The 115343-nt window shown below is 67.6% G+C and carries 97 protein-coding genes, 1 tRNA gene and 1 pseudogene (1 of these 99 only partly in view); 45 read left to right on the forward strand and 54 right to left on the reverse strand.

Annotated features, from left to right (window positions below):
- Both AB0J95_RS23505 and lipB read left to right on the forward strand, forming a co-directional pair.
- A protein-coding gene (locus AB0J95_RS23505; RefSeq protein ID WP_364761427.1) for an SDR family oxidoreductase crosses the window boundary here: on the forward strand, positions 1–569 show its 3' portion. 139 nt of this gene lie to the left of the window's left edge; only the last 569 of its 708 coding nucleotides appear in the window; its start codon lies beyond the left edge, outside the window; its stop codon occupies positions 567–569.
- Position 570: 1 nt separating this feature from the next.
- Positions 571–1197 carry a lipoyl(octanoyl) transferase LipB gene (gene lipB / locus AB0J95_RS23510; RefSeq protein ID WP_364761430.1) on the forward strand — a complete coding sequence of 209 codons (627 nt, stop codon included), beginning with the start codon at positions 571–573 and terminating at the stop codon, positions 1195–1197.
- Position 1198: 1 nt separating this feature from the next.
- On the opposite strand, the gene AB0J95_RS23515 is transcribed toward lipB, so the two are convergent.
- The 3 genes from AB0J95_RS23515 to AB0J95_RS23525 form a co-directional block, all read right to left on the reverse strand.
- Positions 1199–2818, reverse strand: a complete 1620-nt coding sequence (locus AB0J95_RS23515) for a discoidin domain-containing protein (protein WP_364761433.1) — start codon at positions 2816–2818, stop codon at positions 1199–1201.
- 1372 nt (positions 2819–4190) lie between these two features.
- Positions 4191–4409, reverse strand: a complete 219-nt coding sequence (locus AB0J95_RS23520) for a hypothetical protein (protein WP_364761435.1) — start codon at positions 4407–4409, stop codon at positions 4191–4193.
- Positions 4410–4575: 166 nt separating this feature from the next.
- Complete coding sequence (locus AB0J95_RS23525; RefSeq protein ID WP_364761438.1) at positions 4576–4875, reverse strand: hypothetical protein; 300 nt, start codon at positions 4873–4875, stop codon at positions 4576–4578.
- Between the two features lie 112 nt (positions 4876–4987).
- On the opposite strand from AB0J95_RS23525, the gene AB0J95_RS23530 reads away from it, so the two are divergent.
- Complete coding sequence (locus AB0J95_RS23530) at positions 4988–5173, forward strand: hypothetical protein (protein WP_364761441.1); 186 nt, start codon at positions 4988–4990, stop codon at positions 5171–5173.
- 63 nt (positions 5174–5236) lie between these two features.
- On the opposite strand, the gene AB0J95_RS23535 is transcribed toward AB0J95_RS23530, so the two are convergent.
- The 4 genes from AB0J95_RS23535 to AB0J95_RS23550 all read right to left on the reverse strand — a co-directional run bounded on the left by AB0J95_RS23535 (position 5237) and on the right by AB0J95_RS23550 (position 11777).
- The gene (locus tag AB0J95_RS23535; RefSeq protein ID WP_364761444.1) at positions 5237–5779 is read right to left on the reverse strand and encodes a hypothetical protein; all 543 of its coding nucleotides are present in this window, start codon (positions 5777–5779) and stop codon (positions 5237–5239) included.
- 105 nt (positions 5780–5884) lie between these two features.
- On the reverse strand, positions 5885–7351 hold the full coding sequence (locus tag AB0J95_RS23540) for an MFS transporter (RefSeq protein WP_364761447.1): 1467 nt from the start codon (positions 7349–7351) through the stop codon (positions 5885–5887).
- A gap of 91 nt (positions 7352–7442) precedes the next feature.
- Positions 7443–8846 (reverse strand): glycoside hydrolase family 28 protein, encoded by a 1404-nt coding sequence (locus AB0J95_RS23545; protein ID WP_364761450.1) that lies wholly within the window; start codon positions 8844–8846, stop codon positions 7443–7445.
- 939 nt (positions 8847–9785) lie between these two features.
- Entirely contained in the window at positions 9786–11777 is a 1992-nt protein-coding gene (locus AB0J95_RS23550) for a beta-propeller domain-containing protein (RefSeq protein WP_364761453.1), read from the reverse strand.
- A gap of 121 nt (positions 11778–11898) precedes the next feature.
- Here AB0J95_RS23550 and AB0J95_RS23555 point away from each other — a divergent pair, with 121 nt between their 5' ends.
- Positions 11899–13170, forward strand: a complete 1272-nt coding sequence (locus AB0J95_RS23555) for a nitric oxide synthase oxygenase (RefSeq protein ID WP_364761456.1) — start codon at positions 11899–11901, stop codon at positions 13168–13170.
- 779 nt (positions 13171–13949) lie between these two features.
- Here AB0J95_RS23555 and AB0J95_RS23560 read toward each other — a convergent pair.
- Entirely contained in the window at positions 13950–15425 is a 1476-nt protein-coding gene (locus tag AB0J95_RS23560; protein WP_364761459.1) for an FGGY-family carbohydrate kinase, read from the reverse strand.
- Positions 15426–15626: 201 nt separating this feature from the next.
- Here AB0J95_RS23560 and AB0J95_RS23565 point away from each other — a divergent pair, with 201 nt between their 5' ends.
- Complete coding sequence (locus AB0J95_RS23565) at positions 15627–16616, forward strand: LacI family DNA-binding transcriptional regulator (RefSeq protein ID WP_364762142.1); 990 nt, start codon at positions 15627–15629, stop codon at positions 16614–16616.
- 433 nt (positions 16617–17049) lie between these two features.
- Here the strand turns inward: AB0J95_RS23565 and AB0J95_RS23570 are convergent, their stop codons facing one another.
- From AB0J95_RS23570 to AB0J95_RS23590, 5 genes are all read right to left on the reverse strand, one after another.
- Positions 17050–19527: a glycoside hydrolase family 172 protein gene (locus AB0J95_RS23570; protein WP_364761462.1), complete on the reverse strand. Its 2478-nt coding sequence runs from the start codon at positions 19525–19527 to the stop codon at positions 17050–17052.
- A gap of 185 nt (positions 19528–19712) precedes the next feature.
- Complete coding sequence (locus tag AB0J95_RS23575; protein WP_364761464.1) at positions 19713–20705, reverse strand: substrate-binding domain-containing protein; 993 nt, start codon at positions 20703–20705, stop codon at positions 19713–19715.
- A 12-nt stretch (positions 20706–20717) separates the two neighbouring features.
- Complete coding sequence (locus AB0J95_RS23580) at positions 20718–21719, reverse strand: ABC transporter permease (RefSeq protein ID WP_364761467.1); 1002 nt, start codon at positions 21717–21719, stop codon at positions 20718–20720.
- Positions 21716–23239 carry a sugar ABC transporter ATP-binding protein gene (locus AB0J95_RS23585; protein ID WP_364761470.1) on the reverse strand — a complete coding sequence of 508 codons (1524 nt, stop codon included), beginning with the start codon at positions 23237–23239 and terminating at the stop codon, positions 21716–21718. The genes AB0J95_RS23580 and AB0J95_RS23585 overlap by 4 nt, the downstream gene beginning before the upstream one ends.
- A 96-nt stretch (positions 23240–23335) precedes the next feature.
- Positions 23336–23899 carry a hypothetical protein gene (locus AB0J95_RS23590; RefSeq protein ID WP_364761473.1) on the reverse strand — a complete coding sequence of 188 codons (564 nt, stop codon included), beginning with the start codon at positions 23897–23899 and terminating at the stop codon, positions 23336–23338.
- Positions 23900–24034: 135 nt separating this feature from the next.
- Here AB0J95_RS23590 and AB0J95_RS23595 point away from each other — a divergent pair, with 135 nt between their 5' ends.
- Positions 24035–24619 (forward strand): DNA-binding protein, encoded by a 585-nt coding sequence (locus tag AB0J95_RS23595; RefSeq protein WP_364761476.1) that lies wholly within the window; start codon positions 24035–24037, stop codon positions 24617–24619.
- 33 nt (positions 24620–24652) lie between these two features.
- Complete coding sequence (locus tag AB0J95_RS23600) at positions 24653–25309, forward strand: RES family NAD+ phosphorylase (protein WP_364761479.1); 657 nt, start codon at positions 24653–24655, stop codon at positions 25307–25309.
- Here the strand turns inward: AB0J95_RS23600 and AB0J95_RS23605 are convergent.
- The 3 genes from AB0J95_RS23605 to AB0J95_RS23615 all read right to left on the reverse strand — a co-directional run bounded on the left by AB0J95_RS23605 (position 25301) and on the right by AB0J95_RS23615 (position 28713).
- A complete protein-coding gene (locus AB0J95_RS23605) occupies positions 25301–25690 on the reverse strand; it encodes a hypothetical protein (protein WP_364761482.1) in 390 nt (129 codons plus the stop codon). The genes AB0J95_RS23600 and AB0J95_RS23605 overlap by 9 nt on opposite strands.
- A 63-nt stretch (positions 25691–25753) precedes the next feature.
- The gene (locus AB0J95_RS23610; RefSeq protein WP_364761485.1) at positions 25754–27655 is read right to left on the reverse strand and encodes a S9 family peptidase; all 1902 of its coding nucleotides are present in this window, start codon (positions 27653–27655) and stop codon (positions 25754–25756) included.
- Positions 27656–27708: 53 nt separating this feature from the next.
- Complete coding sequence (locus AB0J95_RS23615; RefSeq protein ID WP_364761487.1) at positions 27709–28713, reverse strand: TerC family protein; 1005 nt, start codon at positions 28711–28713, stop codon at positions 27709–27711.
- Positions 28714–29004: 291 nt separating this feature from the next.
- Between AB0J95_RS23615 and AB0J95_RS23620 the strand changes: the two genes are divergently transcribed.
- From AB0J95_RS23620 to AB0J95_RS23650, 7 genes are read left to right on the forward strand one after another with little or no spacing between them, the layout of a single operon-like run.
- Positions 29005–31842 (forward strand): alpha/beta fold hydrolase, encoded by a 2838-nt coding sequence (locus AB0J95_RS23620; protein ID WP_364761489.1) that lies wholly within the window; start codon positions 29005–29007, stop codon positions 31840–31842.
- The gene (locus tag AB0J95_RS23625) at positions 31839–32765 is read left to right on the forward strand and encodes an ABC transporter permease (protein WP_364761491.1); all 927 of its coding nucleotides are present in this window, start codon (positions 31839–31841) and stop codon (positions 32763–32765) included. The genes AB0J95_RS23620 and AB0J95_RS23625 overlap by 4 nt, the downstream gene beginning before the upstream one ends.
- A 22-nt stretch (positions 32766–32787) precedes the next feature.
- On the forward strand, positions 32788–34362 hold the full coding sequence (locus AB0J95_RS23630) for a MoxR family ATPase (protein ID WP_364761493.1): 1575 nt from the start codon (positions 32788–32790) through the stop codon (positions 34360–34362).
- Positions 34341–35276, forward strand: a complete 936-nt coding sequence (locus AB0J95_RS23635; protein WP_364761495.1) for a hypothetical protein — start codon at positions 34341–34343, stop codon at positions 35274–35276. The genes AB0J95_RS23630 and AB0J95_RS23635 overlap by 22 nt, the downstream gene beginning before the upstream one ends.
- Complete coding sequence (locus AB0J95_RS23640; RefSeq protein WP_364761498.1) at positions 35264–36991, forward strand: hypothetical protein; 1728 nt, start codon at positions 35264–35266, stop codon at positions 36989–36991. The genes AB0J95_RS23635 and AB0J95_RS23640 overlap by 13 nt, the downstream gene beginning before the upstream one ends.
- The gene (locus tag AB0J95_RS23645; RefSeq protein ID WP_364761500.1) at positions 36988–37527 is read left to right on the forward strand and encodes a hypothetical protein; all 540 of its coding nucleotides are present in this window, start codon (positions 36988–36990) and stop codon (positions 37525–37527) included. Before AB0J95_RS23640 ends, AB0J95_RS23645 begins: the two co-directional genes overlap by 4 nt.
- A gap of 2 nt (positions 37528–37529) precedes the next feature.
- Positions 37530–38900 (forward strand): AMP-binding protein, encoded by a 1371-nt coding sequence (locus AB0J95_RS23650; protein ID WP_364761503.1) that lies wholly within the window; start codon positions 37530–37532, stop codon positions 38898–38900.
- Here AB0J95_RS23650 and AB0J95_RS23655 read toward each other — a convergent pair.
- Positions 38893–39828, reverse strand: coding sequence for a helix-turn-helix domain-containing protein (locus AB0J95_RS23655; RefSeq protein WP_364761506.1), 936 nt, complete (start codon positions 39826–39828; stop codon positions 38893–38895). The two genes, AB0J95_RS23650 and AB0J95_RS23655, sit on opposite strands and share 8 nt — an antisense overlap.
- A 70-nt stretch (positions 39829–39898) precedes the next feature.
- On the opposite strand from AB0J95_RS23655, the gene AB0J95_RS23660 reads away from it, so the two are divergent.
- On the forward strand, positions 39899–40234 hold the full coding sequence (locus AB0J95_RS23660) for a cupin domain-containing protein (protein WP_364762145.1): 336 nt from the start codon (positions 39899–39901) through the stop codon (positions 40232–40234).
- Here the strand turns inward: AB0J95_RS23660 and AB0J95_RS23665 are convergent.
- Positions 40231–42789 (reverse strand): glycoside hydrolase family 97 catalytic domain-containing protein, encoded by a 2559-nt coding sequence (locus AB0J95_RS23665; RefSeq protein WP_364761509.1) that lies wholly within the window; start codon positions 42787–42789, stop codon positions 40231–40233. The genes AB0J95_RS23660 and AB0J95_RS23665 overlap by 4 nt on opposite strands.
- An 84-nt stretch (positions 42790–42873) precedes the next feature.
- Positions 42874–43221 carry an MmcQ/YjbR family DNA-binding protein gene (locus AB0J95_RS23670; protein ID WP_364761512.1) on the reverse strand — a complete coding sequence of 116 codons (348 nt, stop codon included), beginning with the start codon at positions 43219–43221 and terminating at the stop codon, positions 42874–42876.
- Between the two features lie 54 nt (positions 43222–43275).
- On the opposite strand from AB0J95_RS23670, the gene AB0J95_RS23675 reads away from it, so the two are divergent.
- Entirely contained in the window at positions 43276–44478 is a 1203-nt protein-coding gene (locus AB0J95_RS23675) for an MFS transporter (RefSeq protein ID WP_364761514.1), read from the forward strand.
- Here the strand turns inward: AB0J95_RS23675 and AB0J95_RS23680 are convergent.
- The gene (locus AB0J95_RS23680; RefSeq protein WP_364761517.1) at positions 44465–44680 is read right to left on the reverse strand and encodes a hypothetical protein; all 216 of its coding nucleotides are present in this window, start codon (positions 44678–44680) and stop codon (positions 44465–44467) included. The genes AB0J95_RS23675 and AB0J95_RS23680 overlap by 14 nt on opposite strands.
- A gap of 402 nt (positions 44681–45082) precedes the next feature.
- On the opposite strand from AB0J95_RS23680, the gene uvrB reads away from it, so the two are divergent.
- Both uvrB and AB0J95_RS23690 read left to right on the forward strand, forming a co-directional pair.
- Positions 45083–47239 carry an excinuclease ABC subunit UvrB gene (uvrB, locus tag AB0J95_RS23685; RefSeq protein WP_364761520.1) on the forward strand — a complete coding sequence of 719 codons (2157 nt, stop codon included), beginning with the start codon at positions 45083–45085 and terminating at the stop codon, positions 47237–47239.
- Positions 47240–48606: 1367 nt separating this feature from the next.
- Positions 48607–49089: a DinB family protein gene (locus tag AB0J95_RS23690; RefSeq protein ID WP_364761523.1), complete on the forward strand. Its 483-nt coding sequence runs from the start codon at positions 48607–48609 to the stop codon at positions 49087–49089.
- A 40-nt stretch (positions 49090–49129) separates the two neighbouring features.
- Here AB0J95_RS23690 and AB0J95_RS23695 read toward each other — a convergent pair whose 3' ends face one another.
- Both AB0J95_RS23695 and AB0J95_RS23700 read right to left on the reverse strand, forming a co-directional pair.
- Positions 49130–50485, reverse strand: a complete 1356-nt coding sequence (locus AB0J95_RS23695; RefSeq protein WP_364761526.1) for a S8 family peptidase — start codon at positions 50483–50485, stop codon at positions 49130–49132.
- A 178-nt stretch (positions 50486–50663) separates the two neighbouring features.
- Positions 50664–51248, reverse strand: a complete 585-nt coding sequence (locus tag AB0J95_RS23700; protein WP_364762165.1) for a hypothetical protein — start codon at positions 51246–51248, stop codon at positions 50664–50666.
- Positions 51249–51445: 197 nt separating this feature from the next.
- Here AB0J95_RS23700 and AB0J95_RS23705 point away from each other — a divergent pair, with 197 nt between their 5' ends.
- The gene (locus AB0J95_RS23705; protein WP_364762168.1) at positions 51446–51754 is read left to right on the forward strand and encodes a hypothetical protein; all 309 of its coding nucleotides are present in this window, start codon (positions 51446–51448) and stop codon (positions 51752–51754) included.
- Positions 51755–52136: 382 nt separating this feature from the next.
- Here AB0J95_RS23705 and AB0J95_RS23710 read toward each other — a convergent pair.
- The 3 genes and pseudogenes from AB0J95_RS23710 to AB0J95_RS23720 all read right to left on the reverse strand — a co-directional run.
- Positions 52137–52763: pseudogene (locus AB0J95_RS23710) on the reverse strand (caspase family protein); the annotation flags it as partial.
- A gap of 5 nt (positions 52764–52768) precedes the next feature.
- Positions 52769–53134, reverse strand: coding sequence for a hypothetical protein (locus tag AB0J95_RS23715; protein ID WP_364761528.1), 366 nt, complete (start codon positions 53132–53134; stop codon positions 52769–52771).
- Between the two features lie 66 nt (positions 53135–53200).
- The gene (locus AB0J95_RS23720; RefSeq protein ID WP_364761531.1) at positions 53201–54349 is read right to left on the reverse strand and encodes a DUF5685 family protein; all 1149 of its coding nucleotides are present in this window, start codon (positions 54347–54349) and stop codon (positions 53201–53203) included.
- A 116-nt stretch (positions 54350–54465) separates the two neighbouring features.
- Here AB0J95_RS23720 and AB0J95_RS23725 point away from each other — a divergent pair, with 116 nt between their 5' ends.
- The 6 genes from AB0J95_RS23725 to AB0J95_RS23750 all read left to right on the forward strand — a co-directional run bounded on the left by AB0J95_RS23725 (position 54466) and on the right by AB0J95_RS23750 (position 60541).
- Positions 54466–55056: a DUF402 domain-containing protein gene (locus AB0J95_RS23725; protein ID WP_364761534.1), complete on the forward strand. Its 591-nt coding sequence runs from the start codon at positions 54466–54468 to the stop codon at positions 55054–55056.
- A gap of 144 nt (positions 55057–55200) precedes the next feature.
- Positions 55201–55719: a hypothetical protein gene (locus AB0J95_RS23730; protein WP_364761537.1), complete on the forward strand. Its 519-nt coding sequence runs from the start codon at positions 55201–55203 to the stop codon at positions 55717–55719.
- A 231-nt stretch (positions 55720–55950) separates the two neighbouring features.
- Positions 55951–57249 carry a sugar ABC transporter substrate-binding protein gene (locus tag AB0J95_RS23735; RefSeq protein WP_364761540.1) on the forward strand — a complete coding sequence of 433 codons (1299 nt, stop codon included), beginning with the start codon at positions 55951–55953 and terminating at the stop codon, positions 57247–57249.
- Positions 57246–58238, forward strand: a complete 993-nt coding sequence (locus tag AB0J95_RS23740) for a sugar ABC transporter permease (protein ID WP_364761543.1) — start codon at positions 57246–57248, stop codon at positions 58236–58238. Before AB0J95_RS23735 ends, AB0J95_RS23740 begins: the two co-directional genes overlap by 4 nt.
- Positions 58235–59065, forward strand: coding sequence for a carbohydrate ABC transporter permease (locus AB0J95_RS23745; protein ID WP_364761546.1), 831 nt, complete (start codon positions 58235–58237; stop codon positions 59063–59065). The genes AB0J95_RS23740 and AB0J95_RS23745 overlap by 4 nt, the downstream gene beginning before the upstream one ends.
- A gap of 6 nt (positions 59066–59071) precedes the next feature.
- Complete coding sequence (locus AB0J95_RS23750; RefSeq protein WP_364761549.1) at positions 59072–60541, forward strand: glycoside hydrolase family 3 protein; 1470 nt, start codon at positions 59072–59074, stop codon at positions 60539–60541.
- Here AB0J95_RS23750 and coaE read toward each other — a convergent pair.
- Complete coding sequence (gene coaE, locus AB0J95_RS23755; protein WP_364761552.1) at positions 60538–61701, reverse strand: dephospho-CoA kinase; 1164 nt, start codon at positions 61699–61701, stop codon at positions 60538–60540. The two genes, AB0J95_RS23750 and coaE, sit on opposite strands and share 4 nt — an antisense overlap.
- Positions 61702–61790: 89 nt before the next feature.
- Between coaE and AB0J95_RS23760 the strand changes: the two genes are divergently transcribed.
- Positions 61791–63290, forward strand: a complete 1500-nt coding sequence (locus AB0J95_RS23760; RefSeq protein ID WP_364761555.1) for a sensor domain-containing protein — start codon at positions 61791–61793, stop codon at positions 63288–63290.
- On the opposite strand, the gene AB0J95_RS23765 is transcribed toward AB0J95_RS23760, so the two are convergent.
- Both AB0J95_RS23765 and rpsA read right to left on the reverse strand, forming a co-directional pair.
- Entirely contained in the window at positions 63277–63762 is a 486-nt protein-coding gene (locus tag AB0J95_RS23765; RefSeq protein WP_364761558.1) for a hypothetical protein, read from the reverse strand. The two genes, AB0J95_RS23760 and AB0J95_RS23765, sit on opposite strands and share 14 nt — an antisense overlap.
- A gap of 622 nt (positions 63763–64384) precedes the next feature.
- Entirely contained in the window at positions 64385–65878 is a 1494-nt protein-coding gene (gene rpsA / locus AB0J95_RS23770) for a 30S ribosomal protein S1 (protein ID WP_364761561.1), read from the reverse strand.
- Between the two features lie 233 nt (positions 65879–66111).
- On the opposite strand from rpsA, the gene AB0J95_RS23775 reads away from it, so the two are divergent.
- The gene (locus AB0J95_RS23775; protein WP_364761564.1) at positions 66112–66954 is read left to right on the forward strand and encodes a class I SAM-dependent methyltransferase; all 843 of its coding nucleotides are present in this window, start codon (positions 66112–66114) and stop codon (positions 66952–66954) included.
- Positions 66951–67865 (forward strand): GNAT family N-acetyltransferase, encoded by a 915-nt coding sequence (locus AB0J95_RS23780; RefSeq protein ID WP_364761567.1) that lies wholly within the window; start codon positions 66951–66953, stop codon positions 67863–67865. The genes AB0J95_RS23775 and AB0J95_RS23780 overlap by 4 nt, the downstream gene beginning before the upstream one ends.
- Here AB0J95_RS23780 and AB0J95_RS23785 read toward each other — a convergent pair.
- On the reverse strand, positions 67857–68780 hold the full coding sequence (locus tag AB0J95_RS23785; protein ID WP_364761570.1) for an alpha/beta hydrolase: 924 nt from the start codon (positions 68778–68780) through the stop codon (positions 67857–67859). The two genes, AB0J95_RS23780 and AB0J95_RS23785, sit on opposite strands and share 9 nt — an antisense overlap.
- Entirely contained in the window at positions 68777–69706 is a 930-nt protein-coding gene (locus AB0J95_RS23790; RefSeq protein ID WP_364761573.1) for an alpha/beta hydrolase, read from the reverse strand. Before AB0J95_RS23790 ends, AB0J95_RS23785 begins: the two co-directional genes overlap by 4 nt.
- On the opposite strand from AB0J95_RS23790, the gene AB0J95_RS23795 reads away from it, so the two are divergent.
- Positions 69705–70766 (forward strand): helix-turn-helix domain-containing protein, encoded by a 1062-nt coding sequence (locus AB0J95_RS23795; protein ID WP_364761576.1) that lies wholly within the window; start codon positions 69705–69707, stop codon positions 70764–70766. The genes AB0J95_RS23790 and AB0J95_RS23795 overlap by 2 nt on opposite strands.
- Here AB0J95_RS23795 and AB0J95_RS23800 read toward each other — a convergent pair.
- Positions 70745–71620 (reverse strand): GNAT family N-acetyltransferase, encoded by an 876-nt coding sequence (locus AB0J95_RS23800; protein ID WP_364761578.1) that lies wholly within the window; start codon positions 71618–71620, stop codon positions 70745–70747. The genes AB0J95_RS23795 and AB0J95_RS23800 overlap by 22 nt on opposite strands.
- Before the next feature lie 136 nt (positions 71621–71756).
- Between AB0J95_RS23800 and AB0J95_RS23805 the strand changes: the two genes are divergently transcribed.
- The 5 genes from AB0J95_RS23805 (at position 71757) to AB0J95_RS23825 (ending at position 76642) form a co-directional block, all read left to right on the forward strand.
- Complete coding sequence (locus AB0J95_RS23805; RefSeq protein WP_364761581.1) at positions 71757–72413, forward strand: ATP-binding cassette domain-containing protein; 657 nt, start codon at positions 71757–71759, stop codon at positions 72411–72413.
- Entirely contained in the window at positions 72410–74335 is a 1926-nt protein-coding gene (locus AB0J95_RS23810; RefSeq protein ID WP_364761584.1) for a YhgE/Pip domain-containing protein, read from the forward strand. The genes AB0J95_RS23805 and AB0J95_RS23810 overlap by 4 nt, the downstream gene beginning before the upstream one ends.
- Complete coding sequence (locus AB0J95_RS23815; RefSeq protein ID WP_364761587.1) at positions 74332–74895, forward strand: TetR/AcrR family transcriptional regulator; 564 nt, start codon at positions 74332–74334, stop codon at positions 74893–74895. Before AB0J95_RS23810 ends, AB0J95_RS23815 begins: the two co-directional genes overlap by 4 nt.
- Before the next feature lie 72 nt (positions 74896–74967).
- Entirely contained in the window at positions 74968–75471 is a 504-nt protein-coding gene (locus AB0J95_RS23820) for a SigE family RNA polymerase sigma factor (RefSeq protein ID WP_364761590.1), read from the forward strand.
- A complete protein-coding gene (locus AB0J95_RS23825) occupies positions 75458–76642 on the forward strand; it encodes a sialidase family protein (RefSeq protein WP_364761593.1) in 1185 nt (394 codons plus the stop codon). The genes AB0J95_RS23820 and AB0J95_RS23825 overlap by 14 nt, the downstream gene beginning before the upstream one ends.
- 46 nt (positions 76643–76688) lie before the next feature.
- Here the strand turns inward: AB0J95_RS23825 and AB0J95_RS23830 are convergent, their stop codons facing one another.
- The 4 genes from AB0J95_RS23830 to AB0J95_RS23845 all read right to left on the reverse strand — a co-directional run bounded on the left by AB0J95_RS23830 (position 76689) and on the right by AB0J95_RS23845 (position 80387).
- The gene (locus AB0J95_RS23830; RefSeq protein ID WP_364761595.1) at positions 76689–77222 is read right to left on the reverse strand and encodes a hypothetical protein; all 534 of its coding nucleotides are present in this window, start codon (positions 77220–77222) and stop codon (positions 76689–76691) included.
- 73 nt (positions 77223–77295) lie between these two features.
- Positions 77296–78558, reverse strand: a complete 1263-nt coding sequence (locus AB0J95_RS23835) for a Gfo/Idh/MocA family oxidoreductase (protein ID WP_364761597.1) — start codon at positions 78556–78558, stop codon at positions 77296–77298.
- 63 nt (positions 78559–78621) lie between these two features.
- Positions 78622–79443: an ABC transporter permease gene (locus AB0J95_RS23840; protein ID WP_364761599.1), complete on the reverse strand. Its 822-nt coding sequence runs from the start codon at positions 79441–79443 to the stop codon at positions 78622–78624.
- Positions 79440–80387 (reverse strand): ATP-binding cassette domain-containing protein, encoded by a 948-nt coding sequence (locus AB0J95_RS23845; protein WP_364761601.1) that lies wholly within the window; start codon positions 80385–80387, stop codon positions 79440–79442. The genes AB0J95_RS23840 and AB0J95_RS23845 overlap by 4 nt, the downstream gene beginning before the upstream one ends.
- A gap of 69 nt (positions 80388–80456) precedes the next feature.
- Between AB0J95_RS23845 and AB0J95_RS23850 the strand changes: the two genes are divergently transcribed.
- Positions 80457–81200: a TetR/AcrR family transcriptional regulator gene (locus tag AB0J95_RS23850; RefSeq protein WP_364761603.1), complete on the forward strand. Its 744-nt coding sequence runs from the start codon at positions 80457–80459 to the stop codon at positions 81198–81200.
- A 2-nt stretch (positions 81201–81202) separates the two neighbouring features.
- On the forward strand, positions 81203–81817 hold the full coding sequence (gene bluB, locus AB0J95_RS23855) for a 5,6-dimethylbenzimidazole synthase (protein ID WP_364761606.1): 615 nt from the start codon (positions 81203–81205) through the stop codon (positions 81815–81817).
- A 122-nt stretch (positions 81818–81939) separates the two neighbouring features.
- On the opposite strand, the gene AB0J95_RS23860 is transcribed toward bluB, so the two are convergent.
- Genes AB0J95_RS23860 through polA form a run of 3 tightly spaced genes read right to left on the reverse strand, consistent with a single transcriptional unit; the run spans position 81940 to position 85610 of the window.
- A complete protein-coding gene (locus tag AB0J95_RS23860) occupies positions 81940–82374 on the reverse strand; it encodes a VOC family protein (RefSeq protein WP_364761609.1) in 435 nt (144 codons plus the stop codon).
- A gap of 10 nt (positions 82375–82384) precedes the next feature.
- Positions 82385–82888 (reverse strand): AraC family transcriptional regulator, encoded by a 504-nt coding sequence (locus AB0J95_RS23865; RefSeq protein WP_364761612.1) that lies wholly within the window; start codon positions 82886–82888, stop codon positions 82385–82387.
- Positions 82889–82898: 10 nt separating this feature from the next.
- Positions 82899–85610 carry a DNA polymerase I gene (polA, locus tag AB0J95_RS23870; protein WP_364761615.1) on the reverse strand — a complete coding sequence of 904 codons (2712 nt, stop codon included), beginning with the start codon at positions 85608–85610 and terminating at the stop codon, positions 82899–82901.
- Positions 85611–85643: 33 nt separating this feature from the next.
- Here polA and AB0J95_RS23875 point away from each other — a divergent pair, with 33 nt between their 5' ends.
- Together AB0J95_RS23875 and AB0J95_RS23880 are read left to right on the forward strand one after the other, a co-directional pair.
- The gene (locus tag AB0J95_RS23875; RefSeq protein ID WP_364761618.1) at positions 85644–86042 is read left to right on the forward strand and encodes a PaaI family thioesterase; all 399 of its coding nucleotides are present in this window, start codon (positions 85644–85646) and stop codon (positions 86040–86042) included.
- Positions 86043–86052: 10 nt separating this feature from the next.
- Entirely contained in the window at positions 86053–86958 is a 906-nt protein-coding gene (locus tag AB0J95_RS23880; protein ID WP_364761621.1) for a LysR family transcriptional regulator, read from the forward strand.
- On the opposite strand, the gene AB0J95_RS23885 is transcribed toward AB0J95_RS23880, so the two are convergent.
- The 8 genes from AB0J95_RS23885 to AB0J95_RS23920 all read right to left on the reverse strand — a co-directional run bounded on the left by AB0J95_RS23885 (position 86955) and on the right by AB0J95_RS23920 (position 94829).
- Positions 86955–87443: an SgcJ/EcaC family oxidoreductase gene (locus tag AB0J95_RS23885; protein WP_364761624.1), complete on the reverse strand. Its 489-nt coding sequence runs from the start codon at positions 87441–87443 to the stop codon at positions 86955–86957. The genes AB0J95_RS23880 and AB0J95_RS23885 overlap by 4 nt on opposite strands.
- Before the next feature lie 81 nt (positions 87444–87524).
- On the reverse strand, positions 87525–88307 hold the full coding sequence (locus tag AB0J95_RS23890) for an alpha/beta hydrolase (RefSeq protein WP_364761627.1): 783 nt from the start codon (positions 88305–88307) through the stop codon (positions 87525–87527).
- A gap of 95 nt (positions 88308–88402) precedes the next feature.
- Positions 88403–89173: a prolyl oligopeptidase family serine peptidase gene (locus AB0J95_RS23895; protein ID WP_364761630.1), complete on the reverse strand. Its 771-nt coding sequence runs from the start codon at positions 89171–89173 to the stop codon at positions 88403–88405.
- Between the two features lie 112 nt (positions 89174–89285).
- A complete protein-coding gene (locus tag AB0J95_RS23900; protein WP_364761633.1) occupies positions 89286–89999 on the reverse strand; it encodes an ABC transporter ATP-binding protein in 714 nt (237 codons plus the stop codon).
- Positions 89996–90811 (reverse strand): ABC transporter ATP-binding protein, encoded by an 816-nt coding sequence (locus AB0J95_RS23905; RefSeq protein WP_364761635.1) that lies wholly within the window; start codon positions 90809–90811, stop codon positions 89996–89998. Before AB0J95_RS23905 ends, AB0J95_RS23900 begins: the two co-directional genes overlap by 4 nt.
- Complete coding sequence (locus AB0J95_RS23910) at positions 90808–92571, reverse strand: hypothetical protein (protein WP_364761638.1); 1764 nt, start codon at positions 92569–92571, stop codon at positions 90808–90810. Before AB0J95_RS23910 ends, AB0J95_RS23905 begins: the two co-directional genes overlap by 4 nt.
- Positions 92568–93485: a branched-chain amino acid ABC transporter permease gene (locus AB0J95_RS23915; protein WP_364761640.1), complete on the reverse strand. Its 918-nt coding sequence runs from the start codon at positions 93483–93485 to the stop codon at positions 92568–92570. Before AB0J95_RS23915 ends, AB0J95_RS23910 begins: the two co-directional genes overlap by 4 nt.
- Positions 93486–93587: 102 nt before the next feature.
- Entirely contained in the window at positions 93588–94829 is a 1242-nt protein-coding gene (locus tag AB0J95_RS23920) for a branched-chain amino acid ABC transporter substrate-binding protein (RefSeq protein ID WP_364761643.1), read from the reverse strand.
- Between the two features lie 218 nt (positions 94830–95047).
- Between AB0J95_RS23920 and AB0J95_RS23925 the strand changes: the two genes are divergently transcribed.
- The gene (locus AB0J95_RS23925; RefSeq protein ID WP_364761646.1) at positions 95048–96847 is read left to right on the forward strand and encodes a hypothetical protein; all 1800 of its coding nucleotides are present in this window, start codon (positions 95048–95050) and stop codon (positions 96845–96847) included.
- Here the strand turns inward: AB0J95_RS23925 and AB0J95_RS23930 are convergent.
- Positions 96840–97436: a response regulator gene (locus AB0J95_RS23930; RefSeq protein WP_364761649.1), complete on the reverse strand. Its 597-nt coding sequence runs from the start codon at positions 97434–97436 to the stop codon at positions 96840–96842. The genes AB0J95_RS23925 and AB0J95_RS23930 overlap by 8 nt on opposite strands.
- A gap of 157 nt (positions 97437–97593) precedes the next feature.
- Here AB0J95_RS23930 and AB0J95_RS23935 point away from each other — a divergent pair.
- The 4 genes from AB0J95_RS23935 (at position 97594) to AB0J95_RS23950 (ending at position 101201) form a co-directional block, all read left to right on the forward strand.
- A tRNA-Leu gene (locus AB0J95_RS23935) sits at positions 97594–97667 on the forward strand.
- Positions 97668–97753: 86 nt separating this feature from the next.
- Positions 97754–99007 (forward strand): tyrosine-type recombinase/integrase, encoded by a 1254-nt coding sequence (locus AB0J95_RS23940; protein WP_364761652.1) that lies wholly within the window; start codon positions 97754–97756, stop codon positions 99005–99007.
- A 196-nt stretch (positions 99008–99203) separates the two neighbouring features.
- Positions 99204–100577: an AAA family ATPase gene (locus AB0J95_RS23945; RefSeq protein WP_364762148.1), complete on the forward strand. Its 1374-nt coding sequence runs from the start codon at positions 99204–99206 to the stop codon at positions 100575–100577.
- A gap of 57 nt (positions 100578–100634) precedes the next feature.
- Positions 100635–101201, forward strand: coding sequence for an NUDIX hydrolase (locus AB0J95_RS23950; RefSeq protein WP_364761654.1), 567 nt, complete (start codon positions 100635–100637; stop codon positions 101199–101201).
- Here AB0J95_RS23950 and AB0J95_RS23955 read toward each other — a convergent pair.
- The 5 genes from AB0J95_RS23955 to AB0J95_RS23975 all read right to left on the reverse strand — a co-directional run bounded on the left by AB0J95_RS23955 (position 101169) and on the right by AB0J95_RS23975 (position 109811).
- A complete protein-coding gene (locus AB0J95_RS23955; RefSeq protein ID WP_364761657.1) occupies positions 101169–101939 on the reverse strand; it encodes a hypothetical protein in 771 nt (256 codons plus the stop codon). The two genes, AB0J95_RS23950 and AB0J95_RS23955, sit on opposite strands and share 33 nt — an antisense overlap.
- 141 nt (positions 101940–102080) lie before the next feature.
- Positions 102081–102374, reverse strand: a complete 294-nt coding sequence (locus tag AB0J95_RS23960; protein WP_364761660.1) for a transposase — start codon at positions 102372–102374, stop codon at positions 102081–102083.
- Between the two features lie 1366 nt (positions 102375–103740).
- Positions 103741–107277 (reverse strand): AAA domain-containing protein, encoded by a 3537-nt coding sequence (locus AB0J95_RS23965; protein WP_364761663.1) that lies wholly within the window; start codon positions 107275–107277, stop codon positions 103741–103743.
- Positions 107278–108326: 1049 nt separating this feature from the next.
- Positions 108327–108956 carry a hypothetical protein gene (locus tag AB0J95_RS23970; RefSeq protein ID WP_364761666.1) on the reverse strand — a complete coding sequence of 210 codons (630 nt, stop codon included), beginning with the start codon at positions 108954–108956 and terminating at the stop codon, positions 108327–108329.
- A gap of 72 nt (positions 108957–109028) precedes the next feature.
- Complete coding sequence (locus tag AB0J95_RS23975) at positions 109029–109811, reverse strand: hypothetical protein (protein ID WP_364761669.1); 783 nt, start codon at positions 109809–109811, stop codon at positions 109029–109031.
- A 280-nt stretch (positions 109812–110091) separates the two neighbouring features.
- Here AB0J95_RS23975 and AB0J95_RS23980 point away from each other — a divergent pair, with 280 nt between their 5' ends.
- The gene (locus tag AB0J95_RS23980) at positions 110092–110730 is read left to right on the forward strand and encodes a hypothetical protein (protein WP_364761672.1); all 639 of its coding nucleotides are present in this window, start codon (positions 110092–110094) and stop codon (positions 110728–110730) included.
- Between the two features lie 657 nt (positions 110731–111387).
- Here the strand turns inward: AB0J95_RS23980 and AB0J95_RS23985 are convergent.
- Positions 111388–112374: a hypothetical protein gene (locus AB0J95_RS23985; protein WP_364761675.1), complete on the reverse strand. Its 987-nt coding sequence runs from the start codon at positions 112372–112374 to the stop codon at positions 111388–111390.
- 233 nt (positions 112375–112607) lie between these two features.
- Between AB0J95_RS23985 and AB0J95_RS23990 the strand changes: the two genes are divergently transcribed.
- Entirely contained in the window at positions 112608–112823 is a 216-nt protein-coding gene (locus AB0J95_RS23990; protein WP_364761678.1) for a hypothetical protein, read from the forward strand.
- A 358-nt stretch (positions 112824–113181) separates the two neighbouring features.
- Here AB0J95_RS23990 and AB0J95_RS23995 read toward each other — a convergent pair whose 3' ends face one another.
- Positions 113182–115254, reverse strand: a complete 2073-nt coding sequence (locus AB0J95_RS23995) for a tetratricopeptide repeat protein (RefSeq protein WP_364761681.1) — start codon at positions 115252–115254, stop codon at positions 113182–113184.
- Positions 115255–115343 lie beyond the last annotated feature (89 nt).

Below are 115343 nucleotides of genomic sequence, written 5' to 3' on the forward strand. Positions count from 1 at the left end.
TGGACGCCGAGTTCGTCCAGCTCGACGTCACCGACCCGGACAGTGCCAAAGCCGCCGCCGCTGTCGTCGAGGATCGATACGGGCGCCTGGATGTGCTCGTGAACAACGCGGGCATCGCCGGCGTAGCCGACCAGCAGCCCAGTACCGCGGACGTGAACGTGATCCGGACCGTGTTCGACACCAACTTCTTCGGCGTCATCAACGTCACGAACGCCATGCTGCCCTTGCTGTCCCGCTCGTCCGCGCCACGGATCGTCAACGTTTCCAGCGGTATCGGCTCGCTGGCGGGGATGAGCTCGCTGCACGCGGCCCTGCCACCGAGCCTGGCTTACGTGCCGTCCAAGACCGCGGTGAACTCGTTGACCGTGCAGTACGCCAAGGAACTTCGGCCGCAAGGCATCCTGGTCAACGCCGCCGACCCGGGCTACTGCGCCACGGACCTCAACGGCCACAGTGGTTTCCGCACTACGGCTCAAGGCGCTGCGGTGTCCGTGTACCTGGCCACACTCGGCGCGGACGGCCCGACCGGCGGTTTCTTCACCGACGATGGCGCGGTCGTACCCTGGTGAGGTGGAACGGATCGACTTGGGCGAGGTGCCGTACCTCGATGCCGTGACCGAGATGGGCACGTGGGTCCGGCAACGCCAGGACGGCCTGATCGAGGACCGCTTGGTCATGCTCACCCATCCACCGGTGATCACGTACGGCGCCCGCACGCCCCCGGCCGAGCTGCCGGCCGATATGTCGATCCCTTTGGTGCCAGTGGATCGCGGCGGCCAGGCGACCTACCACGGCCCAGGGCAGCTGATCGGGTACCTGGTGATCGACCTGCACCAGCGCGGCCCCGGCGACATCGTGCGCTGGCTGGAGGACGGGTTGATCGCCGCGCTGGACACGCTGGGGTTCAAGACGATCCGCCGCGACACACCACCTCGGTCACAGAGCCTGGTGGGGGTGTGGACGCCGGACCACCGCAAGCTGGTGTCCATCGGAATGCGGATCCGGCGGGGCGTGACCAGCCACGGGTTCGCGGTGAACATCGCGCCGGACATGTCGGTGTTCACGTCGTTCGTGGCCTGTGGGCTGCCGGATGTGCCGATGACGTCGTTGGCTTTGTTGGCCGGGGAAGACGGACGGCCCGCACCTGCTGAGCAGCAAGTGCGGGCCGCGATCGCCGCCGCCCTCGGAGCTGACTGAGTTACGGGGTGCCGTAGACCTGCATCTCGTACAGCGAGTAACCGTACGAGGTGCCGCGGGCGGTGCCGTTCATCCGGACGTAGCGGCCGGTGCCACTGAGCCCGGTGAGATCGTCCGTGCCGCCGTTGCCGGTCGCGGTCGAGTAGATCGTCGTCCACGCGGTGCCGTCCGGCGAGGTCTGGATCGTATAGGACTTGCCGTAGGCGGCTTCCCAGGTCAGCTTGACGTGGGAGATGGTCATCGTCGCGCCGAGGTCGACCCGGACCCACTGCGGGTCCGCGCCTTCCTTACTGGCCCAACGGGTTCCGGTCAGGTTGCCGTCGAACGCCTTGCCAGCGGCGTAGGTCGACGACTCGGTGGACGACGCGGTCGCGGGCTTGTCCTGCGAGAGCAGCGTGGGCTCACCCGGTCCAGGGCCACCGCTGCCGACAGTCAGGGTGTAGGTGGCCGTGTGCGACTTGCCGCCCGACGTGCCGGTGATGGTGATCGGGTAGCTGCCTTCGGGCGCGTCCGCCGTGGTCGCGACCCTGAAGGTGGACTGGCCGCCCGCGGTCACGGTGGCCGGGGTGAAGGTGACCGTGGCGCCCGGCGGCACGTTGGACGCGCTCAACGCGATTTCACCCGATCCTGTGGTCGCGACGGTGGCCGACGCCGATCCGCCACCATTGATCGACCCGTTCGAGGGACTCACCGCGACCGAGAAGTCATTGGTACCGCCCGAAGGTGTGAACTGCCACTGGCTCGCGGTCCCGGAGCAGCTGCCCGCGGTGACCAGGCCGCTGGCCGCCCGGAAACACTTCTTGCCGGTCTGGATGTCCGAAATGGTCAGGCTCGGGTTGACCGACCACTGCTGGTTCGGGCCGGCGGTGCAGTTCTGCAACACGATCTTGCTGCTCGACATGCCCAGACACAGCTTGTTGATCTCGAAGAACGCGCCGTGGAACTTGAACTGCTGCGCCGCCGCACCGGAACACGCGGCCAGCTTCATCTGCGTGCCGGAGCTGGAGCTGTTGTTCGGGTCCTCCATGCACTGCCCGGTCGACACGTTCTTGTACGACCCGAACGTCGTGTTCGGCTGCGCGCCGCCATAGCACGCACCGGTGCTCGTGTTGAAGATCGGCGTGGAGTCGTACGGCTCGTCGGACGGCGGGTCGACGACCACCGACTCCATAACCGGTGTGCTGTCAGCGTTGTAGTGCGTCAGCGCGTCCTCGCAGTCGATGGCGGCCATGGCGTCACCGCCCTTGCCGCCGAGCCAGAGGTCGATGTGCCGCAGACCCGGGCCGCCGTTGGGGCCGTGACCGCTCCAGTCCTCACCGCACTCCTGGCACGAGTCCTCCATGATGAAGTACTTGCGCACCCGGGGAACCCACACCTTCGTGCCCGCCTTGAGCTCCGAGGTGGAGGTGGCGAACGTGATGGGGTCGGCGAACGTGCCCTTGCCCCCGGCGGTGTCGTGGATCTGCGGGTAGGAGATGTCACCCCCCGGGGGAGTGTTGTCCCACCACCCATAGAAGGTGAGGAACATGGGGTAGGTGGTGGCCGCACTAGCCGACCCGGCACCGGAGAAAACGGACATCAGAACAAGAAAGACCACAGTGCACAACGCACGCCGTCTCATGAGATGCCTCCGCATGACCAGTAAGAACATCCAGCGGCGGCCCCCCTAGCCTCCCGCCCACCCCCACACGGAGTCAACCTTCGTTAGGAAACTTTTTTAACAAACCCCCCTCCTCTCCGCCCCTCCTCTCCGCCCCTCCTCTCCGCCCCTCCTCTCCGCCCCTCCTCTCCGCCCCTCCTCTTGCCCTCAGTACTCACCCCAACCATTCACCCTCACTACGCCCCACCCCTCAGTCATCACGCACGCAACCATCCCCCCACCCCACCGATCACCTGAGCACATCCCCACCACCCCAGCCGTCCTTCCCCACGCAACCCGCACACACAGGACCTCGCGCCTCCGGCACCAGCGCCCCGACCGCCGCCGACGAACCCGACCAGGCTCGCCGCGTCGGGCGGCCGCACGCCACGGCGTTGAACCGCGCCAGATCCATTCCCTGATCGGATCCAGCCCGAGCCTTCCGCTCCGCGCCGACAACGTCGCAGCCGATCCACCTCAAGCCGCAAGACAAGCGGTCAACACCCAAGCCATCCCGGCAACCGCCACATCAAGTCCCAAAGCCTTGTCAGTCCCGCCCACTCTCCACACTCGCGACCCCAACACCAACAGCCCACCCGGCCACCCCGACACAGCCCAACACCCCAACCTCCGCTGGCTGGTCCAAGCACAGACACCCACCCAAGCCAACTCACCCCACCCTGCACAAATGCTCAATCCCAGATAGCCCAGCCCAACCCGGCTACCGAGCCCCAAGCACCGCAACCCAACCCTCCAGCTAACCGCACCCAAGCACCACACCCCAATCCCAGCTAGCCCAGCCTCAAGCACCGCAACCCAACCCAACCCACCGAACCCCAAGCACCACACCGCAACCCAGCTATCCCAGCCCCACACCCCAAACCACATATCCCAACCCCAAGCACCACACCCCCAATCCCAGCTAACCCAACCCCCAGCACCACACCCCACCTATCCCAATCCCAAGCACCGCACCTCAAACCACCTATCCCAGCCCTGAGCACCGCAATCCCAACCCCTGCCCCAGTTTGCGCCCCGAGCACAACAACCAGCCCCAAGCTGGCCCGTCGAGCATCCAAGTCAGCCTCTAAGCCACGCCAGCCCGCGCGCTCAGCTCTGAAAGCCGTAGCCGTCGCAAGCGATCCGCTCGCGCTTCGCACGTGCTCAAGCACCAGCGCCCGACATCCGGCTGCGCCGATGTCATCCCCGTTCGTTCCCCAACCGGCGTCTTCCCGAAGGTGTGTCTGCCGGTGAAATGCCTGTGGTGTCTGGTGGTCCGGCCGGGGCACCCCTGTCCCGGATGGACTGTCGCCCTCGTGAGCACTCCCCTTGGATGCTCACGAGGGTTGTCATCTCACGCTGCCTCCAGCAGTGCCTCACCGCTGGGTGTCAATCTGGCTGGACCGTCGATGGCGGCGATGAGGCCGGCCTGGGTCAGGCGCAGGCCGGTGAACTGGTCGCAGCACCCCAGGCCGTCGACGCGCAGGCACTCACCGGAGAGTTCACAGCGGCCCGCGGCGACGGCGCGCAGGACGGCTCGGTCTCGGTAGCTGATGATCGTGGTGGTGGTCATGGTGGCTCTCCTTCCCCTGAGGGTGGTTCGGTGAGCGGCCCGCTGTGGACTGCTCTGTCATCTACACGTCGAACCACACCGCCTCGGATCGACATCCTTCTGACGCAATAGAGGCGGGAAAGTATCCACTGAATACGAAAATCACCCAACGGGGTCAAATGGCTACTCAGCGTCCGCCCTGCGCGTCGCGGACATGATCGAAAAGCCATTCCTCTGCCTCGGGATATACGCCGGAAGCCGCCCACGGGCGGCCGGTGACGTCGAGCACCAGCAGCTGGTCACCGCGGTCCAATTGGGATGCGAGAATGTCGCGAACCTCGTCGAGGTGATACCCCGTGGACACCAGCCAGACGTTCTCGGCCGGATGCCACCACCGCCCGAGCGACGTGATCATTCGGGCCAGACCCGCGCCGGGGCTGAGCACCCCCACACGGGTCACCGAATAGCAGATCAGCAGGGTGCACACTGAAACAATCATTCCGTACCGGTATGCCGGAAGTCGCCACCCACATGGAGCAGAACGGGAGTGAAACCCCGGCCAGATGGGTATTCCTGGGTCACGACGACTTGGAGGCAGCATGTTAGCCGTGATCGGTGCCGTCCTGTTCGCACTCGCCCTGATCCTTGATCTCGCAGGCGCATCCCTCGGTTCGACCATCACAACGGGCACGATTGTCACCGCCGGTTTGCTGTGCCTCGCACTGCACCTGGCCGGTATCGGCAGCCGGGCCCGGGCCGGGAACTGGAGCCTGCGGCGCCGTTGACCGACCGGCGAAAGTGGCGCTTCCCTTGCGGGAGCGCCACTTTCGCGCGTCAGGCGACGGGTGTCAGCAGCCGCCGCAGTTGTAGAACGTGACGTCCCAGTGGTTCGACTCGTCGAAGTAGATGTTGCCGGCGCCGGACTGCCACTTGCCGCCGCCGATCGACGTGAAGTTGTTGTGGATGTAGTTGGTCAGGCAGGTGGCCTTGCTGAAGTCGAGCTTGTAGCCGTTCCAGTGGCTGTAGGTGCCGCTGGCGTGCCCGGTCTCGGTGCCACCGGTGATGTTGAGTGCGCATCCGCTGGCACGCTTGAGGGTCTCCCCGCCTTGGATGGTGGTGAGGTTGACCTGTTCGAACGACGTGCAGGTCGAGTTGTTGCGGTCGCTGCAGCCACCACTCGACGACCAGGTGATGCCCGCCGCGCGTAACCGCGCGGTGGCCTGGGCGTGGGTCAGTTTGGTGACCTGGATGGTGACCGTTCCCCCAGCGGCGTTGGCGACCGGGTCGTTCTCCGGGCCGGCGGCCGAGGCCTGCGCGGTGGCGCCGGCGACGAAAAGACCAACCGTGGCCGCCGCTGTCGCGATCAGGCCACGGACCAGGAAATGCCGCATTCGATCTTGTTCCTCTCGTGAGGGCAGGCCGGAACAGGCCCGGATCACGGGCCTGGAAATGATCTTCAAGGTGCCTGCAGGGTCGAACCGGATGCAGCGTAATAGTTATTGACTGGATATCACAGAGCGTTGGGACAAATTTTCGTCGACGGAACAGCTGCGCCTGGCCCGGTACTCACGGAACGCCAAAGCCAAGGCCACACCCATGATCACCACGGCGACGCCGATCGCGACCGCGAACCCGGTCTGGAACCGCCCGCCCGCCGCGTCGGTCCCGGTGTGCAACGCGGCGACCAGCACCGCGGCGCCCACAGCGGTCCCGACCCGTTGCCCGGTCTGCAGTGCACCACCGGCCGCGCCGGCCATCTGGTTCGGCACGTTCTCCAGTGTCAGCGTCACGTTCGGTGAGATCACCGCACCGCCACCGATCCCGGCCACCAGCAACGGAACCGCCATCCACAGCCCCGCCCGGTCGCCGGGCGCCAGCAAGGCGGCGACCCCGGTCAGCGCGAAACCGAAGATTGTGAGGCTCAGCGCGCGCACGGTCAGCCGCCGTCCCCACCGGGACACCAGCCGTCCGGAGATCGCCGACGACATCGCCGACCCCAACGCGAACGACGTCACCGCCAGGCCCGACTGCAGCGCGGTGTAATGCAGCCCGTTCTGGAAGAACATCGCCAGGACAACGAAGAGCCCGGCGAAGCCGCAGAAGTACACCATGCCGATGGCCGCCCCGGAGGAGAACCCCGCTGTGCTGGTGAACAGCCGCACGTCCAGCAGCGGTGCCCGCCCATGCCGGACAGTCCTGTGTTCCCAACGGATGAACACGTAGCCGAGCACGACCGCGACCGGCAGCAGCCACCACCAGTTCGCGAACTTCCCGCTCTCGAACTGCACGACCGGGAACAGGATGCAGACCACAGCGAGCCCGAGCAGTGCGGCACCCACGAAGTCGATCTCCGTGCGGATCCGGATCCTGCGGGGTTCCTCCCGCGGCAGCAGCCGCGCGGCGAAGATCAACGCGACGATGCCGATAGGCACGTTCACGTAGAACACCCACCGCCAGCCGGTCTCCGCACCGAACCCGGCGATGATCAGCCCACCGAGTACCGGCCCGACCGCAGTCGAGATCCCGATGGTCGCGCCGAACAGGCCGAACGCGCGGCCCCGTTCCGCGCCGTGGAACAGGTTCTGGATCAGCCCGGAGCTCTGCGGCGTGAGCAACCCCGCCGAGGCACCCTGCAGCAACCGAGCCGCCACCAGCAGGGCCATCGTCGGCGCCGCGCCCGCGAGCGCACTCGTGAACACGAACCCGGCCAGCGCCATCATGAAGATCCGCCGCCGCCCGAGCGCGTCACCCAGCCGGCCACCGGCGACCAGCGTGAGCCCGAAAGCCAGGGCGTACCCCGACACCACCCACTGCACCGCCCCGGCCGACGCGCCCAGCCCGGTCTGGATGGACGGCAGCGCGACGTTGACAATGCTGACGTCGAGCAGGCTCATGAAGCCGGCGCCGAGCGTGACAGCCAGTGCCTTCCAGCGCCGTGGATCCGGCTCGTTCCCTTTGGTCACCTCCCCATACTGGGCCCTGTACTGCTTTCCCGCACAAGAGGTTTCGTCAGCTAACTGATAGACGGACCCCTTTCTGTCCGGCGGCCATGACTCAGCTCACCGTCTTTCCATTGATCTTGACGTTCGTGTACGCGGGCTTGTCGGCGTTCTTGATCTTCGGGGCCGCCGTCCCGATCTTGGTGAAGGTGCTGTTGGACAGGCTGACCCCGGTGATCTTGGAGGCACTCAGCCCGTCCAGGCTCAACGCGTAGCTGGCCCCGTCCACCGTCATGGCGTCGACGGTGATGTTGCGGACGGCCGGGTTCACGATCGGCCCGAAGCCCGGCCCGGTCAGGCTGTAGTTCAGCGTCACGTTGATCGCCTCGCGTTGCACGCTCGACGCGGTGATCCGGCGGGCGTGCACGCCGTCGACCGTGCCACCACGTCGCTTGTTGGTCTTGATGTAGAGCACATGGAACGCGCTGTAGGAGGATCCCTTCTTGATGGTGCAGTCCTGGAAGAAGACGTTCCGCACGTCGCCGGACATCTCACTGCCCACCGTGAGCGCGCCCCAGCGCCCGAGGTGCGTGCAGTTGTCGATGACGATGTTCTCGCTGGGTACCCCGACCCGCCTGCCGTCGGTGTCCCGGCCGGACTTCACGGCCACGCCGTCATCGCCGGTGTCGAACTGGCATCCGGTGATGTGCACATCCGAACTCGACTCCGGGTCGCACCCGTCGACCATGCCGCCCCTGCTGTACACCTTCACCTTGCGCACGGTGACGTTGCGCGACAGCACCGGATGGATCGTCCACATCGCTGGGTTGCGGATGTCCAGGTCGGACACGAGCACGTTGCGGCAGTCGTAGAACTGGATCATGTTCGGCTTGAGGAAGTGCCCCTGGCCGAAGGTCCGGCCGGTCACCGGGACGTTGTCGACCGCCATCTGCTGCAGCCGCTCCCAGTCCGGCTCCCGTTTGTCGTCGTAGTCGAACCACGGGCCGGACGGTCCCTGCCCGTCCAGGGTGCCGGCACCGGTGATCGCCACGTTCTGCTGGCCGCGGGCGTAGATGAACGGCGAGAAGTTCATGCACTCGATGCCCTGCCAGCGGGTGTAGGTCAACGGATAGTCCTTGGGGTCGGTGCTGAACTTCACCGTCGCCCCCTTGGCGACCTCCAGGTTCACGTTCGACAGCAGCGTGATGGCCCCGGTCAGGAAGCTGCCCGCGGGCACCAGCACCCGGCCGCCGCCTGCCTTGTTGCACGCCTCGATGGCCTTGCCGAAGGCCGCCGTGTTCTTCGTCTTGCCATCGCCCTTCGCGCCGTAGGCGGTCACGTCGAACGTCGCGGCCGGGAACTCGGGCGGGGTGATCCTGGCCAGGATGACCGGCACCTGGTCCCACGGCGACGCCGCCGCGGCAGCCGCCTCGCCGGACAAGACTCCCGGAGCCAGGACCCCGGCCGCCACCAGGCCGGACGACTTCAGAAAGGCACGCCGGGAATGATCATTCGCCATGGTCACGTGGTCCCTTCGGATCCGTGGCGGCGGATGAAAACGTTTACAGAGTAGGTCTACCCGGGAATGCCCGCCATCGTCAAGAAAGAGTCCGCCGATATGGCGCGGCACGGCGTACCCCCAGACCGCCGCACCGCGGTCTGAGTACACATGCCGATAGGCAAGGTCGTCCAGTGTTCCCATCCCATCCTCCGATGATTGACCCGCGTGGGTGAAAGCATGCACAAACAGACAAAACGACTCAGTGACGGTCGCGGCGCCCCTCGACGCCGACACCCGCGGACGTGCTCGAGATGCACCACCGCCCCGCTCACACGCCCGACGCCCGGCGCCACGTGATGCCGTCACCGGATCCAGCCGCCCCGGTCTCTCCTCGATGCGATCCCCAGGGCACCCCGGACCGCGCTCGAAGGGCGGACATCGTCCGCTGTGGACTCGGCACGTCCGCCCGGACCATCTCGGGACCCGACCGACCGAACACGGGCGCGCACCACCCACCTTCGCAGTCGCCCGGCACCGGCCCTATTCCTGGTTCCCCACCAGCACATGCCGATGCCGGTCCACACCGGACCGCAGGCCTTCCTCGATTTCGGCAATGAGCAGCACGTTTCGTCATGCTCCGCACGCTAGCGCCGGACACCGACAGTTTCGGGCCGCACGACCGTCGGCCAGCTTCACATCCGACCGGGAACCATTACGCCGCAACGAGAAAAATCCTCGAGAAGATTTTTCGAGGATCCGCGGGAGCGCACCGGCGACACCCAACGCGAACGGTCACCGAAGGCGCTGTGCGGCAATCTAGGTGCCGCACAGCGGTTCTCCGCATAACCAGAAGAAATTCTGTTGGCGCACAACAGAAAGAACAGACCACCCGATAGAGTGACAGCAATCGAACACGCGTGCGGATAATCTGAAGGCATGCATCGACCGACCCGATGGCTACCGCAGCGGAATCCACGCCTGCTGAGCCAGCTTGCCCAGTTCGTTCACCATCACACCCGCGTCCGACACCGTCCACAAGTCCTCGCCGATCACCAGCGACCGCCTGATCATGCCGTTCGGGTGCGCGACGCGCCCGACCTCGCTGAGGCCGGCACCGTCCAGCCGCAACACCAGGGCATAGGTCAGCTGCTGGTACTGCGGCTTGCCGCCGACCGCGGGAGAGCCGGTCACCGGGATCACCACCAGGTCGCGCGCGGGCCAGTACAGGAAGGCGTGCGGGTCGTACTCCACTTCGGACGATCCGCCCTCGATCTGGTACTGCGCGGTGCGGTTCGGCGCCGCCGCGTTGCCGACGTCGAACAGCGAGACCTGGGCGCCCAGCCGCCGTCCCTGCGTGCTGGCCTCCTGCCCGACGCCGAGGATCTTGTTGTCGCCGACCGGATGCAGGTAGGCCGAGTAGCCGGTGATCTTCAGCTCGCCGGCCACCCGCGGCCGCGCCGGCTGGGACAGGTCCACTGTGTACAGCGGGTCCATCTGCCGGAAGGTGACGACGTAGCCGACCGCGCCGAAGAACCGGACCGCGTAGATCCGTTCTCCCTTGCCGAGCCCGTCCACCTTGCCGACCTGCGCGAGCCCGTTCTCCTGGCGTTGCAGCACAGTGATCATGCTCTGCGACTGCCGCGCGCCCGAGCCCTCGGCCACCGAGCTGAACTGCCCGGTCGTCGTGGCCACCCGGAGATACCCGTTGTACTCAGACAGGGAGTACTGGTTCAGCAAGGTCCCGTCGACCTCACCCGAACCGGCGTACCTCGGCGGTCCGGACCCGGCGATGTCGAAGCGGTGGATCTGCGTCTTCTCCGCCGGCGGCGGGGGTGGAGCGGGGGCCGGCGACGTGTCGGCGATGCCTTCGCCGAACCGCAAGGGAATGTAGCGGTTCCGGCGGTCATCGGCGACGTACAGGCTCGTGCCGGTCCCATACACGGTGTCGCCGTCGGCGGCGATCGTGACCGGGTCACCGGTGCCGAGCGTCCGGTTCAGGTCGATGGTGAGCACCGTCAGCATGCCGGTCCCGGAGTAGGCGGCGGGATGGCTGACCCGCTCGCAGTCCACCAGCCTGCCTTCGGAATGCGTCCCCTCGCTGTCGAGCTGGTAGCGGGGCAACCAGTCCTCGATCGTCGATCGCTGCGCGATCTCCCGGTTCTCCTTCAGAGAGGAGTTGTAGTTCCGTGTCTGGTCCGGATAGACGAACCGCAGCTGCGGCTGGGATCGGACCACAACCCTGGCCACCGCACCGACCTGGCGAGCGTCGATGTACGCGCCGTCAACAGAAAGCGTACCCACCGTCTTGGCGGCACCGGCGAGGTCGACGAGAACGAGGGTCGACCCCATACCCCCGGACAGCGGCGGCGCGGGCTTGCCACGTGGCATGGGCATGTCGTAGACGACCGCGTTCCGGTTGGCCACCAGCAAGGCGCGGTCGCCGGAAAGAAGCATCTCGGACACTGCGACGTCCGGCAGTTCAAGAGTGCCGGTTACCTTGCGGGAGGCCACATCGATCACAGTGAGGTGGCCGTCGGCGACCGACACCAGGCGTTTGCCGTCGGTCTTGACGATGTCGGGCTCGTCGACTCCGGCCTCATGCGTGTTCGTGGTCGAGTGTCCTGGCGTACCGCCGGTGCTTTCCTGTTGCTGCGCCGATTTCTGCGAGTCACGCGGAGCAGCGGGCGCCTGCGCGGCACCCGCGCTGTCCGGTATGCCAACGACATCGCCGCCTGTGGCGGACAATGCCCGGGCCGAACCACCAAACCCGAAGGGACCGATGTACGGCAACGCGGCCGTCCGCAAATCGTTGAGCGCCTTCTCGCAGGAGTCGAATGCCACCAGCCGGATACCGGCCGCCGGTGAGTCAGTCACCACATCCTGCTGACCGGTGACCGCATCCTCTGGTGCGGCCGCGGCGATGCCACCGATGACGACTGCGACCGCCACACCCCCGACGATCGTGCGCCAGTCAACTCTCGGTAACCCAACTCTCGGTGCCATATACACAAGACGGTGACAGCGACAGAATCCGTTGCCGCCGACTTAGATAACGGTTAGATTGCGGCGGATGATCGTCAGTGGCGACAAACCCGGCATCTGGCACTCCTCGGATCACCTGCTGTCACCCAGCCCACCACCGTCCGCGACCGAACCGGCCGATCTTGATGAGGCCGAGGAGTTCCTTCGCCTGTTCCACAGCGAGAACCCCGAAGCCGGGGATGTGGAGCGGCGGCTGGCGTGGGTGCGCACCGAGATCGGGCTCACCGGCACGTACCAGCACACGACAGCCGAGCTGACGTTCGGTGCGCGGGTGGCGTGGCGCAACAGCGCCCGGTGCATCGGCCGGTTGTACTGGCGCAGCTTGCGGGTTCGCGACCTGCGCGCAGTGCGGACAGCCGACGACATCGCCGAGCAGTGCGTACAGCACCTGCGACAGGCATGGAACGGAGGAAAACTCCGGCCGCTGATGTCGGTCTTCGCGCCGGAGGCGCCCGGCCGCCCGGCGCCGAGGATCTGGAACGAGCAACTCATCCGGTACGCCGGATATCCCCAAGAAGACGGAGGTGTGCTGGGCGACCCTCGCTACCTGGCCTTCACCGACTCGGTGACCGAACTCGGCTGGCAGCCGAGCGAACCTCGCAGCGCGTTCGACGTGTTGCCGTTGGTGGTGGAGACAGCAGCGGAAGGTCCCTGCCTGTACCGATTACCCGACGACGCCGTGCATGAAGTGCCCATCACACACCCCGAACTGCCATGGCTGGCGGAGCTCGGGTTGCGGTGGCACGCAGTCCCGGCGATCAGCAATATGCGCATGTCCATCGGTGGTGTCTCGTATCCCGCGGCACCGTTCAACGGCTGGTACATGGGAACCGAGATCGGTGCACGCAACCTCGCGGACACCGAGCGGTACAACCTGCTGCCAGAGTTCGCGCGTCGGTTGGGGCTCGACACGAGCAGTGAGACCACCCTGTGGCGAGACAGGGCCATGGTCGAGCTCAACCGTGCCGTCCTGCACTCGTTCGCCGCCGCCGGCGTCACCATCACCGACCACCACACCGAGTCCGACCGCTTCATCCGGCACCTGGAGAAGGAACAGCGCGCCGGCCGGTCCTGCCCGGCGGACTGGAGCTGGATCGTCCCGCCCATGACCTCGTCGCAGACCCCCGTCTTCCACCGCTACTACGACACCGACCATCTGCGCCCCGAGTTCCTCCTCGACCCCACCGCAGCCCACCGCGGCACCCACGGCGCCCCACCACACCACCAATCCCCCGACACCGCAACCACCACCCCACCGCAGGCCTGCATGTGGTCCTACCTCAGCCTCCCCACCACCTAATCCATTGACACACAAGGAAACTGATAGGCCGTCGAATTGCGCAAGGCGTGGGGCGCGGTGAGCCGACCGCGTCGACGGAGTGAGCGCGAGGCCGCTAGGCCCGCGGGTATGCGTAGCTGTGGTGACGTGCCGGTACTCCTGCACGACGCGGTGAACGGGTCGCTGGGCATGGACCAACTGCGTCGCGGTGAGCCCCTGGCACCTGCGCTGCGCCCGGCGCGTCAGAACTCGCTGCTGTTCGGCGGAAGCGTGCCAGGCCAAGCCTGCGAGCGCAGACGACGGCCCAACCTGACTGTCGGGCTGGCTCAGTGGCCGCCGTCGTATCGAACAAGCCCCGACCGATGTATGGCCGAGCAGGACCGCTGCGATCGCGGGTAGAGACGCCCTTTACGACCTGCGAGCCGACGCGGCGATCGGTGTCGATGGCCCGGTGTCAGTGGCCCGGTGTCAGTGGCCCGGTATCGATGGCTCTGTATCGATGCGTCCGCGTCGACGCGTCGGCGTCGGCGGGCCGGTGCGGTGGTGACGGGCCGATGTCGGTGGGCAGGGATCGATGCGTCGGCGTCGATCGGCCCGTGGCGATGGGTCGGTGGCGATGGGTCGGTGGCGATCAGCCCGTGGTGATGGGTCGGGTGGCGATCGGCCCGTGGCGATGGGTCGGGTGGCGATCGGCCCGTGGCGATCGGCCCGTGGCGATCGGCCCGTGGCGATGGGTCGGTAGCGACAGGCCTGCGGCGAGGGGCGGCGGCGATGAGGCGGTGGGGGTTGGTGGGGGTGAGTTAGGGGGATTGGTGTTGTTGGGTGGCTAGGAAGTGGGCTGTGGTTTTTGTTGCGGGGTAGAGGTTTCTGTAGTGGGGGTAGAAGGTGTTGTACTTCGCTGTGGTGGCTGGGGTTGGGATGATTGTTCGGGTTATGGGGTTCCAGGTGGTTGCGGTTGCTTCTTCTGCTCCTGTCGCCTGGGCGGCTAGGAGGGCGTTGCCCAGGGCTGCTCCGATGGTCTCGGTGGGGATTTGCTGGGGGATGTCCGCGACGTCGGAGACGATCTGCGTCCAGAGGCCGCCTTGGGTGCCGCCGCCGACCGCGACGATCCGGGTGGGAGTGCCGCCGGATTCGGCCATGGCTTCAAGGTTGTGGCGCAGGCCGTATGCCGTTCCCTCCAGGGCAGCGCGGTACAGCTCGGGCTGCCCGTGACTCAGGGTGAGGCCGGCGATGATTCCTCTGGCATTCGGGTCAAACACTGGGGTTCGCTCGCCGGCGAAGTAGGGCAGCATCAGCAGGCCCCGGCTCCCCGGCGGCACCGTTGAAGCCCGCGCCACAAGCGTTGCGAAGTCACCAGCGAACAGGCCCCTGAGCCAGTCAGTAACCGCCCCCGAAGTGGCCATGCCAGCGGCCAACGAGTACGAGCCGGGCAGCACCCCACGAGTCACCCACAACCCTGGGTGCGGCTGCGGGGAGGACAGCACCTGGATCACGAACATCGTCGTGCCATACATGATCATCACGTCACCGGGTTCGGTGACGCCGACACTGGTGGCCTCTGCCCACGCGTCGACAGTCCCCGCGGTGACCGGAAGTCCAACCGGGAGGCCAGTCTCCGCGGCGGCCGAGGCGGTCACTGTGCCGACGATCTCGTTGGGCCAGAACAGGTCCGGGAGTCGCAGCTGCGGGGCGATCGCGGCCGACCAGTCCGTCGCCCACTCGGCGCGGTGCAGGTCGTACATCGGATCGCACTGGCTGGCCGAGTGATGATCGAGCATGTACCGGCCGGTCAACCGCAACACCAGGTACGAGCTGGTCATCAACAGCAACTCGGTGCGGGCGAACACATCCGGCTCATGCCGCGCGAGCCAGCGGAGCTTGGGCCCAACGGCCTGGCTGGACAACGGAGTCCCGCCGCGGGCGAGAACCGCCTCGGCGCCGAACTCCGCGGTCAGCTCCTCGATCTCCACCGCGGCCCGGGTGTCCACACCGTACAGAATCGCCGGGCGCAGCGGTCGCCCATCGGCCGAGGCGGGCAACAGGCACGGACCGATCCCGCTCACCCCCAGGCCGAGGATGTCCCCTGCCGCCGCGGACAGCTCCCGGGCGATGGCGACGAAGTCCGCCCACCACACCTTCTCGGGATCATGCTCCACCCATCCGGGTCGTGGTGTGGACACGCTGTGCGGTCGTTCCGCGCGGGCCGCGATCGTCCCGTTCGGACGGACCAGCACACCCTTCGAGCTGGATGTCCCGATATCGATACCTAGGTACACGTCATCCCCCGGGTGAGGTCACCGAATGTGGTCGAGCGGGCACATCAACGAACATACCGGCGCCACGGGCGGGAGGAAACAGCCTCGCACAGAGGCGGGTAAACGATTACCCGTCACGCTATTCTTGAGGTCTGGAGAGTGTCAGCACCGTGGCGGTTTCGGGGAGTACCGTCATCGTTCCGCAGAGTGAGGCCGGTGGGTGTGGCGACCATCAACGACGTGGCGGTCAAAGCCGGGGTGTCCACCGCGACCGTGTCCAGGGCGCTGAACGGAAAGTCCACAGTAGATCCGGCGCTGGTCGCCCGGGTGCTCGAAGCCGCCGCCGAGCTGGGCTATCAGCCCAACGGACCGGCCCGCAACCTGCGCCGCCAGGAGACCGCGGTCCTAGCGCTGATCATCTCCGACGTCGAGAACCCCTTCTTCACCAGCATCGCTCGTGGCGTGGAGGACGTCGCCCACACCGTCGGTTACTCGGTCGTGCTGTGCAACTCCGACGAGAACCCGGACAAGGAACGCCGCTACATCGACGTCGCCATCCAGGAACGCGTTGCCGGAGTGGTGCTCTCGCCAACCGGCACGGCGACCAATGTGGACCTCCTCGCCGCTCGTGGTACACCAGTGGTCGCCGTGGACCGCCCTCTGCCCGAGGCCACGGACATGGTCCTGGTCGACACCCGGCACGCCGCCAAGGAAGCGACCGCACACCTCATAGCGCAAGGCTATGAGCGGGTCGGCTGCATCACCGGCCCGCCGGGAATCCGTACCGCCGACGACCGGCTGGCCGGGTACCGCGACGCGATGCGAGCAGCGAAACGACGCAGTTCAGCCAAAGTCGTCCGCCGAACCGGCTACCGCGCGGACGGCGCCCGACAGGCGACGACCGAACTGCTCACCCAGGATGAACGCCCGGACGCCCTGCTCGTCGCCAACAGCACGATGGCCATCGGTGTCCTGGACGCGCTGTCCGGACTGGGTTTGCGACCCGGCAAGGACATCGGCGTGGTCGCCTTCGATGACGCCCCTTGGACTCCGCTGGTCAGCCCTCCTCTCTCCGTTGTCTCCCAACCCGCCTACGAGATCGGCAGAATCGCCGCCGAACTCCTGCTGGCCCGCATCGCCGACACCACCCGCGAACCGACCACCACGACCTTGAACGCCACCTTGATCACCAGGGGCAGCTCGCGGCGCTAAGGGAAGTCGCCGACAACCCAACATCCTCCGCTGGGCTCCACCCACGGGCCCGGCTGCGGCTGCGGCTGCGGCTGCGGCTGCGGCTGCGGCTGCGGCTGCGAACAAGGAGTACGCCGGTCGCCGGGTGAACTCGCTGCGAACGCACACCCGGCCGATCGACGCCAGCGTGTAAAGGCCCGTTTTCGGCCGTCCGGGGTGGCTTCCAGGGAGACAGGGACCCCAGAAGCCACCCCCATACATGGGATTACACCGCCTGTAGCCAAGCCAGCCGCCGCCGGATTGGCGTCGATCCGATCAGTCGCAACCGGCCCGACCCCGCTGCCCGTGTGCTGGCGTCGTCGGTGCACCGCATGGCTTGCGGCGTCTGGGTTCGCGTCGCTGTCCGCACCGAGGCGCTCAAGGGGTCAGCACTTGGGGAGTCGCGGCAACCTCCTTAGTTGATCTTGGTCAGGATGCGGTACCGGGCGGCCGACCAGGCTGGTGGGTTGGCCGGGACCAGGCGGATGGTGATGGTTGTTTTGCCGGAGACCAGGTTCTCGGGCAGGTCGAAGGCGTCCTCTTGCCAGCGTTGGGATGTGTTGCCCAGCGGCTGGGTCCAGGTGCCGGCTTGGATGTCGTCGACGAAGACTGTTGCTTGCTGGTACGGGTTTGCTTGGTCGTTCATGCGGAGGATCCGGGCGCCCACGCTGCCTGTAGCCAATTTCGCTGTGAAAGTGATGGGGCCTGTTGTGGCCGTCAGGGCTCGGTTCACCGTGACTTTGTCGTCTTTGCCTTCGAAGACGGACTGGAGGGTGCCGCGGGTTTCGCCTGTGGCTTGATAGTTGTGGGCCGCGCGGTTGGCGTCGTCGGTGGTGTCTACTGTGTCCGACTCGGCTAGGGCTGGTGTGGCTTGGCCGTACCAGTAGGAAGTCGAGCTGTAGGTTGCTGGGGCGTCGTCTACCGGGCCGTGTTGGATGTCGAAGCGGAGGTTGGCGGAGAAGGCCACCGCGTCGCCCAGCATCAAGCGGTATGCGCCTGTGCAGTCGTTGACGCAACCGTCGCCGTTGAGCTCCCACGCCGGGTTGCCGGCCATTGGCATGGTGTACGGCGTGCCGTCGCGGAAGTACCAGCCGGACTCGTAGAAGTCCTCGGTTCCGGTCCCGTACATCACCGGTGTGGCGGCACCGTCCACGTAGACTCGTTCGTCGCCTTCCAGGTAGGCGCGCATGTTGCCGTTCGGAATGCCGCCACGCATCGAGTGCGTGACGCCGTAGAACACGCCGCGGCCGGTGGTCTCCAGGAACGTGAAGTCCTTGCCGTTCACGGTCTGCCCGGACTGTTTGGTCGCCCGGAAGTAGCCGATCTTTCCGGACTGCAGGGCAGGCGCCACTGAGGGATCGGCGGCGGTGTCGGTCTCGACGGTCACATCGCCCAGCGCCACACCACTTTCGTTGACCAGCACCACGGTGGCGTTCCGGGCGTACGGCATCGGCCACCACGCGGTGTACCAGCCGCCCGGCGCCGGGTCCATCGACGACATCAACGACCTGGCGTCGTACTCGCCCAGGCCCGACCCGAAGAACTCGCCCAACGGAGCGTCCACAGTGGTCTTCCCGTCGAACGAGATCACCACCCGGACACCGGTCAGCAACGCATCCGAGCGGGTCACCTCGGCGGCGTCGACCGGATAGCGGAACACCCGATAGCCTTGCCAGTTCAGGCCTTTGATGACATAGCCATGGGCCTGTTCGTCGCCAGGGTGGTTCGGGCCCACGTCGACGACATCGGTCCGCTGCCAGTCACCGAACACATTGCTGTGGATGTCGTACTTGAACTCGTTCACGTCCAGATCGGACGACAGGTACTCGTTGAGCACGGTCAGGCTGGACTTTCCGGCCGACAACGACGCCGGGACGAGAATGCTTTGGTCCCGCCATTGCCCGGTGGGGATGCGTGGGCCGCTTTCCCAGAAGCCGACCGGTGTTCCGTTGACCACGAGCCGCGCCCGCTGGTTGCCCACCTGCGGGTCGTAGCGGCGGGTGATCCGAACCCCTTGGTTGTCCGGGTTGATCGCGACCTGGAACGTGCTCGACCCGCCGACCGCGAACGCCCGGCCATCGTCGCCGACTCGTGGGCTGGCAACGATCTGCGGGATGTTCACCCGCAACTGGTTGATCCATCCCGAACCGGAAGCCGCGGCCACGTTGCGCGAAGTGCCGGGCGCGATCGACCCTTTCATCACCGGAAGGCGCTCGGCTGCCAGGGTTTTGGGGTCGTGAAGGCCATACGCCCGGAACTTGGCGATGACGTCCAGCGCTTTGTCACTGGGATCGAAGGTCTGCACACCTTCCGCGTCGGAGAAGGAACGATAGGAAACGTGGTAGAAACGTGGGTTGGCTTGCAGTGTCACGCGCATCGACTCGCGGTACGGCATCGGTACCTTGATCACCGAACCGCCGGACGTGTCGGCGCCATTGCCGACCAGCGGCCACACAAACGGCGCGCCGAGCTTTCCGTCGACCACGTCCTGCAACAACTGGTCGAGGACAACGGTTCCGTCGAGCTCGATCTTGATCCGGCCGTTGTTCACCATCGACCCGAAGTCCCGGGTGAACCACATCGAGTCGATCTGACCCGGCCCGGTCCGTTCGGCGATCACACATCCGGTCGCCGTCGTCCGCAGGCAGGAATACGTGCCTTCGAAACCGTCGTTGTTGCCGCCGGTGCGGTCGAAACTCGAGAACTGGCGGGTGATCGCGCCCGGTCTCATCTCCGCCATCCGGCCGAGATCACGGTAGACCTGCCAGCCCACCGGGCCTTTGTCCAGTGCGCTGGCGATCCTGGGCGGCGCCGCCGACGCCACGACGGGCACCAGCGCGAGAAACAGAGCAGGGATGACAACACTGGATGCCAGCAGGGATCGGAAGCGCATCCGGGCCTCCTCGGGGATATTCGGTTGGGTGCGGGGACTCAGGAGCTGGTCAGGCGGCCCTCACGCCTGACGCGGATACGGACTGTGGGCGGGTCGGCAACTGCAGGTAGGGCGAAAGCACGTCGGGACAAGTCGGCGATCGTTGGCCACCGCGGTTTGGGGTCCGGGGTGGTGGGGCATGGGGGTTAGTTGGGGTTGGCTTTGTTGTAGGTTTCGGTGGCGTTCTCTTTGGTTATCTGCTGGGTTTGGAGGGTTTGGGTTTTGGGGAGTTGCTGGCAGTCGATCAGGAGTTTCTTGGCCGAGTCCACTGCTTCCTTGCCTGCGGTGGGGTAGATGAAGGTTGCGGCTAGGCGGCCCGCTTCCACCGCTTTCAGTCCGCCCGAGGGGATCGGCAGGCCGTCGATGCCGATGAACTTGATGCTGTCCTGCTTGCCCACCGCCTTCGCCGCGAGGTACGCGCCTTCGGCCATGGGGTCGTTGTGCGCGTAGATCACCGGGATGTCGGGGTTGGACTTGAGGATGGCGTCGGCTTTCTCCTGTCCTTTCTCGCGGAGCCAGTCGCCGTCCTGGCTCACCACGATGTCGATGTTCTTTCCTTTGATCGCCTCACGGAAGCCGTCGCCGCGTTCCTTCGCGGGTGTCGATCCCGCCAGGCCGCGGATCTCGGCGACCTTGCCGCCATTCGGCAACAGCTTGGTGGCCACGTACTCGCCGGCTTTGCGGCCGATTTCCACGTTGTCCGCGCCGATCCAGGACGTGTACGCGTCGCCCTCCACCTTCCGGTCCAGCACCAGGACCGGAATTCCCTTGTCGTACGCGGACTTCACCACCTGGGTCAGGGGTTTGGCCTCGTTGGGGCTGATGATCAGCAGGTCGACCTTCTGCGTGATGAAGTTCTCCACATCGGACACCTGACGGGAGTTGTCCTGCTGGGCGTCGGCGAAACGGACCTCGAACTGGGGCACGGCTTTGGCGGCCGCGCGGATGTCATCGTCCATCCGCTGGCGGTACGGCTCCGCCACATTGGCCTGGCTCATACCGATGACGTATTTCCCGCTCGCGCCCTTGCACTGCGCTGGCGCGCTGGCACTCGCGCCGCCGCGGTTCTCCGAAGTTGTGCCACACGCGGCGACGACCGCGCACGCGAGTATGACGGCACTGCTGCGAAGTATGGCCATGTCCGTCCCCTTTCATGAAGGCCGCAGGCCCTGCAGTCCGGCCGCGACCACGATCACGAGCCCTTTGATCAGCAGCTGGACGTTGGTGTCGACGCTGTTGAGCGCCAGGATGTTGTTGAGCACACCGAGCAGCAATGCGCCCGCGACGGTGCCGACGACCGACCCGCGCCCACCGGAAAGGCTTGTCCCACCGACAACAACAGCGGCGATGGCGTCCAGCTCATATGTCGAACCATCGTTGGGGCTGCCCTGATTGAGCTGCCCCGCATGGATGATCCCGGCCAAGGCGGCCAGAAAGCCGCTGATCCCGAAAACGATGACCTTCACCCGTGTCACCGGAACACCGGAAAGCCGCGCGGCCTGCTCGTTGCCGCCGATCGCGTACACATGCCGTGAAAAAGCGCTCCCGCGCAGGAAAAGGATCGCGAGAGCCGCGACCACGATGAAAATCAACGCCGGAATCGGCACCAGGCCGTTGAAAGTCCGCTCCCCCAGCAAAGAAAACGCCACCGGAGCCTCACCCGGATCCGAACCATAGGCGATCGCGACCCCTTGCCCGCCAGACCAGATCCGCGCCAGCCCACGAGCGATCTGCAACCCCGCCAAAGTCACGATGAACGCCTGGATCTTGAACAAGGTCGTGGCGATACCCTGCAGCAACCCGAAGACCAGACCCACCAGCAACACCAGCAGCACCGCGGGAACCAGGCTGAAGTCGTTCTCCACCAGCAAAACCGCGGACCCGACCGCAGCCAGCCCGAGAACAGCGCCAACGGACAGGTCGATCCCGCCGATCAGGATCACGAACGTCATCCCCACCGCGATGATCCCGATCTCGGACATCGCACGCACCACGTTGAACAGGTTCCCGCTGGACAGGAACAGCAGTTCGCCGTCCCGGCTGGGCGAGAACACGACCGCCGCGATGAACACCGCGACCAACCCGAACAGGCTCTGGAACCGGAACACCACGGAGGCCGCACTCGGCCGGGTAGCCACGAAATCCGTTGTCACAGCGGCACAACCTCCCCCATCGACGCGGCGAGCAGCTCCGCCTCACCGGCCTGCGCGGTCGGCAGCTCGGCAACTGTCCGCCCGCCCCGCAACACGATCACCCGGTCGCACACACCGACCAGCTCGGCCAGTTCCGACGACGCGAGGAGCACGCCGACCCCGGAAGCCGCCAGCTGCCCCAGCAACTGGTAGATCTCAGCCTTCGCGCCAACGTCAACACCGCGAGTCGGCTCATCCAGCAGCAAAACGGAAGGCGAGGTGAGCAGCATCCGGCCGAACACGACCTTCTGCTGGTTCCCGCCGGACAACGTGCTCACCGGCGAACGCACCGAAGCGAGCTTCACCTGAAGCTCCCGCACGATCCGGGCGACCGAAGCCTGCTCCCGCTGCCGGGACACCATCCCCAGCACCGACAACCGATCCACAATGGACAACACGGTGTTCGCCAGCACCGAATGATCCAAGGCCAGCCCTAGGGAACGCCGATCCTCGGGGACGAAAGCAATACCGAGACGTAAGGCCTGCCGCGGGGTGCGCGGACGAATGGGCTTCCCGTGTAACAGAACAGAACCCTGCCAGGAACGACCCGCACCGAACAGCGTCTCCAGTAACTCGGTCCGCCCCGACCCCAGCAACCCGGCCAGCCCAACGATCTCGCCACGCCGGACAGTCAGCGAGATCCCCGCGGGCTCCCGACGCCCCGGACGCTGCCGAGTGACCACGAGATCCCGCACCGCCAGCACGGGTTCACCCAAAGCGGCGTCATCGTGAGTCGAGAACAGCGCCTGCACCGGACGTCCGATCATCGCCTCGGCGGCCTGGGTGGCGGTCATCTTCCGCACGTCGAAGGACGCCACGACCGCACCGTTGCGCAAGACCGTTGCGCGGGAAGCGATCCTGCCGATCTCGTCCATCCGGTGCGAGATGTAGACGATGCCGGCGCCGTTGCGCCGCAGCTCCCCGATGACGGTGAACATCCGGTCGACCTCGGCGGCGGTGAGCGCCGAGGTCGGCTCGTCCATGATCAGCACCCGCGCGTCCAGCGACAACGCCTTGGCGATCGTCACCAGTTGCTGCTCACCGGTCCGCAGCGACCCGACCGGACGCCGAGGGTCGAGGTCGATCCCGGTGCGGTGTAACAGCTCCCGGGTCAGCCGCAGCATCGCGCGGCGATCAAGCGTGCGCAGCCGGGTCCGCGGTTCGCGGCCGAGGAAGATGTTCTCGGCGACCGACAGCCCGGGCACGAGGTCCAGCTCCTGGTGGATCATCGCGATGCCCGAGCGCTGCGCGTCCGCCGGGCCGTGAAAGTGAACCTCGGCGCCCGCAACGACAACGACACCCTGGTAGTCGGTGATGTCTCCGGAGAGAACCCGCATCAGCGTGGACTTGCCGGCGCCGTTCTCCCCGAGCAGCGCGTGCACCTCGCCGGCGCGCAGGGTGAAGTCCACGTCCCGGCAAGCCTTGACCCCACCGTAGGACTTGCTGATCCCCGCCAGCCGCACCAGGACGCCGTCGTCCATCCACACCTCGCCCCAGAGCCGGGTAAACGATTACCCGAGACGCTAGGGTGGTCCGCGACAACGTGTCAAGCATCAACAGATCGATCAAGAAGTCCGTTACTTCACCACAGCATGCCCGCGTGGCGACAGCCGATAGCCGACCCGCAGGCTTTCGGTCAGCCCGAGTTCCTTGAGCTTGCGGACGTCCGCCTTGAACGGCAGCGTCTCCCGCCCCAGCGACGCGGCCAGGTCCGGCGCGCGCACGCCTTCGTTGGCGGCGATCAGCCGCAGGATGGTCATCGTCCACGGCCCGTGCGCGCTGCGTTCGTCCATCCGGCGCAACCGGTCCCTGATCGCCGTGATCTCCGCGGGCGAAGGTTCCGAAGCGCGCAACGCGATCCGGGGGTCTTCACCGACATAGCGGACGGCGACGCGATAGGTGTCCCCGTCCCGGGCGGACAGCCATGACTTGAGCGCGGCGAGCGACGCATAACCGGCCTGCCGGGCCTCCGCGGCCGTGATCGAGCCGACCGCTACCTTGTCCACGGCGTCAATGGCCAGCACCCCGACCATGGTGCGCAAGGTGCCACCGGCCTTGACGGTCGGCTTGCGCCAGCGCCGGAACGCGAGCGTGACCTCGCCCCGCTGGATGCGTTCCAGCACGTCCGCCGTTAGCAGCATGGACACACGGTACTTCGCGCGGCATAGTGGGTAAGGCTGCACTCACAGTGTTGGACTGTGTGCGATTTGTATTCATCTTTGCGAAATTCTTCACGAACCCGCACGAACCCGCACATCCGCGCTACTCTAGGCGGCATGAGCATCGCGCTGGAAGCGGTCCTGGCCAAAGCGGGCTTGCGGGTCTCCCCCGGGGAGTTCCTCGACCTGGTGGAGGACGCGGCGAAAAGACTTTCGCCGCCGAACCCGAACCCGGCCGAGTACTTCTCGGCCGACCAGCGGGAGACGCTCACCGAGGTCGGCCTCGATCTGCGGCCCCGGCAGCCCGACGAGGTCGACTCACGGGCCCGGGCCGTCGCCGCGCAGGCCGTGCTGCGGGACTCGGCGCTGACCGTGTCCGACGCGGCCGCCACCCTCGGCGTGGACACCAGCCGGATCCGCCACCGGCTCGCGGCCGGCCGCCTGGTCGGCTGGAAGGACCGCGGCGGCTGGCGACTACCTGCCTGGCAGTTCACCGGTTCGGGGGTGTTGCCCGGGCTGGAGACCGTGCTCGCGGCGATGCCGATCGACCAGCCCCCGCTGGTGGTGGCGGCGTTCATGACCACCCCGCAGGAGGACCTGCTGATCGGCGGTGCGCCCGGTACCCCCCGCCAGTGGCTGCTCGCCGGTGGCGACCCCGGTAAGGTCGCTTCGCTCGCAGCCGTCCTCGGAACCCCGGCGTGACGGCAGGAACGACGACAGGCTGAACCTCTACGTATGTCCCGGCTACCCCAGCCGCCGACTCCGGCTGCGCTCAAGTCGCTGCTGCGGATCGACGAGGACGTTGTCGCGGTGACCAGCGGTACCCGGCTCGTCCGGGTCTTCGCCGCGGGCGGCGCCCACCGGCAGCGCTGGAACTCCTTCCGGTACACCGGCCCGCTCCCGCACGGCCGGTTCGACCCGCACCCGCCCGGCCCCGAGGGCCGCCCGGCGGACAGTCCCGGCAACGGCGTGCTCTACTTCGGACTCTCCGTGCGCACCAGCGTGGCCGAGGTGTTCCAGTCCACGTCCATTGTGGACAGATCCACCCGGCGGCCGCACCTGGTCATCTTCCGCCCGCAGCGCACGTTGCGGCTGCTCGACCTGTCCGGCCTGTGGCCGACCAGGGCCGGGGCGTCGCAGGAGATCAGCAGCGGCGCCAAGGCGGTGACCCAGTCGTGGGCGCGGGCCATCCGCGCGGCCCACCCCGAGCTGGACGGCGTCTGGTACCGCTCGTCCATGGACGGCGGCGAACCGGCGATCTGCCTGTTCGACCCGCCCTCGGGCACCGCGATCCCGCCCGCGCCGGACATGCTGCTGCCGCTGGACCACCCTGGTCTGGACCTGCCGCTGGGCCGCATCTGCGAGGAGCTGAACTACACGCTCCTAGGGTGAGGTGCCGCCGCCACCGGTCTGCGGCGCTCCCTTCGGTTTCTGCGCGACCTGTCGCACGGTGATCGTTCCGGTACGCGTCCTGCCTTCGCATACCGTTGTGACGTCGTACTTTCCGGGCTTGGCGGTGGACTTCACCGTGCCCGTCGCGAACACCGCCCACGGCTGGTGCCCGTCCGGGTTCGCCGCCAACCGGCCCGCCGACAGCACGGCCGATCGCACCGAACCACCCTCCGCGGCGCAGTTCACCTGCACAGTCACATGTTGTCCCGGCCGTGCCACGCCGGGAACGACCCACACAGGCGGCGCCTGCGCCGACGAAACCCCTGCCGGCACCATCAACGCACCGGCCACCGCGAGAACTGTCACTGCCGCAAGCTTCATAGCCCCTCCCTCGGCAGAACTGGCTGCTCTGAAGACGGGCCAGGGGGGATCCAGGTTGCCTGGTCAGGCCAGGTGGCGTTGCCACCATTCGAGGACGGCGTCGAACCGTTGCCTGCGGTGGCGGGGCTGGCCCGACCGGGTCAGCTCGTGGCCCTCGCCGGGGAAGATCAGCATCTCGACGGGGGTGCCCTGCCGGCGCAGTGCCACGAACATGCGCTGGGCCTGTTCGATCGGGCAGCGCCAGTCCTGCTCGGAATGCGCGATCAGGAACGGGATGCGGATCAGGTCGGCATGCGTCAACGGGCTCATCTTGGCCTGCGCCTCGGGATCCGCGCCGATGTACGCGTCGGTGAAGAACCAGCCGATGTCCGAGCTGCCGGAGAACGAGTCCCAGGCGTTGACCGCGCGCTCGCTCCAGGCGGCCTTGAACCGTTCGCCGTGGTGCGCGGCGAGCCAGCTGGTCATGAACCCGCCGTAGGACCCGCCCATCACGCCGACGCGCGTGGAGTCCAGACCGGGCAACGCCAACGCAGCGTCCAAAACGGACAGCACGTCGTCCACGTCGACCGTGCCGAACGCACCGAGGATCGCCCGCCCGTGCGCCTGGCCGTAACCCGAGGACCCACGCGGGTTCGGCAGCACGACGGCATACCCGGCCGACGCGTAAACCTGGGCCTCGTCGAAGAAACCCCAGCCGTGGTACATGAACGGCCCGCCGTGAACGTGCAGCACGACGGGATGCGGGCCCTCACCGGCAGGCAGGACCACCCACCCGTGCGACTCGTACCCATCCGGCGAGGTGCCGACGATCTCACGGATCTCGCAGATCCCCTTGTCTCGCAGAGCAGTCCCGAACGACGTCAACACGGGACCGCCGCACACCACGACCTCGCCAGGACTGTCCGGAGTGGACACAACGGCCACCACCCGGTCACCGTCGACAGCGAAGGCCGCGACCTTACCCCGTTCTCCGGCAACCAAAGTCGTCTCTGCCAACGTGGCCAGAGACGCGCTCACCGGCAACCGCCGAAGCTCGATGGCGCCGCGGTTGCGGATGGTGAAGCAAAGGTCGTCACCGACGAAGGCGGGCTGGTTGTCCTCCAGGCACAGGGTTTCCAGGTCGGTGAGCCGCCGTGGCTCGGCGGGTCCGTCCAAAGTGAACGGCACGACCCACAACGCGGTGTTCAGCGCGATCGCCTCGACCGGGGTCGAGAACTCCCGGCCGAGATACGCCAGCAGCCCGCCACGACTGGCCAGCATCCCAGCGTCGCCTTTGGTCTCGCACACGAGGATCGGCTCGCCACCCCCGGCCGGGACCGCGAAGATGTCTTGCGCCAACGTTTCCGCGGGCGGGTGCCAGCCACGCGGCGCGGTGAAGACGATGTGCGAACCGTCACCACTCCACGCGGGCGAGCCGACTTCGCAGGTGCCGTCGGTGAGTTCGACCGGTTCCGCGTCCGCGTGGGTGTCCACGACGAACAACCGCTTGCGACGGTCGGCCAGGTATCCGATGTCGTCGACGTGGTAGTCCAGCCGGAGGATCCGGCGCGGCGCCTCGGCCTGCGCGTCCGTCCCGGTGTACCGGCCCTCCTCGGGAATCCGTGCCAGGAAGGCGATGCGTCGGGAGTCCGGCGACCACACCGGACTCTGCGCGCCCAACGGCAACGACGTCACCTTGCGCGCGTCGCCGCCGTCCACCGGCTGCACGTACAACTGTGGCTTGGCTTTGGGTTGCGCCGACCGGAGGAACGCGACCTGGGTGCCGTCCGGGGAGATGACCGGTTCGGTGTCGCACCGGCCGTGCGTCCAGGGGCGGGTGCCCGAGCCGTCGAGTGCCACGCGATGGATGGCACCCTGGTAGTCGTTGGTCTCCAACACCGGCCGCGCGGCCGCTACCAGCAGTAGCTCGCCGCGCAGGGTGACGGAGCTGGCCGTGGTGAGCAGCTCGATGTCCTCTGGGCGCACCTGGCCGACGCTACCCGATCCTTAGCCACGCTCACGACCGACAAAAGGGCGGTTCAGCTGCCAGTCGTGACGGGTTCCTGCTCCTTGGCAGCGGTCCGCTTGGACTTGATCAGGCTGGCGACCGTGGTGACGGCCAGCACGCTGATGATCACCCCGAGGGACACCGCGATGTTCGGCACCGGCACCGCGATCGGGTCGCCGCCGTTGATGAACGGCAGCTCGTTGGAGTGCAACGCCTCCAGCACCAGCTTCACGCCGATGAACGCGAGGATGACGGCCAGGCCGATGGGCAGGTAGACCAACTTGTTGAGCAGGCCGCCGAGCAGGAAGTACAGCTGCCGCAGGCCCATCAGGGCGAACGCGTTGGCGCTGAAGACCAGGAACGGCTCCTTGGTCAGCCCGAAGATGGCCGGGATCGAGTCGACCGCGAACAGCAGGTCGGCGGTGCCGATCGCGATCATCACGATGAACATCGGGGTGACCAGGCGCTTGCCGTTGATCCGGACGAACGACTTGGCGCCGTGGTACTCCTTGGTCACCGGCAGGAACCTGCGGGCCAGCCGGGTCGCCGCGTTCTCCTTGTACTCCTCTTCCTCCTCGTCGTGCTTCGAGCGCAGGAACGTCCACGCCGTGTAGATGAGGAAGGCGCCGAACAGGTAGAAGACCCAGCTGAAGTTCGCGATCACGGCGGCGCCGAGCAGGATGAACACACTGCGCATGGCCAGCGCCAGCAGGATCCCGATCAGCAGCACCTTGTGCTGGTGGATCGCTGGCACCTTGAAGGCCGCCATCACCACCAGGAAGATGAACAGGTTGTCCACGGACAGTGAGTACTCCGTGATGTACCCGGCGAAGAACTCCCCGGCGGGCTGCCCGCCGGCGAAGAACCACAGGCCCAGGCCGAACACCACGGCACACGCGACGTAGAAGACCACCCATCGCGCCGCTTCACCGATGGTGACCTCATGGGGCTTTCGGTCCACGATCACGAGATCGATGGCCAGCAGAATCAGCAGACCTGCCACAGTCGCGATCCACAGCCACACGGGGACAATCATCGAGTCACCTCCGGTAAGCGGGCACAGCCGTCACTACCGGAGGTCTCTTCCGCTGACAAGGGCGTCAGCCGACGGCGCCGGGCTCATCCCACTGAGACCAGCGGTCGAGATCCGTGTTGACGACACCGCCGCGAAGGAATACTCCCCTCCACTGCAGTCCTTATTGTCCATGTTCGACGGCGGGCGCACCACCCGCAGTTGCGTTAAATAAGGTTGTCCTTGGTCACACGGCGTGTCGGAATAACGATCACCCACAGCAAGTTCTCAGCAACGGTCCAATACGGTTCCGCTGTGCCCCGATTGTCCCGAACCCGACTCCGCTGGCTGGCGTTCGCCCTGGTCGCGGTGGTCGTCGCGGCCGGAGTCCTGGTGTGGGTGAACTCCGGCAGATCAGGTCCGGTCATCCGGACCGAAGACCAGACCCTGCACGTCACCGACGGCCCGGCCCATGACCAGCCGATCGACCTGGACAGCCGTCTCTACCTGCCCGAACGCACCCCGGCGCCGGCCGTTCTGGTCGCCCACGGGTTCGGCGGCAGCAAGGAGAGCGTCGACGGTGACGCGCGTGAGCTGGCCCAGCGGGGCTTCGTCGTGCTGGCCTGGTCGGCCCGTGGGTTCGGCCGCAGCTCCGGCGAGATCGCCCTGAACTCCCCCGACTACGAGGTGCAGGACACCAAGCAGCTGGTCGACTGGCTGGCCAAGCGGCCCGAGGTCCAGCTGGACGCCCCCGGTGACCCGCGGATCGGCATCACCGGCGGTTCCTATGGTGGCGCCATCTCGTTGTTGCTGGCCGGCAGCGACCCCCGCGTGGACGCGTTGGTGCCCGTGATCACCTACAACGACCTGTCCCAGGCGCTGATCCCGAACTCGGCGACGACTTCGCAGCCGGCCGGCACCCCGTCGGCGGGCGCGGCCACGCCGGACGGCGTGTTCAAGCGGTCCTGGGCCGGAATCCTGTTCGCCGCCGGGATGGGCGGCGCCGGGTTCGCCGACCCGTCGGCCGACGCGGCCGAGTCCGGCACCGTGCAGAACAACCAGAACGCGCCCGCGACCAGCCCGATCGACGCCCCTCAGCAGGGGCAGGGCCGTGGGTTCCCGCCGCAGTCGTTCGGCCCGTGCGGCAAGTTCACCGCCGAGATCTGCACGGCCTACACCGAGATGGCGACCACCGGCCGGGCCAGCCAGAAGACCATCGACCTGCTGAAGTCGGTCTCCCCGGTCTCGGTGACCAGCAAGATCACCAAGCCGACCATGCTGGTCCAGGGCGAGCAGGACACGCTGTTCGGCCTCGACCAGTCCGACGCCAACGCCCGGCAGATTGCGCAGGCCGGCGGCAAGGTCAAGGTGGTCTGGTACTCCGGCGGCCACGACGGCGGCAAGCCCGGACCGTCGCTGCGGGCCGAGATCGCCGACTGGTTCGACTTCCACCTGCGCGGCGAGGGCGCCGACCCGGGCACCAAGTTCGAGTACGCCGTTCAGGGCGCGCTGCGGGCCCAGGGCGCGCCTTCGATCCGCACGGTCACCACGCCGACGTACCCCGGTCTGGCCGACTCGCAGACCACCCGGCAGGCCGTTGCGCTGAAGGGCCAGCCACAGGTGGTGATCAACCCGCCGGGCGGCAACCCGTCGTCGATCAGCAGCATGCCGGGTCTGGGGTCGGTGATCGGCGGGTCTACGCGGACCGCCGGGCGGCTGGCCATCGACCTGCCCGGCCAGGTGGCGCGGTTCCGCAGTGATGTGCAGACCAGCCAGCTGCTGATCAGTGGGTCGTCCACGATCCGCCTGCACGTCGAGCCACTGCCGGGCCAACCTGTTTCGCCCGATGGTGTGGTGTTGTTCGCCAAGTTGTACGACGTCGGCTCGGACGGGTCACGGACGTTGCCCGCCTCGGTGGTGTCCCCGGTGCGGATCTCGCAGTTGCCCGCGGATGTCACGGTCACCCTGCCTGGGATTGTTCGCCCGATCGAGTCGGACCACCGGATCGAGGTCGCGATCGCGTCGACCGACCAGGCGTACGCGTTGCCGTCGCAGCCCGCGGCCTACATGGTGTCGCTCGCCGATCCGTCGCTGCAGGTGCCGGTGGTAAACGGGACCAAGTCGACCAACCCGCCGCCGATGTTCGCCCTGGTCGGCATCGGGGTCGTGCTCGGGCTGCTGCTGATCGCCGGGATCGTGGCCGCGATCCGGCGGCGCCGCGCGGACGACATGGACCCGGAGCTGGCCGACGTGCCGTTGGTGATCGAGGGTCTGTCGAAGTCGTACCCGGGCGGGCTGCGCGCGGTGGACGGGTTGTCGTTCCGGGTCGAACAGGGGCAGGTGCTCGGCCTGCTCGGGCCGAACGGCGCGGGCAAGACGACGTCGCTGCGGATGCTGATGGGCCTGATCCGGCCGACCGACGGGTCGATCCGGGTGTTCGGCCACAAGGTGTACGCGGGTGCGCCGGTGCTGTCCCGGATCGGGTCCTTTGTGGAGGGTTCGGGGTTCCTGCCGCACCTGTCCGGCGAGGCGAACCTGCGGTTGTACTGGGAGGCCACCGGCCGCCCGAAGGAGCAGGCGCACTTCGAGGAGGCCATCGAGATCGCCGGTCTCGGCGCCGCGATACGGCGTCGCGTCAGGACGTACAGCCAAGGTATGCGGCAACGGCTCGCCATCGCGCAGTCGATGCTGGGCCTGCCGGATCTGCTCGTGCTCGACGAACCGACCAACGGGCTCGACCCGCCCCAGATCCACCAGATGCGTGAGGTGCTCAAGCGCTACGCGGCCACCGGTCGCACGGTGCTCGTGTCCAGCCACCTGCTCGCCGAGGTGGAACAGGCCTGCACGCACGTCGTGGTGATGCACCGCGGCAAGCTGGTCGCCGCGGGCGAGGTCGCGGACATCGCGGCGGTCGGCGGCGAGGCGACGTTCCGGGTGGACCAGCCGGCCGAGGCGGCGTCCGTGCTGAAGGCGATCGACGGCGTCACGAACGTCGAGGTCGACGGCACCCAGGTGCACGCCAACCTCGACGGGACCCCGCGTGCCGAGGCGTTGAGCGCCTTGGTCCGCGCGGGAGTGTCGGTCGAACAAGCCGGGCCAAGGCGTCGGCTCGAAGACGCGTTCCTCGAGCTGGTGGGAGACAACGCCAAATGAGCGAAAATAACGTCCACACGGATCCCAGCGCCATCGCTGGGATGGAGGAAGTGGCTTCGCACGAGCACATCGCCGTGCAGCCGGACGGTTCGGTCGCCGGGTACAAGGCCGGCCGGACCCTGCGCCTGCGCGTCGAGCTGGCGCGGCAGCTGCGCCGCCGCCGGACCCAGCTGATGCTGGGGCTGCTGGTGCTGCTGCCGTTCGTGCTCGTGGTGTCCTTCGAGATCGGCTCGGCCAACCCGAACAACCGCTCCGGCGGGTTCATCGACCTGGCCACCGCGAGCGCGCCGAACTTCACGGTCACCGCGCTGTTCGTGTCGTGCTCGTTCCTGCTGCCGATGATCGTGGCGATCTTCTTCGGCGACACCATCGCGTCCGAGGCGTCCTGGTCCAGCCTGAAGTACCTGCTGGCGATGCCGATCCCCAGGTTCCGGCTGATCCGGCAGAAGGCGATCACCTCGGGGCTGTTGTCGTTCATGGCCCTGCTGGTCCTGCCCGCGGTGTCGCTGCTGGTCGGCGTGATCTGGTACGGCGCGGGCGAGGCGGTGTCGCCCACCGGTGACGCCGTCTCGTTCTCCGACGGCGTGCTGGCGATCCTCGGCTCGACCATCTACATCGCGGTGAACCTGTTGTGGGTGGCGGCTTTGGCGCTGTTCCTGTCCGCCTCCACCGACGCGCCCCTCGGCGCGGTCGGCGGCACGGTCCTGGTCGCGATCGTCTCCCAGATCCTCGACCAGATCACCGCGCTGGACAACCTCCGCAACTACCTGCCCACCCACTACGCGTTCGCCTGGTCCGACCTGATCTCGCGGGACATCGACTGGTCGCAGATGACCAGGGGCGCGTTCTCGGCGGTCTGCTACGCCGCGGTCTTTGGCGTTCTCGCTGTCCGGAAGTTCACCCGTAAGGACATCACCAGCTGAGCTGAGCAGGCATGATGTCCGGGTGCAACCGACATACCGCCATGTGTCGCAGGCGCCGACACTGCCGGGCTCGACGGCTCCGCAGGAGGAGTTCGACGTCGCCGCGCTGTACGCCGGTCCGCTGACCGACGGCAGCGCGGCGGGACCGGCCGTGCAGCTCGACGAGAAGCTGCGGCAGGCCTACTTCTGGATCGTCAACCACGCGATCATCAGCCCGCACTACGACCTGGAGTTCGCCGAGGGGCCGAGCGCCTCCTTCCAGCTGGGTGACTCGAAGGCCCGGCTGACGTTGCCGAGCGGGCAGAGCTACTCCAGTTTCGTGCTGGTGCCGTTGCTGACGTTCGCGGTGCGGCGGCGGTGTCTGCTCGTGGGCGGGCCGGGGCGGGGCAAGACGGCGAGCGCGATCCTGATGGGCGTGCTGGCCGGGTATCCGCTGCGGGATGTGCGGCGGGCAATGCAGCACGGCCATCCCCAGCTGACCATTTCGGACCTGTTGGGCACGCCGTTGCCGGGTGACCTGATCAAGGCCGAGCGGATGGCCGACATCGACGTGGCCTGGCGGACCTGGCTGGGCATGCGGGTCAAGATCGTCGACGAGTACAACCGGATCCCGACCCGGACCCAGTCCGCGCTGCTCACGCTGATGTCCGACGGGTACGCGGAGGTGTTCGACCAGGTCTACGAGTCGGCCGACTCGGCGTGGTACCTGACCGCGAACGACGACGCGGGCGGCGGCACGTACCAGGTCATCGAGGCGTTGAAAGACCGCATCGACGTGGTCGTGCACGCGCTGGCGTTCAACTCGCGGTTCCTCGGTGAGCTGCAGGAACGCGTCGAGCAACGGTTGCGGCCGGAGGAGGTCGTGCCGCCGGAGATCGTGTTCACCGAGGTCGAGCACGACCGGATGTACGCCGAGATCCTGCGCGTCCCGTTGCCCGTGGAGGTGCGCCGGCGGCTGGAGTTCTTCTCGGCGCAGTTCGAGCTGCTGGAGACCGCGGGTGAACAGTTCGAGTACCGCACCAAGGACACCGCGAAGCTCGCCGGGGTCGACGTGCACCTGCTGTCGGCGAGCGAGACCGGGCGCGACCGGATCGCCGACCTGGGCGCGCAAACGCTTGGCGGGCTGTCGGTCCGGTCCCTCCAAAGTGTCCTGACGTACGCCAAGGCGTTGGCGTACTTCCGCGGCAGGCCCGAGGTCGGGCTGGACGACCTGGCCGCGGTGCTGCCGTTCGTCCTGCACGACAAGCTCGGCCAGGACGAGCAGGCGCCCGCGTTGGACGAACCGGCCCAGCGTCCCTACCGGACCGACCGGGTCAGCTGGATCCGCAGCCTGTTCGAACGTGCCTGCGCCGAGTACGACCGGCTCGACCTGGACGTCAACGACCCGGTCGGCGACCTGCTGGCCCAGTTCGAGCTCGGCCTGGACACAGTGGACGAACCCGAGGTGGAGAAGCGCTTGGCGGCCATCGAGTCGCTGCTGGGCGACTGGAGCCGCAACCGCAAGCTGTACGGGCACGTCTACGACGACGCCTTGGCCCTGAAGTACCTGCACCAGCGGTACGTGAACTACCGGGCGTGGCTGCGTTGGAAGACATGACCCCGTTCCAGGCCGCGCTGGCGGCCGGCCGTGACCGATACAACGCGCGGTTCCGGCTGGCCAAGCACCGCTCCCGACAGCTGGACGCAAACGCTTTCCTCGACCACCTCAGGCAAGACGTCGGCCCGGCCGTCAACGCCGCTGCGGCGCAAGGCGGGGACCCGGTCGCTGTCACGGAGGCACTGGTGGACCTGGCCTTCGCCACTCATGGTCGGCCACCCGCCGGGTTGGCTCAGCTGCTTCCCGCGCTCGCCCGATTCGTGGCCGCCGAGCCTCGCCGGGTCGCGGTGACCATGGCGAACGCTTTGCACCACTTGGAGTCCGGCGGCGACGCACCCAGCTGGATCGCGGCGATGACCGCGGTCGCGCCAATGGTCGAGTCCACCGAGGAACTGCTGGACGCGGGCGGCGTCGCGGCTTGGCGGCACGGGCTGGCCGTCCTACGCGCGTCCGCTTTGGACACAGCGCGTCGGCTCCGGCCCGAGGTGCTGACCGTTCTGCTGGGCGCGTCCGAAGTGGACTCTTCCGACCCTTGGCGAGCACCGGGAGAGGCTGGAACACCCAGGCTGCGAGTAGTTCGGCGGGTCGGGCAGTTCCGTGGGTTCGGTGGCACGTTCGCGCGGCCGCCGCTGGTGTTCACCTCCGGCGGCCGGTGGCATGCCAGCGATGGCCACGAGACCTGGCGGATTCACGTCGACCGGTTCGGCACCAGCCTCAACCGGGTCGCCCAGGTTCCGCCGGACGCCTCTTCGTCCGGGCTCAGCCTGTCCCGCGACGGTACGGTCCAGTTCGGACAATCTTCGCTGGAAGTCCCTGAGCTGGCCGGGGCGACGAGTTGGGCGACGTTGGACAATACTTTGGCGGCGACCACACCGTGGACACACGCGATCACGTTCGTTGCGTGGACGCCATGAAAGCCGCCTGGCAGGAGCACTGGTCGCAGGCGTTGCAGGCCTGGGGCCGGTTCACCAAGGTCCACGACCCGTTGTGGTGCGAGTCCACACCGGACGCCCAAAAGGCCGGGCTCACCGGTAGTTTTGCGATGTTCCGGCTGGGCGACCGGACCGTCGTGATCGATCTACAGGCCGCTGCGGAACTCGGGCTTGAGGACTACCCAGTCGAGATCCTGGCGCACGAGATCGGCCACCACGTGCTGTGCCCGGCGGATCTGGCCGACCACGCCCGGCTGCTGGCCCGGATCCGGCAGGGCCTGCCCGGGCTGGAGCAGCACGCGCCGCTGGTCAGCAACATGTACGCGGACATGCTGATCAACGACCGCCTGCAGCGCAGCCGGGGCCTGCGGATGGACGAGATCTACCGGCGGCTGGCCGATCCGGACGCGAGTCCGTTGTGGACGTTCTTCATGCGGGCTTTCGAGATCCTGTGGTCGATCTCGTCGGGGACGTTGACCGGCAAGAAGGTCGACGCGAGCATGGATGGCGACGCACAGCTGGCCGCCAAACTGGCCCGCGTGTACGCCACGGACTGGCAGCGCGGCGCGGGTGGGTTCGCGGCGCTGTGCTTCCGGTACCTGGCCGACCAGGAGAACAGTGAGTTCGCCCAGGAGCGGCGGAAAGTGTGCGTCGGGGTGGTCGCCGACGGGGCGCCCGTCCCCGGGCTGACCGGGATCGACGGCGAGCCGATCGTGCATCCCGCGCTCGATCCCAAGGTCAACGACTTCGCGCCGCAGGAGGCGCCCACCGAGCGGCCCGAAGGCGGCACCGGCCAGTACCGCCAGCCGTTCGAGTACGGCCAGATCCTGCGCCAGCTCGGGATGTCCATTTCGGACGAGGACGCGGCCGCCCGGTACTACCGCGAACGCGCCGCGCCTTACCTGGTCCGGTTCCCGGTGCGCGTCCGGCCGTTGTCCAGCGAACCGTTGCCGGAGGGGCATACCGCGTGGGATGTCGGTGAGCCGGTCGAAACGGTCGACTGGATCGCCACCGCCCTGCGGTCCCCGGTGGTGATCCCGGGGATCACGACGATGCAGCGGCTCACCGGGACGACCGAGGCCGACGAGCGGGACAAGAAACCCGTGGACCTCGACCTGTTCATCGACTCGTCCGGGTCGATGCCCGATCCACGCCGGGAAGTGTCGTACCTGACCTTGGCCGGGGCGATCCTGGCGTTGTCGGCGTTGCGGGTCGGCGCCCGCGTGCAGGCCACGCTTTGGTCCGGCACCAACCAGTTCCTCAAGACCGACGGGTTCGTCCGGGACGAGGACGCGGTCCTCCGGGTGCTGACCGGCTACTTCGGTGGCGCAACAGCGTTTCCACTGCACGTGCTGCGCGAGACCTACCTCGAGCAGGACCACAAGGACCCGACGCACATCGTCGTGATCTCCGACGAGGGCGTCGACACCATGATCGAGATGGACGACGAGCTCGGCCGGCCCGGCCGCGAGATCGCCGCCGCCGCACTGGCCGCGGCGGGCGCGGGCGGCACGCTCGTGCTCAACCTGTGGTCGGACACCGAGGAGGACCGGCTGCGCGCGATCACGCCCGGCTGGGACCTCAACCTGGTGACCGACTGGCCACAGCTCGTCGAGTTCGCCAGTGCGTTCAGCCGCAAGCAATACGAACACCGAGGATCTGCTTGCAGGATCGAGCGGCAAAGGGGTCGTGTGTGATCAGCCTGTCCCGTCTGACGCGGCGGCTCGCCGAGACGCCCGCCGACTTCCTGTCGCCGGAGACCTCCGTGCCTGCCGTGGTTTCGGACCTGCTGATGACCATCGGCGGGCCTGGGCTGGACGAACGCAGTGCGATGCCGTTCGAGTCCAGCGAGCGCAACTGGTTGCGGATCGTGCTGGTGTCGTGCTGGCTGCTCGCCGATGAGGAGTTGATAGCCCGCGCGGAGCCCAAACGGGTGCTGCATTACCTGACCGAGGTCCTGTTGCCGCTGGCCGACCTGGTCGATGCGCCGCTGTTCGTGTCCGATCCGGACCGCCGGGAGGAGCTGGCCAGGCTCGCGCTGCGGTCGCTGGACCTGCTGCCGGAAGGGGAGAGCAGGGCACAGGCCGCCGACCGGCTGGCTACAGTGGACACTGTCCGACGTTACGAGGTCTTGCAGGCCGCCAAAGCCGCAGAGGAGCGGGCCGCGGCGGTGCGCAAGGCCATGGAGGAGCAGCGCGCCAAAGAGGCGGCCGCTCGGTACAGCCAGGTGTGATCATGCGCGATGACTATCCCGTTCCTGACTACGTGCCGATGGCCGCGACCGGCCTCACCGACGCCGAACGGTGGCCCCTGCTGACCGACGGCGGCCGGGTGATGCTGGACCGTCTGCGCAACCATCCCCATGCGCCGCACTACAACCACGCCTGCGGCGACCGGCTCACCGCCGCGTCGCTCGGCCGGCTGAAGTCCTATAAGGACACCCTGCAGGACGGCTACCACGGCTGGACGTCGACTCAGGAGCCGCCGTGGGTGGACGAGCTGATCGAGCGCGTCTACTCGACCGTACCGCGGTACCGGCGGCGTTCACGTCCGGCACGGCTCACCGAGGTGCCCACGATCGGCCGCCATGACCTGCTGTCCCAGGCCGACCAACACGTTCCCGACGACGCCGACCTGTCGGACCTGATCATCTACAACACGTCCGGGTCGCGGGGCGCGGCCGCGCGGGTGCCGATGAGCGCCGAGTTCAGCGCCCTCGACCTGCCGGTGATCGAGCATGTGCTAGCGGGGTTCGGGGTCGTTTTCAGCGGCGGACCTTCGCAGGTCTCGCTCGTCAACGTGTACTCGCAACCGGTCGCGTACCAGTTCGCGTCCGTGATGTCCTACTTGGACGGTGCTGGACTGGTGAAGATCAACCTGCATCCGGACGGCTGGACGCGTCCTGAGGACCGGGTGAGCTTTCTGGACGACCTGGCACCCGAGGTCTACACCGGCAACCCGATCTCGCTGTCGGCGCTGGCCGAACTTCCGCTGAAGCACCAGCCGAAGGCCGTGCTCAGCGGCGCGATGACGTTGTCCGACACGGTCCGGCGGCGGCTGGCGGAACGGTTCCGTTGCCCCGTGGTCGATCTGTACGGGATCACCGAGAGCGGGTTGATCGCGTGGCGGGACCACGACGTGCACCGGATCGTGCCGCGACGGCTGTACGTGGAGATCCTCGACGAGGCCGGGCGTCGGTGCGAGCCCGGTGTGGCCGGAGAGATCACGGTGACCTGCGGCGAGAACCCCATGCTTCCGTTGCTGCGGTACCGGACCGGTGACCACGCGGCCCTGGACTGGCGCTATGGCCCGGTTCTCGTGGGCCTCGACGGACGCGCGCCCGTGGTGTTCCGCGGAGCCGATGGCGTCACCGTGAACTCGATCGAGGTCACGCACATCCTGTCGCCACTGGGTCTCGTCGCGTGGCAGCTGCATCAGGGTTCGGATGGGGCGTTGTCGTTGTCGGTGCACGAAACCGGTGCACCCGATCCGGACACGATCGCCACGGCCCTGACCTCGTTGATGGGCAACCTCCCGCTGAAGGTCACCCTGGAAAACCTTGCCAGGGATGCCAAACCGCAGCGCTACACGTCGGATCTCACGTGACTCGGAAGGCCCGCCGGTAGGCGCCGGGCGTTGTGCCCACCAGAGCACGGAAGCGTCTCCGGAGGTTGACCGCCGAGCTGAGCCCGACGCGGTTCGCGATCGCGTCCACCGGCAAGTCCGTCTCCTCCAACAGGGTTCGCGCCTCGGTCACCCTCCGGGACAACAGCCAGGCGCCCGGACTGGTACCGAGTTGGTCCGCGAACCGCCGAGCCAACGTGCGCGGCGAAACGTTGAGGTGGGCGGCCATGTCGTCGACTGACAACGCCGTGCCCAGGCGTTCGCCGGCCCACGCGAGCAGGCCGTCCAGGGCTTCGATGGGTGCTGGCGGAGGCGCGTACTGGACCTGGCCGCCGTCGCGGTGCGGCGGCATGACCATGTGCCGCGCGAGAAGGGCGGCGTACGCGGCGCCGTGATCCTGCCGGACGAGGTGCAGGCACAGGTCGATCCCCGCGCCCGCCCCGGCGCTCGTGGCGACATCGCCGTGGTCCACGTAGAGCACGTCCGGCTCGACCTTGACCAGCGGAAACTCCCGTTGCAGCTGCTCGGCGCGGGCCCAGTGCGTGGTGGCCGAACGGCCATCCAGCAGCCCTGTGCGGGCCAACGCGAACACCCCGGAGCAGATCGTGACCAGTCGCGCGCCGCGGCTATGTGCTTGCAGGAGGGCGCTTCGCACGCGGGTGGACAGCGGCGCCTCGACCGGCGCCCAGCCCGGGATGATCACCGTGTCCGCCCGCCTCAGCGCCTGCAGCCCTCGCCGCACGAACATCGCGTAGCCGGCGGTTGTCGGCACCGGACCTGGTGCTTCCGTGCAGACCTCGAACTCGTAGTGCTGCGGCACACCGGCCCGCGCGGTGCCGAAGACCTCGGCGGCGCAGCCGAGCTCGAAGGTCGACTGCACCGGCCGGACCAGCGCCACCACCCGATGCATGGCAGAAAAGTACCCCATGACGTCTTTGCTGACACTGTTCCGGTTCACGCGTGCGCGGCACGGTGGAGGCATGCACCCCGAGATCCTCGACCAGGACGGCTACACCTCCGTGTCCGTCACCGATTCCCCGGTCCGCGAGCTCTTCCCCGGGATCCGGCTGCGTCCACTATGGACCGGACCGGGCGGCGCGCAGGCGAACGTGCTGGAGATGGACGCGGGCACGTCATGGCCGCGCCGGGACGTCCACTCGCCCGGGCCGGAGGAGGTCTACGTGGTCGCCGGGGTGTTCAACGACGGCGCACGCGACTACCCGGCCGGGACGTTCCTGCACGCCCCGGCCGGGTCATGGCACGTGCCGGCATCCGCCACCGGCTGCACCCTGTTCGTGTTCTATCCAGAGGGCTAGTCGCAGGTCACTTGGGCATCACCCCAGTCGGCGTGATCGAAGTTCTTGCCGTCGCCGCCATCGCCGACCCGCAGCGAAAGCGTTTGCACACCAGCGATATCCACGTTGTACACAACGGGTATACCGCCGGTGCGCAAGACGTCCGACTGGGCGAGCACCCGGCCGTCGCCGACGATCTGGAAGACGACCGAACCTGGTGAGGTGGTCTCGTCGTCGACGCCGACCGAGGCGCCGAACGTCCGGCAAGTCCCGCCGAGCGCGATCTCCACGTTGGACTCCGCATGCGTGCCCAGGCCTTTCGCGAACGTCCGGCCACCGATGCTGATCGGCCGCCCGTCGCCCGCCTCGGACTCACCGTTCGAGGAGTCCCGTTCGACCGGACCCCAGCCGTTCAGCTCGCTCGCGAAGGTCAGGTCGCTGACATACTGGCGGCCGGTGACCGGCACCCGGCCCAGAACCGCCTCGGCCACATGGACTCTGGGGAAGTCCGGTACCAGATATTCAGCGGCTACCGGGACTTCGAAGCTGCCAGGGCGGGCGTTCCCGGGAACGGTGACCGTCCATCGTCCACTAAGGACCTCGTTCTGCCGGAGAACCCGCGTGGTGACCGGCGAGCCCGCGAAAGTCCAGCCCGCGGGCATTTCCGGCTTCAGCTCGACATCCATCACCGGGCGCACCGAGGTGTTCGTGAACGCGCCGGTGACCTCGAAACTCCGGCCCGGCAAGGCCGTCACCTCAGTCGACGGCGTGATCGTCAGCGATGTCTGGGGAACCTGCGGAATGGGCTGGTGGCAGGTGGTCCGGCCGGGAGTGGCTGGGCAGATGATCGCGGTGAAGCCGCCGTTGGCCCGCACCGGCAGCGAAAGCGAGTCCGTGGCGGAGCGCACTGACGTCGCCCGCACGACATCAGTGCGCCCGTCCCCGTCGCGGGCCGTCTCCACCATCCAGCTGCCCGCGCCGAGGAAGCCCAGCGACGTCGTGAGGGTACGTGCCGGGCCGGTCACGATCCCGCCAAGGAACCATCGTTCCCCATTTCTCCTGGCGAAAACCGCAGTCTCACCGGGGGATCCGGCGACCAGCGCGGTCTGGTCCCACACTGTTGGCAGCTGGTCAAGAAAACTCAGCGCCTCGGGAAAGTGCTGGTAGGCCTCGGGTCTGTCGGCGAAGTGCGTCCAGCCCGACTCGAAAACCACTGGTAGCGCGATTTCGTGCGCGATGGTAGTCGCTTTCGGGCCGACCTCAAGGGACACCGGCGTGTAGTCCATCGAGCCGACCACGTTGCGGGTAAAAGGCTGAATCGCGTCGCCATCGGGTTGCGGCAGCTGTTCGGCGCCGTGCACGGCCTCCATCGACATGATGTTCGGCCATGTCCTTGCCAGGCCGTGCGGGATGGTCGAGCCGTGGAAGTTCACCATCAGCTTGAGCCGCGCGGCATCGGCGAGCAGGGCGTCGTAGAACTGGTACCGGGCCTGGGAGTCCGACTCCATGAAGTCGACCTTGATCCCCCGCACACCCCAGCTCTTGACCAGCGGCAACAGGTTCTGCCGTTCGGCGGCCGTGTCGAGGCGTGTCCAGTGGAACCACAGCAGGATGTCCACGCCTTTCGCGCGTGAGTACCGGGCCAGCTCGGGCACCCATGACGGGTTCCAGCCCTCATCGACCAGCACGTATGGCCAGCCGTTGCGGGCGGCGAAGTCGACATAGTCCTTCTGCCGGTTGAAGTCGCTGGGGCTGCTGTGTTCCGACAGCCAGGACCACGCGACCTTGCCCGGCCGGATCCACGAGGTGTCGGTGAACCTGGCCGGATCCGCGAGGTCGTCGACCAAGGTGGACTCGGTCACCGTCGCCAGGTCACCTACGATCATCGTGCGCCAGGGTGTCCGCTGCGCTCCTGTCACCTTCGTGTCCTTGAGCTGAACCTGGTACAGACCGTTCCCGGTGTGCCTGAGCAAGCTTCCGGCGTACCTGCCATCCACATTGGACTCGGTGATCAGCGTGAAGTCCTGGCCGGACTGGAACAGCGACGGGTTGCCGAACTCGGCGACGGCCGCACCGGCGGCCGTCGTGCGGATCCTTTTGTTCTCGTACTGCGGGTTGTAGGGCAGCAGCCAGGCGTTGTCGTTGCCGGGCAGGGCGAACGCCGATGCTTCGCTGAGCACGTCCACCGGCGCGGGTAACTCGTACCGATAGGCGACGCCGTCCGGCGCGGTTCTCAGCACCAGGTCGAAGTGGGCGTTTCCGTTGCCCACGAACGAGATCCTGGTCTCGGTGTGCTGCACGGACCGCTGCAGGCGCTTGCCGGTGGTCATCCGGTAGCTTTCCTGGACCGTTCTGGTGGTGCGTTGCACTTCGCTGAGCCCGGTGGTCAGATCCGCTGCGGCGGTGCGGATGCCGATCGAACCGGTCAGGATGGGTCTGCCTTGCCGTTGCACGGACAGGGAAGCCGTGCCGTTCGAGGTGGAAACCGTTGCTGTGACGTCTCCAGCGGCCTGAGCGGGCGGCGCTGGACCGAGGACCATGGCGGCGGCCCCGGCGAGGACAAGGATTTTCCGCATTGGCAGCTCCGTTGTCGTCGGGGTGACCCGAGCAAAGCAGTCACGGAGCGTGCCCACAAGCGGACAACGAGACAGGTTTTCGCTTCACACCGGACGTTTGGACTTCGGCAGCTTCGCCACGATCGCGTGGTACGAGGTGTCGACCAGCTCGGTGATCTCCTCGTCGGGCACCTTGCCGGCGAGCCGCACCTTGTTCCAGCCGTAGCGGCCGATGTAGTGGCTGACCGAGATGTCCTCCGGGTAGCGGTCGCGCCACTCCCGGGTGTCGTCCTCGCCGGCGCCGCACTTGAGCCCCACCGAGCCCTCGACCAGCCCGATGAACGCGAACGCCTTGCCGCCCACCTTGGCCACCAGCTCGGCGTCGCCCCACGGGTAGGTCTCCTCGGCGCCGGGCTTGGCCAGGCAGTACGCGACGAGCTCGTCCACGGTCATGGTGTGCAGGGTAATCCGGTTGAGGATCATCGGAGCGGATGATGGACTCGGCACGTGCCGTCCTCGCTGTGGTCCCCGCTGCGGCACACCGCCTTCCGCTGGCTGCTCGCCGCGCGGATCGCCGCTTTCCTGGCGCACGCCGTCGCGCCGGTGGCCTTGGCCTTCGCCGTTCTGGACCTGACCGGGTCCGTGGTCGACCTCGGGATCGTCGTCGGGGCGCGGTCCATTGCCACGGTTGTGCTGCTGCTTTTCGGTGGGGTGCTCGCCGATCGTCTGCCGCGCGGTGTTGTGCTGCAGGGGTCTGCCGTCGCTGCCGCCGTTACGCAGGGGCTTATCGCCCTTTCGGTACTGGCCGGGTTTGCCTCGGTGCCGTTGCTGATCGTGTTGAGCACTCTGAACGGAGCGGTTGCCGCGGCTTCGATTCCGGCTTCCTTGTCGATCCTGCCTTCCACCGTTCCGGCTTCGTTGTTGCGTCCCGCCAACGCGATCATGCGCATGGGCGGCACGACGGCCATGACCGTCGGCGCTTCCATCAGCGGGTTGGTCGCCGGGGTCGCCGGTCCCGGGTGGGCGGTCGCTCTGGGTGCTGTCGCCTTCGCTCTGGCCGCGTTGGGTTACCTGCGGGTGCCCTCTTCGGGTGGTTCCGTGAGCCGCACTCACCCGTTGCGGGAGTTGCGCGAGGGCTGGGCCGAGTTCCGGTCACGCACCTGGGTGTGGGTCGTGGTGTTGCAGTTCATGGTGGTCAACGCCGCCATCGTCGGCGGGACACAAGTCCTGGGCCCGACCGTCGCCGACGCCACCATCGGCCGCCCCGCCTGGGGCCTGGTCATCGGCGCGCAGACCATCGGGGCCTTCATCGGCGCCCTGATCGCCGCTCGCTGGCACCCACGCAGGCCGCTGTTCGTCGGCGTCACCAGCGTCCTGTTCGAGACCCTCCCGCTGCTCGCCCTCGCGCTGACACCCCAGCTCGGCGTCCTGATCGCCGCCATGTTCCTGACCGGCCTGATCAGCGAGCAGTTCGGCATCGCCTGGGACACCTCCATGCAGCAGAACATCCCCCAGGACAAGCTCGCGCGCGTGTACTCCTACGACGCCATCGGCTCGATCCTCGCCATCCCCATCGGCGAGATGGCCATCGGCCCCCTCTCCCAGCACCTCGGCACCACCCCCACCCTCATCGGCGCCGCCACCCTCATCGCCCTCGCCACCCTGGCCGCCCTCACCAGCCGCTCCGTCCGCACCCTCACCGCGCGGTGACGGAGATGACCACCACGGTGATGTTGTCGTGGCCGCCTTTGTCGAGGGCGTGCTGGACCAACTCGGTCGCGTCCTTCGCAGGGTCGCCCGTGAGCATGGCCCGCAGGGACGACGCGGTTGGTAGGTAGCGCCACAGTCCATCGGTGCACAACAGGAGGTGCCCAGGTTCGTGGGGTCGGTAGCTGCGGATCTGAGCAGTCATGGGGCCTGCGTCGACGGGGCGTGCAGGGCGTCTTCGGGGAGTCCGGCCGGTAGCCGGTTGACGAGGGCTCGCTGTGGCGGTGTCGGTCGCCACCCGAACAGCTCGTTCCGGCCCGCGGTGACATCGACGCCCCGTCACAGACCACGGCGATCGTCCACGGTCCGGTGCTGGCCAGGGCCATCGCGTCGGCGTTCACCCCGCGCCGCATGCCCCGGTCGCTGACCGCCGCACCACCGTCCATCACGACCTCCAGGCGTGACCGGAAGGCCGGTTGCGGGTGCCCGCCTGCCATCCGGCGCCACCGTTCCCCCGCACCGCTCGCAAGCCATGACTGAAGCGTACTGACCTGGGGAAACGTCCCGCGAACCAAAACTGTCGGTGGGTCGTCGTACAGTCTTTGTCGTGGCATTCGCGACAGAGCATCCAGTGATCGCCCACTCCGAGTTTCGGCCGGTGAGCGAGATCCCGCGCGCCGACGGCAAGTTCAAGGTCGTCAGCGAGTACCAGCCTGCCGGCGACCAGCCCGCGGCCATCGCGGAGCTGGAGCGCCGGATCAAGGCCGGGGAGAAGGACGTCGTGCTGCTGGGCGCGACGGGGACCGGCAAGTCGGCGACGACGGCGTGGCTGATCGAGAAGGTCCAGCGGCCGACGCTGGTCCTCGCGCCGAACAAGACGCTGGCCGCGCAGCTGGCCAACGAGCTGCGGGAGTTCTTCCCGCACAACGCGGTCGAGTACTTCGTCAGCTACTACGACTACTACCAGCCCGAGGCGTACATCCCGCAGACCGACACGTACATCGAGAAGGACTCGTCGGTCAACGACGACGTCGAGCGGCTGCGGCACTCCGCGACGATGAACCTGTTGTCCCGCCGGGATGTCGTCGTGGTGGCGTCGGTGTCCTGCATCTACGGCCTCGGTACGCCGCAGTCGTACCTCGACCGGTCGATCGAGGTGCGGGTCGGGCAGGAGATCGACCGCGAGGTGCTGCTGCGGGCCCTGGTGGACGTGCAGTACACGCGCAACGACCTGGCGTTCGCGCGCGGCACGTTCCGGGTGCGCGGCGACACGGTGGAGATCATCCCCGCCTACGAGGAGCTCGCGGTCCGGGTCGAGCTGTTCGGCGACGAGGTGGACAAGCTCTACTACCTGCACCCGTTGACCGGCGACATCGTCCGCGAGGTCGACACGCTGCGGATCTTCCCGGCCACGCACTACGTCGCCGGGCCGGAGCGGATGGAGCGCGCGATCCGCGGCATCGAGCAGGAGCTCGAGGAGCGGCTGGCCGAGTTCGAGCGGCAGGGGAAGCTGCTCGAAGCACAGCGGCTGCGCATGCGCACCACGTACGACATCGAGATGATGCGGCAGGTCGGGTTCTGCTCGGGCATCGAGAACTACTCGCGGCACATCGACGGGCGGGAGGCGGGCAGCGCGCCCGCGACGCTGATCGACTACTTCCCCGAGGACTTCCTGATGGTCATCGACGAGTCGCACGGCACCGTGCCGCAGGTCGGTGGCATGTACGAGGGCGACGCGTCGCGCAAGCGCAACCTGGTGGAGCACGGGTTCCGGCTGCCCAGCGCCCTGGACAACCGGCCGCTGACCTGGGAGGAGTTCCAGGACCGGATCGGCCAGACGCTGTACCTGTCGGCCACGCCCGGGCCGTACGAGCTGGGCCAGTCCGGCGGTGAGTTCGTCGAGCAGGTGATCCGGCCGACCGGCCTGGTCGACCCCGAGGTGATCGTCAAGCCGACCAAGGGCCAGATCGACGACCTGGTGGGTGAGATCCGCGAGCGCGCGGAGCGCGACGAGCGGGTCCTGGTCACCACGCTGACCAAGAAGATGGCCGAGGACCTCACCGACTACCTGCTGGAGCTGGGCATCCGGGTGCGCTACCTGCACTCTGAAGTGGACACTCTGCGCCGGGTGGAGCTGTTGCGGCAGCTGCGGACCGGTGAGTACGACGTGCTGGTCGGTATCAACCTGCTGCGTGAGGGTCTCGACCTGCCGGAGGTCTCCCTGGTGTCCATTTTGGACGCCGACAAGGAGGGCTTCCTGCGGTCCGGCACCAGTCTGATCCAGACCATCGGCCGTGCCGCGCGTAACGTGTCCGGTCAGGTGCACATGTACGCGGACAAGGTCACCGCGGCCATGCAGCACGCGATCGATGAGACGAACCGCCGTCGTGCCAAGCAGATCGCGTACAACGAGGAACGCGGCCTCGACCCGCAGCCGCTGCGCAAGAAGATCGCGGACATCCTCGACCGGGTGTACTCCGAGGCCGAGGACACCGAGCAGGTCCCGGTCGGCGGCTCCGGCCGCAACGTCTCGCGCGGCAAGAAGCCGACCGGCGAGTCGAGTGGCCGCAGCTCGGGCGTGCTGGCCGACCGCGACGTCTCCAAGATGCCGCGCGCCGAACTGGCCGACCTCGTCCAGCAACTCACCGACCAGATGATGAACGCCGCCCGCGAGCTCCAGTTCGAACTGGCCGCCCGCCTCCGCGACGAAATCCACGACCTCAAACGCGAACTCCGCGGAATGGACGCCGCCGGCATCAAATAACCCACCCCCACCCCACCGAACGGCGGACGCTGAGCCCCACACCCCACCCCAACCTCAATCCCAACCAGCGTCCGCCGTTCCCACCCAACCCCCACCCACAACCCCAACCCCAACCCCAACCAGCGTCCCCCGTTTCCACCGAACCCACCCACAACTCCTACCCCCGTCGCTCAACCCCACTCGCCCCACTCACCCGCGCGACAACAGCCAGCCAGCCCGCCCACGGCCCAGCACTCGGCAGTCCGCAGACAACCCTGCACACGACAGACCGCCCGGCAGTCAGCAGTCGGAAACCAGCCGACAGCGACGCAACAGTTGGAGTCCGCGCAGCAGTCGGCAGTGGGCGTCACAACCGGCGCAGCAGCCGACAGACGACGCAGCAGTCGCTGCCGCAGTCGGCAGCAGCGCGGCAGACGACGCTACAGCCCGCAGCGGCATGGCAGTCGACAGACGGCGCCGCAGTCGGCGCAGCAGTCGACAGACGGCGCCGCAGTCAGCGCGGCAGTCGACAGACGGCACGGCCGACGGCGTGGCAACGGCAGTCGACGCAGCAGTGGCGGCGTCGCCGTCGACAGACCGCGCGGCAGACTGCAGACCACACAGCAGTCGCTGCCGCAGTCGGCAGCGGCGTGGTGTCGGTGCCGCTAACCGACCACGCGCCGCCTCTCCAACCCTGCCCGCCTCTCCAACCATGGTCACCCCTCCAACCCTGGCCACCCCTCCAACCATGGCCATCGTTCCAACCCTGGCCGCCTCTCCAACCGTGGCCGCCTCTCCAACCCTGGTCATCGTTCCAACCCTGGCCACCATCAGCCCGACCTGCCCACTACTCCGCCGCGAAGCCATCCCTCCGCGAACGCCCCGGCAACACCGCATCCCCATCCACCCCCGGGCACCTCTACCTTCCTTCCAGGCGCGTCCCCAACCACCCCAAGGCACGTCTCACACCCACTCACCCTGCCTCGCCCGATCCACCCCGGGCATGTCTGCATTCCTCCCGCGCTCATCCCTCAACCACCCCGAAGCGCGTCTCACACCCACCCCGTCTCGTCCCCATGGGGCCTGAGGCACGTCTGACATCCATCCCTGCCTCATCCCTATCCACCCGGAGCGTGTCCCCCATCCATCCCCAACGTGTCGCACGTCGCCCCCGCCGCGTGTCCCCCATTCCTCCGGGCCGTGTCCCTCGTTCCTCCGGGCCGTGTCCCCCGTTCCTCCGGGCCGTGTCCCCCGTTCGTCCCCGGTGTGTCCCCTGTTCCTCCGCCCCATGTCTCACTTTCGCCCCGCATGCGTTCCCCGTTCTCCCGCATGTGTCGGGGGTGCGCGATAACGTGCGGGTGTCGGCGAAGTGTGAGGAAGGGGCTGGTGTGGAGGACGGGGAGAGGGGTGCGCTGCTGCATTTCCTTCAGGCGCAGCGCGATGTTGTGTTCGCGATCTTGGTGGGTCTCGATGACGCCGCGTTGACCACCAAGGTTCTGCCGTCGGGCTGGACTCCGTTGGGGTTGGTCGAGCATCTGGGGTATGCCGAACGGCACTGGTTCCAGGAGGTGCTTCTCGGGTCCGCCGATCCCGTGCCCTGGGCCGACGACGACCACACACCGCTCAACACAGCGCGGTCACGCGACGAGGTGTTCGCCTTCTATCGTTCGCAATGCGCGCGTTCCAACGACATCTTCGCCGCGCACTCGCTCACCACTCCGGTCCGCAGCCCTGACCATGACCTCGGCCCGGACTTCACCGACCTCCGCCGGATCGTTCTCCACATGATCGAGGAGACCGCCCGCCACGCCGGTCACCTCGACGCCGCGCGCGAACTCCTTGATGGCACAACGGGTCTCGGCCCGCGCTGAGCCGGGAGTCCCGGTACGAAACCAGAACTCCCGGGATCAACTAGAGCGCGCCGACCGTGGCGGCCGCGTCGACCAGACCCGCACCGCAACCACCCGAGCAGGTTCCGGGCAGTGGCCGGACGTGGGCCTTGATCGCCGACTCGACCTGAGCGGGTGACAGTGCCTTACGGCTGAGCATCAACGCGGCGAGACCGGCGACGTGCGGCGCGGCCATGCTGGTGCCCATGTATGTCTGGTAGGTCTCGGCTCCGGCGACGGTCGTGCCCGCATTCAACGTCGACAGGATGCCGTCCTGCGGCTTGGTGCGCGTGCCGGGCGCGTCCGTCTCGTTGCGGACCTCGCCGCCCGGCGCGGTGAAGTCGATCAGGGTGCCGAAGTTGGAGTAGAAGGCGCGGTTGCCTTCCCGGTCACTGGCCGCGACGCTGATGGTGTTGTTGCAGCTGGCCGGGCTGAAGTTGGCGACGTCCGCGTTGGAGTTGCCGGCCGCGACCACCACGGTGGTGCCGCGGGACACCGCGCTGTTGATCGCCTTCTGGTACGCCGCCGCGCATCGGCCGCTGCCACCGAGGCTCATGTTGATGACCTTGGCGGGCGTCGGGTTCGCCGGAACGCGCGCGACCTTGCCACCCGAGGCCCAGGTGATCGCGTCGACAATGTCGGACGTGCGGCCGCCGCATTTGCCGAGCACCCGGACCGGCAGGATCTTGGCCTTCGGCGCGATACCGGCGACGCCCACACCGTTGTTGCTGAGCGCGGCGATGGTGCCGGCCACGTGGGTGCCGTGCCAGCTGGAGTTCGACGGCGTGGTCTCGCCGCACTCGCCAGCGGCGTACCAGTCGCCTTGGTCGGTGGGGTCGGCGTCGCGGCCGTTGCCGTCGCGCGCAGCCGTGGCGTCGCTGATGAAGTCGTAGCCGGGCAGGACGTTCGCGTTCAGGTCAGCGTGTTTGACGATGCCGGTGTCGATCACCGCGACGGTCACCCCGGTGCCGTCCGCGCGGTCCCACGCGCCGGGGAGGTTCATGCCGCCGGTGGGCTCGTAGTAGTCCCATTGGTCCTTGTAGAGCGGGTCGTTGGGCTCGGACTGCGCCGTCATGATCAGGTCCGGCTCCACGCTGGCGACTCCGGCGTGCTTGGCCAGCTTGGTCATCAGCCGGCGCGCGCCAGGCAGGTCGAGGCCGTGCGCCGGCCGGACCACCACGCCACCGGATCCCAGTTCACGCACGGGCGTCACGTCCGGTAACGCGGCAGACTTCGAGGCGGTGGTGTTACTGAAGGTGACGATGAACTGGTCGTATCCACCGGTGGCCCCGCTGGCCGCGGCGTCCGGCGCGATGACGGCGAGACCAGCGAAAGCCAGGCTGACGGTGGCCAATGCCGCCCTGTGGCGTGTCCTCATGCGACGGTGTCCTTTCCCTGTCCGACCAAACCCGAACGTGGTAGTTCGAATCGCCGTATCGAGTGACACTACGTTCACACACAGCCATCGCCATCACCCCATCGAGGACCGTAACCGGACCGAGACCAACCGTCCTCTCTGGACACACCCCTGGCCTATCCACAATGGACCGAACGGCTCACGACGAAGGAGGCGCGGTGCCGATCTGGCAGATCCGCCACTCCCCCGACTCCTTGACCATGGGGAATGTGGCCTGCGTATGGTCACCGGAGCTGGATTGTTCGAAAGTGACGTTCAATGTGGCGGTGGCGCCACCGCTGTCGACCTCCACCGAGTTCAACACCGCGTTGACATCCGCGACTGGAAACCCGTTGCGCTCAACCGACTCCCGATCAGCCACGCACAACACAGCGAGCACCCCAGACGGATTCTTGTTCGTAATCGCATCAACAAACTCCTGAGCCACAACAGTTGCAGGAGCACCTTCCGCCCTCGGCGTCGCCCCTCCACCACCCGACTGCTGCCCAACCAAAACCAAAACAACTGCAACCACCCCAGCCACCACAACCCCAACCCCACCCCACACAAGCGCCACCCTCCGCTTCCTGGCGGCACCGTCCTGTCTGGACGGTGACGCCGGCGCCTGCTCCAGAGCCGACTGCGACTGAGCCACCGAACGGTCGGTTGGCGGCGATTCATCAGGCGCGAAGGCGACTTCCTCATCCAGCAGCGGCTGATCGACCGCGACATCCGGCTTTGACACCAGCGGCTGCTCGGATTCCGCCGACGGCTCGGCGACCTGACCCGGGCTCGCTACCGAGTGTGGCGGCTGTGAGGGAGGACCAGCCGTAGTCGACGGCGAGGCCGACCCAACCTGCAACTCGGCCAGCGGTTGGGCGGCGGAGGGCGAAGGCGATGTCGTCTCCGGCTCAACGATCGAGTCCGGGATAGCGACGGCGGGTGGGGGTTGAGCAGCGGCGGGCGGAGGCGCGGCTGGACTGGCGGGGAGGGCGGGCGATGGTGGGCTGGAGGTTTGCGGGGAAGTGGTGGATGTGGACGTCTTTGGCGGTGGGGGTGTTGGGGAGGCTGAGGTGTCGGCTGGGGAAGGTGAGGTGCGGCTCGGGGAGGGAGTGGATTCCGGACTCGGTGCGGATGCTGGAGAAGGCGAGATGTCGGCTGGGGACGGTGCGGCGTGAGCCGACGACGGAGCGGATTCCGGAGTGGATGGGGACGTGGACGGAGGCGAGGTGGGGGTTGGGGAGGGAGTGAGTGGTGTTGGGGTCGATGAAGGAGCTGGGATGGGTGGGGTGGGTGGAGGAGTTGGGGTCGGTGGGGTGGTGAGGGTGGTTAGGAGGGTTTGGGCTGCGGTGCTTACTTTTCGGCTGTCGTCGGTGGTGAGGGTTGTTATGTGGTGGCGGATTTTGGCTTGGACTGTGGGGTTTCCGATTTTGTGGAGGTGGGTCAGGCCGGTCAGGGCGCCCAGGCGGTCGTCGGCGAGAGGGCTGTTCATCGCGTGATCGAGGTAGGGCGGGAGGGTCCAGTTGATGTTGTGGGCGATTATCGTCCGGCCTTCCACGTTGTCCTGCTTCTTCGGGCGTTGGTGGGGCATCTCCGCCACAACGTGGTCGTGGACATACGCGTACAGCTCGTCAATGGTGATGTCCCCGTCGCCGTCGAGGTCCGCGCTGCCGTCGCGAAGGCCCGCGACGAGATGGTGAGTGAAGACCGACTGGGGTGCCTCGCCGTGGACTCTGTCGCCCTCGAACGAATACTGGGTGGCGTCCGAGGCCGTCAGGACCGTGCGGCCTTTTCCTTGGAACCGTTCCAGCGCGTGCACCGCGTCATCGGCTTTGGCCAGGTGACCGGCCGGGAATGCGCCGCTGTAGCAGCAATCCAGGATCAACACCTTCTGCCGCGACATGCACCCCGACATCGCGTAGTCGACGTGCTCGGCCGACAACGACGTGAACAACAGGCTGTCCCGGCGGGTGTTCGCCATCGCCAGATAAAGCCTGCCGTCCTCGTCCTTCAGGCCGTGCCCGCTGAAATACAACAAGGTCAGGTCGTCCCGGCGGCGGTCGCGGAAGAAATCACCGACCACCTCGCCCACCACGTGGTGCGGCTCGTTGATCAACGTCGTCACTTCGAACCCGGCGACGTCCGGATCACGCAGCACCGCCGCCAGCGCCTCGGTGTCGTGCGCCGGCGCGGTCAGCTGACGCAACCCCGGATCCTGGAACTGGTAAGTGGCGATCAACAACGCCAGCCGGCGACCCATGGCGATTACCCGGCCGAATGGCGGCGCACGTAGGCGTCGACCAAGTCCTGTTGTTGCGCGGCGGTCGCCCGTTCCAGCTCGATCGTGTCCCCGTCGATCGACAAGGTGATCTTATGCCGCCCGCCATGGCGGTCCAGCCAATCACGAACAGCGCCGACAACCGTGGTGAAAACCCCCCCGGAAGCGCTCATCGCCACCACGATCGCGCCCAATGTGACCGGGTCCGCGCCTTTCGACCCGGCCGGTGCGGGACCGGCGACAACCGGCCCCACCGAATCGACATCCAGCGACACGAGATCCGACCGCAGCCCCCGCATGAGCCGCTCACTGACCTCGTCGTCGTCCCATTCCGAATCCGGCGTCAACGTCATAATCACCCGCATAACCGGATATCGGCCGGTCACACGACGACGTGACGCCCTATTCGCGCATCGATTTCAGCACGAACAATCGCAGCAATCGCACCCGTCACAGCAGTTACAGCAGTTACAGCAATCGCAGTCGCAACAGTCCCCGCAGTCGCACTGGTGGCACCAGCCCTGCTTCGGCTCACCGGTCCACGGGTCGTAGAAAGGATCCGCACAGCAGTACTGGCACGTGCAGAACATGCCAAGCGCGACCGCGCAGCTCGCCCCCCAGCTCCGGTCGATCGCCTTCCCCCGCTTTTCGTGCGCCTTGCGCGCCTTCTTCTCATCCTCCGGCGAAGGAGGAGACGGCGGCGTCTGGTGACCATGCACGTCACCGAAAGCCCGCTGCACCGCGTGCTCGAGTTCGTGCGCCAGCAACACATGCACGAGCTTGCCGTCGGTGAAAGTCGCTTCCTTCAACGCAAGCCGCACACCCAGCACGGCGTCGTCACACAGCCGCCGCGCCTCCGCAAGGGAAGTCCCGGTCGCCAGCAACGGGTTCCACGCCCCCGAAGCGCGGTCGTCCGCCAGGTCCTCGACGGCGTCGACGAGGTGCGCGATCCGGCCGAACATCCGCCCGGCCTCCGCCAGCGGGGCCGCGTTCGACGGCAGGCCGCTCAGCACGGCGGTGTGCGCGAACGCCGCCGCGGTGGCCTCTTCGGTGGGCGCGGTGGCGGAAAGAACCGAACCACCCGGTCCCAGGGACGCCTCGACCGAGGGCTGGGCGGCCACCGCGTCCAGCAGCACCGCGGTGTCGAACCCGATCGACGACCCCGTCGAGGCACCCTGACGCGCCCAGCGGCCGGCGACGAGACGCGCCATCCCCGAGACGCCCCGGCGCCCGAACACCCCGTCGCGGTCGGCGACGTGGTCGTTGATCTTGGCCGAGGCGAGCACCAGGGACACCGCCGCGGCCAGCCGGGCGCCGTCACCCTGCGCTACGGAGGCCGTCCGCATCGCTCGAAGGGGGCATGGTCCGGCGGTGCGCCGGCCGCCCACGGCCACCGACTGGGCCTCGGTCAATGCCGAGATGACCAGTCCGTCGTAATTGGTGACCGTCCGCGCGAGCTGGCCGTGATCGTCCCGTAATGCCAGGCAGAGGCCACACAAGTGGGCGACCCACGAACTGTGCAGGCGCGCGGAAAGTCTGTGACGGCATGGCCGGATAATGCCGAACATGTGAATTCCCCCTCGGTCGCGAGTGGCGGGAGCATAGCCTGTTATCACCCGATCGGACGCAGAAACCCCCTCTGCGGAGGGCGATCTTCCCAGTCCCGAAGGGACACCATGACCAGGTGAACTTCGAAGCCGCGCCAGCGACCGAGCCCCGGGCGAGCCTGCCGTCCGCGCCGCACATCCACCCGCCGAAAGTCGAGCTGTTCGACGTGGCCGCGATGTCGAACACCGATCCCAAGGGATTCCGGCGCGTGGTCGACGAATACCGCCTCGAGGATTTCGGCCTGTACATGGCCCGCCCGATGCCCGGGCATCCCGAGCTGCGCTATGTCGAATCCTGGCTGCTGCCCGGAATGGGCCTGCGGGTCTCGAAGTGGCACCGCCACCCCGGGTCGGACCGCGACGAGGACTTCTACGTCGACCTGGTGGACATCGACCGGCACTTCGGCGAGCGGACCGGCGCGAGCGGACCGCTGTGGCGCGTCGTCGACGTGTATCTCGACATCCTCGTGCACACCGGGCGGCGACTCACCGTGCTCGACACGGACGAGCTACTCGCTGCCCTGGACGGGGGTCTGATCCCGCCGCAGACGGCCCAGCGGGCGCTGGAACGCGTCTACCGTACGGTCCAGGGCATCACCCAGCACGGCTACGACATCGAGGCCTGGCTCGCCGAACACGCAGCTCACCTGACATGGGGTGAGCACTAGCGAGGCTCTGTTGATCATGTCAACCGCCGTTCGGGGCAACTTGAGCCAATGTCACGGATCGATACCCATCCGCGCACAACCCGTGATGTAACGAATCAACCCGGGTGATCACGGACCGCACCGATCCGACTACCCTCGGGCCGCGTGGGAACGGCCATCACGCCGCAACTGGTGGACATCGTCGACACGATCTCCTCGGTGCGCAGCTACTCGTCCGGCACGACTCGGCGCCTCCGGATCTGCCAGGAGGAGCGCTGGGGTCTGCGGGTGGAATGCCCCACTCCGGAGGACCCCTTCCACGACTCCGAGGTCACCTGGCTGCTGCCGGAGCTGAACCTGCGGATGACCCACCAGCGCCCCCGGTCGCGGCACGCACGCGTGGGGCCGAGCGTGCTCACCGCCGCGCGGGTGAGCCGCGAGGGAGCGATGTGGCGCACCACGGACCTGCTGCTCGGCCTGTCGTCCTCGGCCGGGGCGGCCGCGCGGATCGTGCGCTCGGAGGAGTTCGCCGCCGCGGTGGCCGGCCGGATCCTGCGCACCGGCGACGCCGACCTCGCGTTGCGCACCGTGCACAAGACGCTCGAGGAGCTGTCCTACTACCGGCACGATCTGGGCGCCTGGCTGACCGGTCAGCACATCTTCGAGGTGTGGCCGCCGTACTGAGAAGAGTTTTCACACTGACCCCCGGGAGTGGAAGATCACTCACCGGGGGTTTTGTGTTTGTCTGGCGTGATTACGGACCGGACAGGTGCTGTCACCCAGAGCGGCGTGCTGTTTCATCACGACTTGGCCACCGGCTTGACAGTTCGTGTGGTCCGGACCACGCTGCTCTGCATTGGTCTACACCATTTTGTGGCTTGCCCGGCGGGGGTCGGGCTCGAAAGGACGGCACGAGTGAAGCGCTGGATCAAGCTGGCGGCGGGTGTCGCCGCCATCACCCTCGCGACCGCGGGCTGCGCCGGCTCCAGCGGCTCAGGGAACACGCAGGCGAGCAGCAACGCGCCCGCGGCTCAAGGTGGGGACATCACCGTCTGGCTGATGACCGGCTCCGCGCCGGACTCGCTCACCACGGCACTGAACAAGGAGTTCGAGGACAAGCACCCCGGAACCAAGGTCAAGTACGAGGTCCAGCAGTGGAACGGCATCCAGCAGAAGCTCACCACCGCGCTGGGCAGCCAGAACCCGCCGGACGTTTTCGAGATCGGTAACACCCAGACGCCGCAGTTCGCCGCTCAGGGCGTGCTCGCCGACCTGACCAGCTCGGTGAACGACATGAACGGCTCGCAGTGGCTCAAGGGCCTCAAGGACTCCGGCACGTTCGACGGCAAGCAGTACGGTGTGCCGTTCTACGCCGCCAACCGCGAGGTGCTGTACCGCAAGGACATGTTCGAGCAGGCCGGCATCACCGCGCCGCCCACCTCGAACGACGAGTGGCTCGCCGCGATCGACAAGCTGAAGGCCAAGTTCGGCAGCGACCCGGACTTCCAGGCGCTGTACCTGCCGGGTCAGTACTGGTACACGCTGCTGTCGTTCATCTGGGACCAGGGCGGTGACATCGCCAAGGGCGACGGTGCCAAGTTCACCGGCACCCTGGACACCCCGCAGGCCAAGGCGGGCCTGGAGTTCTACAAGAAGCTCGTCGACCAGTCGGGCACCAAGGCGCCCAAGGACAATGACGAGTCGAACCCGGCGCAGGCCGGCATCTACGGCGCGGGCAAGGTCGCGATGTTCATCGGCACCCCCGGTGAGGTGGCCACGGCCGCCAAGACCGACCCCTCGCTGAAGGACAAGACCGGCGCCTTCGCGATTCCCGGCAAGACCGCGGGCAAGAGCGCGCCGGTGTTCCTGGGTGGCTCGAACCTGGCCATCCCGGTCAACTCCAAGAAGCAGGACCTGGCCAAGGAGTACCTCAAGCTGCTGTCGTCGGCCAAGTACCAGGGCGAGATCGCCAAGGGCGGCTTCGTGCCCGGCACCTCCACCGACATCAGCGCGCTGGACTCCGACCCGTACGCCAGCGTGATGGCCAAGGCGTCGCAGAACGGCCGCGCCGTTCCGTCCAGCCCCAAGTGGGGTGACGTCGAGGCGGGTCAGAACCCGTTGAAGGACATGCTCACCGCGTACCTCACCGGGAAGAAGACCGTGGACCAGGCGACCGCGGACGCCAACGCGGCGCTGAACAAGCTGCTCGGATGACCACGACGCAAGGCGTCACGGCGATGCCGGCGGGGGCCACCCCGCCGGCATCGCCGCGTGTCGCCGCACCCCAGCGACGGCGACGCCGCGGTCACATCGGCGACCGCGTGTTGCCGTATGTGTTGCTAGCGCCCGCGTTGATCGGTGTGCTCGGCCTGCTCGGCTGGCCGACCGTCCAGCTGCTGTTCATCAGCCTGCGCAAACTGGATCTGCGCGAGCTGGTGACCGGCGACATGGTGTGGGTCGGCCTGCAGAACTACTCGGACGTGCTGGCCGACTCCGAGTTCTGGACGATCACGCTGCGCACGCTGATCTTCTGCGCGGCGGTGGTGGCCGCGACGATGCTGATCGGGCTGCTCGTGGCGGTGCTGATGAAGCACGTGAACCCGGTGGTCCGGATCGCCATCCAGGTGGCCCTGGTGCTGGCGTGGGCGGTGCCGATCATCGCCGCCACCACGGTGTTCCAGTGGATCTTCGACCAGCAGTACGGCATCCTCAACAAGACCCTGGACAAGCTGGGCTTCCACGACTTCATCGGCTACTCCTGGTTCGGCAGCGGGACCTCCACGCTGACGGTGATCGGCCTGATCATCGTCTGGCAGGCGGTGCCGTTCATCGCGTTCTCGCTGTACGCCGGGCTGATCGGGGTGCCGAGGGAGCAGTACGAGGCGGCCGGGATCGACGGCGCGAGCGGGTTCCAGACGTTCCGCGCGGTCAGCTGGCCCGCGCTCAAGCCGATCGCCACGATGGTGACGTTCCTGTCGGTGCTGTGGGACTTCCAGGTGTTCGCGCAGGTGTGGGCGGTCAAGCAGGGTGGCCCGGACGGCGAGAGCACGACCCTGCCGGTCCTGCTGTACCTCAAGGGCATCGCGGGCAGCCACTTCGGCCCGGCGGCCGCGATCGCCATGCTGATGCTGCTGTTCCTCGTCGTGCTCACGGCCCGGTACCTGCAGCTGCTGGTCCGCTCGAAGGAGGCTGAGCTGCGATGAGGAAGTCGCTCGCGCAACGGATCGGGCTCGGCTCGGTCGGCGTGGTGGTGGCGGTCCTGTTCGGGTTCCCCACCTACTGGCTGATCACCACGTCGTTCAAGACGCCCGGTGAGGTGCTCTCGCCGAAGTACGACCTGATCCCGACCTCCGGGACGCTGGACAACTTCGTGTCGGCGTTCACCAAGCCCGGGTTCACCACCTACCTGACCAACAGCCTGATCGTCACGCTCGGCTCGGTGGCGTGCGCGCTGGTGGCCGGCCTGCTGGCCGCGGTTCCCCTGGCGCGCATGCGGTTCCAGGGCCGCAAGGGGTTCATGCTGCTGGTGCTGGTCGCGCAGATGGCGCCGGTGCAGGCCATGTTCATCCCGATGTACCTGCTGATGCGGGACGCCGGGCTGCTCAACGCGTTGCCCTCCTTGCTGTTGGTGTACACGGCGACGACGTTGCCGTTCACGACGTGGATGCTCTACGGGTTCGTCAACGGGATCCCGATCGAGCTGGAGGAGTCCGCGATGATCGACGGCTGCGGCCGGTGGAGCGCGTTCCGCCGGGTCACGCTGCCGTTGCTGGGTCCTGGCCTGGTGGCCACCTCGGTGTTCAGCTTCATCACGGCGTGGAACGAGTTCCTCTACGCCCTGGTGTTCATGCGCGACCAGTCGAAGCAGACGCTGCCGGTGTGGCTGTCGACGTTCCGCACGGCGTTCTCCATCGACTGGGGCGGCATCATGGCCGCGTCGGTCATCTACGCCGTGCCCGCTCTGGTGTTCTTCCTGATCGTGCAACGCAAACTGGTGTCCGGCCTGACCGCCGGCGCGGTGAAGGGATAGCACACTTTGTCCTGGTTGGAACAACTCGCCGAGTCGGTTCAGCTCCCCGGGTTCGGCGGTACGACCGCTCCCGAGTGGTTACGGCGCCGGATCGGCGAGGGGCTCGGCGGCGCGATCCTGTTCGGCCGCAACGTGGTCGACGACGCGCAGGTGGCCGAGCTGACCGGTCAGCTGCGGGCCGAGCGGCAGGACGTGGTCATCGGCATCGACGAGGAGGGCGGCGACGTCACGCGGCTGGACGTCGCCACCGGCTCGTTCGTGCCCGGCCCGCTCGCGCTCGGCGCGGCCGGCGACGTCGAGCTGACCCAGAACGTGGCCGCCGCCTTGGGCGAGCGGCTGGCCGCGTGCGGCGTGACGCTGGATCTGGCGCCCTGCGCGGATCTGACGCTCACGCCGGAGGACCCGATCATCGGTGTGCGGGCGTTCGGCTCCGAGCCGCAGGGCGTCGCCGAGCAGGTCGCCGCGTACATCACCGGGATCCAGAAGTTCGGCGTCGCCGCCTGCGCCAAGCACTTCCCGGGTCACGGAGCGGCCACAGAGGACTCGCACAAGAGCCTCCCCACGCTGCCGCGCACCGAGGAGGAGATCCGGTCGATCGAGCTGGTCCCGTTCCAGGCGGCCATCCGGGCCGGTGTCCGGGTGATCATGAGTGGGCATCTCGTCGTGCCGCCTTGGGGTCCGGAGCCGGCGACGCTGAACGCCAAGGCGCTGCAGGAGATCCTCCGCGGCGAGCTGGGCTTCACCGGCGCGATCATCACCGACGCGCTCGACATGGCCGGTGTGGTCGGCGGGTTCGGCAACAACGCCGGAATCCCCGCCGCGGCGGTGAAGTCGTTGATCGCGGGCGCGGACGCGCTGTGCATCGGCGGGCAGGCGTTCGAGCCGGATCTGTTGGACGCCATCACCAGCGCGATCGTGGACGCCGTGCGATCCGGTGAGCTGCCGGAGGCGCGGCTCGCGGAAGCCGCCGAGCGGACCTCCGCGCTGCGGACGCCGCCGGTGAGCACGCCGATCGTCCCGGTGGACCTGGAACTCGGGCTCACCGCGGCACGCAAGGCGTTGCGGGTCATCGGCGAACCGCGGCTGGACGGCCCGCCGCTCGTGCTCGACGTGCTGACCGACCCGAGCATCGCGGCCGGCAAGGTGCCGTGGGGCCTCGGCCCGCACCTGAGCTCGCTTGTCCCCGGTACCAAGGCGATGCGCGTGGGCCCGGCCGACCGTGACGAGATCCTGGCCGCTGCCAAGGAGTTCTCGAAGGTCGTCGTGGTGACCCGGGAGGCACACCGCCACCCGGCCGTGCGCGCGTTGCTGGAGTCGCTGGACGAGCTGGACTACATCCACGTCGAGACCGGGGCCCCGGGGCCCGACCTCGGCGACAAGGCCCGGATCGACACGTTCAGCGGGTCACGGGTGAGTTTGATGGCCGCCGCGGAGCAGCTCGCCTTGACCGAGACGTTGGTGAGCGGGCACCCCTAGGGCGCCCATCCGGTCGACGCCGCCCAGGCCTCCGCACGGTTGAGGGCGGCGTCGAACCAGACGTTCTTCGCGCTCGCGTAGTCCTCGAGGTGCTCGCCGGAGGCGAACTTGGCGGCCAGGGTGCGTTTCAGGTCGAGGTAGTCCGCGCGTTCGTTCTCGTCGGCGCGCAGCCAGTCGCGGAACAGCAAGGCGTGCCGCCAGTCGCGCGACCCTTCGACGCGGACGTGCAGGTTCGCCAGCCGGCCCGGGTCCGCGGAGTTGTGGAACCGCTTGGTCTCCTCGCCGCGATCGCCGGTATTTCCTTGCCGCACGGGGAAACCGGCGGCGGCCAACGGCTCGGCGAGCTCGTCGGCCTGGTCCAAAGAGGACACTGTCAGCTGGAGGTCGATGATGTCCTTGGCGGGCAGGTCCGGGACCGCGGTCGAGCCGATGTGGTCGACCCGCAGGCCGTTGGTGGCCAACGCGATCCGGCCGGCCAGGCGTTGCGCCTGCGCGGGCCACTCCGGGTTCGGGTCGTAGAGGCGGGCGTTGCCGTACTTGGGCGCGCGCCGGAGGCGGACGTTGGCCTCGAACGGCACCAAGCGGTCCGCCCACAACGCGTCGGCGATCGCGAGGATCTGGTCGGGCGTGCCGCTGTTGTCCAGCCAGACATCCGCGACCGCGCGTCGCTGCTCGGTGGTCGCCTGGGCGGCGATCCGGGCGCGCGCGTCATCCTCGGGCATGCCCCGCGTGACGGTCAGGCGGTGCACGCGGTCCTCGATGTCCGCGTCCACGATCACCACGAGGTGGTACATCGGCGCGTAGTTCTTCTCGACGAGCAACGGGACATCGTGCACGACGACCGCGTCCGGCGCCGCTTGGGCGAGCATCTCCGCGGTCCGGGTGCCGATCAGCGGGTGCACGATCGCGTCCAGCCGGGCTCGCTTGGCCGGGTCGTTGAACACCACCGACGCCAGTTTCGGGCGGTCCAGCGAGCCGTCCGCGGCCAGGATCTCCGGGCCGAACTCGGTCGCCAGCGCGGCCAGGCCCGGTGTGCCCGGCTCGACCACCTCACGGGCCAGCCGGTCCGCGTCGATCAGCACGGCCCCGTGCTCGGCCAGCCGCCCGGCCACTGTCGACTTGCCCGATCCGATCCCGCCGGTGAGCCCCACGCGCAACATGCTCTTGATCCTAGGTAGGCCTAGCCCCACCCACCGGGTTGGCCTTAACGGCAATGTGCCGGGCGGGACGATTCGGTCAGACTGACCCCATGCTCCGCGCCCTCCAGACCGTCGCCCTCTCGCTGTTGGGCCTGCTGGTCGCGGTGGGGCATGTTGTGGCGCTGATGGCCATGCTGTGGGGTCTGGTGTTCGTCGTCCCGTGGGCGGTCAGGGCGGGCCGGTGGGTGGCTATGCGGCGGCGTCAGCTCGCGGGGATCCCGCTGCCCTACCAGCCCATCCCGCCGGAGCCGGAACCCGACGAGGACGGGCTGTATAGGTACGGCGACCGGTTGTACAAGAAACCCATTGGCTGGTCGCGGCTGGAGTGGATGATCGAGGACCGGGCCACCTGGCGGGATCTGCTGTTCCTGGCGCTCGACCCACTCGGGCTCGTCGTGTTCCCGCTGCACGCGCGGTGGTCACGGTTCCTGCTCCGGCCGCCGCGGCTTTCCACTCCGGCGGGCGTGAACCGGCGGCTGGATCCGTTCGCGCGGTGCATGGCTTACTTCGGGCTGTCCTTGTTGAGTCCGCTGGGTGTGTTGCTGTACGTCGTTTCGCCGCGTTTGGGGCGGCAACTGGTGCGGTTGCGGCGGTTCCTGGCCGGGAAGTGGTCGGATGCGCCGATTGCGCGGCCTTATGTGGGGCCGGTGTGGCGGGATCGGGCTACTTGGCGGGATTTGGCGTTCCTCGCGGTGGACGGCGTTGCGGGGACGCTGCTGGTGGTCGTGCCCTGCGCGGTGATGATCTACGCGTCCTGGGGGTTGCTGGTGCCCTTTCCCTTTCAGCTGGCGACTTCCGAGGACTGGGGCAACGGGTGGTACGGGCAGTTCGCTGGGTCGACGTGGCTGGCCGTGGTCATGGTGCCGGTGTTGATGTGGCTGACGTTCCGCATCTCGCCCGCCTGCGCAGGCTGGAACGCGCGTTGGGCGCGTGTGCTGTTGTCGCCTATGCGGCGGGCTCAGCTGACTCTGCGGGTGGCGGAGCTGACCTCCAGCCGTGCGGCCGTGACCGATGTGCAGGCGGCCGAGTTGCGGCGGATCGAGCGGGACCTGCACGACGGGGCACAGGCGCAGCTGATGTCGATGGGCGTGGACCTCGGCGCGGTGGAACGGTTGATCGACTCGGACCCGGCCGCGGCGAAGACGTTGCTCGCCAAGGTGCGGGACACTTCCGCGCGGGCCTTGGTGGAGTTGCGCCAACTGGTGCGCGGGATCCATCCGCCGGTGCTCGCCGAGCGGGGACTCGGGGACGCGGTGCGGGCGCTCGCGCTGGACCTCGGCGTGGCGTTCGAGGTGTCCGTGCCCCGGCGGCTGGATCCGCCGGTGGAGTCCGCGGCCTACTTCGCCGTTAGCGAGGCGCTGGGGCAGGCTGTGACGCCTGTTTCGGTGTCCGTCGTGCTGTCCGGGGACGTTCTGGCGATGACCGTGCGCGACTCGGGGCGTGGGTCTTCGTTCCCGGGGATCTCGCGCCGGCTCGGGGCGTTCGACGGAACGGTGAGCGTGTCGTTCGGGGCCGGCCGGACCGTGCGGATGACGCTCAGCGCGGGCTGAGCGCGCGGTCGGCGATCCTGCCCAGGATCGAGGGCGCCTGGTTGGCCTGGACGAGCTCCAGCTGCGCGATCACGACGACCGTCGTGGCCTGGTAGGTCGCCACCAGCGTGGCCACCTTCTTGCCGACCAGCAGGGTGCCCTTGTCCCCGCCGACCGCCACCTCACTGACCTTCGCGCCCGCGTCCTTTTCGGACTGGACCGTGCTCTCCACCCGCTTGGCCGCCGCGGTCGCGTCCGAGTAGCTGGCCAGGCCCACCGTCACCTGGGCGTCGGCGATCTCCTGGCCGTCCGCGAGACCGTAGTAGCAGTCGATCCGCGCGGTGCGGCCGATCTTCGGGTCCGGCGCGCCCTGCACCAGCTTCGAGCCCGCGCTCATCGCCTTCCCGACCGCGTCCTGGATCTCCTCCGGCGTCGCGATCTTGCCGCACCCCGTCGGCAACGCGCCGACGATCCGCGCCGGCGTCGAACTCACCTTCGACGGGGTGAACGACGGCACCGGCACCACAAGCGGTGACTGTTCCTTCGCCGCGCACCCCCCAACCCCGGCGATCAACACCGCGACCACTGCGCTGCGTGTCCATGCCTTAGCACTCACAAGGTCAAGACCGTAGTCCCCTGGTCGGGTGAACGTCACAGCAATCCCCGAAAAAGTAACGAACAGACAACGTGACGGCGTCGCTGAGCAGGCGTTCATCAGGGTGGAGTAGTGGAGGTCATGGTGGGGCGGGGCTGGATGGGGGTGGCCGTTGGGGTGTTGAGGTGCAGGTTTGGTGGGCCGGTGGGGTGAGGCGCGGGGTTCGGCGCTGGGGCGGGCCAGGTGGCTGGGTGGGTTGGGTTTGGGAGGCGTGAGCGCGGGTGGCGCGGCTCCACGGCGTGGGCTACAGGGGCTTGGTGGGTTGGGGCGCGGCGAGCTTAGGGCCGCCGCCACCCATGTAAAACCAAACCGCGCTCAGTGCTCACCACACCGCAAGCTCTCCGGCGGGGCAGGTCGCAGACCTGCCAGCCGCCCAGCAGCAAACCACCGCACAGCACGAGGCCCCCGCGCACTGCACGGGGGCCTCGTCGGCTCTGGCTATTCAGCTTTCGGCTGGGTCTCAGACGCCGCCGGACAGCTTCTCGCGGAGCGCCGCCAACTGCTCGTCGCTGGCGAGGGTGCCGCCACTCTTCGCCTGGGTGTCCGCGCCGGCGGAGTAGCTCTGGTCGCCGGTGCCGGTGGCGCCGTCGCCCTCGGTCGCGGCGGCCGCGTCGGCCTCGGCGGCCTTGCGGATCTGCGACATGTGCTGCTCGTAGCGGGCGTGCGCCTCGGCGTACTGGCGCTCCCACTCCTCACGCTGCTTGTCGAAGCCTTCCTGCCACTCCTCGGTGGTGGGGTCGAAGCCCTCGGGGTAGATGTAGTTCCCCTCGGCGTCGTACTCGGCCGCCATGCCGTACTGGGTCGGGTCGAACTCGGAGTCCGGCGTGAAGCCCTCGTTCGCCTGCTTGAGCGACAGCGAGATCCGGCGGCGCTCCAGGTCGATGTCGATGACCTTGACCATGACGTCGTTGCCGACCTGCACGACCTGCTCGGGGATCTCCACGTGGCGCTCGGCCAGCTCGGAGATGTGCACCAGGCCCTCGATGCCCTCGTCGACACGCACGAACGCGCCGAACGGAACGAGCTTGGTGACCTTGCCCGGGACGATCTGGCCGATCGCGTGGGTCCGGGCGAACTGGCGCCACGGGTCCTCCTGCGTCGCCTTCAGCGACAGGGAGACGCGCTCGCGGTCCATCTCGACCGACAGGACCTCGACGGTGACCTCCTGGCCGACCTCGACGACCTCGGAGGGGTGGTCGATGTGCTTCCAGGACAGCTCCGAGACGTGCACCAGGCCGTCGACGCCACCCAGGTCCACGAAGGCACCGAAGTTGACGATCGAGGACACGACGCCCTTGCGGACCTGGCCCTTCTGCAGCAGGTTGAGGAACTCGGTGCGGACCTCGGACTGGGTCTGCTCCAGCCAGGCGCGGCGGGACAGGACCACGTTGTTGCGGTTCTTGTCCAGCTCGATGATCTTGGCCTCGAGCTCGCGGCCGACGTACGGCTGCAGGTCGCGGACCCGGCGCATCTCGACGAGGGACGCGGGCAGGAAGCCGCGCAGGCCGATGTCCAGGATCAGGCCACCCTTGACCACCTCGATGACGGTGCCCTTGACGGGCTCGTCCGCCTCCTTGAGCCCCTCGATCGTGCCCCACGCGCGCTCGTACTGCGCACGCTTCTTGGACAGGATCAGGCGACCTTCCTTGTCCTCCTTCTGGAGGACCAGGGCCTCGACCTCGTCGCCGACCTTGACGACCTCGTTGGGGTCGACGTCGTGCTTGATCGAGAGTTCGCGCGAGGGGATGACACCCTCGGTCTTGTAACCGATGTCGAGAAGAACCTCGTCACGGTCGACCTTGACGATGACGCCTTCGACGATATCGCCGTCGTTGAAGTACTTGATCGTCGCGTCGATCGCGGCGAGGAAGTCCTCCGCCGTCCCGACGTCGTTAATCGCGACCTGCTGCTTCGGCGCGCTGGAAGCCGGGACAATGGTGGTGTCGGTGGACATTAGGTGGGTTGCTCCGGTACGGATTGGGGTCGTTGGGTGTGCGGTTCGTGCGCGCGGCGGTGTGGCGTGCGCCCTGTCGTAAGTAACCATGCACAGGGTTCAACACCGAGACGCGCAACCCGATTCCCAGATTCCCTGACCTGAACCGCAGGCAGCGCGAAATTCACCGCGCGGGCGGTATCGTACGCGCCCGCGCGAACGTGGGGCAAACCGGATGCCCAGAAGGAGCAAGCGTGGACAGCGACAACGACCGGTACGCCGGCGCCCAAACTACCCTCGGGACGGTGGGTCCGGCGCGGCGAAGGGTCGGCGCGCACGAGTCGGTGGCCGCGAACATCGCTTGGTGGGACGCCGACGCGGACGACTACCTCGCCGACCACGGTCCCACGCTGGGTGACGCGGACTTCCTCTGGTGCCCCGAGGGCCTGCGGGAACGTGATCTCGAGCTGCTCGGCGACGTCACGGACAGAGACGTGCTGGAGATCGGCTGCGGGTCGGCGCCGTGCGCGAGATGGCTGGTCACACAGGGTGCGCGGGCGGTCGCTCTCGATCTCTCGGCCGGGATGCTGCGGCACGCGGCCCGGCTCAACGATGTGACCGGGATCACTGTCCCGCTGATCCGCGCGAACGCCGAATACCTGCCCTTCGCCGACGGCAGGTTCGACAGCGCGTGCTCCGCGTTCGGCGCGGTGCCGTTCGTCGCGGACGTGCGGCCCGTCTTCGCCGAGGTGGCCCGGGTGCTGCGGCCGGGCGGCCGGTGGGTGTTCGCCGTGACTCACCCGATCAGGTGGATCTTCCCGGACGACCCGGGAGCGGACGGCCTGACCGTGATCACCTCGTACTTCGACCGCACCCCTTATCTGGAGGTGGACGCCGATGGCCGGGCGACCTACGTCGAGCACCACCGCACCATGGGCGACTACGTGCGCGCGCTGAGGGGCGCCGGGTTCCTGCTGGACGACCTGATCGAGCCGGAGTGGCCGGAGGGCTACACCCGCGAGTGGGGCCAGTGGAGCCCGCTGCGCGGCGAGCTGTTCCCCGGCACCGCGATCTTCTGCTGCCGGAGGGCCGGGTGAGCTTCACCGACGGGCTCGTCGACGCCAAGAGCGCGTGGTTCGCCGAGCTGGACCCGCAGCTGCCCGCGGCGGTGCGGCCGCCGGACGGGGACGTGATCACCGCGGCCCTGCCGACCGGTGAACGCGTCGCGGGCATCCTCACCACCACCAGCGTCGCCCCGGACTCCACGACGAGCCTGTGGTCGGCGCTGCAGGTGTGGGAGCTGCACCCGATGATCGGGGCGAACGGCATGACCGAGCTGCTCGCCCAGTGGTCGACGATGATGGGCCGCCGCGCGCCCGGCGCGGACTCGGCCTGCCTGGTCACCTGGCCGTCCCGGGACGCCGCCGCGACGAGGGCGTTCCTCGCGCACGGCATGGTCCCGCTGTCCACTTTGGCCATCCGCACCGGCGGCGCCCTGCTGCCGTCGCCCGGCAACGTCCGCGTACGGCGGGCCCGGCCCAAGGACATCGCGGTGGCGCTGCCGCTGGCGATGGCCGAACTGGAGTACTCGGCGCAGGTCGGCGGCAGTGTCTTACGCCCGGGCGCGCGCGAGATCAAACGCACCGCCCTGACCAGGCACATCACCCAGGGCGACCCGGTGTTCCTGGCCGAACGGGACGGGATCGCGGTCGGCCTGGCGGAGTGCTGGTTCAGCGACTCGGCCGCGGGCAGCTGGAGCGAGACCCGCATGCGCCACGGCCACTGGGGTTACGTCAACAGCCTGTCGGTGGCTCCCGACGCTCGTGGTGAGGGCGTCGGCCGCGAGCTGATGTCCGTGGTGCACCGGGAACTCGCGGCCGACGGAGCCGTCAACACCTTCCTCTACTACAACCCGCCGAACCCGCTCTCGACGGTGTTCTGGGCCCGGCAGGGCTATCGTCCACTGTGGACGATCTGGGAGATCCGCCCCGCCGGGGCGCTACGCTGACAGCCCTCGGCGGAGGTCCTCGAGGTTGTCGTCGGTCATCCGCTGGGTGATGGTCGCCCCGGCGACGATCGCGCAGCCGTGGAACGTGCCGGGATAGTGCCGCAGCTCCACGAGAACCCCGGCCTGCATCAACCGGTGCGCGTACGTGATGTCCTCGTCCCGCAACGGATCGAACTGACACGCGGTCACCACCGCGGGCGGTAGGCCCGACAGGTCCTCGGCGCGGGCCGGTGCCGCGTAGATCGGCACCTCGTCGGGCTTGATGTCACCGAGGTAGGCCTGCCAGCTGTAGACGGCGCTCGGGCGATTCCACAGTGGAGTGTCCACGTACTGGGTCATCGACGGGGTCGTCAGGCGGTCGTCGATCTCGGGCACGCCGAGGTACTGGAAGCACAGCTGCGGCCCGCCGCGATCGCGCGCCAGCAGTGCGAGTCCCGCGGCCAGCCCACCGCCCGCGCTCTCCCCCGCGACACCCAGCCGGGTGAGATCGATACCCAGTTCGGCGGCGTTCTCGGCGGTCCACTTCAACGCCGTGTAGCAGTCCTCCAACGGAACCGGGTAGGGATGCTCCGGCGCCAGCCGGTAGCCGACCGACACCACGACGACATCCAACGAGTCCGTGATCTTGCGGCAGCTCGGGTCGAACATCTCGACGTCCCCGACAACGAACCCGCCGCCGTGGATGTACAGCAGCCCGGGCCGCGGCTCGCTGCGCGAAGCCCGCGAGTACACCCGCACGGGCACCTCACCGGCCATGACATCGCGGACGTCCAGCGCGTTCTCCGCGACATAGGGCGGGATCTTGATGGCGTCCCGCATGGCCCGCATCCTGAGCAGGTCCTCGTAGCTGCCGACCTTGATCTCCGGCAGCATGTCCAGCCAGGGCAGTAACTCGGGGTCGATCGCGTACGTCATGCCTTCAGGCCTCTCCGCAGATCCTCCAGGTAGTCGGCGTTCATCCGCTTGACCACGCCGGCTTCGCGGATCATCCCGCAGCCGTGGAACGTGCCCGGATAGTGCCGGAGCTCAACCAGAACGCCGGCCTGCATGAGGCGCTGCGCGTAGATGATGTCCTCGTCCCGCAACGGATCGAACTGACACGCGGTCACCACCGCCGGTGGGAGACCGGACAAGTCCGTGGCCCGCGAAGGAGCCGCGTAGACCGGGACGTCCTCGCCGCCGGGTTTGAGGTCGCCGAGGTAGGACTCCCAGCTGAAGACCGCCCGTGGCCGGTTCCACAGTGGAGTGTCGACGAACTCGGTCATCGACGGGGTGTCCAGCCGGTCGTCCAGCTCGGGGATGCCCAGGTACTGGAAGGAGATCGCGGGGCCGCCGCGGTCGCGGGCCAGCAGCACGGTCCCCGCGGTCAGCCCGCCGCCCGCGCTGTCCCCGCCGACACCCAACCGGTCAGGATCGATGCCCAGTTCGGCGGCGTTCGATGCCGTCCAGGTCAACGCGGCGTAGCAGTCTTCTACCGGAATGGGGTACGGATGTTCCGGCGCCAAGCGGTAGTCGACGGACACCACGACGATGTCGAGCTTGTCCGCGCGTTCCATGCAGGCCGCGTCGCTCCAGTCGATCGTGCCCATGACAAAGCCGCCGCCGTGGATGTGGACGAACCCCGGTCGCGGCTCGTCGCGGCCGGCGCGCGAGTAGATCCGGACGGGTACGTCGCCGGCCATCGTGTCTCGCACGGCCAACTCGTGCTCGGGGGTGTAGACGGGGAACTCCATCGACGCGCGTTCCGCTCGGGCGCGCACCAGATCCTCGTAGGTGTTGAGGTCGCCTGCGGGCAGCATGTCCAGCCAGGGACGCAGCTCCGGATCGATCGCGTAGGTCATGTCACCAGCCTGCGCCACCGGCTCGGAATGGCTCAACAGCCAGGTGTCGGCCATTGCGCCGGACCGCCCCGCCAACTGGCTGGCCGGGTACGCTCGCAGGATGGAGGGCCTGCTGCTGCGGTTGTCCGCGTTGGATGCCGACGCGGAGAACGCGGTGCGCGTGATCGGCTTCTTCGACCGCCTGATCGCCAACCGGGCGAGCCTGGACACGGTCGCGCAGGCGACGCGCCAGCTGGCCGAGTGCCCGGTCGGGATCCGTTCGGCGGCACGGGGAATCACCGTCGGCGGCGCGGTCCCGGCGATGGCCGCCCAGCGGGAACTCGAGGACGGCACGGTGGTCTGGCTCTGCCGGGACGGCAAGCCGTTGCCGCTGGACGAGATGCTGCTCGAACGGTTCGCCATCGCGGTCGCGGTGCTGCTCGACCACGCCCGTCTTCCGTTGCCCTCGCTGGGTGATCCCGCACTGGTCGAGCTCGCGCTCAGCAGCAGCGCGGGCGAAGCCGACCGCTCGCGGGCCCTGCATCTGCTGGAACTCAAGCCCACCACCAAGATCCGCGTTCTCGCGGTCGACGGCACCCCGGCGGGCCTGACCGCGCCGCTCGGTGAACTGCACGCAGTCCTGGTCCCGGGTGAGGAAATCACCGGACAGCAAGGAAAAACCGGAGTCAGCTCGGTGGTCCCCGCGATCGAGGCGCCCGAGGCGTGGCGCCAGGCGCGGACCGCACTGAGGTTCGCGACCACCGAAACGCCGGTCCGCTACGAGGATCTGGGCGTCCAGGTGATGCTGGCCGCCCTGCCCGCCGCGGAGATCGCCAAGCACCAGGACGTGCGGGCGTTGGACCGGCTCGCCGAAGACCCGCAGCTGCTGGTGATCCTGACCGCGGTCAGTGCGACCAGCTCGATCCGCCAAGCGGCGTCAACGATCCACCGCCACCACAGCAGCCTCGCCGCGCGTCTGGCGCACGCCGAGGAGACGCTGGGGTTCCCGCTGGACACGCCGGATGGCCGGTTCCGGCTGCGGCTTGCCTTGGTACTGCGTCAACTCCGGGACAGCGCGTAGCAGACCGACAGCGGATCCTGGTCGTACGGCGGGTAGTTCGGGATCCGGGTGAACCCGCACTTCTCGTACAGCCGGATCGCCTCGGGCTGCCGCACCCCGGTCTCCAAGATCACCCGCGCGTCTCCGGCCAACGCCACCGCCGCGTCGACCAGCCGTGGCGCGATGCCGGTCCCCCGCGCCTCCGGTGTCACGAACATCCGCTTCAACTCCACGTCCTCGCCGCGCGGTTGGATCGCGGCGCACCCGATCGGCGTGACCCCACGGCAGGCCAGCAGGAACCGGACGTCGGGCGAGGTCGGCGACGGGCCCAGGTCCTCGTTGTTGTAGCGGTCCCACAGGTCCCGGTCGAGCGCAGCGATCAACCCGGTCAGCCGAGGGTCGTCGGACGCGACCGGAGTGATGTGCACGAGGTCCTTGGCCAGCCAGCGCCCCACATAGGCGTCGTCGTTGAACGGCTCCACGTCGACGTACCCGCAGGCCGCGTACAGGGCCCGGGCCTCGACCAGGTCGTCCCGCACGTCCAGCCGCATGGTGACGGCGCCGTGCGCCAGCGCCACGTCCTCGACGAACGCCATCATCGCCCGCCCAACACCCCGGCCACGGGCCGCTGGCACCACGTACACGCGCTTGACCTCGGCGAACGGCGGCTCAGTCAGCCGCAGGCCGATGCAGCCGAGCACCTTGTCGTCCTCGCGGGCGAGGAACATCAGCAGGTCGTCGCTGGGTTCGTCGACCAGGACCTGGTCGACCTCCGCTGAGGTCGCCGGCCTGCCCCAGTACCGGCTGACGATGTCGTCGTAGTACTCCCGCAGCACGGGCAGCGCCTGGTCCAGGGAAATCGTGGCGATCTGCACGACATGATCGTGCCCGAGCGAGGCAACCGGGTTTTCGTGCGCTCAGCATCACACCGTCTCGACTTGCGGTCGATGCTGGTCAGGCGCAGTATTTGTACTGACCAGTCAGTTCAAGTTCAGGAGAGAAGGCCTGGCGGTGGAGATCCGAGCCGAACGTGTCGGGGTGAACGGCCCGCACGGCCCGTTGCTGCAGCCCACGTCGCTGCGGGTCCGTGGCGGGGAGCTGGCGGTCGTCACCGGGGAGCCCGGCGCCGGCCACACCTCGCTCGCCCTCGCGCTGGCCGGGCGGATCCGGCCCAGCCACGGCGAGGTCACCCTGGACGGCCGCACCGACGCGGCCGCATTGCGCAAGCACGTCGCCCTGGTGGACACGCCGGACGTGAACGAGCCGGAGGACGGCCTGCGGCTGCGGGACGCCATCGGCGAGGAGCTGTCGCACGCCCGCCAGCGCGCCTCGCGCAAGTCCGTCCAAGACTGGCTCACCGCTCAGGACGCCGCCAGCTATGCCCGTGAGCGCGTGGAGAACGTGCCGCCGGAGGTGCGCACCCGGCTGCTGGTCGAGGCCGCCGCCGCCCGCCCGGGCGTCCGGGCGCTGATGATCACCGAACCCGACCGGCACACCAGCGACCCCACCTCCTGGTGGCCGCTCGCGATGCGCCAAGCCGAACGTGGTCTCGCCGTCGTCGTGCTGTGCGCGCCCGCGACCACGTACGCCCTGCCCACTCCCGCCGCCCGGCTCGGCCACACCGACCAGCCGAGCCCGCTCCTCCTGCAAGCCGGAGACCCCCAATGACCGCCCTTCGCCTGGCCCGCAACGAACTTCGCCGCATCACCGCAGGCAAGCTGCCGAAGCTGGCCGTGATCGCCCTCGTCCTCGTGCCGTTGCTGTACGGCTCGCTGTACCTGTTCGCCAACCACGACCCCTACAGCCGCCTGGAGAACATCCCGGCCGCGCTGGTCATGCAGGACCAGGGTGCGCCGAACACCGAGAACGCGGGCGAGAAGGTCGCCCGCAAGATCGAGGAGTCCGGCGCGTTCCAGTGGCACCGGGTCAGCGCCGAGGACGCCGACAAGGGCGTGCGCAACGGCGACTACTCGTTCTCGATGACCATCCCGGCCGACTTCACGCAGGCGCTGAGCTCCAGCGGTGACTTCAAGCCGCGCCAGGGCCTGATCACGGTGAGCACCAACGACGCCAACAACTATCTGGTCGGCACGATCGCCGACAAGCTGGTCGGCGAGGTGCGCAAATCGATCGCCTCGGAGGTCGGCACCACCGCCGCGGACAAGTTCCTGGTCGGCTTCAACACGATCTTCTCCAAGACCCAGGAGGCCGCGAACGGCGCCACCAAGCTCGCCGACGGGGCCGGTCAGGCCAAGGACGGGGCCGCGCAGCTCAACGACGGCCAGCACAAGCTCGCCGATGGCGCCTCGCAGCTGGCATCCGGCACGCACGAGCTGAGCACCGGGCTGAACACGTTGCGGGACAAGACGAAGGACCTGCCCTCGCAGACCCGCAAGCTGGCCGACGGCGCCGCTCAGGTGGCCGCCGGGGACGCCCAGGTCGCCGCCGCGGGCCAGAAGGTCGCCGATGTGGCCGGGCAGTTCGTCGGTGGACTGGACCAGCTGAACGGTGACATCGCCGCGAAACTCCGCGCCGCCGGGTTCACCGAGGACCAGGTGCAGCACGTGATGACCGTGCTCGGCCAGGCACGCGGGCCGATCGACGACGCCAACGGCAAGGTCCAAGCCGCCTCGCAGCAACTCAACAAGCTCGCCGACGGCGCCAAGCAGGTCTCCGACGGCGCATCGCAACTCGCCGCCGCCTCCCCCGCATTGGCCGACGGCATCAGCAAAGCCGCCACCGGCGCGGGCAAACTCGACAGCGGCGCAAGCCAGTTGGCCTCCGGCGAGCGCACGGCGGTCGACGGCACGGGCAAACTCGCGGACGGCACTCGTCAGCTTTCCGACGGTTCCGCACAACTGCGCGACGGGCTCAACCAGGGCCTCGGCCAGATCCCCCACACCGACGACCAGACTCGGGACGCCACCGCCAAGACCATCGGTAACCCCGTTGCGGTCAACACCGTCGGCGACGTGCGCGCCGGGAGCTACGGCGCCGGGCTGGCCCCGTTCTTCCTCGGCCTGGCCACCTGGATCGGCGCGTTCGTGCTGTTCCTGCTGATCAAGCCACTGTCGACGCGGGCGCTGGCGGCCGGCCGGCTGCCGCTCTCGGTGGCCATCGGCGGCTGGCTGCCCGCCGCCGGACTTGGCCTGGCACAGGTGGTCCTGCTGTTCAGCGTGGTCACCACGGTGGTCGGGATCGACGCCCACCGGCCGGTCGCCGCGTTCGCGTTCCTGGTCTTCGCGTCCATGACGTTCACCGCGATCCTGCACGGGCTCAACGCGTTCTTCGGCGCGGTCGGCAAGTTCCTCGGTCTGGTCCTGCTGATCCTGCAGCTGATCAGCGCCGGCGGGACGTTCCCGTGGCAGACCCTGCCGGACGTGCTCTACCCGCTGCATGCCGCGCTGCCCATGGGATACGTGGTCGACGGCATGCGCCACCTGCTCTACGGTGGATCGATGGCGAGCGTGGGCACCGATGTCCTGGTCCTGGCGGCCTACCTGGCCGGTGGCCTGGCAGTGTCCACTTTGGCCGCCCGCCGCCAGCAGGTCTGGACCGTCTCGAAGCTCAGGCCGGAGCTGGTGTTGTGAGCCCCCGTACGCAGGCGACCAAACGGAAGTTGTTCGAGGCGACGCTGAAGCTGGCCGCGGGCAAGGGAATGGTCGGCCTCACGGTCGACGAGATCGCGGCCGAGGCCGGCGTCGCCAAGGGCACGGTGTACTACAACTTCGGCAGCAAGGACGGCCTGGTCGACGCGCTGCTGCGGTACGGCGTGGACCTGCTCGCCGCCCGGCTGCGGGCCGCGGCGGACACCGAGGAGCTGGTGGACGCGGCCTTCGGGTTCTTCGCCGAGTACCCCGCCTTCGCGCAGCTGCTGGTCAGCGAGCTGTGGCGGACCCCGGGCCAGTGGCACGACACGTTGACCCTGCTGCGCGACGACATCGTGTCGATCATCAAGCAGCACATGCAACGGCTGGCCGACGAGGGCCGGTTACCCTCCTCGGTCGCGGTCGGCACGGCCTCCGCGGCCCTGTTCGGAACGCTGCTGGTGGTGGCGCTCGACTGGCAGGTGTTCCAGCCGCAACGCACCCGCGACGAGGTGCGCGAATCGGTGATGATGCTGGTCAGAGGACTGCGCCCGGGGTCATAGTGGTCCAGAATCCCTGACGGTGGGAACCAGGCTGCTCGCCCGTGCCTCATCGTTGTGGAGGAAGGGGCGAAGGTGACCGACGAATGGTTCGCGAGGCTCTACCAGACCGCCTACCGGCGGGTCGTGGTGTCCGCGTACGCGTTCAACGGGAACCTCAGCGACGCGGAGGAGATCGCCCAGGAGGCCTTCGCGATCGCCTACAGCCGGCGCCGCCGGGTACAGGCCGCGGACAACCCGGAGGGGTGGCTGCACACCGTGGCCATCAACCTCGCGCGGCGCCGGTGGCGCCGGCGCACCACGCTGGACCGGTTGCTGCGCAAGGAGATCCCGCCGCAGCCGGTACCGCCGCCGGACTGGGTCGGTGAGCACCAGGAGCTGCACGCCGCGATCCGCGGGCTGTCCGACGACCATCGGGCCGTGGTCGTGCTGTTCTACCTGGCCGACCTGCCGGTCGACGAGGTCGCCGCGGTGCTCGGGATCGCCCCGGGCACGGTGAAGTCGCGGCTGTCGCGGGCCAGGGCCGCACTGGCCGAGCGCCTCGGCGTGCACAGTGAGGTGGGACATGGACGATCTTGACGGCAAGCTGTCCGCGCTGGGGGCGCGGCTGCGCGAGACCGTGCACCAGCCGGGCATCGACGAGGTGTACGCCCGCAGCTCCCGCCGGTCCAGCCGCCGCACACTGCAGCTGGTGGTGATCGTGGTCGTGGCGGTGATCGCGGTGGCCATCCCGTTGCTGCGGGTCGGCCGCTCGGATCCCGCGGTTCCGTTGCCGCCGCCCGGCCTTGGGCCCAAGAGCGTGGACTTCTTCGACGCCACCCACGGTTTCGCGTTGTGGGTGAACTGTCCCGAGGGCGTCTACCGGCCGGGCCGGGAGAACTGCACGCGGCAGCTTTCGTCCACACAGGACGGTCAGACCTGGCGTTCGGTCCAGGTGCCGCGGACGGTTCCCGGGGACTTCGGCGTCGTCCAGGCGCTCGGCCCGCGCAGCGCGCTCGTCCAACTGCTCCCGGACGCGCCGACCCGGCTGTTCACCTCGGACGCGGGCGCGAGCTGGCAGGAGGTGTCGCGGCTGCCGACCGAGGGCTCGGTCGGCTCGATCCCGGACGGCGGGCTGCTGGAGATCAAGTGCTCCGGGTTCACCGTGCCCGGGGCCGACTGCGTGCACTCACCCGTCGTCGTCGCGTTGCCTGGTTCCGGCAAGGTCGCCACGCTGACGACGAACCTGCCGTTCCAGCCGACCCTCGCCCAGCCGCTGCCGGACAGCGAGGGCACGTGGTGGCTGTACGGGCTCGACCTGGTCACCGGCAACACGCTGGTGGCCCGCAGCTTCGACGCGGGCAAGACCTGGCAGGTCATCCCGGTGCCCGGCATCGTGCTGGCCACCGGCGTGCGGATCACCGTGACCGCGGCCGGGAGCATGCGCTACATGATCGTCACCGACCACGAACAACTGTCGTCGATCCTGTACAGCACCGACGGCGGGCACACATGGCAGCCCGTGTCCGGCGAACACCCGATGGGGGTACGAGGCGCGGCCGATGTCGGCACGGACGGCTCGCTGACACTGTGGACCGCCGACGGATCCATCGTCAGCCACGACTTCGGCCGGACCTTCGCGAAAAGGCCGGACCAGCCTTGGCAACCGCCGGTCCGCACGCGGGCCGGCTTGCTGAGTTTCCAGCCCGACAAGACAACCGTGCACTACCGCCTCGGCAGCGCGAGTGGAGACCTCCCACCACCCTCGTGAGTGGTTTTGCGTGTTGGAACGAGCAGAACCACTCACGAGGCGAGTCTCAGTGGAGTGCGGTGTAGGGGCGGAATTCACCCACTTGGTGGACCTCGTGCGGGCGGCCTTCGAGGGCGCGGGTCACGGCCGCGAGCACGCCGTCGGCCGTCTCGCGGTGGGTCAGCCAGCGGGTGCGGCCGCCGCCGTTGCGCAGGAACCCCAGCACGACCTGCTGGGTCGGATGATCGGGCAGAACCGGTTCCGGGCAGCCGAACACCGGGTTGGCGGACGAGCTGCCGTGCACCTCGACCACGGGCGCGTTCGCCGCGAGCAAAGGACTGACCGCGCGCAGGACCGGCACGCGGAAACTGCTGTGGACCCACGCGACGAGCAGATCGGCCGGGCCACCGAGGGCGGCCTGGGCACGTTCGGCGAGGGTGCCCGGCTGGGACCAGTCGGCCTGGACCCAGATCGTGTCGTACAGGGTGGGGCGGTGCCGGCTGGGCGACACGACATGCCAGCCTTCGTCGATCAGACTCTCGACACAGCCGGCGAGCATGCCGGTTCCGCCCAGGACAAGCGCACGTCGTTGTGGCGGCATCGCCTCAGGCTACCCAGCCGTCACAATTCCGCAAGGTCATCCGGTTGGACTGTTCGGGTGGCTTCGCCCGGTTTCACCGCAGGTCGAGCAGGTCGGCAACGTGCACCGGCTCCCCGGTGGCGCGGCTCTGGTTGGCGGCGAACCCGGTGAGCAACGACCGCGCGCCGTCGCGGTGGTCGGCCCTGCGGTTCAACGGATCCTCGCGGGGCCGGAACAGGTCCCGCAGCATCCGGGCGTCCGCGCCGCCATGCCCGGACCGGTCGAACTGCAAGGGAACCGCGAACGGCGGCTGCCAGAACGGGTGCACGGTCAGCGTCGCCCACCCGGCCTCGGTGTCCTTGTCCTCGTTGAGGCTGACGTGGTCGTTCTCCACCACTTCCAGCTCCAGGCGCCCCTTGCTGCCGTTGAACATCACCCGGTAGCCCTCCCACGGCGAGTAGGCCGTCAGGTGGTAGGTCACGTTCGCCCCGTTGGTGTAACGGATCAGCACGGCCATGTCGTCCTCAATGGACACTCCGTCGCCGAAGACGTTCTGGTCGCGGTGGTAGCCGTCCTCGTGTTCCGCCTCCAGGTACAGCTTGGTCAGCCGGGCGTCCTCGGCGAGGTGGAGGGCGAACGGGTCGGCGGCCGCCGCGGGGTCGCGGTCGGCTCGTTCGTAGTCCCGGGCGTACCCGTGGCGGACACCGTTCTCCTTGCCGTAGAAGAAAAGCCGCTGCTGGGCGTACACCGTCTCGGGGGCGGCGCCGATCCACCAGTTCAGCAGGTCGAAGTGGTGGGTGGCCTTGTGCACCATCAGGCCGCCGGAGTTTGCCTTGTCCCGGTGCCAGCGGCGGAAGTAGTCGGCGCCGTGCCGGATGTCCAGCAACCACTCGAAGTGCACCGAGCCGATGGTGCCGATCTCCCCGCGCAGCAGCAGTTCGCGGACCTTCTCGTGCACCGGGTTGTAGCGGTAGTTGAACGTGACCGTGAGCCTGCCGTCGTTGCGGTGCACGGCTTCCAGGATCTTCGCGCAACTGGGCGCGTCCACCGTCATCGGCTTCTCGGTGATCACATCCCGGCCGGCGTCCAGCGCCTCGATGATGTACGTGTCGTGAAACCGGTCCACCGTCGTGACGATCACCGTGTCGACCCGCTGCTCGTCCAGCATCCGCAGGAAGTCCCCCGCCGCGTACTCCGCCACCCGCTGCCCACCCAGCCGCGCGATCAGGTCGTTGTGCGCCGCCATCCGCGTCCCGTTCACATCCGCCAGCCCCACCAGCTCACCCACCCCACCCACCAGCGCCCGCACATACAACTCCGCCCGGGCGCCCGTCCCCACCACCGCGTAGCGCCCCATCGCCGCCTCCTCATGTAAACGTTTACATCAGCCTAGCGGAAGGCGGCGCATGGGGCGTAGCTCCTATTGGCTCAGCCGCCGGTAGCGGCGCACGGACAGCGGCACGAAGATCGCGAGGAGTGCCAACGGCCACAGCACGGCGAGGAGCATGGAGTGCTGCGCGGCGAACGAGGTTCCTTGCAGGCCGGGGTTGCCGAACAACCCACGGATCGCGCCCACTGTGGCGGACAACGGGTTCCACTCGGCGATCGTGCCGAGCCAGCCGGGCATCAGCTCGGGCGAGACGAAGGTGTTCGCGATCATGGTGATGGGGAACAGCAGGCCCCAGATCGCGGCGCCGGCCTCGGGGGAGGGCAGCAGCAGTCCGATGTAGATGCCCACCCAGATGGCGGCGAACCGCAGCAGCAGCAACAGAACCACGGCCACCAGCACGTCACCGAACCCGTTGTGCCACCGCCAGCCCACGATCAGCCCGCAGGTCATCAGCACGACCAGGTCGATCATGGAGTTGAGCACGTCCGCGAGGCTGCGGCCGAGGACCACGCCCGAGCGGGACATCGGCATGGAACGGAACCGGTTGGTGATCCCCCGCGCCTTGTCGGTGGAGATCGCGGTCATGGTCGCGCCGATGCCGAAGATCATGGCCTGGCCGAACATCCCCGGTAACAGGAACTCGCGGTAGTCGCCGCCGCCTGCCACAGACATGGCGCTGCCGAAGACGAACCCGAACAGCAGCACCGACACGATCGGGTACAACAGGCCCGCGATGATCTGCGCGGGCTGGCGGGTCCACGTGGTCAGCGTTCTGTGCGTGAGCACCCAGGCATCGACTGCGCCCCAACGGAAACGTTCGCCGGGAGTGCGGGGGATCATGGGTGTGGTCATGCCGCCACCGCCTTGTGTCCGGTGAGGCGCAGGAACACCTCGTCGAGGGTGGGCCGGCGCAGGTGGATGTCCTCGACGTCGATGCCCGCGTCGGCCAGTACGACGACGGTCTCGGTCAACGCGGCGACGCGGTCGGACACCGCGCAGGTGATGCTCCGGGTGTCCTGGTCGACCGCGGGCACCCCCAGGGCCGCGCGGGCGACGAGCTCCACCGCCTTGGCCAGGTCCTGGCCGGACCGCAGCACGACCTCGATGTGGTCACCCGCGACCTGGGACTTCAGCTGCTCGGGCGTGCCGGCCGCGATCACCCGGCCGCTGTCGATCACCGCGATCCGGTCGGCCAGCTGGTCGGCCTCGTCGAGGTACTGCGTGGTCAGCACGAGCGTCGTGCCGTTGCGCACCAGCTCGCGCAGCGCCAGCCAGACCTCGTTGCGGTTGCGCGGGTCCAGGCCGGTGGTCGGTTCGTCCAGGAACAGCACCGCGGGCGCCATGATCAGGCTCGCGGCCAGGTCGAGCCGCCGCCGCATGCCGCCGGAGTAGGTCCTGAGCGGTTTGTCCGCCGCCGCGGCGAGGTCGAACCGGTCCAGCAGCTCGGCCGCCCGGCGACGGGCGTTGCGCAGGCCGAGGTGGTACAGCCGGCCGAACATCACCAGGTTGTCCCGGCCGGTGAGCACCTCGTCGAGCGCGGGCTCCTGGCTGTTCAGCCCGATCCGGTAGCGCACCTCGGCGGCCTGGGTCGCCACGTCGAACCCGGCCACCGTCGCGGTCCCGGCGTCGAACCTGATCAACGTGGTCAACGCCTTCACCGCGGTGGTCTTGCCAGCGCCGTTGGGCCCCAGCAGCCCGCAGACCGTGCCCGCGGGCACGTCCAGGCTGAACCCGTCCAGCGCTTTCGTCTCGCCATATCTCTTGTGCAGCCCTTGGGCCGACACGGCGTCGGTCATCGATCCCCCAAACTGGGTACAGTGTACTCGGTACTTCGTACACTGTACCCAGTTTTACGATGGACGCAAATGACTACCGAATACGGCGGCACCGGCGACATCACCCGCAGCATGGAACTGCTGTGGGGCACCCAGGAACGCCCGACCAGAGGCCCCAAGCCGAGCCTGACCCTCGACCGGATCGTGCGGGCCGCGATCGAGCTGGCCGATGCCGAGGGGATCACCGCGCTGTCGATGCGCCGGGTGGCCGCGAAGCTCGAGGTCGGCACGATGTCGCTGTACCGGTACGTGCCCAGCAAGGCCGAGCTGCTCGACCTGATGCTCGACCACATCTACGGCGACGACCTGCAACCGCCGGACGACGGTCGCGGCTGGCGCAAGGGTCTCGAACAGGTCGCCACCAGCACCTGGGAACTCTGCCACCGGCACGCGTGGCTGCAGCACGTCTCGGGTGCCCGCGCGCTGCTGGGCCCGAACGCCACCCGGAGCTTCGAGTACTCCCTGGCCGTGCTCGCCGGGACCGGGCTCACCGACGGCGAACGGGTGAGCACGATCGTCGCGGTGAACAACTACGTGACCGGCTATGCCCGCGCGGCCGCCGAAGCCGCCGAGGCGCCCAAACGGACCGGTGTGACCGACGAGCAGTTCTGGAGCGCGCAGGAACCGTTCCTGGCCAAGGCCATGCAGAGCGGGCAGTTCCCGCAGATGGCCGCGCTGGACCCGAACGTGTTCAGCGAGGTCTACGCCTCGTTCGAGTTCGGCCTCCAGCGGCTGCTGGACGGCATCGAGGCCTACATCGAGGCGAAACGCTGAACATGGACTTCTACGAGGCCGTCGCGCGACGGCGGGATGTGCGCGCGGAGTTCACCGGCGAGCCGGTCGACGACGAGGTGCTGTACCGGATCCTGACGGCCGCGCACTCCGCGCCGAGCGTGGGCATGAGCCAGCCGTGGGACTTCGTTCTGGTGCGCGATCCGGTGACCCGTAAGGCTTTCCACACCCACGTGGCCGCTCGGCGGGACGACTTCGCGGCCACTTTGGACGGTGAACGCGCGTCGACGTTCCAGCGGATCAAGATCGAGGGCATCCTCGAGTCGTCACTGTCCATTGTGGTGACCTACTCGCCCGGTCGCGGGTCGCCCGCGGTCCTCGGGCGGCACACGATCGCCGACACCGGGCTGTACTCGGTCTGCCTGGCCATCCAGAACCTGTGGCTGGCCGCGACCGCGGAGGACCTGGGCGTCGGCTGGGTGAGCTTCTACGACGAGGAGTTCCTGGCGTCGCTGCTGGACATCCCGGACGGAGTGCGGCCGGTGGCCTGGCTGTGCGTCGGGCCGGTGTCCCGGCTGCACTCCGTTCCGGACCTGGAACGCCACGGCTGGCGCTCCCGCCTCCCCCTGGAAGCCGTCCTGCACGAGGAACGGTTCTAACCCACCCCGGCCAACCCACCCCCGCCAACCCACCCCCGCGTGTCCCCCGTTCCTCCCCCGCGTGTCCCCCGTTCGTCCGGGGTGTGTCCCCCGTTCGCGGACCCCGAGTTCGCCGTTCGGGTCTACCCCGCGAAGGACTTGCTCTCGTCGTAGGGGCGGCGTTCGGTGAGGCTGAACCAGCTGCCGGAGTCGTCGCGGAAGATCGCTTCGACGCCGTAGGGGCGCTCGGCGGGTTCCTGCAGGAAGACCACGCCGTTGGCGGACAGCTGCTCGTAGGTCTTGCGGCAGTCGTCGGTGCCGAACACGCCGCCGCCGAGGGCGCCCTTGGCGATCAGGTCGCGGATCTGCTTCTCGGTCTCCGGGTCGTGCGCGGGCCGGCCGGGTTCCATCAGGACCAGCTGGACGTCCGGCTGGCCGGGCGCGCCGACGGTGAGCCAGCTGAACGTGTCGGTCTTCAGCTCCTCGCGCACCTCCAGCCCCAGCTTCTCGGAGTAGAACTTCTTGGCCGCGGCCTGGTCCAGGACCCAGATGGTGCTGTGCGTGAAGCTTGTAATCATGCCGGGAACGCTAATCCCCGGACGGGTCCGGCGCCTTCTCCGTTGTTGCGGGGAGCGTCCACGTCATCAGGAAACACCCGGGGATCGGCGCGGCCGCCGGGTGCTTCGCCCGGTACTCGGTCGGGGACATCCCGACGACCTCGGTGAACCGGCTGGAGAACGAGCCGAGGCTGGAGAACCCGACCAGCATGCAGATCTCCGTCACGGTCAGGTTCACCGACCGCAGCAGGTCCTTGGCCCGCTCGATCCGCCGCAGCGTCAGATACCGCCCCGGGGTATGTCCGTACGCGGTCCGGAACGACCGCACGAAGTGGAACCGCGAGCACCCCGCCGCACGCGCCAGGTCGTCCAGCACCAACGGCGACGCGTACTCCCGGTCCATCAGGTCCTTCGCCCGCCGCAGGTACGCCACGACGGGCACCTTCGCCACCACCCGCCCCGCCGGCACGCACGCCGCCAGCTCCACCCCAGGCATCGCCTGCCTGGGCGGCATGATCGGCTCGCTGGCGGTCATCTCATGGGGCTCAGTGGGCGGCGTCGTTCCAGGAGCGGCCGAAGCCGACGGAGACGTCGAGCGGGACGTCGAGCTGGTAGGCGCTGCCCATGCCTTGGCGGACAAGGTCTTCGACGGCGGCGTGCTCACCGTCGGCGACCTCGAGGACGAGTTCGTCGTGGACCTGCAGCAGCATGCGGGAGGACAGCGAGGACTTCTTCAGCTCCCGCTGGACGTTGAGCATGGCCACCTTGATGATGTCCGCGGCGCTGCCCTGGATGGGGGCGTTGAGGGCCATGCGTTCGGCCATCTCGCGGCGCTGGCGGTTGTCGGAGGTGAGGTCCGGGAGGTAGCGGCGGCGGCCGAAGATGGTCTCGGTGTAGCCCTCGCGCCGAGCTTTGTCCACAACGGACGTGAGGTAGTCGCGGACCCCGCCGAACCGCTCGAAGTAGTTCTCCATCAGCGCCCGGGCCTCCTCGGTGGAGATCCGCAGCTGCTGGGACAGGCCGTACGCGGAAAGGCCGTACGCCAGGCCGTAGTTCATCGCCTTGACCTTGGCCCGCTGTGCGCCGCTGACCTCGGTCGGGCCGACGCCGAACACGTGCGCGGCGGTGGCGGCGTGGAAGTCGAACCCGGAGTTGAACGCGTCGATCAGGCCGTCGTCGTGCGACAGGTGCGCCATGATCCGCATCTCGATCTGGCTGTAGTCGGCGGTCATCAGCTCCGAGTAGCCGCCGCCGACCACGAACGCGTCCCGGATCCGGCGGCCCTCGTCGGTGCGGATCGGGATGTTCTGCAGGTTGGGCTCGGTGGACGACAACCGCCCGGTCGCCGCGATGGTCTGGTTGTACGTGGTGTGGATGCGCCCGTCGTCGGCGACCGACTTGATCAGACCGTCCACAGTGGTCTTGAGCCGCGCGGCGTCCCGGTGCTCCAGCAGGTGGCGCAGGAACGGGTGCTCGGTGGTCTCGTACAACGTCATCAACGCGTCGGCGTCGGTGGTGTAGCCGGTCTTGGTCTTCTTGGTCTTCGGCATCTGCAGCTCGTCGAACAGCACCACCTGCAGCTGTTTCGGCGACCCGAGGTTGATCTCCTTGCCGATCACCGCGTACGCCTCCTGCGCCGCGTGCTTCACGCGCCCGGCGAAGTGCGCCTCGAGCGACGCGAGGTGCTCGACGTCCACGCAGATGCCGATGCCCTCCAGCTCGGCCAGCACCTGCAGCAGCGGCAGCTCCATCTCGGCGAGCAGCTTGGCGCCGCCGGTGGCCTGCACCTCGGCGTCCAGCGCCTCGGCCAGCTCGGCGACCGCACGCGCCCGGACGACCTCGGCGGCGGCGAGCTTCTCGCCCTCGTCCTGCTCGTCCAGCAGGGACAGCTGCTGCTCGCCCTCGACCTCCTCGACCCGCAGCTCCCGCTTGAGGTGCCGCAGCACCAGGTCGTCCAGGGAGAACGAGCGCTGACCGGGGCGGACCAGGTAGGCGGCCAGCTCGGTGTCCATGACCAGGCCGTTCATCGTCCAGCCGCGCCCGGCCAGGCCGTGCAGGGCCAGCTTCACCGCGTGCGCCACCTTCGGCACGTCCGGATCGGCCAGCCACCCGATCAGGTCTTTCTCGTCTTTTTCAGCCAAAGAGGTGACATCGACGAACGTTCCGTCGCCGTTGACGTTGGCCACCGTGATCGACAGCAGGTCCACCGCGCCGGGCGGGCCCTGGTGCCGGAACGACAACCCGGCGCGCTTGCCCTTGCCGGCGTGGTCGTGCAGCCATTTGCCCAGCTCACCGGGGGCGACGGTGACCGCGGTGATCTCGAAGCCCGAGTCGGCCTCCGGCTCCGGCGCGGACAGCTCCTCGAACAGCCGGTCCCGCAGCACCCGGAACTCCAGCTCGTCGAACAGCCGGTGCACCGCTTCCCGGTCCCAGGCCTGCGCGGCCAGGTCGTCCGGCTTGTAGGGCAGGTCCAGGTCGCGGATGAGCTGGGTGAGCTCGCGGTTGAGCATCACCGACGACAGGTTGGCCCGCAGGTTGTCGCCGATCTTGCCCTTGACCTCGTCGACGCGGTCGATCAGCTCGTTGAGCGAGCCGAACTCCTGCATCCACTTGACGATCGTCTTCTCCCCCACGCCGGGGATCTTCGGCAGGTTGTCCGAGGGGTCGCCGCGCAGCGCCGCGTAGTCCGGGTACTGCGTGGGCGTCACACCCTGCTTCTCCAGCACCATCTCCGGCGTGTACCGGGTCATCTCGGTGACCCCGCGGGACGGGTAGAGCACCGTCGTGTGCGGCGTGACCAGCTGCAACGCGTCGCGGTCGCCGGTACAGATGAAAACGTCGTAGCCGCCCGCCGCCTCGGCCTGGGTGGCCAGCGTGGCGATGATGTCGTCGGCCTCGTAGTTCTCCTTGGTCAGCATCGGGATGCGCAGCGCCCGCAGCACGTCCTCGATCAGGCTGACCTGGCCCTTGAACTCGTCCGGAGTGGCGCTCCGGTTGGCCTTGTACTCGGTGTACTTCTCGCTGCGGAAGGTCTTGCGGGACAGGTCGAAGGCCACCGCGACGTGCGTCGGCTGCTCCTCGCGCATCAGCTTGATCAGCATCGACGTGAACCCGTACACGGCATTCGTGTGCTGCCCTGTGCCGGTCTGGAAGTTCTCCTTCGGCAGGGCGTAGAACGCTCGGTAGGCCATCGAGTGGCCATCTATCAGGAGGAGTCGGTGCTGGTCTGCCACGTGCCCGAGTCTAGGCCCGGGCACCGACAGTTCTGAGTCCGCCTTAGTCTGACCGGCATGGGAGAAGCTGACGGTCTGCCTGAGCAGCTGAACGACAAGATGGGCATCGAGGTGCTGGAGTGGAACGCCCAGCGGGTGGTCGCCACGATGCCGGTGAAGGGCAACCGCCAGCCCTACGGTCTGCTGCACGGCGGCGCGAACGCCGTGCTCGCCGAGGCCACGGGCTCGTACTGCGCCGCGATGAACACCGAGGGCCGGCCCGCGGTCGGCCTGGAGCTGTCCTGCACCCACCACCGCGGGGTGCGGGAGGGCCTGGTCACCGCGGTGGCCACGCCCATCCACATCGGCCGCAGCACGGTCACGGTGGAGATCGTGATCACCGACGAGTCCGGCAAGCGCACCTGTACGGCCCGGCTGACCTGTGTCGTCCTGGACTCGGTGCCGGGTGGATCTTGACCTGGCCCAGGTGAGGGCGTTCGTCGTCACCGCCGACGCGGAGCACTTCGGCCGCGCGGCGGAGACGCTGTTCCTGACCCAGCAGGCGCTGTCCAAACGGATCAAGCGCCTGGAGGACAACCTGTCGACGCAACTGTTCGCCCGCACCAACCGGTCGGTGTCGCTGACCGAGGACGGCCGCCGGTTCCTGCCGCACGCGCGTGCGCTGGTCCAGGCCGCCGATGCCGCGGTCGCCGCCATGTCCGGCGCCCAGCCGGTCCGGGTCGACCTGATCGACCTCCGGCTGGCGCCGATGTTCGTGCTGCGGCGGCTGGCCGAGCGCGACCCGTCGATGGAGCTCGACCGCAGCGCGCTCGGCGGCCTGGACGAGGCGATCCCGGCGGTGGAACGCGGTGAGCTGGACGTCGCCTTCGGCTGGGTCGGCGGCCTGGGCCGGCCGCTGCCCGGCACCCTCGAGCACCGCCTCGTCCGCCTCGAGCCCCTGGTCGCCGTCGTGCCACCGGAACACCCGTTGGCCGACGAGGCCGCGATCGACCTGGCCACCCTCGGCCCGGAGGGAATCTGGCTGCCCTCAAGGGAAAGCCCGAGCGAGTGGCGGACCTACATCGACCAGGTCATCGCGGCGCTTGGCGTGACCGTCGACCGCACCGGCGTCAGCTACGACCTCCGGCACACCCTCGAGCAGGCCCGCTACGGCAAACCCCGGGTGACGTTGACCGGCGCGGACATGGAACTCCCGCGTGATCTCAACCTCCGCGTCATCCCGTTCCGCCCCGCGCCGCTGTTCCCGTGGTCGATCGTCTACCGCAAGGGCAGGCAACGCCCGGCCGTCCGCCACCTGCTCACCTTGGTGGACAAGACAACCCGCGCCGAAGGCTGGCTCGACCACGACCCCGCGACCACCTGGCTGCCCTAGGGCAACGCAACCACGCGGGTGTTCTGGAACGACTCCTGCCACCAGCGGCCGTCGCGCTTCACCATGACGTTGGTGTTGCGGGACAACGAGTCCGCACGGCACTCGGTGCTGGGCGGGACCAACTGGCAGGCCGTGCGGACGATGATCGCCATCGACGGGCCGGTGAAGCGCACGTCCGAGGAGAGCGTCTTCAGCTTGGTGTGGTCGATGTACTTGTCGAAGTAGTACTGCATGCCCTCGGCGATGCCCTGCCGGGTCCGCAGGTGGTCACCGTTGAACGTGACCAGGTCCGCGTTCTCGGTGAAGTGCCGGGCGAAGGCCGCGCCATCCTCGCGGTACCAGGCGTCCTGCTGCTCCCGCAGGATCCGCTCGAACGCGGCCCGATCACCTCCGCCGGAACCGCTGTCCGAACCGGCGTCGGCGACCGAGGCCGCACCGGCCATGAGAACCGCTCCAAGCACGACAACCAGCCATTTCTTGGCCACAAGTGTCTCCTCCCGTTGAGGAGCCCCACTCTGGGGCGCGGACACCCGTCCGATCGTCACCCTGGAGTTGCGACCTGACCGTCAACCTGGGAGGTACTTGCTGAACCAGCGCACCAGCTCGGCGTCGACCCGGCGGGCGTTCTCGTTCTGGGGTGCGGGTTCGAGGCCGGGCGCGTCCGCGAGGGTGTGCCGCATCCCGGGGATCAGCACCAGCTCGGCGCCGATCTCCTTCTGTGCCAAGGCGGCGGGTTCGCGGATGGCCACGTCGTCGTCCTCGCCGATGACGAACAGCGAGGGCGTCCTGATCTCGTCGGCGCGCCGAACGAAGTCGTAGCGGCCGGCCACGGCACGGTTCTGGTCGTTCCAGCCGAAGGTGACGTCGAACCGGCGCTCGTTGGCCGCGACGACCGGGGCGAGCTGGGTGACCGGGTTGATGAACGCCGACGCGAAGATCGGCACCTCCGCCCGCGCGGTCACCTCCAAGGCGACGAGCCCGCCGGCCGACCCGCCCGCGACCCCCACCGGACCGTCCGCAATGGACAGTTGTGAGCGCAGATCCGCGAGCGCCGCGGGGAACTCGGCCGCGGCCTGCTCGGTCTGCGGCTCGTAGCAGTTGAGCACGGCGTCCTCGAAAGCCCGCTGGTACAGCTCCTCCAGCCCGCCCGGCAGCGAACGCCGCCCGGTCATCGGCAGCCCGAAGTAGACGCGCCACGCGTCCAGGCCGGTCATCGGCACGGCCGCGGCCATCGCGACATCGGTGCACGGCGGGTCCATCAGGTGCCAGACGGCGATCATCGGCGCCGTGTCACCGGAAGCCGGCTCCAGCGCGACGAACGGCACTCCGGCGGCGATACCCGTGATCATGACTGTGTCCTCCCAGTTGGTGTTGAACTCAAGCAAACACCCTGGTCAGAGCCGCGTCCAACAGCCATTGGGGCCGGAACGACAACCAACGGTTGTCACAGGTGCCGCTGGAACCACCGGGTCAGCTCGGCGTCGACCCGGACCGCGTCGGCGTTCTGCGGCGCGGGTTCCAGGCCCGGCTCGTCGGCGAACCCATGCCCCATCCCGGAGATCTCGACGCGCTCGATGCCCGTGGCCCTGGCGGGTTCCAGAATCGAGGCCTCGTCGGCGGAACCGAGCACCAGCAAGGCGGGCGCCTTGATCTCCCCGGCCCGCCGCACGAAGTCGTACTCGTCCGCGGCCGCCCGCGACTCCTCGGTCCACGCGTACGGCGATCCGGTGAACTCCTGGATCGCCGCCTCGGCGACCGCGGCCAGCCGCGTCACGGGGTTGATCATCGCGGCAGCGGCGATCGGAACCGGAGCCGTGGCGGCGACGGTGTACGCGACGAGACCGCCCATCGAGCCACCGGCAACACCCACCGGACCATCCGAAATGGACAGTGAAGACCGCAGCTCGGCGAGCGCGGCAGGGAACTCCGACACCGCCTGGTCGACCATCGGCTTGGCGAGCTTGAGCACGTAGTCCTGACCGGCCAGCTCGAACAGCTCCGGCGGACCGCCGGGCAGCGAACGCCGCCCGGTCATTGGCAGTCCGAAGTAGACACGCCAGGCCCGCACGCCGTTCATCGGCACCGCCGCGGCCATGGCGGCCTCGCTGCGCGGCGAGTCGAGCAGGTGCCACACCGCGATCAGCGGCGCCGGCCGGTCCCCCTCGGGAGGCAGTGCCACGTAAGGAACCCCGGCCGCGATACCCGAAATGGTCATGCCGCCAGCCAACCCCGCCACCGCGCGACACGCCACCGCCTTTCGCAGGTGGCGAACAGAAAACCGCCGGCCGTACCCGATCGGGCACAACCGGCGGTCTTCGAGGAGGTTCCTAGCCTTCGCCGAGGTAGGCGGCCCGCACGCCCTCGTTGGCGAGCAGGTCGTGACCCGGCCCGTCCAAAGTGGTCGTGCCCAGGTCCACCACGTAACCGTGGTCGGACAGGGCAAGGGCGGCCAGCGCGTTCTGCTCGACCAGCAGGATCGTCGTCCCGGCGGCCTGCAGTTCCTTGATGGTGTCGAAGATGCGCTGGGTCATGATCGGCGAGAGACCCATCGAGGGCTCGTCGAGCATCAGCAGCGTCGGCTTGGACATCATCGCCCGGCCGATGGCCAGCATCTGCTGCTCACCACCGGAGAACAGGCCCGCCTTGTTGTGCCGCCGCTCGCCGAGCACCGGGAACAGGTCGTAGACCCGCTTCATGTCCGCCTCGACGCCCGTGTCCCGGCGCACATACGCGCCGAGCTGCAGGTTCTCCTCGACGGTCATCCGGCCGAACAGGCGGCGGCCCTCCGGGCAGTGCGCGATCCCGTTGGCCAGGGTCTCATGCGCGGGCTGCTTGTGGATCGGCTTGCCCTTGAACAGGATCTCGCCGCTGCGCGGGCGCAGCAGCCCGGAGATGGTGCGCAGCGTGGTGGTCTTGCCCGCGCCGTTCGCCCCGATCAGCGAGACGATCTGGCCCGGCTCGACCACGAACGACACATCGCGCACCGCCTCGATCGCGCCGTAGGCGACGCTGAGGTTGCGCACTTCCAGCAATGGGGTCATTGTCCGGCTCCCTTGCCTTCCGCCGCGTGCAGTTCCGCCTCGACCTCGTCCGGTGGCTTGCCCAGGTAGGCCTCGATCACCCTCGGGTCGGCCCGGACCATCTCCGGCGAGCCCTCGACCAGCAGCTCGCCCTGCACCAGCACGGAGACGTGGTCGCACAGGCCGAAGATGAACTTCGTGTCGTGCTCGATGACCACCACGGACACCCCGGTGTCGCGGATCGCGAAGATCAGCTGCCGGGTCGCCTCGGTCTCCTGCGGGTTCATGCCGGCCGTCGGCTCGTCCAGCAGCAGGATCTGCGGGTCGGTGGCCAGCGCGCGGGCGATCTCCAGCCGCCGCTGGTCACCGTAGGGCAGGTTGCGGGCGAGGTCGTCGGCGCTGCGGCCGATCCCGGCGAAGTCCAGCAGCTCACGCGACCGCTTCTCGGCCTCGGCCTCGCCCCGGCGGAACTTCGGGCCGCGGAAGATGGTCGCGATCGCGCCCTGGCTCATCCGGGCGTGCCGGCCGACCATGACGTTCTCCACCGCGGTCATGTTCGGGAACAGCCGGATGTTCTGGAACGTCCGGGCGATGCCGGCGATGGTGACCTGGGCCGGGTCGTTGGGCAGCTGCTTGCCGTTCATCAGCACCTGGCCCCGGGTGGGCGTGTACAGCCCGGTGAGGCAGTTGAAGAACGTCGTCTTGCCCGCGCCGTTCGGCCCGATCAGGCCGATGATCTGGCCCTGGGCCAGTTCGAGCGAGACGTCCTTGAGCGCGGTCAGCCCGCCGAACTGCATCGTCACGTCCTGCGCGCGCAGCACGGGAGCGGTCATCGCGCCTTCACCTCCTCGGCCTCGGCCTCTTCGATGCGTACCTCGGCCACTTCGTCCAGCGAGTGGCCACTGGTGTCCTCACCGACCAGTTCGGCCCGGCGGTGCCGGTCCGGGATCAGGCCGTGCGGCCGGAACCGCATGATCAGGATCAGCGCGACACCGAAGATCAGCAGGCGGTAGTCGGCGAACTCACGCAGCTTCTCCGGCAGCACGAACAGCAGCGACGCACCGAGCACGGCGCCGGGGATGGACCCCATGCCGCCCAGGATGACCGCCGCCAGCAGCGTGACCGAGGCCATGAACTGGAAGCTCTCGTAGCCGACCGTGCTGGTCTTGTGGGCGAACACCGCACCGGCGATGCCGGCCAGGATCGCGCCGCAGAGGAACGCCAGGATCTTGGCCTGCCCGGTCTTGATGCCCATCGCGCGGGCCGCGTCCTCATCCTCCCGGATGGCGATCCAGGCCCGGCCGATCCGGCTGTTCTTGAGGTTCGCGAACACCGCCATCACCAGCCCGACCAGCAGCACGATCAGGAAGTAGTAGATGACGCCGCCGGGCAGCTTCGCGCCGAACAGGTCGATCGGCTCGTTGAACTTGGTGCCGAACCCCTCCAGCTGGGGGATGTTCGGGATCGCGTTCGAGCCACCGGTCAGGCCGCCGATGTTGTTGCGAGCGGAGAGCTGGAACATCTCACCGAAGGCCAGCGTCACGATGGCCAGGTAGTCACCGCGCACCCGCAGCGTCGGCGAGCCGACGACCGCGCCGAAGATGCCCGCGACCAGCGCGGAGATGACCACCACGAGGATGAACGGCAGCTCGATGTGGAACTTGGTGGCCGCCGCGCCGGACAGGTTCGCCGCGACGAACGCGCCGATGCCCAGGAACGCCACGTACCCGAGGTCCAGCAGGCCGGACAGGCCCACCACGATGTTCAGGCCGATGGCGGTGGCCGCGTAGATACCGACGTTGGTGGCCACCGTCATCCAGTACTCGGTGCCCGCGTCGGTGAACGGCAGCCCGAACGCGCAGATCACCAGCACCAGGATGGAGAACCAGCGGTGCTGCTCGGACAGCGTGGAGATCCACTTCAGCGCGCCGACGCCGGACAGCGCGGCCAGCAGCCCCGCGGCGAAGCCGAGGAAGGACAGGAAGATCGCGCCCGCGTACGGGTTGGCCGCGCCGCCCTGGCCACCGGCGGTCAGGGTCATCGAGACCAGGAACAGCAGCGCGCCGAACGAGACCAGCAGCGCCAGGTAGGCCAGTGGCGCCGGGATGTCGGTGCGCCACACCGGCACGTCCTCCATCGCCCGGCCGACCGTGGCCACCACCAGCAGCACACCGCCGACGATCGCGGCGACACTGCCGAACGCGAACGCGCCGTCGGCCGCGGTGACCGCGCCGAGGCCGCCGCCGTGGCCGGTGATGAACAGGAAGTGGATGACACCGATGGCCGCGATGCCGACGCCGAGGCCGCGCAGCACCCGCCGCTGGGCCGGGATCCGGAACACCGAGGCGATCACCGCCAGGACCGCCAGCAGCAACAGCTCCCAGCGGAACCCGGTCAGCTCGAACGGCGCGTCGAAGAACTGCAGGGTGGACTTGTCCGGGTAGGCCCCGTCGTTGAGCACGAAGGTCACCCAGGGCAGCAGCGGGGCCACCACCGAGACGACCGCGCCGACGATGGCGAGCACACGCATCATCGGCGAGGTGGGGGACGTACGCTCGGCCTGCAGCGCCTGGGGAGAGACGACGTTGGTCATGCGCGCACCCTTTCGGTCTCACCGAACAGGCCCTGTGGCCGGAAGACCAGGACCAGGATCAGCACGACGAAGATCCAGACGTAGTCGTACTGGGTGCCGCCCGGCAGGTACTGGCCGGACAGGGTCTTGACGAAACCGATGACGAACCCGCCGATCACCGCGCCGCGGATGCTGCCGATACCACCGAGCACGGCCGCGGTGAACGCGAAGATGCCGTTCTGGAAGCCGATGTCCGTGCTGATGTTGCTGATGTGCGAGCCGTACAGCACACCGGCCACCCCGGCCAGCACCGCGCCGAGCGCGAAGGTCAGCACGATCGTGCGGTCCGGGTTGATGCCCATCAGCCGGGCCACGTCCGGGTCCTGCGCGGTGGCCCGCATCGCCCGCCCCATCCGGGACCGGTTGATGTAGAGCTGCAACAGCGTGGTGAGCACCAAGGACACCACGATGATCAGCAGGCCGGTCTTCGCGACGACGATGCCACCGAGGTCGATGCTGCCGGTGAGGAACACGTTGGGGAACGGGATCGGCTTGGTGGCGCCCGGGTAGAACAGCCGGACGGCCTCCTTGAGCGTCACCGACACACCCAGCGCCGTGATCAGCGGCGCCAGCCTCGGCGCGTTGCGCAGGGGCCGGTAGGCCAGCCGTTCCATCAGGACCGCGAGCAGGGCGGAGATCACCGCACCGGCGATCACCATCAGCGGCAACGTGATGTACCACGTGCCCTTGACGCCTTCCGGGATGACCCAGGTGAACGTCGCGAGGGCGCCGAACGCGCCCACCATGAACACTTCGCCGTGCGCGAAGTTGATCAACTGCACGATCCCGTACACCATCGTGTACCCGAGCGCGATCAGACCGATCGTGCCACCGAGGATCGCGCCGTTGACAAGCTGCTGTAGCAGCGTCGACACATCTACCTCCAACGATGGCGGGGGCAGGCCCCTGAAGACCTGCCCCCGCCAGACACCCCGCCGATCGGGCGGAGCAATCAGTCCGCTATTCGGTTTTTACGCTCAGCCCTCGAACTTGCCGCTCTTGAGCGGGGCGAAGTCCGGGCCCTTCACCTGGTAGACGGTCAGCAGCTTGTTCGTGCTGTCACCGTACTGGTCGAAGCCCATCTCACCGTTGGCACCGTTCTGCTTGTAGGCGCCGACGTTCTTGAGCAGGTCCGCACGCATGGACTCGCTCCACGCCTTGCCACCCTCGAGGGTCTTGGCCAGACCACCGATCAGGGCGTTCGCGGCGTCGTAGGACAGCGAACCGTAGGCGCTGTACGGGTCCTTGTAGTTCTTGGCCTTGTAGGCGTCGATGAACGCCTTGGCCTCGCTCAGGCTCTCGGCCGGGGCACCCACGGAGGTGGCCAGGTCACCCTCGGCCTGCGCGCCGGCCAGCTGCACGTAGGTCTTGTCCACGATGCCGTCGCCGCCCATCAGCGGAACCTTGACGCCGGCGTCCTTGAGCTGCTTGGAGAACGGACCGGCGGCACCGTACTCACCGCCGTAGTACACGGCGTCCGGGTTGCTCGGCTTGAGCTTGGCGATCACACCGGAGAAGTCGGTGTCCTTCTCGCCGACCTTCTCGCGGGCGACGATCTTCGCGCCGTTCTTCTCGGCCTGCTTGATGAACTCGCCGGCCAGGCCCTCACCGTAGGTCTTGCCGTCGGTGACCACCGCGATGTTCTTCTTGCCGGCGTCCTTGACCAGGTAGTTGGCCGCGTACGGGCCCTGCAGGTCGTCGGTGGCGCAGGTGCGGAAGTAGGTCTCGAACGGGCGCTTGGGCGCGGTGCCGTAGTTCTCGCCGCGGGTCAGCGTCGGGTTGGTGTTCGCCGGGGAGATCTGGACGATCTTCTTGGCGGCCAGGATCGGCTGGATGACCTGCGCGACCGAGGAGTTCAGCGGGCCGATGACACCGATGGTGTTGGGGTCGGAGGCCAGCTTGGTGGCCGCCTGGCCACCCTTCTCGGGCGTCTTCTCGTCGTCCTGCGCGTCCAGCACGAGCTTGTACCCGGGAACGGCACACTTCTCGTTGGCCTGCGACACCGCGAGGTCGGTCGAGTTCTTCATGCCCTGCCCGAGCGCGGTCAATTCACCGGTGAGGGGAGCGACGAAACCGACGACCAGGGTGCCCTTGCTGGTGTCGCAGGACTGGCCACCGGAATTTCCACCGGAACCGGCTTCCTGTTTATTGGTGCTGCAAGAAGCGAGCAATAGTGCACCAGCCGCCAGCACTGCGGCCGTTGCCACCTTCTTCTGCACGAGACAATCCTCCTCGGTGCCGCGGCCGCGCAAATACGCAACCCGCAATTGGCTCCCGCCTGACAGGAGCGCTGGGCGGAACTTAGGCGATGGACCTGCCGAGAGTCAGCCATCCGTTGAAGAGCGTAACCAGAACGCAACGTTCGCGTACGTTCAGCGGACACTACCTCAAGTTTGTCTTAACTCTCGGACGCCGGAACTAGCATAGACTGCGGTAGGTGACGCGCCGCGCCCGCATTAGCGCTTGGCTGGCGGGGGTCGCGCTGGTCGCCCTGGCGGTGATCATGCTCCGCGATCAGTCCGCGCCGGAGGCCACCGGGCCGCCGTTCCCCCGCTTCGCGTCCGACTCCGTGGTGCTGCCGCAGCCGGCCGGGGCGGTCGAACCACCCGGTCCGGTGACTGTCCAACCAGGACCGAGCCGATTACGTTTGGCCTGGGCAGACGGTGTGCCGGGTGGGCGCGCGGTGCCCGGCGCGGCGGCCTTCGAGGTGCGCTGGGCGGGTCAGGTCCGGCTGGTCGGCCAGCCCGCCGCCCAGCTGGACGGACTGGTCCGGCAGGACTACTCGATCGAGGTCCGGACGGTCGACCCGTTCGGGCAGCGCTCCGCGCCTGTCCGGGTCCACGGCACGCCACTGAATTCCTCCCCGCCATTGTCCGGATATGCCGACGAGTTCGATACGGCCGACGGCATTCATTCGGAGCTGCCCGGATCGAGGTGGCATGTATCGGCCTATCGGGGGTGTGTGGACCTGGCCGCCGGAACATCGGCGAAAAAGGGCCAATTAGCCATTCAGCTGGCGTGTGGTGCCGATGACGTGGTCATGCGGTCACGCGCCGCGTTGGAAATTCGCCCGGACGCGCGGGTGACCGTGGTGACCGATGCGGCGGCCCCTCGTGGGGAACTCACCATCGGATTCGTCCCGGGGCCGGCCGACCGGATCGGGTCGCGCAGTCGGGGGGCACCGGCGTTGCCCGCCGGGGCGATACAGGTGTCCTTTTCGGATTCCGGTGTTGACGTGATCACCGGACCTTCGGTGCCCCGCGGCGGCACTGCGCCACCGGCTGTCACGGCGCCCAAGCGGGGCACGGGGGTGCTGCACCGGTTCGAGGTCGCGCTCACCCCATCGGGCGTACGGGTGTATCAGGACGCGCTGCTCGTGGGTACCTCGGACGTGGTGCTGCCGGGGCCGGCCGCGACCGTTCTGGTGGGGCTGGCGGGTCCGCCGGGGCGGCGCTCGACCTTCTATGTGGACGGGATCGCACTGTCTTCCGTGGTGCCCGGCCCGGATGTCGTCGAGGCCGACGCGCACATGGGGACGCAGCGGGTGCTGCGGCCGACCGAGAACGCGCCGGGGATCGGGATGGCGCGGCAGCCGCTGGTGGGTGCCACGTCGGCGCGGATCCGGACGACCGTGACGCTGGGCGCGGGGCTGGATCCTTCGGGGCTCACGTTGCAGATCGGCGACCAGTTCCTGCCGTTGGTGCCGGCCACCCCGGGGCCGCCCGCCGCGGCGGGCACGGACGTGACTCTGGTGGCCGAGTTGCCGCCTGCGCTGTTCGCGGCGGATGGTCCGCCCGCGGTGAGCCCGCTCGTGGTGCGGGGCGCGGGTTCCGGCGCGGTGCTGGAGTCCTATGTGGAGATCACCGGGCCGGCGCGGCGTGCCGAGCGGCGGCCGGACCCGGAGCTCAAGCCGCCCGCCCCGGCGATGCCCGTGGTGACCGTGGGGTTCCCGGGTTCGGTGGGGCAGACCGTGCGGTCGCCGTTCGTGCTCGAGGTCGGCATGGACGCTTCGTTCACCGACCAGGTGATGCCCGTGCGCGGGTTCGAGGTGTACGTGGAGGGGTTCCGGATCGCCTCGGTTCCCACCGACCTGGGCGGCCCGGCCGCGGGTGGCCGATATCAGCTCACCGTGGCCTTGCCCGGTGAGCTGCCCGGTTCGCAGAGCATGGCCGTGCGGGTGTATCCGGCCGTCGGCGACCCGCAGACCAGCCTGGTGGAGTTCCTGCTGGTCAGCTGAGGTTCTCCACGACCGCTTCGGCGACCGCCTTCATGGTGGTGCGGCGGTCCATCGCGGTGCGCTGGATCCACCGGAACGCCTCCGGCTCGCTGAGCGACTGCTTGCTCATCAGCAGGCCTTTGGCGCGCTCGACCACCTTGCGGGTCTCCAGGCGTTCGGTCAGCCCGGCCACCTCGTTCTCCAGCGCCTGCATCTCGGAGAACCGGCTGACCGCCAGTTCGATCGCGGGCACCAGGTCGTGCTTGGCGAACGGCTTCACCAGGTAGGCCATCGCACCGGCGTCGCGGGCCCGCTCGACCAGGTCGCGCTGCGAGAACGCGGTGAGGATGACACACGGCGCGACCCGTTCACCCACAATGGTGGAAGCCGCCTCGATGCCGTCCATCTTGGGCATCTTCACGTCGAGGATGACCAGGTCGGGCTTGAGCTCGCTGGCCAGCCGCACGGCCTCCTCGCCGTCCGCGGCCTGGCCGGCCACCTCGTAGCCCTCCTCGCTGAGCATCTCCACGAGATCGAGCCGGATGAGCGCCTCATCCTCCGCAACGAGCACTCGCCGCTGCACACGGGCCTCGGTAGCCACCTCGGTCACCGGGGTCCTCCTCGCTGTTGGGTGCTGCAAACACACACGAAAGCCGAAACAGCAGCGTACCGGCCCCACCACCCCAACGGCGCGATCAAGAGCGTTATCCCCCGCACACCACCCACCCGCAGTGGCCCGGGGCTGATCGCGTAAAGTGCGTCGCCAAGCCCCCGTAGCCCAATCGGCAGAGGCAGCGGACTCAAAATCCGTCCAGTGTGCGTTCGAGTCGCACCGGGGGCACACCGTCTGAACAGGCGTTACAGCTGAATAGAGATCAACTCAGTTGATCAATGGGTGCTGCCGTGGGTGCGAGTACGCTCACGGCTATGGCTCGTTCACGCCCTGATGACCGCGAACGCGGTCGGATCGAAGAGCGTGGCGGATCGCTCCGAGTGGTCGTCTACGCAGGGCTCGATCCCGTCACCGGCAAGCGCGTGTACCTCCGCGAAACGATCTCCGGAACCACCAAAACCTCTTACAAGAAGGCAAATTCGGTCCTCGGCAAGTTCTTGGCCCAGGTCGACGAACAGCGTTCGGTCAGCTCGTCCGTGACGCTCGCATACGCCATCGACGAGTGGATGCGAACGAGCGAACTTGAAGACAGCACAAGGAAAACGTACGAGGGCTACATCAAGCGCACGATCTTGCCCGTGCTCGGCTCGCTGGCCGCCAAGGAGGTAGACGCCCGGGCTCTCGAAAGCTTCTACACCGAACTACGCCGCTGCCGCACCCGTTGCGACGGCAAGCCGTTCATCGAGAAGCACAGCACGAAGGACGAGCACGACTGTGTAGCCGAAGAATGCAAGCCGCACACCTGCAAGCCCATGGCCGCATCGACCGTCCGCCAGATCCACTCGATCATCAGCGGCGCCCTCGCTGCCGCCGAACGCTGGGGCTGGATCACCAGCAATCCAGCCAAAATCGCCCGCCGCCCCAAGCAAAAACGCCCCGAACCCGATCCCCCGACATCCGCTGAAGCCGCCCGACTAGTCGAAGAGGCCTTCGAGATGGACGAAGACTGGGGCGTACTGGTCTGGCTCGCCATGACGACCGGCATGCGACGCGGCGAACTCTGCGGCCTCCGCTTCTCCCGCATCGACTTGGACGCTGAAGTCATCGATGTCCGCCGGAACTGGGTCCTTGGCAAGGAGAAGGACACCAAAACTCACCAGATCCGCCGAATCGCCCTCGACTCCGAAACAGTGACGCTGCTCCGACAGCACCGCGAACGCGTCGCAGCCCGCATGCGCTCAGTCGACCAAGAATTCAGCGAAGACCTGTTCGTCTTCACAGGCACCCAGACACGCGGTCACACCGAGCCGTATCCGCCCAACGCGGTAACCCAGCGGTACAGAGACATGGCAACCCGCCTCAACATAGACACGCATCTACACGCTCTGCGCCACTACAGCGCTACCGAACTACTGACCGCCGGTATAGACCTCCCCACCGTAGCCGGACGACTTGGCCACGGCGGAGGCGGAGCTACAACGCTGCGCGTGTACGCAGCATGGGTAGCTGCATCGGACAGGAAGGCCGCTGAAATCCTAGGCTCCCGGATGCCCAAACGTCATCGTTGAAATTACTTGCCCAAATGCCTCGACACAGCAGGGACCCTTCACAACACTCGCCGACTCGCTCCAACGCGATCGCGAGCGTACTCTCTGTCTCCTGCCGAAGGAGGCGCTCATAAGCTTCGACGACGACCGCCGACGACTTGCAGGGAAGTACGATCCCAATCATCGTTACACAAACTTCGGCGCTACCCTCCAATCCATCGATGTAGACGGATTTCGCGGCGTCAACAACCTGAAGCTTGAATTCGCGTCACCAATTACCGCATTTTGCGGACTCAACGGCACAGGAAAGAGTACGATAGCCCAACTAATAGCGTGCGCATTCCGCAATCCAACCACCGCTGCCCTAAGGCGCTACTACGTCAAAGATTTCTTCCCAGTTTCAGCGGCGGATCCAACTCCATTCAGCGAAGACGCAAGCGCGATCTACACGTACACCGTTGAGCGAGGAGCGGATGCTCAACAAGTGACAGTAAAACGAGCACAAAAGGAGTGGTCGGGATACAAAATACAGCCGGAGCGCGCTTGCTACTACGTAGGCTTTACACAGTTTATTCCAAAGGTTGAGCGCCGCGACTTTTCCATTTATCGCGGCCATTTGGCTCAGCTTGGCGAGAACAGACCGCTGGACGAAACCACCGCAATAAAAATTTCCTCAATACTCGGCATCGCCTACAGTTCACTCTCTTTTCGCGAGCTCCGCCATGGCAAGCGGGCCGCAGAACTTGCCACCGCGACAACGAATGGGATTACCTACTCCGAAAACAACATGGGCTTCGGAGAAGGGCGAGTTGTCTACATGGTAAGAAGCATGGAGGAAGCACCCGCCCAAAGCCTGTTCGTTCTCGAAGAGCCGGAGACCTCGCTACACGGAGAAGCGCAGGTACGCCTCGCAGAGTACCTTGTCGACGCGTGCGCACGCCGAGGGCACCAGATCGTTCTCACCACCCACAGCGCGGCAATACTCCAGAGACTACCATCGGCCGCAATCGTTTATCTACGCAGAGAGCCTGAATCGCGCAGGCTCGAAGCATTTCCCGGCCTGCCGGCCTATCAAATAGATGCCTACTTGCGTGGAGTGGGAGCGAAAAAAGATCGCACAATATGCGTTGAAGACAGCTTCGCTAAAACTCTCGTTTGCGAGATCCTACGCCAATACGCCCGGAACCTACTGGCCGGATCGTCGGTCATCCCTATAGGAAGCAGAGACGAAGTGCACTCTGCGGTACAAGTGCTCACCGCAGCGGGAGTAAAAGCAGCCGGGGTAACCGACGCCGACGCGGGTCACACAGGTGTCGATTCAACCATGAGCCTACCCGGCGAGATACCACCCGAATTGCAAGTTTTCGAAAACGAATCTGTACAACAGTTTGTCTGTCAACAGTATTCAGTTGATGTCAAGGGTGTCCTCATACAGTGTCACGACCACCACGAAATTCCAGGGAGGCTGGCGGCCGAAGCATACATTCTTAAAGACGTAATCAACACCGAAGCCTGCCGCGTCTGGGTCGAATCGCAAGGCGAGAAGCTATTCATACCGCTAATAGAGTTCTTGGACAAAACCCTGCTATAGCCTACTCCCGCTTCCCTGCTTGAACCATGCCTGCCAAGTAGTCCGTAGGCTGCCGCCGTGACTGAGTCACACGGCTCATGGAAAACATACGGCGAGCGGCTCGTCTACGACAACCGATGGGTCCGACTTGGACTCGTAGACGTCGAGGCTCCGAACGGGGAACGCTGGGACTACCACGTTGTCCACCTGGCACCGATCGCCATAGGACTGATCGTCAACGAGAACGACGAAGTTCTGATGCTGTGGCGCTACCGGTTCGCCACCGAGCAGTGGGGGTATGAGCTGCTGGGCGGCCTTGTCGAGGAGGGAGAGCCGCCTGCAGCGACGGCGGCCCGTGAGGTCGAGGAAGAGAGCGGCTGGCGGCCGGTTGGTGAACCAGAGCACTTGATCGGGTTCGAACCGTTGCCGGGTCAGGTAACGGCGAAGACGGACGTGTACTTGTGGCGGCAGGCAGAGAAGGTCGGCGAGCCGACGGACACTGAGGAAGTTGGCCGCTTGGAATGGGTCCCGCTGAGCCGCATCCCAGAGTTGGCTCTACAGCAGCAGATCCTGGGTGCGGGGGCGCTGGTTCCGTTGCTGTACTACCTGGCCTCACGCAACACTGACGCTGCCGGGCAGGATTAGGCCGCTGAGTCGCCGCCGCTGTCGGTCGGACTTGATCTGGTTGGCGAACCGCTTGGCCTCGCGGGCATACGCAAGCGCGGCGTCACGGTCACCGGCAGCGGCGTAGGCGAACGCAAGATCAACCAGCATGCCCGTCTTGGCGCGCACGAACTCCTTAGGCAGACGCGGCAACGAGTGACTGAGTTGGTCGATCGCGTCAGGCTCGCCAAGGCGAGCAAGTGCATGACCACGCCACCGGGCCAGATGCGCGTCGGCGAGAAACAGATACGGCAGCGCCGGGTCTACGGGATCAGGCGGCACAAGCGCGTCTGCGGCATCGAACGCCCGGAACGCGTCGTCACGTCGCCCGGCTGCTGCGAGCCCCTCTCCGTGGGCGGCAGCCAGCCAAGCGCGAAGCAACGGCGGCGCGGAGTGCTCGGCGACCGCCCGCGCGGCAGAAAGCAACTCGACCGCGCCAGTGATCTCGCCAAGGTCGATGAGGATGAACGCCTGCTGCGCGGTCGCGTGGGCTAGCAATGTCGGCCAGTGCTGCAAGTGGCGGCGCACGGTCTGGGCGCTGCCACGGAAGCCTTGTGCGGTGATCTCGGCATGCAACGCCGCGGCGTTGACGCAGCCTTCTGCCCAGCGTTTCTTCAGGTAGGGCATAAAGGTGTTGAGGATCGTGCTACGCTGGACGCCGGTGCTGATCAGCTCCATCGACGGTGCCGCGGGCGTAGCGGCGTACTGTTTTTCGATCAAGGTTGAGTTCTCGGGCGATCGCGCTGATGGTCCAGCCTCGAGCCATCATCTGCTGGATCAGTGGCTGCTGCTCGGCGATCCGTTGAGCCAACAGCCCATGTGGTGGCTCGAACTCCGGAGTGGGCAGGGTCGGCATCTGCTCTACGGGTTGTTCTCGCAGGCTGGACTTGTTGCGGCCCAGCACCTTTCGACGGCTGACGACAGGTTGGCCAGCAGGTGCCGGCGATCGGCCACCTGGGTCGTATTCGGAGCGCCGCGGCGGCCGCCGTCTGCGAAGTAGCTTGCGCGGTCTCGGTAGATCACCTCGATACCGGGATGCTGTTCCAACCACGCGGCCAAGGCATCAGAAGTGGCCTCCGGCAACAAGTCCACCGGACGATGACTGGCCATATCCACCACGATAGGCCCGTACCTACGCCTTTGGGGAACGCCCATTCATCGACCCCGATCACCGCAAGTGGCCCGATCTCGTTCTCGGGCAACGCACGGATGATGCGCAGCAACGTCATCCTGCTGACCGCGTTGGCGATCCCCTTGCATAACCGCGATCCTGGGCGACCGCCCAGCGCCAGCGCGATGCGCCGTAGCACGTCCTGTAACTGCACACTGCGACGTCCATAACGGACAGTCAGACCATCCACCTGCTCGGCGAAGATGCGCTGTGGGCACTGGTCGTTGCCGCAGAAGAACCTGCGGACTTCCAAGCGCAATGTCGTCTCTTGTCCCGACACAGCCCGATCAGCCACACGTCAGAGGTAGCGGCTGTGCACCCTGTTCGACGTGCCCTCGCATCGCGGGCATGACGCGACCGGTGCAGTGGTAGTGGCATCTATCGCGATCGACGCTCCGGCCCAACTGACGTTCGTGACGCGCACAGTGGATAAGTGTGGGAACAGCAAGGCGAATACATCAGCCGCGAGCACACACCATGATCAACTATAGAGACCGTGAGGTCTTCGGGGGTCGGGTCGTTGCCGGGCTGTCTCTCTCGCACAGCAATGGTCCGACCGAGGGCAACGTGCCGAGGGCAACGTGAACCGGTTGAAGCTGATCAAGCGGGCTATGTTCGGCCGGGCGAACTTCGACCTGCTCCGCCGTCGCGTCCTGCACCGCACATGACCAACACCCGCCATCACCGAAACCGTGCCAGAACCAGAGTCAACTAGCGCCATCACGGCTGGCAGGATCGTGGAGTTCAAGCCTTGTTGCTCGAGTTTGGAGATCGCGCCCATGACTTTCGCCAGTTCAGCGCGAACCTCCTGATTTGTGACACTGATGCCAGTACCGCGCGCCACAAGATAGACGCCTACCGTGTGGCGCAGCCCTTGGAGCGTCGCGTCCGGAACGACTGCCGTGTCAGCGATGTGCTCAACCTGCTGAGTCAACCCGTTGGGCAACAACGGAACACCGCTGCGCGGCGTGGCACGGAACAGCCAGATCGGGCCGGTTGCCGGGTAGCGCCAGCGTTGCACGTGCTCGGTCCAGTAGCCGGCTGTGCTCGTGGAGAGGGTCAGCTGGCCGCGGCGATGGTGGTGCAGGGACACGATTACGCCGTCCTGCCAGGCTCGGCGGATGTCCATCACGCGCCCTGCGAGATCGGTCGTGTGCAGTGCGGCGAGTTCAGCGCGCTCGGTGCCGCTGTCCGCTGCGAGACGAACGATCGACGCCCTCCAGCCCGGCGCCGAGGCCGCATGCCACCTGCGCCACTACCAACAGATCAGCTTGCCGTTGGTTCAGTAAGACCGCGGTCTGTCCGCGGTCCGAGGTACCGCGTCCAACCAAGATCAGATGCCTGTAAGGCTCAGCGTTGAACAGGATCGGTCCGCTTGAGGTAGGCGGCCGCGGTCTTGAAGTAGGGCAACCTAGCCCAGTTCTCCCAGTCTCCGATGATGTAGAGGCGACGTTTGGCCCGGCTGATGGCGACATTGAGCAGGTTCGGTTCGCTGGAAGCCCATCCGCGGGCGCCCACCCGGTCGGGCGCGCCGCCCAGCACGAGGATGACGATGTCAGCTTCCTTGCCTTGCGCAGTGTGCACAGTGCCGCCAGTCAGCCCTGTATATTGGCGGGTCCTGCGGGCGATCTGCCGGGCGACATCGCGGAACGGACCGATGACCATGACGTCTGACATGCGGAACTTGTGTGTGGCGAGGGTGCGGAGTAAATGGTCCAGTTCACGCCCCTCAGCAGGAATCCAGTTGCCCTGCGCGTCGCGGCTCTCGACATCAATCCAAATCGACGGTGGCAGGTCCGGATACGCCGCGGTGAACCGCTGTTGCGCGTCGCGCCCAATGCCGTTGATCATCAGGCCGCCGTAGGCGATCGAGTTGACAATGGTGAACATCGGGTGGTCGCAGCGCCGGTGAACCGTCAGGGGCACTCCCACCCACGTCTCGTCCCCGTCTCCGACGGGCAGCGTGGTGCCCAGCGAGGTGAGAGCATCCGCACGGACTTGGACGGAGGTTCCGTGGGTTGACCATTCCTCGCCGACGCCCAGCGTGTCGCGGATTGCGTCCTCAGCCGAAAACGGCAAAGTAACGATCGGTTTGAGTTGGAGGGGATCACCGACCACCACCGCGTGCTGGGTCCGCCACAGAGCCCCGACAGCGTTCTGGGGTGTGGCCTGTCCGGCTTCGTCGATGAGCAGCCAGCCCAACGATTCTGTGCCGACGTGGCCAAACAGCCGGGCGTAGGAGGCGAAGGTGGTTGAGACCACGGGCACGACGAAGAACAGGTTCTGCCAGGCGGCCAGGGCCGATTCGGCGTCCAGGTCCCTGGGAGCCTCACCGGTCACGAGGTCCATGGCAGCCTGCAGATTGCGGCGCATCTGGCCGGCGGCGTGCTGAAGAAAAGTCTTATGCAGAGCCAAAGCCGCGACAAACAGCTCTGTGCGGGCCTGGTTCCAACCGGCGTCCGTCCACAGCGCGGCCTTCTCTCGATGCTCGCGCTTGTTCCACCATCGCTCGTGGGGGTAGTGGTCGCTCAGGGGTGCGGCGTCTCGCTTGAGCTGTTTGTCGAGGGCCGCGATCTCGGTTTCACAGTCACGCAAAGACTTCTCGCTCGCGGTCTGGGCAAGGTGCGCTTCGGTCTCTGTGTCCTTCGCCTGTGCCACCTCGCGGTTGGCCGCCACGAGCGGTGGGTGGGTGATCGTGGGCTTGGGCACTCCGGCGGCAAGGAGCCGTCGGATCGCATCCAGTTCGTGCTGGGCGCTGTCGATGTCCTGCTGCAGGGATGCGCGCTGACCGTGCGCGACGTCCAACTGGTGATGGGCATGAGCCAGGTCCTGCCGGGCCTCCTCCACCTGGGTAGCCAGCCACCGGTCCTTTCGCGTCCACGCGCGCCCGGCAGTGCCGAAGCTGATCAGCCGCTTCCACAGTCCCGGCCGGGAAGCCTGATGTGCAGCGCGGGTGTCCCATCGGCGGCTCGACTCCGCCGTCCACGTACCAACGATCCGCTCGGCGCTGGCCAACGGCCCGGCAACGAAGCGCAGCAACTCGGCAGTGCGCTGCCGCACCAACTGCTCGGCGATCTCCCCGCGCTGACGGGCAGCCTGCTCGGCCTCGGCCTGTTGGCGCAGCGCGATCCGCTCGGCCTCCGCCGCACGCTCACGCTGGATACCGACCGCGGCCTCGCGCTGCGCGGTCGCCTTCTCGACCCGCTTCACCGCCTGCGCAACCCGCTCACGCAGGTCGTCCAGTGTGTCGCGCAAGTGCTCGCGACGCTGGAACGCCTGGTACACCCTCATGCGCTCAGCGCGGATCGCTTTCACACGCGCTTCGGCATCCCGGAAGGCGTCCACGGCATCGGACCACGGCCGGGGTGTGCCGCCGCCGTCCGCGTAGGTCTTCAGTGCCTCGTTCAGGCCGAACCAGGCGTCGTCATCGTTGGGCTGGTTGGGTGTGTGGTACCAGAACGCGCTGGTGAACCGGCGGCGGTTGGCCTTGTTGCCCAGCCGGGCCGCGACCAATGCCCAGCCTTGTTCACTGGCCTGGGCCGGTTGCCGGACATGCCCGTCGGATTCCGGGGCCAACAACGCGGTGGCGATCTCAGGGAAGTAGTCGAGGGTTGCTGCCTGGTCGTGCCATGAGCTGTCGATGGCCTCGGCGGCAGGGATCTCGTCGGTGATGTTCTGCACGGCGGTGTTGTTCGCCGACGCCACCACGATCTCGAACCCGGTCAGCTCGGGCCTCAACGGGCTGACCACCCGCGTGTATTTACCGGTCTTCCAGCGCCGTTGTTCACCGGTGAAGGCCTCGTCCGGGTCTGACAGTGTCGCCAGCCGGGTGGCGCGCTGCACGATCAGGGCTGCGATCAGGTCACGCAGCATCGTCGTCTTTCCCGTGCCCGGCGGCCCGTTCACGCCCATGACGCCAGCACCAGTCATGCCGAAGGCGGTGTTGACTGCCAACTGCTGGTTCAGTGCGAGCGCGTGCGCGGGCCGGCTGGGCCACCGGCCCGCAGGCACCCGGTCCGGTGCGGTGCGCTCGACGACCGTGCTGATCGCCTCGCGCACGTCGACGCGATCAGTCTTGGAGATCTCGTCGTCCGGGGTGAGATAGGCGCGCAGTGCGGTGCCGATGTCTCCCATGGCGATGCGCTCCGCCACGTGTTCGAGGTCGTCCATGATGAGGCTGTTGAGGAAATCGGTGCCACCAGGCTCGTCCGCTTTGCGCCGGGCCACGAACTGACTGCTGATGCGGATCTGCGTGCACGACACCAGTTCGCCCATCCCGGTAGCGCCTACGGCGAGGTCCAGGCATTCGAGCACCGCGTCGAGGTCGAGGACGCGGCCGTCCTGTTGCGAGGACCCATCCTGGTGCTCATTGGTGACAAGTTCGCGCCATGCCTCACGGAAATCGACGGTGGCATCGCGAAATCCCGAGAGCCAGTCCCGTCCGACCTGGCCTTCCCGCGACGCCTGACCGGTCGCCCAAGCGCAACTGGAGAGCACCTCGGTGTCTACGACAGCACGTCCGTCCTCGCCCACAGCGAACGCGGCAAGCGCACTTTCTCCAGGTGGGCGTTCGTTATAGCTGCCCGCAACAGCAGGAAAGACTCGCGAGAGCACATCAAACATCTCTTCCAGCCGAAAGACGCCCAGATAGACGACATGCCGCCACGCTTGGTTCTCTTCCAGCTTCCACCTAGCAAGTTGATGTTCTGGCTCCCACGGCAACGGCGCGCCAGGCCGGACACCAAACACCTGTTGCTGACTGTCGACCGGATCCACCTTCTGCGGATTGAACAACTCCACCGTCCGCCAGAACCGCACAATCTCAGCTCGCCGAACGTCCAGCCCGGGTTCCGCCGCCAGCTTCGACCGACGACCCAGTTGCTTCATAGAACCCAAGTTCCTCGCGCGTCCCATCGCGTCACCAACTCTCTGACATACCACGGACGTGACCTCAAGGATCGACACCGCCCGCCGTTCTGGACATCGACGCCGCTCAGGCCACTCCGTGGCCGCCACCTGTCACCAGAAGCTGAAAGATCCTCACCGCGACTCGAACACGGACGCCGGTGTACCAGGCTTCCATGGCGAATCGTCACCGAAAGGGCGTTCGGCTGCCCCGTCGCCGCCGAGCCCAACAGGATGTTCTCCGCGCGGGCTACCACATCACTGGTGACCGCCCTCGGAGATCACTTCAGCCAGTTCCTCGTCCGACAGCGCCGTCCGAGGATGATCGTCCCCACTGTCTGTGGAGTATCCCGGCCGTTGACTTCGGGTCATGCCCTCTCCCTGGCAATCCGCAGCGGTCCCCCATCGTCACGACTCGGTTTTAGGCAGCCGTCCCCGCGCTCCCCCCACCGAATCCCAAGATTTTTCGCACACCTGGATCCGTCTTCGGCACGGAGGGAGTCACCCAAGCCCCGCCGAGAAACCCAGCGAACACAGCAAAACCCGACGCCCCCGCCGGAGACCACCACCATGCCCACCTCGCCACCAACACACCCGGACGAGCACTTCGCCGTCCGCACCGCCCTGGTCCTGCTGTTCTCCCTGTTCATCGCCATCGGTGCCGGACAACCTCGGCGCGGTCGCGGTCGGTGACTCTCCGCAAGACGTCCCCTTCGGGGTAATGTCAGCATCGATCCGGGCGACAAATCTACCCTCTGGTGCAGCGACGGCGACGCATTTCGACGTCACCAGCCCGGGATCGCCTGTCTGGCAAGGGCATCCGTGGACGCGCGTGTCGACACTGGGCAGCTCGATACATGACGATGCCGGAAAACGTTGTGCCGTAACAGACCCAGGCGATGCTGGTGGCACGAATGGAGTGTGCTGTCAGCTGCCGTGGTGTGGTTGTGGCACGGGGTGCACGACCCAGCCTGTGCCGGCGTGTCGCGGGAAGGCGGAGCTGTCCGCCTTCCCGCGCAAGGACATTCGCCTCAGCCGAGCACTGATCGTTCGACATAGCCCCAACGTCGGGCATGCGGGACGTAGACCTTCACCCAATGGCCGTTCGATCGGGTGCGCGCGCTGACGTCGACGTGCCACCCTGCCTGCACGTTGCCGATCACGAAGTTGACGTCATCGCGCAGCGTGGCGTCACGGCGCACCGCCAGGTCTGGCTGGACGATCGCGGCCGCCGGGATGGTGAAGCTGACCGGGCGCCAGCCCGATGTGGTCTGGTTGCTGCGTCCTTCCCGGATCCGGTCGGGGATCGCTCGGCCGGCCGGGTAGCCGCCCTGCTTGACCGATACGCCGATGCACTCCCGGCGGGTGAAGCCCCACCACGGGAAGATCTTGTGCGCGCGGGCCGAGTACGACACGACCGCCCAGTCGGCGTTGACGTTGTAGCGCCAGATCAGCGTGTGCCCGGCCGGAATGGTGAAGGTGCTGTTGGCCGTGACCCCGTCCTTGGGATAGTTGAGGTACACCGTGCAACTGTCCTTGGCGGTGTACTGCACGAACAGCCCAGGTCCTGACGCCGCCGCCTGGGCGGCGCCACCAGCATCGGTGGGCGCGGCGAACACCGGTGGCGCCAGGCTCAGCAGGGCCAGGGCGAGAATGATCACGGCGCGCGTGACGGTACGTATCACGGCTTTCCTTTCATGGTGGTGCTTCGTGGGAAGTGACGCCGGGAGCGGTCAGAATTGGGGTGCGCCCGTGTCCGGGTCGTTGTAGGTCGGGATCACTGCGTTGGTGGTTGGATCGCGCATGGTCAGGCATTCCGGTCGCACGAAGCCCCAGCCGTACGTCGCGTCGCGCACGACCGCGGCTTTGCCATCGAGGGTCACAAACCGGTAGTCGACCTGCTTCGATTCGCCGCCGGCGCGGTAGGTCTGATCGGCCGGATCACGCAGGGAGCCGTGCTGGAAGTCGGTTCCCGTGAAATAGTTGTAGTACAGTCGGCAATCTTTTCCGGCGTCCGCGTTGATTGTGGTCGGTGCACCGCTGGTTCCCTTGGTGCCCGCTGGCGCACTGAACCTCTTGCCCACGTGAGTACGCTGCCACATGTGATTCGCCGTCGCGGCCGAGCAGCTGCTCTTCGCGCTGCCCATGCGCGCACCACGAGCGCTGCGATGAAGCCATCCGCACATATTGGTTCCGGCGCCGGTCAACCGGCCGTAATAGTGGCCCTTGAAACGGCCACCGACCTGTGTGAACGTGGAGCCGGTCATGATTCGGCCGAGGTAGTAGCCGAATGGTTTGTTGGTGATACGGGCGCCGGCCCCAGGCTCGTCCAGGCCGTTGTTCGGGCTGGGGATATCTCCGTCGGTGGTGAGGTAGCTCGGATTGGCTACCGCGGCAGGCGCAGCAGCGAAAGTGGACGCACCGAAAGCGAGCGTCGCTGCGATAGTGGTACACACAATGCGGCGTCGACTAGACGGCGACTCGGCATTCGATCGGCGGGAGGTTGTCACCAACACCGCATCTCTCCTTCGCACGTAGGAAGCGGTAGCGGAGGCAACGGCTAGGCGATGTCGCACCGCCTGCCGTGCCGGGACGGCACCACTATGACATCCGGAAGATCACACATGCATCAATTTCACGCCTAGAAAAGCTGCGAAATATTTCATGCTTCCTACCTGCTGAAACACGATTGATCCCCTCCTGAAGGAAGGACTTGAAATGAGTGAAAAGAGTGATCAGACAGGCCGCCCAGTCGCCACCCGCGGAGGCATACCACCTCGCACTCCGCTGGAATCGATGCTCACCGAGAAAGGCATGACACAACAGCAATTCAAAACCGCGCTCGCTCGGCACGGGGTCGAGCTGTCCGATGCAACCATCAGTCGAACCGTCTCCGGCGAACGAAAATTGAAGCCTAAGGAGCTGCACGCAGCACGCAAAGTGTTCAACCTACCTCCCGACGAATCACTGGATCAATTGACACCCGCCGAGCACGTTTCCGGAGTCGGCAACACGGAACTCGACTCGACAAGATCCACTACGAGACCGTCGAGCCACGAGCGCCTTCGCCTACACCCATTTATCACCGGCATCGCCGCGGGCGTCGTTGTTCTCGCCACTGTCACGGCCGTCATCACCACGTTGCTCTCGCACTCGGCCGATGACAGCACTCAATCCACCTCGCCACGCCCCGTCGGCAACAACAATGACGCCTCGACCCCAGTAGTGCCGCCCGGATGCCAGCAGTACGAGGTCGCGGCAAAGGATCTCGCTCTCCGCGATGAATACGGTTCGCCACTTGTCGAACTGGCTCGCGGCACCAAGGTCACCGTCACCAACGAGCGACATCCCCGCGGCTTGCCGTACTGGCAAGTGACGACGGAAACGGGCCAGACGAACTGGGTAGACCATCGCTATTTGAAACCCGCATGCTGAGACCTCGACACACGACGCCCACCCCGCCGACTCAACCACGTTGACCATCTGCACACCACACGGGTCGACGTACGTTACCCACCGACGTTGTGCGGTCGGGCTCCTTGCGTCGTCGTTCCGACATCGGTTCCCCTAGAGAGCCGAGCCGCAGCGGGAAAAAATGAAGTTCCTTCGACTCGACACACGCGTGGATCGCGATCCTCTCGGCCGTATCGCCGTTCTCTTGAAGGACATCCACCTGTTCCCAAAACAGGACGCGCCACGCTGGAAGCCGCAGCAGCAAACTCGGACCTTGTATGTGCAGACCGATAGCCAGGATGTCGGGCCACTGCCCGGATTTCTAGCCGAGATGGACCTGGGTCCCACAGTGGCCTTCCTGGCCCAGATGGACAAGGCCGCGGCCGCGAAGCTCATCCAGCAGCTGCCTCCAGACAAGGCCATGGCCGTGATGAACGCGATGGCCAAGGAGGAGCCGGTGAAGCCGCAGGCACTGGTCACGAAAGGACGCCGGTGGCAGCCAGGCGGGCGGCCGCAAGCGCAAGACCGAGGGAGGACGGCTCGCCGAGCGGACCGCATCTCAAGCCGGTCTGAGGCACTACCAACGACCAGCGCCCCACCTTTGAATTCGCAGGTGGGGCGCTGGGGCTATCGGCAGAACTACGCAGTGCCCGCCTCGGTGGCGGGCAGCTGGCGCCGTTCCTGGATCGCCGCCAGCGTGGCCTCGCGGCGCGCAGGGGAGATCATCGCCCAGCCCGAGTCAACCTCTTGGCACAGCAGCGAAACCGCCATCATCACGGCCACGAGCGCGTTGACGGCGTTCACCTGGTCGGGCGCGACGACGGCGTGGGCCGTGGCGTGGCGGCTGAACCAGGTAGGCAGAGGGTCCTGCTTGTGCGGCCACCACTCGGCGAGCGCGAGCGGTACGGGCATCAAGGCCGTGACTTCCCGCACCGCCAAGAGCAGTTTCAGCGGGAAGACCTTCTCCCGGGCCATCTGCTCGACGTGCTCCTTGGCCACCCGGTAGTACATCTGCTTGCTGTTTTGCACCATCGGCGAGAACAACTTCCGCAGCAGGTAGTCGATCAGGTTCCCGGCCGACGACTGAGCCGGCGAGATCAAGCCCTGTCGGAGGGCGGTGACGGACTGCTGGGCCACCTCGATCATCTGCCGGTGGGCGGCGGTCGCCTTGTTCGTCGTCGACAACAGGTCGAGCATCTTCTGGCAGTGATCCAGGATGACGAGGGTCCGGGACGCCAGGATGCCGCGAAGTGTTTCCTCGGTCGCGGAGGCGCCGCTCAGGACGAGCAGCTCGACGGTCTCGGGATCAGGCGCCCAAGCCAGCGGAATGCCTGTGCGGAGTGACAGCCGGGCGGCCATCGGGAACGTCCAAGGCAGGGGATCGTCCCCCTGGCCCAGATTCCAGTTCGGCGGGGCCGCTTGGCGGTGGAGCTGGACTGCGCCTTTCCCAGCTTTTTCCACCGTCTTCTCAAGCCAGGCCATGGCCTTGCGGGACGTGTCGCGCAGCGATTTCCGGGCCTGCTCAAACGTGGCCGCTTGGGCTTCCTGGCGCTCCAGCTGACGAGTAGCAGCCTGCTTCATAAGCCGCCGAACAACTTCGACAGTCGGCGAAATGTGGTCTTCCACCGGAGCAGGGTATGCGTCCGGATAGTCTGGCCGCATACCAATTCGCCGTCATCGAGGGAGGTTGCCCTAGATTCCGAGTCGGACGCACCAGCCTGGCGCCATTGGTCCGTCATGCCGACGATGATGTCGGCCTCGCTGCGGTCCGAAGGGAACGTTGCCGAGCTGGGCCAGCTCATCGTAAATGCGGTCCGCAGTGCGCGGTGGCCGCTCGCGGCAGAAGCGGCCGGCTGCCCGTGGATGCCGACAGCAAGAACCAAGCCCTCGCCGAGGCCCGGGAGGCGTTCGAGGCGCTGCGGGTAATTTCCCAGCACACCAACGTCAAGCTGCACGTGGTCGCCATAGTCGACGTTACAGACAGCGCCGCCGCTGCCCGACGACCTGGTCGAGGCCGTGCTGGCGCGCTACACCGGTCCGCGCTCGACCGCGCCTTCGAGCACTCCGACAAGTAGGTCCGGACAGCCGGCCTCCGGTTGTTCGGACCTACTTGTCGGAGCCCAGCTCAGCGTTCTCTTGGGACTCTTGAGGTGTTGGGCACTGTTGCAGTACACACGATTGGACAATCGTGCACGACATGGTCGCTCGGGGTGTAGTGCACGGTGTCAGCGATCGTTGCCTTCTCGTCGAACTGTCCAATATGGATATTCGCGCAGCATTTCGTCGGGTACAGAGCCATCGGCGATCAGGGCGTCCACGACGTCGGTCCGATCAAATGGACGGGCTCCAGGTGTTGTGCGACCACGTCGCGGTCCCTCAAACAGCAGCTGCTTGATGCCCTGCAAGAACTCCAGCTTGCTTCTCGTGAAGTGCCTACTTTGCGGCTTCGGTGGACTCGTGAGACTGGTCGTCGTCGGAGTGGTCAAGGCCGTCGAGCTGCTGTTGGACGCGTTCGGCGTCGGTGTTGCGGCCTTGTTCTCGGTACAGCGTCAGCGCTTCCCGCCACACCACGCGGGCCTGGTCGTACTGCCCAAGTGCGACGTGCGGGTGGCCGAGGCGGTCGAGTGTGTCGGCAACGTCGTAAATGTTGCCAAGGTTGCGGAATAGGGCGAGGGCCTGCTGGTAGTGGCGGATGGCCTGGTGGTGGTCGCCGGTGCGGTGGTCGATGAAGCCCAGACTGTCCAGGGCGTATGCCTCGCCGCCGTCGGGGTCGTGGTGGTGTCGATGCAGAGTGAGGGCGGCCTGGCAGTGCCCGCGGGCGGCGTCGTACTCGCCAAGACGGGCGGCGTACCAGCCGACCAGGTTGAGCGCCTTAGCTTCCAGCACTTGATTGTCAGTGGTGCGGTAGAGGTCCAGGGATTGTTGGGCGTGGATTAGGGCCTCGCGATCGTCCCCTCGCCGCTGGCACGACATCGAGAACTCGTAGTGGGTGTGGGCTTGTTGGAGGATGTCGCAGTGGTGTTGTGCCAGGGCGAGTGCCTGGTCGAGGTGCTTGGAGGCCTGCTCGTGCTGGCCCAGCCGAGAGTGGGCGCGTCCGAGGTAGCGGTGGGCGCTGATGCGGGGGACGAAATCCATCAGGTGCTCGGCAGCGTTTAGCGCCGCCTGCCACACTGTCAGGTCGTCGTGGCGGTGTCCCCGCCGCCAGTGGAAGACGGTCAAGTTCCAGGCGAGGTGCACGGCTGAGTGGTGACGGTGGTGGATAACGGCCATGTGTTGGGCGGCGAGCAGGTGAGGGTGTTCGGCCTCCAGCCATGCCATCGCGGCCGGCTGGTCGGGCAGCGGGTGTGGTCGCCCTTCGGGCGCATGCCGATCCGGCCGGATCGGCACGTCGTAGGGGGCCAGGAGGCGGTGGGCGGTGCGGGCGGTGTGCAGGTAGAAGTCGACCACCCGTTCCAGCGCCGCGGTCCGTACTGGTTCGAGGAACGTGGTGTGGGCGTGGGTGGTGGCGTAGGCGCGGACGAGATCGTGCATCGAGTACCGGCCGCCCGGGGCGCAGTCGATCAGGGATGCATCGGCCAGTTCACGCAGCACCGCGTGCGTCTCCCGCGCTGGCAGGCCGGTGAGGCTGGCGACGGCGGGCAGGCCGATGTCGGGTCCGGGAGCGATACCCAATAAGCCAAACACAGTGCGCTGCAGGTCGGTGAGCCGGCGCAGGGACCAGGACAGCACTGCCGGGAGGCTCGCTGACGGGTCGTCGGAGTCCAGGGCGTCCAGACCGAGGCCGCGCAGTGCTGCGACGGTCTCGGCCAATGGCAGGTGAGGTTCGGCGGCGGCGCGGGCGGCGATCAGCCCGAGCGCTAACGGGAATCCCCCGCACAGTGCGATCAGGTCCGCGACCGCCTCCTTGGCGGCTGTCACGCGGTCTTGGCCGAGGGCGGCGGCCAGCAGGCCGCGGGACTCGGCGTCAGTGAGGACGTCTAGGTGCAGGGGGCGGGCGCCGTGGCGGGTGAGCAGCGCCGGGAGCCGGTTGCGGCTCGTGATCAGCACGGTGCACGTGGCGGTGCCGGGCAGTAGCGGGATGACTTGGTCGGTGGTGGCGGCGTTGTCCAGCACGATCAGCATCCGCTTGTCCGCGATCTTGCTGCGGTAAAGCGCGGCCTGAGCGTCCAGTTCGGACGGCTGGTGGTCGCGGCCGACCCCGAGGGCTTCTAGAAACCCGCGCAACGCATCCCCCGGGGTGGTCGGTAGGCCGGTGGGGCTGAAGCCGCGCAGGTCTGCGAACAACTGGCCGTCGGGGAATCGGTCGAGGTGGCGCTGGGCCCAGGTCAGAGCGAGCCAGGTCTTGCCGATCCCGCCGGAACCACCGATCGTGGAGATCACCACCGTCGGGCCGTCCGGTTGTACAAGTGTGTCTGCTGCATAGGCGGCCAAGGTTCCCTCGAGGATATGCAATTCGGTGGTCCGCCCGACGAAGGTGCCCGGGGGCAGGGGCAGTTGGCGCGGCATGACCCGACCTGGCCTCGGGTGGAGGTGTATGTCGCCGTGGACAACGCCAGCTTGGACGACGTTGTGGATCGAGCTGGCGGCCAACTCGT

The sequence above is a fragment of the Actinocrispum sp. NPDC049592 genome (assembly GCF_040675465.1).
Lineage (GTDB): Bacteria > Actinomycetota > Actinomycetes > Mycobacteriales > Pseudonocardiaceae > Kibdelosporangium.

Bases quoted from the DNA above. Each gene is read 5' to 3' on its own strand.
- AB0J95_RS23515 (WP_364761433.1), bottom strand. From the start codon at position 2,818: ATGAGACGGCGTGCGTTGTGCACTGTGGTCTTTCTTGTTCTGATGTCC.
- AB0J95_RS23520 (WP_364761435.1), bottom strand. From the start codon at position 4,409: ATGACCACCACCACGATCATCAGCTACCGAGACCGAGCCGTCCTGCGC.
- AB0J95_RS23530 (WP_364761441.1), top strand. From the start codon at position 4,988: ATGTTAGCCGTGATCGGTGCCGTCCTGTTCGCACTCGCCCTGATCCTT.
- AB0J95_RS23535 (WP_364761444.1), bottom strand. From the start codon at position 5,779: ATGCGGCATTTCCTGGTCCGTGGCCTGATCGCGACAGCGGCGGCCACG.
- AB0J95_RS23545 (WP_364761450.1), bottom strand. From the start codon at position 8,846: ATGGCGAATGATCATTCCCGGCGTGCCTTTCTGAAGTCGTCCGGCCTG.
- AB0J95_RS23555 (WP_364761456.1), top strand. From the start codon at position 11,899: ATGATCGTCAGTGGCGACAAACCCGGCATCTGGCACTCCTCGGATCAC.
- AB0J95_RS23570 (WP_364761462.1), bottom strand. From the start codon at position 19,527: ATGCGCTTCCGATCCCTGCTGGCATCCAGTGTTGTCATCCCTGCTCTG.
- AB0J95_RS23575 (WP_364761464.1), bottom strand. From the start codon at position 20,705: ATGGCCATACTTCGCAGCAGTGCCGTCATACTCGCGTGCGCGGTCGTC.
- AB0J95_RS23585 (WP_364761470.1), bottom strand. From the start codon at position 23,239: ATGGACGACGGCGTCCTGGTGCGGCTGGCGGGGATCAGCAAGTCCTAC.
- AB0J95_RS23590 (WP_364761473.1), bottom strand. From the start codon at position 23,899: ATGCTGCTAACGGCGGACGTGCTGGAACGCATCCAGCGGGGCGAGGTC.
- AB0J95_RS23595 (WP_364761476.1), top strand. From the start codon at position 24,035: ATGAGCATCGCGCTGGAAGCGGTCCTGGCCAAAGCGGGCTTGCGGGTC.
- AB0J95_RS23600 (WP_364761479.1), top strand. From the start codon at position 24,653: ATGTCCCGGCTACCCCAGCCGCCGACTCCGGCTGCGCTCAAGTCGCTG.
- AB0J95_RS23605 (WP_364761482.1), bottom strand. From the start codon at position 25,690: ATGAAGCTTGCGGCAGTGACAGTTCTCGCGGTGGCCGGTGCGTTGATG.
- AB0J95_RS23615 (WP_364761487.1), bottom strand. From the start codon at position 28,713: ATGATTGTCCCCGTGTGGCTGTGGATCGCGACTGTGGCAGGTCTGCTG.
- AB0J95_RS23625 (WP_364761491.1), top strand. From the start codon at position 31,839: ATGAGCGAAAATAACGTCCACACGGATCCCAGCGCCATCGCTGGGATG.
- AB0J95_RS23650 (WP_364761503.1), top strand. From the start codon at position 37,530: ATGCGCGATGACTATCCCGTTCCTGACTACGTGCCGATGGCCGCGACC.
- AB0J95_RS23655 (WP_364761506.1), bottom strand. From the start codon at position 39,828: ATGCATCGGGTGGTGGCGCTGGTCCGGCCGGTGCAGTCGACCTTCGAG.
- AB0J95_RS23660 (WP_364762145.1), top strand. From the start codon at position 39,899: ATGCACCCCGAGATCCTCGACCAGGACGGCTACACCTCCGTGTCCGTC.
- AB0J95_RS23665 (WP_364761509.1), bottom strand. From the start codon at position 42,789: ATGCGGAAAATCCTTGTCCTCGCCGGGGCCGCCGCCATGGTCCTCGGT.
- AB0J95_RS23670 (WP_364761512.1), bottom strand. From the start codon at position 43,221: ATGACCGTGGACGAGCTCGTCGCGTACTGCCTGGCCAAGCCCGGCGCC.
- AB0J95_RS23680 (WP_364761517.1), bottom strand. From the start codon at position 44,680: ATGACTGCTCAGATCCGCAGCTACCGACCCCACGAACCTGGGCACCTC.
- AB0J95_RS23695 (WP_364761526.1), bottom strand. From the start codon at position 50,485: ATGAGGACACGCCACAGGGCGGCATTGGCCACCGTCAGCCTGGCTTTC.
- AB0J95_RS23715 (WP_364761528.1), bottom strand. From the start codon at position 53,134: ATGACGTTGACGCCGGATTCGGAATGGGACGACGACGAGGTCAGTGAG.
- AB0J95_RS23720 (WP_364761531.1), bottom strand. From the start codon at position 54,349: ATGTTCGGCATTATCCGGCCATGCCGTCACAGACTTTCCGCGCGCCTG.
- AB0J95_RS23740 (WP_364761543.1), top strand. From the start codon at position 57,246: ATGACCACGACGCAAGGCGTCACGGCGATGCCGGCGGGGGCCACCCCG.
- AB0J95_RS23745 (WP_364761546.1), top strand. From the start codon at position 58,235: ATGAGGAAGTCGCTCGCGCAACGGATCGGGCTCGGCTCGGTCGGCGTG.
- coaE (WP_364761552.1), bottom strand. From the start codon at position 61,701: ATGTTGCGCGTGGGGCTCACCGGCGGGATCGGATCGGGCAAGTCGACA.
- AB0J95_RS23760 (WP_364761555.1), top strand. From the start codon at position 61,791: ATGCTCCGCGCCCTCCAGACCGTCGCCCTCTCGCTGTTGGGCCTGCTG.
- rpsA (WP_364761561.1), bottom strand. From the start codon at position 65,878: ATGTCCACCGACACCACCATTGTCCCGGCTTCCAGCGCGCCGAAGCAG.
- AB0J95_RS23785 (WP_364761570.1), bottom strand. From the start codon at position 68,780: ATGACGTACGCGATCGACCCCGAGTTACTGCCCTGGCTGGACATGCTG.
- AB0J95_RS23795 (WP_364761576.1), top strand. From the start codon at position 69,705: ATGTCACCAGCCTGCGCCACCGGCTCGGAATGGCTCAACAGCCAGGTG.
- AB0J95_RS23790 (WP_364761573.1), bottom strand. From the start codon at position 69,706: ATGACCTACGCGATCGATCCGGAGCTGCGTCCCTGGCTGGACATGCTG.
- AB0J95_RS23810 (WP_364761584.1), top strand. From the start codon at position 72,410: ATGACCGCCCTTCGCCTGGCCCGCAACGAACTTCGCCGCATCACCGCA.
- AB0J95_RS23825 (WP_364761593.1), top strand. From the start codon at position 75,458: ATGGACGATCTTGACGGCAAGCTGTCCGCGCTGGGGGCGCGGCTGCGC.
- AB0J95_RS23830 (WP_364761595.1), bottom strand. From the start codon at position 77,222: ATGCCGCCACAACGACGTGCGCTTGTCCTGGGCGGAACCGGCATGCTC.
- AB0J95_RS23835 (WP_364761597.1), bottom strand. From the start codon at position 78,558: ATGGGGCGCTACGCGGTGGTGGGGACGGGCGCCCGGGCGGAGTTGTAT.
- AB0J95_RS23840 (WP_364761599.1), bottom strand. From the start codon at position 79,443: ATGACCACACCCATGATCCCCCGCACTCCCGGCGAACGTTTCCGTTGG.
- AB0J95_RS23845 (WP_364761601.1), bottom strand. From the start codon at position 80,387: ATGACCGACGCCGTGTCGGCCCAAGGGCTGCACAAGAGATATGGCGAG.
- AB0J95_RS23850 (WP_364761603.1), top strand. From the start codon at position 80,457: ATGACTACCGAATACGGCGGCACCGGCGACATCACCCGCAGCATGGAA.
- bluB (WP_364761606.1), top strand. From the start codon at position 81,203: ATGGACTTCTACGAGGCCGTCGCGCGACGGCGGGATGTGCGCGCGGAG.
- AB0J95_RS23860 (WP_364761609.1), bottom strand. From the start codon at position 82,374: ATGATTACAAGCTTCACGCACAGCACCATCTGGGTCCTGGACCAGGCC.
- AB0J95_RS23865 (WP_364761612.1), bottom strand. From the start codon at position 82,888: ATGACCGCCAGCGAGCCGATCATGCCGCCCAGGCAGGCGATGCCTGGG.
- AB0J95_RS23875 (WP_364761618.1), top strand. From the start codon at position 85,644: ATGGGAGAAGCTGACGGTCTGCCTGAGCAGCTGAACGACAAGATGGGC.
- AB0J95_RS23890 (WP_364761627.1), bottom strand. From the start codon at position 88,307: ATGATCACGGGTATCGCCGCCGGAGTGCCGTTCGTCGCGCTGGAGCCG.
- AB0J95_RS23895 (WP_364761630.1), bottom strand. From the start codon at position 89,173: ATGACCATTTCGGGTATCGCGGCCGGGGTTCCTTACGTGGCACTGCCT.
- AB0J95_RS23900 (WP_364761633.1), bottom strand. From the start codon at position 89,999: ATGACCCCATTGCTGGAAGTGCGCAACCTCAGCGTCGCCTACGGCGCG.
- AB0J95_RS23905 (WP_364761635.1), bottom strand. From the start codon at position 90,811: ATGACCGCTCCCGTGCTGCGCGCGCAGGACGTGACGATGCAGTTCGGC.
- AB0J95_RS23910 (WP_364761638.1), bottom strand. From the start codon at position 92,571: ATGACCAACGTCGTCTCTCCCCAGGCGCTGCAGGCCGAGCGTACGTCC.
- AB0J95_RS23940 (WP_364761652.1), top strand. From the start codon at position 97,754: ATGGCTCGTTCACGCCCTGATGACCGCGAACGCGGTCGGATCGAAGAG.
- AB0J95_RS23960 (WP_364761660.1), bottom strand. From the start codon at position 102,374: ATGGGCGTTCCCCAAAGGCGTAGGTACGGGCCTATCGTGGTGGATATG.
- AB0J95_RS23965 (WP_364761663.1), bottom strand. From the start codon at position 107,277: ATGAAGCAACTGGGTCGTCGGTCGAAGCTGGCGGCGGAACCCGGGCTG.
- AB0J95_RS23980 (WP_364761672.1), top strand. From the start codon at position 110,092: ATGCTCACCGAGAAAGGCATGACACAACAGCAATTCAAAACCGCGCTC.
- AB0J95_RS23995 (WP_364761681.1), bottom strand. From the start codon at position 115,254: ATGCCGCGCCAACTGCCCCTGCCCCCGGGCACCTTCGTCGGGCGGACC.